This window comes from Caulobacter sp. KR2-114 (genome assembly GCF_049446115.1).
Classification (GTDB): domain Bacteria; phylum Pseudomonadota; class Alphaproteobacteria; order Caulobacterales; family Caulobacteraceae; genus Acaudatibacter.
Map to the genome: position 1 here is coordinate 767,392 of NZ_JBMSEC010000001.1, position 109,712 is coordinate 877,103.

105 protein-coding genes, 1 tRNA gene and 2 pseudogenes (2 of these 108 only partly in view) are annotated in these 109,712 nt (G+C 71.2%); 53 read left to right on the top strand and 55 right to left on the bottom strand.

Annotation, left to right across the window (positions count from 1 at the left end; genetic code table 11):
- Positions 1–1,015 carry the 3' portion of a glutathione S-transferase N-terminal domain-containing protein gene (locus ACO2Q3_RS03395; protein WP_423305029.1) on the top strand. It extends 140 nt beyond the left edge of the window, so 1,015 of the gene's 1,155 nt are visible here — the last part of the coding sequence; its start codon lies beyond the left edge, outside the window; its stop codon occupies positions 1,013–1,015.
- A gap of 1 nt (position 1,016) precedes the next feature.
- Here the strand turns inward: ACO2Q3_RS03395 and ACO2Q3_RS03400 are convergent, their stop codons facing one another.
- Together ACO2Q3_RS03400 and ACO2Q3_RS03405 are read right to left on the bottom strand one after the other, a co-directional pair.
- Complete coding sequence (locus tag ACO2Q3_RS03400; protein WP_423305030.1) at positions 1,017–2,309, bottom strand: UDP-N-acetylglucosamine 1-carboxyvinyltransferase; 1,293 nt, start codon at positions 2,307–2,309, stop codon at positions 1,017–1,019.
- Positions 2,310–2,387: 78 nt separating this feature from the next.
- Positions 2,388–3,185 (bottom strand): arylamine N-acetyltransferase family protein, encoded by a 798-nt coding sequence (locus tag ACO2Q3_RS03405; protein WP_423305031.1) that lies wholly within the window; start codon positions 3,183–3,185, stop codon positions 2,388–2,390.
- Positions 3,186–3,342: 157 nt separating this feature from the next.
- Between ACO2Q3_RS03405 and gcvA the strand changes: the two genes are divergently transcribed.
- The 6 genes from gcvA (at position 3,343) to ACO2Q3_RS03435 (ending at position 8,060) form a co-directional block, all read left to right on the top strand.
- Positions 3,343–4,212: a transcriptional regulator GcvA gene (gene gcvA, locus ACO2Q3_RS03410; RefSeq protein ID WP_423305032.1), complete on the top strand. Its 870-nt coding sequence runs from the start codon at positions 3,343–3,345 to the stop codon at positions 4,210–4,212.
- A 121-nt stretch (positions 4,213–4,333) separates the two neighbouring features.
- Positions 4,334–4,807, top strand: coding sequence for a transcription elongation factor GreA (gene greA / locus ACO2Q3_RS03415; RefSeq protein ID WP_423305033.1), 474 nt, complete (start codon positions 4,334–4,336; stop codon positions 4,805–4,807).
- A 256-nt stretch (positions 4,808–5,063) separates the two neighbouring features.
- Complete coding sequence (locus ACO2Q3_RS03420; RefSeq protein WP_423305034.1) at positions 5,064–6,038, top strand: mitochondrial fission ELM1 family protein; 975 nt, start codon at positions 5,064–5,066, stop codon at positions 6,036–6,038.
- Positions 6,035–6,754: a cytidylyltransferase domain-containing protein gene (locus ACO2Q3_RS03425; RefSeq protein WP_423305035.1), complete on the top strand. Its 720-nt coding sequence runs from the start codon at positions 6,035–6,037 to the stop codon at positions 6,752–6,754. Before ACO2Q3_RS03420 ends, ACO2Q3_RS03425 begins: the two co-directional genes overlap by 4 nt.
- A 9-nt stretch (positions 6,755–6,763) precedes the next feature.
- The gene (pseH, locus tag ACO2Q3_RS03430) at positions 6,764–7,333 is read left to right on the top strand and encodes a UDP-4-amino-4,6-dideoxy-N-acetyl-beta-L-altrosamine N-acetyltransferase (protein WP_423305036.1); all 570 of its coding nucleotides are present in this window, start codon (positions 6,764–6,766) and stop codon (positions 7,331–7,333) included.
- A 70-nt stretch (positions 7,334–7,403) separates the two neighbouring features.
- Entirely contained in the window at positions 7,404–8,060 is a 657-nt protein-coding gene (locus ACO2Q3_RS03435) for a hypothetical protein (protein WP_423305038.1), read from the top strand.
- A gap of 5 nt (positions 8,061–8,065) precedes the next feature.
- On the opposite strand, the gene ACO2Q3_RS03440 is transcribed toward ACO2Q3_RS03435, so the two are convergent.
- Positions 8,066–9,598 (bottom strand): N,N-dimethylformamidase beta subunit family domain-containing protein, encoded by a 1,533-nt coding sequence (locus ACO2Q3_RS03440; RefSeq protein WP_423305039.1) that lies wholly within the window; start codon positions 9,596–9,598, stop codon positions 8,066–8,068.
- A gap of 34 nt (positions 9,599–9,632) precedes the next feature.
- Positions 9,633–10,685 (bottom strand): UDP-2,4-diacetamido-2,4,6-trideoxy-beta-L-altropyranose hydrolase, encoded by a 1,053-nt coding sequence (gene pseG, locus ACO2Q3_RS03445; RefSeq protein WP_423305040.1) that lies wholly within the window; start codon positions 10,683–10,685, stop codon positions 9,633–9,635.
- A 44-nt stretch (positions 10,686–10,729) separates the two neighbouring features.
- On the opposite strand from pseG, the gene trxB reads away from it, so the two are divergent.
- Both trxB and ACO2Q3_RS03455 read left to right on the top strand, forming a co-directional pair.
- The gene (gene trxB, locus ACO2Q3_RS03450) at positions 10,730–11,767 is read left to right on the top strand and encodes a thioredoxin-disulfide reductase (RefSeq protein WP_423305041.1); all 1,038 of its coding nucleotides are present in this window, start codon (positions 10,730–10,732) and stop codon (positions 11,765–11,767) included.
- Positions 11,764–12,267 carry a GNAT family N-acetyltransferase gene (locus tag ACO2Q3_RS03455; RefSeq protein ID WP_423305042.1) on the top strand — a complete coding sequence of 168 codons (504 nt, stop codon included), beginning with the start codon at positions 11,764–11,766 and terminating at the stop codon, positions 12,265–12,267. The genes trxB and ACO2Q3_RS03455 overlap by 4 nt, the downstream gene beginning before the upstream one ends.
- A gap of 13 nt (positions 12,268–12,280) precedes the next feature.
- Here the strand turns inward: ACO2Q3_RS03455 and ACO2Q3_RS03460 are convergent, their stop codons facing one another.
- Complete coding sequence (locus ACO2Q3_RS03460) at positions 12,281–13,459, bottom strand: cell wall hydrolase (protein WP_423305044.1); 1,179 nt, start codon at positions 13,457–13,459, stop codon at positions 12,281–12,283.
- A gap of 313 nt (positions 13,460–13,772) precedes the next feature.
- On the opposite strand from ACO2Q3_RS03460, the gene ACO2Q3_RS03465 reads away from it, so the two are divergent.
- From ACO2Q3_RS03465 to ACO2Q3_RS03495, 7 genes are all read left to right on the top strand, one after another.
- A complete protein-coding gene (locus ACO2Q3_RS03465; RefSeq protein ID WP_423305045.1) occupies positions 13,773–15,317 on the top strand; it encodes an acyl-CoA synthetase in 1,545 nt (514 codons plus the stop codon).
- Positions 15,318–15,325: 8 nt separating this feature from the next.
- Positions 15,326–15,895, top strand: a complete 570-nt coding sequence (locus ACO2Q3_RS03470) for a GNAT family N-acetyltransferase (protein WP_423305046.1) — start codon at positions 15,326–15,328, stop codon at positions 15,893–15,895.
- A 197-nt stretch (positions 15,896–16,092) separates the two neighbouring features.
- Complete coding sequence (gene nadA / locus ACO2Q3_RS03475) at positions 16,093–17,178, top strand: quinolinate synthase NadA (protein ID WP_423305047.1); 1,086 nt, start codon at positions 16,093–16,095, stop codon at positions 17,176–17,178.
- Complete coding sequence (locus tag ACO2Q3_RS03480; protein ID WP_423305049.1) at positions 17,156–17,746, top strand: O-acetyl-ADP-ribose deacetylase; 591 nt, start codon at positions 17,156–17,158, stop codon at positions 17,744–17,746. Before nadA ends, ACO2Q3_RS03480 begins: the two co-directional genes overlap by 23 nt.
- The gene (locus ACO2Q3_RS03485) at positions 17,743–19,260 is read left to right on the top strand and encodes an L-aspartate oxidase (protein ID WP_423305050.1); all 1,518 of its coding nucleotides are present in this window, start codon (positions 17,743–17,745) and stop codon (positions 19,258–19,260) included. The genes ACO2Q3_RS03480 and ACO2Q3_RS03485 overlap by 4 nt, the downstream gene beginning before the upstream one ends.
- Positions 19,257–20,135 (top strand): carboxylating nicotinate-nucleotide diphosphorylase, encoded by an 879-nt coding sequence (gene nadC, locus ACO2Q3_RS03490; RefSeq protein WP_423305051.1) that lies wholly within the window; start codon positions 19,257–19,259, stop codon positions 20,133–20,135. The genes ACO2Q3_RS03485 and nadC overlap by 4 nt, the downstream gene beginning before the upstream one ends.
- 211 nt (positions 20,136–20,346) lie before the next feature.
- Entirely contained in the window at positions 20,347–21,402 is a 1,056-nt protein-coding gene (locus ACO2Q3_RS03495) for a DUF1963 domain-containing protein (RefSeq protein WP_423305053.1), read from the top strand.
- 47 nt (positions 21,403–21,449) lie between these two features.
- Here the strand turns inward: ACO2Q3_RS03495 and ACO2Q3_RS03500 are convergent, their stop codons facing one another.
- A complete protein-coding gene (locus ACO2Q3_RS03500) occupies positions 21,450–22,145 on the bottom strand; it encodes a DJ-1/PfpI family protein (protein ID WP_423305054.1) in 696 nt (231 codons plus the stop codon).
- Positions 22,146–22,252: 107 nt separating this feature from the next.
- On the opposite strand from ACO2Q3_RS03500, the gene ACO2Q3_RS03505 reads away from it, so the two are divergent.
- Together ACO2Q3_RS03505 and ACO2Q3_RS03510 are read left to right on the top strand one after the other, a co-directional pair.
- Positions 22,253–23,203 carry a GlxA family transcriptional regulator gene (locus ACO2Q3_RS03505; RefSeq protein ID WP_423305055.1) on the top strand — a complete coding sequence of 317 codons (951 nt, stop codon included), beginning with the start codon at positions 22,253–22,255 and terminating at the stop codon, positions 23,201–23,203.
- Positions 23,200–24,516: an NRAMP family divalent metal transporter gene (locus ACO2Q3_RS03510; protein WP_423305056.1), complete on the top strand. Its 1,317-nt coding sequence runs from the start codon at positions 23,200–23,202 to the stop codon at positions 24,514–24,516. Before ACO2Q3_RS03505 ends, ACO2Q3_RS03510 begins: the two co-directional genes overlap by 4 nt.
- Before the next feature lie 24 nt (positions 24,517–24,540).
- Here ACO2Q3_RS03510 and ACO2Q3_RS03515 read toward each other — a convergent pair whose 3' ends face one another.
- On the bottom strand, positions 24,541–25,680 hold the full coding sequence (locus tag ACO2Q3_RS03515) for a cell wall hydrolase (protein WP_423305057.1): 1,140 nt from the start codon (positions 25,678–25,680) through the stop codon (positions 24,541–24,543).
- Between the two features lie 478 nt (positions 25,681–26,158).
- On the opposite strand from ACO2Q3_RS03515, the gene ACO2Q3_RS03520 reads away from it, so the two are divergent.
- From ACO2Q3_RS03520 to ACO2Q3_RS03530, 3 genes and pseudogenes are all read left to right on the top strand, one after another.
- Complete coding sequence (locus tag ACO2Q3_RS03520; protein WP_423305058.1) at positions 26,159–27,706, top strand: hypothetical protein; 1,548 nt, start codon at positions 26,159–26,161, stop codon at positions 27,704–27,706.
- Positions 27,707–27,716: 10 nt separating this feature from the next.
- A pseudogene (locus ACO2Q3_RS03525) lies at positions 27,717–27,802 on the top strand (hypothetical protein); the annotation flags it as partial.
- A 264-nt stretch (positions 27,803–28,066) separates the two neighbouring features.
- The gene (locus ACO2Q3_RS03530) at positions 28,067–28,282 is read left to right on the top strand and encodes a hypothetical protein (protein WP_423305059.1); all 216 of its coding nucleotides are present in this window, start codon (positions 28,067–28,069) and stop codon (positions 28,280–28,282) included.
- A gap of 16 nt (positions 28,283–28,298) precedes the next feature.
- Here the strand turns inward: ACO2Q3_RS03530 and ACO2Q3_RS03535 are convergent, their stop codons facing one another.
- The 3 genes from ACO2Q3_RS03535 to ACO2Q3_RS03545 all read right to left on the bottom strand — a co-directional run bounded on the left by ACO2Q3_RS03535 (position 28,299) and on the right by ACO2Q3_RS03545 (position 30,494).
- A complete protein-coding gene (locus ACO2Q3_RS03535; protein WP_423305060.1) occupies positions 28,299–28,631 on the bottom strand; it encodes a DUF6572 domain-containing protein in 333 nt (110 codons plus the stop codon).
- 160 nt (positions 28,632–28,791) lie between these two features.
- Entirely contained in the window at positions 28,792–30,123 is a 1,332-nt protein-coding gene (locus ACO2Q3_RS03540) for an RNA polymerase sigma factor (RefSeq protein WP_423305062.1), read from the bottom strand.
- 20 nt (positions 30,124–30,143) lie between these two features.
- A complete protein-coding gene (locus tag ACO2Q3_RS03545) occupies positions 30,144–30,494 on the bottom strand; it encodes a YciI family protein (protein ID WP_423305063.1) in 351 nt (116 codons plus the stop codon).
- Positions 30,495–30,653: 159 nt separating this feature from the next.
- Here ACO2Q3_RS03545 and ACO2Q3_RS03550 point away from each other — a divergent pair, with 159 nt between their 5' ends.
- Entirely contained in the window at positions 30,654–32,018 is a 1,365-nt protein-coding gene (locus ACO2Q3_RS03550; protein WP_423305064.1) for a M20/M25/M40 family metallo-hydrolase, read from the top strand.
- 206 nt (positions 32,019–32,224) lie between these two features.
- Positions 32,225–33,409: a glycosyltransferase 87 family protein gene (locus tag ACO2Q3_RS03555; RefSeq protein ID WP_423305065.1), complete on the top strand. Its 1,185-nt coding sequence runs from the start codon at positions 32,225–32,227 to the stop codon at positions 33,407–33,409.
- Positions 33,410–33,421: 12 nt separating this feature from the next.
- Here the strand turns inward: ACO2Q3_RS03555 and ACO2Q3_RS03560 are convergent, their stop codons facing one another.
- From ACO2Q3_RS03560 to ACO2Q3_RS03570, 3 genes are all read right to left on the bottom strand, one after another.
- The gene (locus ACO2Q3_RS03560; RefSeq protein ID WP_423305067.1) at positions 33,422–34,219 is read right to left on the bottom strand and encodes an alpha/beta hydrolase; all 798 of its coding nucleotides are present in this window, start codon (positions 34,217–34,219) and stop codon (positions 33,422–33,424) included.
- 114 nt (positions 34,220–34,333) lie between these two features.
- Positions 34,334–34,654: a cysteine rich repeat-containing protein gene (locus tag ACO2Q3_RS03565; protein ID WP_423305068.1), complete on the bottom strand. Its 321-nt coding sequence runs from the start codon at positions 34,652–34,654 to the stop codon at positions 34,334–34,336.
- 76 nt (positions 34,655–34,730) lie between these two features.
- Complete coding sequence (locus ACO2Q3_RS03570; protein WP_423305069.1) at positions 34,731–35,504, bottom strand: hypothetical protein; 774 nt, start codon at positions 35,502–35,504, stop codon at positions 34,731–34,733.
- A gap of 362 nt (positions 35,505–35,866) precedes the next feature.
- Here ACO2Q3_RS03570 and uvrB point away from each other — a divergent pair, with 362 nt between their 5' ends.
- On the top strand, positions 35,867–38,131 hold the full coding sequence (gene uvrB, locus ACO2Q3_RS03575; RefSeq protein WP_423305070.1) for an excinuclease ABC subunit UvrB: 2,265 nt from the start codon (positions 35,867–35,869) through the stop codon (positions 38,129–38,131).
- A 16-nt stretch (positions 38,132–38,147) separates the two neighbouring features.
- Here the strand turns inward: uvrB and ACO2Q3_RS03580 are convergent, their stop codons facing one another.
- The 3 genes from ACO2Q3_RS03580 to ACO2Q3_RS03590 form a co-directional block, all read right to left on the bottom strand.
- Positions 38,148–39,803 carry an AIPR family protein gene (locus tag ACO2Q3_RS03580; protein ID WP_423305071.1) on the bottom strand — a complete coding sequence of 552 codons (1,656 nt, stop codon included), beginning with the start codon at positions 39,801–39,803 and terminating at the stop codon, positions 38,148–38,150.
- Between the two features lie 4 nt (positions 39,804–39,807).
- Complete coding sequence (locus ACO2Q3_RS03585) at positions 39,808–40,455, bottom strand: MT-A70 family methyltransferase (protein ID WP_423305072.1); 648 nt, start codon at positions 40,453–40,455, stop codon at positions 39,808–39,810.
- 99 nt (positions 40,456–40,554) lie between these two features.
- Positions 40,555–41,373 (bottom strand): BglII/BstYI family type II restriction endonuclease, encoded by an 819-nt coding sequence (locus ACO2Q3_RS03590; RefSeq protein ID WP_423305073.1) that lies wholly within the window; start codon positions 41,371–41,373, stop codon positions 40,555–40,557.
- A 148-nt stretch (positions 41,374–41,521) separates the two neighbouring features.
- On the opposite strand from ACO2Q3_RS03590, the gene ACO2Q3_RS03595 reads away from it, so the two are divergent.
- Together ACO2Q3_RS03595 and ACO2Q3_RS03600 are read left to right on the top strand one after the other, a co-directional pair.
- Complete coding sequence (locus ACO2Q3_RS03595) at positions 41,522–42,256, top strand: outer membrane protein (RefSeq protein WP_423305074.1); 735 nt, start codon at positions 41,522–41,524, stop codon at positions 42,254–42,256.
- 120 nt (positions 42,257–42,376) lie between these two features.
- Positions 42,377–43,897, top strand: coding sequence for a hypothetical protein (locus ACO2Q3_RS03600; protein ID WP_423305076.1), 1,521 nt, complete (start codon positions 42,377–42,379; stop codon positions 43,895–43,897).
- Between the two features lie 15 nt (positions 43,898–43,912).
- On the opposite strand, the gene ACO2Q3_RS03605 is transcribed toward ACO2Q3_RS03600, so the two are convergent.
- Positions 43,913–44,710, bottom strand: a complete 798-nt coding sequence (locus ACO2Q3_RS03605; protein WP_423305077.1) for a LytTR family DNA-binding domain-containing protein — start codon at positions 44,708–44,710, stop codon at positions 43,913–43,915.
- Positions 44,711–44,872: 162 nt separating this feature from the next.
- On the opposite strand from ACO2Q3_RS03605, the gene ACO2Q3_RS03610 reads away from it, so the two are divergent.
- From ACO2Q3_RS03610 to ACO2Q3_RS03620, 3 genes are all read left to right on the top strand, one after another.
- The gene (locus tag ACO2Q3_RS03610) at positions 44,873–45,466 is read left to right on the top strand and encodes a DUF2306 domain-containing protein (protein WP_423305078.1); all 594 of its coding nucleotides are present in this window, start codon (positions 44,873–44,875) and stop codon (positions 45,464–45,466) included.
- Positions 45,467–45,538: 72 nt separating this feature from the next.
- The gene (locus ACO2Q3_RS03615) at positions 45,539–47,071 is read left to right on the top strand and encodes a hypothetical protein (RefSeq protein ID WP_423305079.1); all 1,533 of its coding nucleotides are present in this window, start codon (positions 45,539–45,541) and stop codon (positions 47,069–47,071) included.
- 91 nt (positions 47,072–47,162) lie between these two features.
- Positions 47,163–47,705 (top strand): DUF3617 domain-containing protein, encoded by a 543-nt coding sequence (locus tag ACO2Q3_RS03620; protein WP_423305080.1) that lies wholly within the window; start codon positions 47,163–47,165, stop codon positions 47,703–47,705.
- A 45-nt stretch (positions 47,706–47,750) separates the two neighbouring features.
- On the opposite strand, the gene ACO2Q3_RS03625 is transcribed toward ACO2Q3_RS03620, so the two are convergent.
- The 4 genes from ACO2Q3_RS03625 to ACO2Q3_RS03640 all read right to left on the bottom strand — a co-directional run bounded on the left by ACO2Q3_RS03625 (position 47,751) and on the right by ACO2Q3_RS03640 (position 50,145).
- Positions 47,751–48,548, bottom strand: a complete 798-nt coding sequence (locus tag ACO2Q3_RS03625) for a helix-turn-helix domain-containing protein (RefSeq protein ID WP_423305081.1) — start codon at positions 48,546–48,548, stop codon at positions 47,751–47,753.
- A 67-nt stretch (positions 48,549–48,615) separates the two neighbouring features.
- On the bottom strand, positions 48,616–49,290 hold the full coding sequence (locus ACO2Q3_RS03630) for a glutathione S-transferase family protein (RefSeq protein WP_423305082.1): 675 nt from the start codon (positions 49,288–49,290) through the stop codon (positions 48,616–48,618).
- Positions 49,291–49,321: 31 nt separating this feature from the next.
- Positions 49,322–49,801: an SRPBCC family protein gene (locus ACO2Q3_RS03635; RefSeq protein WP_423305083.1), complete on the bottom strand. Its 480-nt coding sequence runs from the start codon at positions 49,799–49,801 to the stop codon at positions 49,322–49,324.
- Positions 49,798–50,145 carry an ArsR/SmtB family transcription factor gene (locus ACO2Q3_RS03640; RefSeq protein ID WP_423305085.1) on the bottom strand — a complete coding sequence of 116 codons (348 nt, stop codon included), beginning with the start codon at positions 50,143–50,145 and terminating at the stop codon, positions 49,798–49,800. Before ACO2Q3_RS03640 ends, ACO2Q3_RS03635 begins: the two co-directional genes overlap by 4 nt.
- Positions 50,146–50,271: 126 nt before the next feature.
- On the opposite strand from ACO2Q3_RS03640, the gene ACO2Q3_RS03645 reads away from it, so the two are divergent.
- From ACO2Q3_RS03645 to ACO2Q3_RS03655, 3 genes are all read left to right on the top strand, one after another.
- The gene (locus ACO2Q3_RS03645) at positions 50,272–50,694 is read left to right on the top strand and encodes a hypothetical protein (RefSeq protein WP_423305086.1); all 423 of its coding nucleotides are present in this window, start codon (positions 50,272–50,274) and stop codon (positions 50,692–50,694) included.
- 87 nt (positions 50,695–50,781) lie between these two features.
- Entirely contained in the window at positions 50,782–52,212 is a 1,431-nt protein-coding gene (locus ACO2Q3_RS03650; RefSeq protein WP_423305088.1) for a M20/M25/M40 family metallo-hydrolase, read from the top strand.
- Positions 52,213–52,607: 395 nt separating this feature from the next.
- A complete protein-coding gene (locus ACO2Q3_RS03655) occupies positions 52,608–52,778 on the top strand; it encodes a hypothetical protein (protein ID WP_423305089.1) in 171 nt (56 codons plus the stop codon).
- A 275-nt stretch (positions 52,779–53,053) separates the two neighbouring features.
- On the opposite strand, the gene ACO2Q3_RS03660 is transcribed toward ACO2Q3_RS03655, so the two are convergent.
- The 3 genes from ACO2Q3_RS03660 to ACO2Q3_RS03670 form a co-directional block, all read right to left on the bottom strand.
- A complete protein-coding gene (locus ACO2Q3_RS03660; protein ID WP_423305091.1) occupies positions 53,054–54,046 on the bottom strand; it encodes a D-2-hydroxyacid dehydrogenase in 993 nt (330 codons plus the stop codon).
- A 79-nt stretch (positions 54,047–54,125) separates the two neighbouring features.
- A complete protein-coding gene (locus ACO2Q3_RS03665; RefSeq protein WP_423305092.1) occupies positions 54,126–54,614 on the bottom strand; it encodes a group I truncated hemoglobin in 489 nt (162 codons plus the stop codon).
- A gap of 3 nt (positions 54,615–54,617) precedes the next feature.
- Positions 54,618–55,502, bottom strand: coding sequence for a DUF3034 family protein (locus tag ACO2Q3_RS03670; protein ID WP_423305094.1), 885 nt, complete (start codon positions 55,500–55,502; stop codon positions 54,618–54,620).
- Between the two features lie 147 nt (positions 55,503–55,649).
- Between ACO2Q3_RS03670 and ACO2Q3_RS03675 the strand changes: the two genes are divergently transcribed.
- From ACO2Q3_RS03675 to ACO2Q3_RS03685, 3 genes are all read left to right on the top strand, one after another.
- A complete protein-coding gene (locus ACO2Q3_RS03675) occupies positions 55,650–56,513 on the top strand; it encodes an FAS1-like dehydratase domain-containing protein (RefSeq protein WP_423305096.1) in 864 nt (287 codons plus the stop codon).
- On the top strand, positions 56,503–57,729 hold the full coding sequence (locus ACO2Q3_RS03680; RefSeq protein ID WP_423305098.1) for a CoA transferase: 1,227 nt from the start codon (positions 56,503–56,505) through the stop codon (positions 57,727–57,729). The genes ACO2Q3_RS03675 and ACO2Q3_RS03680 overlap by 11 nt, the downstream gene beginning before the upstream one ends.
- 314 nt (positions 57,730–58,043) lie before the next feature.
- Entirely contained in the window at positions 58,044–58,505 is a 462-nt protein-coding gene (locus ACO2Q3_RS03685) for a chemotaxis protein CheW (protein WP_423305099.1), read from the top strand.
- 77 nt (positions 58,506–58,582) lie between these two features.
- On the opposite strand, the gene ACO2Q3_RS03690 is transcribed toward ACO2Q3_RS03685, so the two are convergent.
- The 4 genes from ACO2Q3_RS03690 to ACO2Q3_RS03705 form a co-directional block, all read right to left on the bottom strand.
- On the bottom strand, positions 58,583–59,509 hold the full coding sequence (locus ACO2Q3_RS03690; RefSeq protein WP_423305100.1) for a 2-dehydro-3-deoxygalactonokinase: 927 nt from the start codon (positions 59,507–59,509) through the stop codon (positions 58,583–58,585).
- A gap of 8 nt (positions 59,510–59,517) precedes the next feature.
- Positions 59,518–60,393, bottom strand: a complete 876-nt coding sequence (locus ACO2Q3_RS03695; RefSeq protein WP_423305101.1) for an SMP-30/gluconolactonase/LRE family protein — start codon at positions 60,391–60,393, stop codon at positions 59,518–59,520.
- An 80-nt stretch (positions 60,394–60,473) separates the two neighbouring features.
- Positions 60,474–61,601, bottom strand: coding sequence for a hypothetical protein (locus ACO2Q3_RS03700; RefSeq protein ID WP_423305103.1), 1,128 nt, complete (start codon positions 61,599–61,601; stop codon positions 60,474–60,476).
- 97 nt (positions 61,602–61,698) lie between these two features.
- Positions 61,699–62,457, bottom strand: coding sequence for a hypothetical protein (locus ACO2Q3_RS03705; protein WP_423305104.1), 759 nt, complete (start codon positions 62,455–62,457; stop codon positions 61,699–61,701).
- 143 nt (positions 62,458–62,600) lie between these two features.
- Here ACO2Q3_RS03705 and ACO2Q3_RS03710 point away from each other — a divergent pair.
- Positions 62,601–62,684, top strand: a tRNA-Leu gene (locus tag ACO2Q3_RS03710).
- A gap of 262 nt (positions 62,685–62,946) precedes the next feature.
- Here the strand turns inward: ACO2Q3_RS03710 and ACO2Q3_RS03715 are convergent.
- The 6 genes from ACO2Q3_RS03715 to hppD form a co-directional block, all read right to left on the bottom strand.
- Positions 62,947–63,270, bottom strand: coding sequence for a plasmid stabilization protein (locus ACO2Q3_RS03715; protein ID WP_423305105.1), 324 nt, complete (start codon positions 63,268–63,270; stop codon positions 62,947–62,949).
- Positions 63,271–63,337: 67 nt separating this feature from the next.
- Complete coding sequence (locus ACO2Q3_RS03720; RefSeq protein ID WP_423305107.1) at positions 63,338–63,841, bottom strand: MarR family winged helix-turn-helix transcriptional regulator; 504 nt, start codon at positions 63,839–63,841, stop codon at positions 63,338–63,340.
- Between the two features lie 21 nt (positions 63,842–63,862).
- Positions 63,863–64,882 (bottom strand): fumarylacetoacetate hydrolase family protein, encoded by a 1,020-nt coding sequence (locus tag ACO2Q3_RS03725; RefSeq protein ID WP_423305108.1) that lies wholly within the window; start codon positions 64,880–64,882, stop codon positions 63,863–63,865.
- A complete protein-coding gene (locus tag ACO2Q3_RS03730; RefSeq protein WP_423305109.1) occupies positions 64,879–65,157 on the bottom strand; it encodes a hypothetical protein in 279 nt (92 codons plus the stop codon). The genes ACO2Q3_RS03725 and ACO2Q3_RS03730 overlap by 4 nt, the downstream gene beginning before the upstream one ends.
- Positions 65,154–66,287: a homogentisate 1,2-dioxygenase gene (locus tag ACO2Q3_RS03735; protein WP_423305110.1), complete on the bottom strand. Its 1,134-nt coding sequence runs from the start codon at positions 66,285–66,287 to the stop codon at positions 65,154–65,156. The genes ACO2Q3_RS03730 and ACO2Q3_RS03735 overlap by 4 nt, the downstream gene beginning before the upstream one ends.
- 1 nt (position 66,288) lies before the next feature.
- Positions 66,289–67,389, bottom strand: a complete 1,101-nt coding sequence (hppD, locus tag ACO2Q3_RS03740) for a 4-hydroxyphenylpyruvate dioxygenase (RefSeq protein WP_423305111.1) — start codon at positions 67,387–67,389, stop codon at positions 66,289–66,291.
- 134 nt (positions 67,390–67,523) lie between these two features.
- On the opposite strand from hppD, the gene ACO2Q3_RS03745 reads away from it, so the two are divergent.
- From ACO2Q3_RS03745 to ACO2Q3_RS03760, 4 genes are all read left to right on the top strand, one after another.
- Entirely contained in the window at positions 67,524–68,090 is a 567-nt protein-coding gene (locus tag ACO2Q3_RS03745; protein WP_423305112.1) for a YqaA family protein, read from the top strand.
- Positions 68,091–68,124: 34 nt separating this feature from the next.
- Positions 68,125–68,631 carry a disulfide bond formation protein B gene (locus tag ACO2Q3_RS03750; RefSeq protein ID WP_423305114.1) on the top strand — a complete coding sequence of 169 codons (507 nt, stop codon included), beginning with the start codon at positions 68,125–68,127 and terminating at the stop codon, positions 68,629–68,631.
- On the top strand, positions 68,628–69,191 hold the full coding sequence (locus ACO2Q3_RS03755; protein ID WP_423305115.1) for a demethoxyubiquinone hydroxylase family protein: 564 nt from the start codon (positions 68,628–68,630) through the stop codon (positions 69,189–69,191). Before ACO2Q3_RS03750 ends, ACO2Q3_RS03755 begins: the two co-directional genes overlap by 4 nt.
- Before the next feature lie 62 nt (positions 69,192–69,253).
- Positions 69,254–69,895, top strand: a complete 642-nt coding sequence (locus tag ACO2Q3_RS03760; protein ID WP_423305117.1) for a GNAT family N-acetyltransferase — start codon at positions 69,254–69,256, stop codon at positions 69,893–69,895.
- A gap of 233 nt (positions 69,896–70,128) precedes the next feature.
- Here ACO2Q3_RS03760 and ACO2Q3_RS03765 read toward each other — a convergent pair whose 3' ends face one another.
- From ACO2Q3_RS03765 to ACO2Q3_RS03835, 15 genes and pseudogenes are all read right to left on the bottom strand, one after another.
- Positions 70,129–70,638, bottom strand: a complete 510-nt coding sequence (locus ACO2Q3_RS03765) for a chemotaxis protein CheE (protein WP_423305119.1) — start codon at positions 70,636–70,638, stop codon at positions 70,129–70,131.
- Positions 70,635–71,255: a response regulator gene (locus tag ACO2Q3_RS03770; RefSeq protein WP_423305120.1), complete on the bottom strand. Its 621-nt coding sequence runs from the start codon at positions 71,253–71,255 to the stop codon at positions 70,635–70,637. Before ACO2Q3_RS03770 ends, ACO2Q3_RS03765 begins: the two co-directional genes overlap by 4 nt.
- Positions 71,256–71,627, bottom strand: a complete 372-nt coding sequence (locus tag ACO2Q3_RS03775) for a hypothetical protein (protein ID WP_423305122.1) — start codon at positions 71,625–71,627, stop codon at positions 71,256–71,258.
- A 14-nt stretch (positions 71,628–71,641) separates the two neighbouring features.
- Positions 71,642–72,205 carry a chemotaxis protein CheD gene (locus ACO2Q3_RS03780; RefSeq protein ID WP_423305124.1) on the bottom strand — a complete coding sequence of 188 codons (564 nt, stop codon included), beginning with the start codon at positions 72,203–72,205 and terminating at the stop codon, positions 71,642–71,644.
- On the bottom strand, positions 72,202–72,591 hold the full coding sequence (locus tag ACO2Q3_RS03785) for a response regulator (protein WP_423305126.1): 390 nt from the start codon (positions 72,589–72,591) through the stop codon (positions 72,202–72,204). Before ACO2Q3_RS03785 ends, ACO2Q3_RS03780 begins: the two co-directional genes overlap by 4 nt.
- A gap of 2 nt (positions 72,592–72,593) precedes the next feature.
- Entirely contained in the window at positions 72,594–73,616 is a 1,023-nt protein-coding gene (locus ACO2Q3_RS03790; RefSeq protein WP_423305128.1) for a protein-glutamate methylesterase/protein-glutamine glutaminase, read from the bottom strand.
- Positions 73,613–74,497, bottom strand: coding sequence for a CheR family methyltransferase (locus tag ACO2Q3_RS03795; RefSeq protein ID WP_423305130.1), 885 nt, complete (start codon positions 74,495–74,497; stop codon positions 73,613–73,615). Before ACO2Q3_RS03795 ends, ACO2Q3_RS03790 begins: the two co-directional genes overlap by 4 nt.
- The gene (locus ACO2Q3_RS03800; protein WP_423305132.1) at positions 74,494–74,961 is read right to left on the bottom strand and encodes a chemotaxis protein CheW; all 468 of its coding nucleotides are present in this window, start codon (positions 74,959–74,961) and stop codon (positions 74,494–74,496) included. The genes ACO2Q3_RS03795 and ACO2Q3_RS03800 overlap by 4 nt, the downstream gene beginning before the upstream one ends.
- A 4-nt stretch (positions 74,962–74,965) precedes the next feature.
- Positions 74,966–77,311, bottom strand: coding sequence for a chemotaxis protein CheA (locus ACO2Q3_RS03805; protein ID WP_423305134.1), 2,346 nt, complete (start codon positions 77,309–77,311; stop codon positions 74,966–74,968).
- 5 nt (positions 77,312–77,316) lie between these two features.
- On the bottom strand, positions 77,317–77,676 hold the full coding sequence (locus ACO2Q3_RS03810) for a response regulator (protein ID WP_423305136.1): 360 nt from the start codon (positions 77,674–77,676) through the stop codon (positions 77,317–77,319).
- A complete protein-coding gene (locus ACO2Q3_RS03815) occupies positions 77,676–77,963 on the bottom strand; it encodes an STAS domain-containing protein (RefSeq protein WP_423305138.1) in 288 nt (95 codons plus the stop codon). The genes ACO2Q3_RS03810 and ACO2Q3_RS03815 overlap by 1 nt, the downstream gene beginning before the upstream one ends.
- A 3-nt stretch (positions 77,964–77,966) precedes the next feature.
- Positions 77,967–79,055: pseudogene (locus ACO2Q3_RS03820) on the bottom strand (methyl-accepting chemotaxis protein); the annotation flags it as partial.
- 263 nt (positions 79,056–79,318) lie between these two features.
- Positions 79,319–81,241: a methyl-accepting chemotaxis protein gene (locus ACO2Q3_RS03825; RefSeq protein ID WP_423305140.1), complete on the bottom strand. Its 1,923-nt coding sequence runs from the start codon at positions 81,239–81,241 to the stop codon at positions 79,319–79,321.
- 471 nt (positions 81,242–81,712) lie between these two features.
- A complete protein-coding gene (locus ACO2Q3_RS03830; protein WP_423305142.1) occupies positions 81,713–81,880 on the bottom strand; it encodes a hypothetical protein in 168 nt (55 codons plus the stop codon).
- A complete protein-coding gene (locus ACO2Q3_RS03835; RefSeq protein ID WP_423305144.1) occupies positions 81,849–82,142 on the bottom strand; it encodes a hypothetical protein in 294 nt (97 codons plus the stop codon). The genes ACO2Q3_RS03830 and ACO2Q3_RS03835 overlap by 32 nt, the downstream gene beginning before the upstream one ends.
- Positions 82,143–82,335: 193 nt before the next feature.
- Here ACO2Q3_RS03835 and ACO2Q3_RS03840 point away from each other — a divergent pair, with 193 nt between their 5' ends.
- Complete coding sequence (locus ACO2Q3_RS03840) at positions 82,336–82,860, top strand: MarR family winged helix-turn-helix transcriptional regulator (protein ID WP_423305146.1); 525 nt, start codon at positions 82,336–82,338, stop codon at positions 82,858–82,860.
- A 110-nt stretch (positions 82,861–82,970) separates the two neighbouring features.
- On the opposite strand, the gene ACO2Q3_RS03845 is transcribed toward ACO2Q3_RS03840, so the two are convergent.
- Positions 82,971–83,336 (bottom strand): hypothetical protein, encoded by a 366-nt coding sequence (locus ACO2Q3_RS03845; protein WP_423305148.1) that lies wholly within the window; start codon positions 83,334–83,336, stop codon positions 82,971–82,973.
- Between the two features lie 333 nt (positions 83,337–83,669).
- On the opposite strand from ACO2Q3_RS03845, the gene ACO2Q3_RS03850 reads away from it, so the two are divergent.
- The gene (locus ACO2Q3_RS03850) at positions 83,670–85,943 is read left to right on the top strand and encodes an NADP-dependent malic enzyme (protein WP_423305150.1); all 2,274 of its coding nucleotides are present in this window, start codon (positions 83,670–83,672) and stop codon (positions 85,941–85,943) included.
- A 144-nt stretch (positions 85,944–86,087) separates the two neighbouring features.
- Here ACO2Q3_RS03850 and efp read toward each other — a convergent pair whose 3' ends face one another.
- Positions 86,088–86,657 carry an elongation factor P gene (gene efp, locus ACO2Q3_RS03855; protein WP_423305152.1) on the bottom strand — a complete coding sequence of 190 codons (570 nt, stop codon included), beginning with the start codon at positions 86,655–86,657 and terminating at the stop codon, positions 86,088–86,090.
- Positions 86,658–86,813: 156 nt separating this feature from the next.
- Between efp and epmA the strand changes: the two genes are divergently transcribed.
- From epmA to ACO2Q3_RS03880, 5 genes are all read left to right on the top strand, one after another.
- Positions 86,814–87,872, top strand: a complete 1,059-nt coding sequence (epmA, locus tag ACO2Q3_RS03860; RefSeq protein ID WP_423305648.1) for an EF-P lysine aminoacylase EpmA — start codon at positions 86,814–86,816, stop codon at positions 87,870–87,872.
- Positions 87,873–88,010: 138 nt separating this feature from the next.
- Positions 88,011–90,089, top strand: a complete 2,079-nt coding sequence (locus tag ACO2Q3_RS03865; RefSeq protein ID WP_423305154.1) for a S46 family peptidase — start codon at positions 88,011–88,013, stop codon at positions 90,087–90,089.
- Between the two features lie 287 nt (positions 90,090–90,376).
- Positions 90,377–91,681: an NAD(P)/FAD-dependent oxidoreductase gene (locus tag ACO2Q3_RS03870; RefSeq protein ID WP_423305156.1), complete on the top strand. Its 1,305-nt coding sequence runs from the start codon at positions 90,377–90,379 to the stop codon at positions 91,679–91,681.
- An 89-nt stretch (positions 91,682–91,770) separates the two neighbouring features.
- Complete coding sequence (locus ACO2Q3_RS03875) at positions 91,771–93,288, top strand: carboxylesterase/lipase family protein (protein ID WP_423305158.1); 1,518 nt, start codon at positions 91,771–91,773, stop codon at positions 93,286–93,288.
- Between the two features lie 8 nt (positions 93,289–93,296).
- Positions 93,297–94,235: a phytanoyl-CoA dioxygenase family protein gene (locus tag ACO2Q3_RS03880; RefSeq protein WP_423305161.1), complete on the top strand. Its 939-nt coding sequence runs from the start codon at positions 93,297–93,299 to the stop codon at positions 94,233–94,235.
- 176 nt (positions 94,236–94,411) lie between these two features.
- On the opposite strand, the gene ACO2Q3_RS03885 is transcribed toward ACO2Q3_RS03880, so the two are convergent.
- Positions 94,412–95,758, bottom strand: a complete 1,347-nt coding sequence (locus ACO2Q3_RS03885) for an aspartate aminotransferase family protein (protein WP_423305163.1) — start codon at positions 95,756–95,758, stop codon at positions 94,412–94,414.
- A gap of 151 nt (positions 95,759–95,909) precedes the next feature.
- Here ACO2Q3_RS03885 and ACO2Q3_RS03890 point away from each other — a divergent pair, with 151 nt between their 5' ends.
- Positions 95,910–97,370 carry a M81 family metallopeptidase gene (locus tag ACO2Q3_RS03890; protein ID WP_423305165.1) on the top strand — a complete coding sequence of 487 codons (1,461 nt, stop codon included), beginning with the start codon at positions 95,910–95,912 and terminating at the stop codon, positions 97,368–97,370.
- A 157-nt stretch (positions 97,371–97,527) separates the two neighbouring features.
- Here ACO2Q3_RS03890 and ACO2Q3_RS03895 read toward each other — a convergent pair whose 3' ends face one another.
- Positions 97,528–98,658, bottom strand: a complete 1,131-nt coding sequence (locus tag ACO2Q3_RS03895; RefSeq protein WP_423305167.1) for an NAD(P)/FAD-dependent oxidoreductase — start codon at positions 98,656–98,658, stop codon at positions 97,528–97,530.
- Complete coding sequence (locus ACO2Q3_RS03900; RefSeq protein WP_423305169.1) at positions 98,659–99,594, bottom strand: 3-keto-5-aminohexanoate cleavage protein; 936 nt, start codon at positions 99,592–99,594, stop codon at positions 98,659–98,661.
- A gap of 121 nt (positions 99,595–99,715) precedes the next feature.
- On the opposite strand from ACO2Q3_RS03900, the gene ACO2Q3_RS03905 reads away from it, so the two are divergent.
- From ACO2Q3_RS03905 to ACO2Q3_RS03925, 5 genes are all read left to right on the top strand, one after another.
- Positions 99,716–101,500, top strand: coding sequence for a CocE/NonD family hydrolase (locus ACO2Q3_RS03905; protein WP_423305171.1), 1,785 nt, complete (start codon positions 99,716–99,718; stop codon positions 101,498–101,500).
- Positions 101,501–101,828: 328 nt separating this feature from the next.
- Complete coding sequence (locus tag ACO2Q3_RS03910) at positions 101,829–103,253, top strand: MFS transporter (protein WP_423305173.1); 1,425 nt, start codon at positions 101,829–101,831, stop codon at positions 103,251–103,253.
- Positions 103,254–103,280: 27 nt separating this feature from the next.
- Complete coding sequence (pip, locus tag ACO2Q3_RS03915) at positions 103,281–104,246, top strand: prolyl aminopeptidase (RefSeq protein WP_423305175.1); 966 nt, start codon at positions 103,281–103,283, stop codon at positions 104,244–104,246.
- Positions 104,243–105,739 (top strand): carboxylesterase/lipase family protein, encoded by a 1,497-nt coding sequence (locus ACO2Q3_RS03920; protein ID WP_423305177.1) that lies wholly within the window; start codon positions 104,243–104,245, stop codon positions 105,737–105,739. The genes pip and ACO2Q3_RS03920 overlap by 4 nt, the downstream gene beginning before the upstream one ends.
- Before the next feature lie 103 nt (positions 105,740–105,842).
- Complete coding sequence (locus ACO2Q3_RS03925; protein WP_423305179.1) at positions 105,843–106,667, top strand: phytanoyl-CoA dioxygenase family protein; 825 nt, start codon at positions 105,843–105,845, stop codon at positions 106,665–106,667.
- A gap of 64 nt (positions 106,668–106,731) precedes the next feature.
- On the opposite strand, the gene ACO2Q3_RS03930 is transcribed toward ACO2Q3_RS03925, so the two are convergent.
- A protein-coding gene (locus ACO2Q3_RS03930) for a DUF7507 domain-containing protein (protein WP_423305181.1) crosses the window boundary here: on the bottom strand, positions 106,732–109,712 show its 3' portion. The gene runs 202 nt beyond the window's last position; the window shows 2,981 of its 3,183 coding nt (coding positions 203–3,183); its start codon lies off the right edge, out of view; its stop codon occupies positions 106,732–106,734.

The following is a 109,712-nucleotide window of genomic DNA, read 5'->3' on the forward strand; positions in this document are numbered from 1 at the left end:
GTTCGAGGCCGTGGTCCAGGCGGTGGGCCGCTGGATCATTCCCGTGGCGCAGATGCCGGACGGCGCGATGGTGCAGGATTCCTCGGCGATCATCGACGCCGTCGAGGCCGCCGGCCTGGCGCGGCTATCGGCCTATCCGGCCGACCCCGTGGCCCGGGTGCTGGCGCTGATCTTCGAGCTGTTCGGCGGCGAGGGGATGGTGCGGCCGGCGATGCACTACCGCTGGAACTTCGACGCCGACAACCTGGCCTTCATCGGCCGCGACTTCGTCAATGGCCTGAAGCCGGGCGCCGGCCCGGAAGAGGCGGAAGCGGTGTTCGCCGCCTCGAGCGGGCGCATGCGCCGGGCGGCGGAAGCCTTCGGGGTGACGCCGCAGACCTTCGCCGCGGTGGAGGCCAGCTATCTGAAGCTGCTCGACCTGCTCAACGCCCACTTCGCCACCCGCCCCTACCTGCTGGGCGCGACGCCGAGCCTCGGTGACTATGGCCTGATCGCGCCGCTGCACGCCCACCTGTCGCGCGACCCGCACCCGGCGGCGATCATGAAGACCCGGGCGCTGCACGTCTGGCGCTGGGTCGAGCGGATGACGTCGCCGGACATCGACGCCGGCGAGTTCTGCGGCCGCACCGAATACGGCGAGCCGGCCAGCGACACGCTGAAGGCGCTGCTGGCCTTCGTCGCCGAGGACTATCTGCCGGAACTGCAGGCGATGACCGCCTGGATCGACGCCTGGCTGGACACCCAGGACCCGGCCGTGCTCGGGGCCGCCCCGATCCGGCGGGCCATCGGGCGGATGACCTTCACCTGGCGTGGCCAGGACATCACGGTGGGCGTGTTCCCCTACCGCCTCTACCTGCTGCAGCGGGTGCAGGACGCCGCTGACGCCCTCTCGCCGGCAGAGCACGGCGCGTTGTCGGCGTTGCTGTCCGGCGCCGGCCTGACGCCGCTGCTGCGCCTGCGGACCCGCCGACGAGTGGAGCGCCGCGACAACGCCGAGTGGTGGGCGCCCGTCTAGTTCAGTCCGCCCACTCCACATCCGCGCCCATGGCGATCAGGTTTTCCACGAAGTGCGGGTGGGCGCGGCGGATCGGGTCGGCGTTGAGGATGGTCGACTGGCCCTCGATCGAGGCGGCCACCATCATCAGGGCGATGGACACGCGGATGATATAGGGGCTTTCCACCTTGGCCGGGCCCAGCTGCTTGCCGCCGAAGGTGATCACCCGGTGCGGGTCGCACTGCAGGGCGTGGGCGCCGAACTTGGCCAGTTCCGAGGTCCAGCCCAGGGCCCCCTCGTAGACCTTGTTCCAGTACAGCATCTCGCCCTCGGCGCAGGCGCCCAGGGCGACGAAGATCGGCAGCAGGTCCACCGGCAGGTAGGGCCAGGGCGCCGCCTCGACCTTCTGCAGGATGTAGGACGTGAACGGCGGCTTGATGCGCAGCGGCCCGTCGGCCGTCGCGGTCGACCAGCCGTCCTCGTGCGTCACCGTCACCCCGAACTTGCCGAACGTGCGGTCGATCAGCGGAAACATCTCCGGCTGGGCGTTCTTCACCGTGATCTGGCCGCCGGTGATGGCCCCCAGCGCCAGGAAGGTGGCGATCTCGTGGAAGTCCTCGGCGAAGGTGTAGTCCGCCCCGCCCAGCTTCTCGACCCCGGTCACGGCCAGGCGGCTGGTCCCCTCGCCCTGGATCCGCGCCCCCATCAGCTTCAGGAAGCCGCAGAACTCCTGCACGTGCGGCTCCGAGGCGGCGTTCATCAGCAGCGACGAGCCGGCGGCCATGACGGCGCAGAGGGCGAAGTTCTCGGTGGTGGTGACGCTGGCGTAGTCCAGCCAGTGGCTGGCCGGCCGGAACAGGCCGTCGCGGAACAGGGCCAGCGCCCCCTCCTCACCCTCCACGCGCACGCCGAAGGTCTGGAACACCTCGATGTGCGGGTCGATCTCCCGCGCGCCCAGGGTGCAGCCCTTCACCTCGCCCTCCAGCCGCGCCTCGCCGAAGCGGGCGATCAGCGGCGGGATCAGCATGATCGACGAGCGCATGCCCTCCGGCAGGCGGGCGGCGGAGACGTTGGTCGCGCCGGCGTGGCAGACCTTCAGCACGCCGGTGGCGAAGTCCATCTCGACCCGGCTGCCCAGGGCCTCGAACAGCTCCAGGATCTTGCGCGCATCGGTGATGTCGGGAACCCCGCGCAGGATCACCTCCTCGTCCGTCAGCAGGGTCGCGCAGAGGATCGGCAGGACCGCGTTCTTGTTGGCCGAGGGCCGCACGCGGCCGGTGAGGCGGCGGCCGCCCCGAACGATCAGATTGCTCAAGGAAGGAGTGTCCGAAGCTGGGAGGGAGGCGGGAAGGCGGGAGGCGGTGAAGGACTGGGGCTGCGATCTAACATCATTTCAGGCGCTGGCGATGGCCTCGATCATCGGCCGCCATCCCGGGTCGGGACGAAGGCCGAAGTCCTCCACCAGTGATCGCTGCAGACCGTCGGCGTCGAGACGGCGCAGCTGCGTCGCCTGGCCCGGCCGGCGCACGGCCAGATGGTTGTCGGTCAGCACGTAGCGCGCGTCGATCAGCGTGCGGGCGACGACGATGTGCCGGCGGAAGGCGGAGCTGGGATGGGTGGAGATGAACCAGTTGGCGCACTCGATGTCGGCCATGGCCTGCGGCGCCGCGACGAGGTCGCACACCGGGCGCCAGGCGTCGCCGATCAGCACCTCCTGGCGCAGCTCACGGCCCCGCCCGACCAGGCGGCGCGGCTCGAACGCGGTCTGCTGCGGCCCCCGGGCATCCAGCCGCAGGGGCGCGGTCTGCATGCAGCCGCCGAAGCCCACGTCCGCCAGCCACCAGGCGCCGTCCGCCCGCACCCGCAGCGCCATGTGCGTGCGCGCCTGCACGTCGTCGGGCGACCGGTTCCAGCGCGAGCGGGCGATCAACGGCTCGGCCTCGAAGCCGATGGCGCGCAGCACGCGCAGGAACAGGCTGTTCTGCTCGAAACAGTAGCCGCCGCGGCGGCCGTGGATCAGCTTGGCGTCCACGGCGTGCGGCTCCAGACGGACCGGCCGCCCCAGCCAGACGTCCAGGGTCTCGAACGGGATCGCCGCGGGATGCAGCCGGTGCAGGGTCTGCAAGGTCTCCAGCATCGGCCGACCGGGACCCGCGTAGCCAACCCGCGCGAAATAGGCCTCCAGATCCAAGTCCCCCTCCAGCGGCAGCCAGCCATGAGCACAGTTCGCATGGCGGTCGTGACGCCGCTGCAGCGATCCCTTGTATTTGTTATGATCGCCAGTCTTGGCTGGCCTAGGCAAACGATGCTTTCTGGCACATCGCCATGAATTGGATTCGAGGCTCACGATGACGCCCGCTGCCCTGCCGCTGAACGCCCTGCGCGCCTTCGAGGCTGCGGCGAGGCATCTCAGCTTCACCCGCGCGGCCGACGAACTGTGCGTCACCCAGGGGGCGGTCAGCCACCAGGTCCGCGCGCTGGAGGCGCGGCTCGGCGTGACCCTGTTCCGCCGCATGGCCCGCGGCCTTGCCCTGACCGACGAGGCGGAGGCGCTGATTCCGGCGCTGTCGCAGGCGTTCGGCCGCATCGGCGACCTGCTGGACGAGGTGCAGGCGGGCAAGGCGCACCAGGCCCTCACGCTCGGGGTGGTCAACACCTTCGCGGTCGGCTGGCTTCTGCCCCGGCTGGACGCCTTCCGCGCCGCCTGGCCGTTCATCGACCTGCGCCTGCGCACGCACAACAACAAGGTGGACCTGCTGGCCGAGCGGCTGGACGGCGCCATCCAGTTCGGCGACGGGGTCTGGCCTGGACTTGAGGCGCAGCCGCTGATGCACGGCGCCCTGTCGCCGCTGTGCTCGCCCCGGCTGGCGCGGGGCCTCGGCGGCCCGGCGGACCTCGCCCAGCTCCCCCTGCTGCGCTCCTACCGCGCCGACGAGTGGCCGCGCTGGTTCCGCGCCGCCGGGATCGAGCCGCCGCCGATGAAGGGGCCGCAGTTCGATTCGTCGATCGCCATGGTCGCCGCGGCGCAGCAATCGGCGGGCGTCGCCCTGGCCCCGCCGGCCATGTTCGCCTACGACATCCGGGGCGGGCGGCTGGTGCAACCCTTCGACATCAGCGTTCAGACGGGGGCCTACTACCTCACCCGCGTCGCTGGCCGCCCGGCCTCCGAAGCGTTGCAGGCCTTTACCGCCTGGGTCCTGGCGCAGGGGGCCGAATGAGGGGCGCCCCGACCGGCGGCTTGTAAATTGTCGGCCCAGCCCCTATCCTCTTACCCCCCGGACGTCCGCGCCCGCGGCCGGATTTTGGATTCCTCCCAGGGGCGATTGAGCTAACAGCCGAATGGAAAAAGTGCCCATGACCGCCGAGGGCTATCAGGCTCTCGACGATGAACTGAGGCGTTTGAAGACGCAGGAGCGACCGGCGGTGATCGCCGCGATCGCCGAAGCGCGGTCGCATGGCGACCTTTCGGAAAACGCCGAGTACCACGCCGCCAAGGAGCGGCAGGGCTGGATCGAGGGGCGCATCGCCGAGATCGAGGACAAGATCGCGCGCGCCCAGGTGATCGACGTATCCAAGCTCTCCGGCACGCAGATCAAGTTCGGCGCCACGGTCAGCGTGGTCGACGAGGACACCGAGGAACAGGCCAAGTACCAGATCGTCGGCGAACACGAAGCCGACGTGCGGGCGGGCAAGGTGTCCATCGCCTCGCCGATCGCGCGCGCCATGATCGGCAAGGAATCCGGTGACGTCGTCGAGGTGAACACCCCCGGCGGCGTGAAGGCCTACGAGATCCTCAAGGTCGAGTGGGTCTAGGGGCGCAGGCCCCTTTCGCCGCGCCTCGCCGCCGCGCCCGCGCGGCCGTCCCGATATTCAGGAACCCGCGAGATGGCGTCGCGCGCGGCGGCGGAGCGCTGCGCCCGGCCAGCCCTACAGCGGCGATCGGCGTGCGCCCCTTAAGTCGTGGCCGCCGCGGCCCCATATGCACGCGCACGACCGGGGCGCCATACTGGCCCTCGATGAGCCGTACGAGTCCGCCCGCCGTGAACGCGCCCACCCCCAGACCGCAGGCATGACGGGCAGGCCGCTGATCATCTGGGCGGTGTCGGACGGCCGGGCCGGGATCGAGGCGCAGGCGCTGGGCCTCGCGGAGGCCGTCGCCCACCATGTGCCCGCCTTGCTCAGCGCCAAGCATGTCGCCTGGCGCGGGCCCGCCGCCTGGCTGCCGCCGCGCCTGCATCCCGCGTCGAAGGCCTGGCTCCAGGACCCTTCGCTTGTCGGGCCGCCCTGGCCGGATCTCTGGATCGCCGCCGGCCGCGCCAGCGTCCCTTTGTCGATGCATGTGCGCCGGCGCTCGGGCGGGCGCACCTTTGTCGTGCAGCTGCAGGATCCCAGGGCGCCGCTGGACCGCTTCGACCTGGTCGTGCCGCCCGAACACGACGGCCTCGCCGGCGCGAACGTCTTCCCGATCCTCGGCGCGCCGACCCGCATCACCCTGGAGAAGCTCGGCGGCAAGGCCCACGCCTTCGCCGAGGCCCTGGCCCCGCTGCCCCACCCCCGGGTCGCCGTGCTGATCGGCGGCAAGTCCAGGGCGCACGATCTGACGCCCGCCCGCGCGAGATCCATGACCACCGAGGTTGCCGAGGCCGTGTCGCACGCCGGAGGGTCGGTCATGGTCACCTTCTCGCGACGCACCCCGGCGCCGGCCCGCGCCATCCTGGCCGAGGCCTGGGCCCGCCTGCCCGGCATGATCTGGGACGGCCAGGGCCCCAACCCCTATCTCGCCTTCCTGGCCGCCGCAGACGCCTTGCTGGTCACCGAAGACTCCACCAACCTGGCCATCGACGCCGGGGCCACCGGCAAGCCGGTGCACGTGCTGACCATGGATGGACACTCGCCGAAGTTCGACCGCTTCCACGCCGCCCTGCGCGTCCGCGGCGTCGCGCGGCCGTTCGCCGGCCGGCTGGAAAGCTGGACCTACGAACCCCTCGACGAGACGGAACGGGCGGCGCGCGAGGTGCTGCGACGCATGGGCGCCGACGGATGATCCTCGCCATCCTGCAGGCCCGGATGACCTCGTCGCGCCTGCCCGGCAAGGTGCTCATGCCGCTGGCCGGCGCGCCGATGATCGTGCGCCAGATCGAGCGCGTGTCACGCGCCCGGCGCATCGACCGCCTGGTGGTCGCCACCAGCGTCGACGCCAGCGACGATCCCCTGGTCGAGGCCGTGCGCCGCGAAGGCGTCGCCGTGTTCCGCGGCCCCCTGGAGGACGTGCAGGCGCGGTTTCTGGGGGCGCTGGACGCCCATGGGCCCGCCGACTACGTCGTGCGCCTGACCGGCGACTGCCCGCTGGCCGACCCGCAGGTGATCGACGCCACCATCGACAAGGTGGTCAGCGCCGGGGCCGACTACGGCTCCAACACCCCGCCGCACCGCACCTATCCCAAGGGGCTGGACGTGGAGGTGATGACCGCTGCGGCCCTGCGCGCGGCGGCCGAGCGCGCCACCACGCCCGAGGAGCACGAGCACGTCACCTGGACCCTGCACCGCCGCCCCGACCTCTATCGCCACGCCTTCCTGAGCCAGGGGCCGGAGGAGGGCGACGTGCGCTGGACCGTGGATTTCCCGCACGACTACGCCTTCGTCGCGGCGGTGTACGACGCCCTCTATCCGGCGAACGCGGCCTTCACCTCCGACGACGTGCGCGCCCTGGTGCGCGGCCGCGAGGACCTGGCGCATTACGGCGGCGAGCGGCGGGTGTAGGCTGGCGGCATGGCCAACTCGCCGAAAGCCGCGCTGCGCGACCTCACCCCTGCCGACAAGGATCGTATCCTGGCCTGGCGCAACTCGCCGGAGGTGCGGGCGTACATGTACACCGACCACGTCATCGCCCCGGCGGAGCATGCCCGGTGGTGGGCCTCGATCCCCGGCGACCCCCGGCGTCAGTACTGGATCATCGAGGCGAACGGCGTCCCGGTGGGCCTGGCCAACCTCTACGACATCGACCGCAACCGCCGGCAATGCGCCTGGGCCTATTATCTGGCCGACCCCTCGGTGCGCGGCATGGGCCTGGGTTCCTACGTGGAGTTCTGGATGCTGCAGCGGGTGTTCGAGACCGAGGGCCTGCACAAGCTGTGGTGCGAAGTTCTGGCTTCCAACGAGCCGGTGTGGCGCCTGCACGAGACCTTCGGTTTCCGTCAGGAGGCGCGGTTCCGCGACTTCGTGCAGAAGGACGGCCTCTGGCAGGACGTGCTGGGCCTCGGCATCCTCGAGGCCGAATGGCGCGAACGCCGCCCGGCGATGGCCGACCGGCTGCGGAGCAAGGGATTCGAGGTTCCCTAGCAGACCGCGCCGCTCTGGCGCCGGGCGGCGCTCAAGCGCTACCCTGGCCTGGGAGTCATCGGGGGAACGCATGCTCTACGCCATCCTGGCCGCCGCCGCGATCGCCGCCGCCGCGCCGCCACCACCGGCCGCCGCCCCGCACTGGCTCTGTCAGGGCAAGGCGAAGGGGCTGAACGGCGCCGAGGTGACGGCGAACTGGACGGTGGACGACAGCAAGACGGTGCTCGAGCGCAGGCTGGTGTGGACCCCGCCGCAGACATCGCAGCACAGCCTGCCGGGCTACAGCGGCAACCCCTATCTCAGCGTGCTGTACGACACGCCGGACGGCCCGCCGGCGGCGGTGCGCGCGATCGTCATCGGCCGCGACGGTCCGGGGCCTCTGGCCGGCGCCAACGTCAGCCTGGCCCTGAAGGGCGGCCAGAGCTGGTCGGCCCGGGTGATCCCGCTTCCCGGCCCTGACCTGTCGGTCGGCGGCCTGACGCTTCGCAACGCCTGGCTGGCCAATACCCACTGGTCGGGCGCCGCGGCGCACCTGGATCTGCTGCAGGCGACGCCCGGCGCTCACGAGGTGACCGTGACGCTCGCCAGCGCGAACGGCGAATTCCTGGCCTGGATCACCAGCGACCTGTCGGCCGGCGGCGACCGCGACCGCCTGTTCCACGACGCCATCGCAGCCGCCGACGCCCTGGCGGCCAACCCCCAGAGCTGCCGCAAGGCGCCGGCCTGAGGCGCTCAGAGCGCCCCAAACCGTCTCAGCACGTTGAGAGTGATCGCCTTCAGATGCGGGTCGCCGGCCGCCAGGCCATAGGCCCATTCGGTGGTCCCGGCGTTGAACACCTCGCCCCGGCCGCGATGGAACGAGGCCATCACCGCGTGCCCGCGCAGCAGGCGCGACTGGGCCGCAGCACTGTCGTCGCCGAACGCCACCCGGGCCGCCTGGGTGAAGTCCTCCGGCGGCAGCACCGGCCGGTAGCCCTTGGTGCGGTCCTCGCCGAAGCTGACCGGGGCGATGGCGATGATCTGCAGAGCCTCGGGCACGCCCAGCCTGGGCACGGCCTTGGGCAGGCCGTCCTCGCCGAAGGTCATCAGGCAGCCGTCGTTCTCGTAGGCCAGCAGCGGCGTGGCCAGGCCCAGGGCGTCGCCGTACCAGACGTCCGCGCCGGCAAGCGCCCAGTGGCTGTCGTCATAGACCGTGTAGGCGCCCGAGCCATTGGCCGCGCACATGCCCAGGCGATGATAGCCGCCATAGAGGAAGGTCAGGCCGGTGAGCTGCGCCTCGGGGCGGGCGAAGTTGGGATGCGACCACATGTGCGTGCCGTTCGCGCCCGCGCCCGGCTCGGCCGTCTCGCCCTTCCACTTGTGCGCCACCAGCGTGCGGCCGCCATCCTCCCAGCGCACCTTCCAGTAGCAGGTGTTGCCCGAGAAGATCGCCAGCCGCCCGCCGCCGTCGACGAAGGCCTCCACCGCGTCGCGCTGCGGCGCCGACCAGTACTCGCTGTGCCCCACCGCCAGCATGCAGGCGTAGGGCGCCAGCACTTGGGGCCCGGCCTCCAGGTCGAAGTCGGTGAAATAGTCGAGCGCGATCCCCTCGCCTTCCGCCCAGGCGACGAACAGATGCTCCCACTTGTTGAGGAAGCCGGCAGCGCCGTCATAGGGCGACAGGCCGTGCTCGCGCCAGAACGCCGGCTTGTCGGTGCGCGGCCGCTCGCCGAACGCCCGCACGCCCTCGTTCATCAGCCGCGGGCCGCCGGGCGGCATGGCGACGATGTTCTGGGCGAACGGTCGCTGGGCGGAGAGCACGCCGATCGCGCCCTCCATGCACTCCGGCAGCGTCCCCTGCCGCGCCAGCAGCCGGGTGACGTCGCAATAGGAGTTGGCCCCGCCCCACCAGTTGTAGGCGTGGTAGGTGTTGGTCGACAGCACCAGCGCCGCCCTGGCGCGCGGCCCGTCCGGCTTCGGCTTCACCACCAGGACGTGGTGGGTGCTCTCGCCCGCGCCGTTGCGCAGCACCAGGTCGTAGTAGCCGGAGCGCCAGTCCGCCCCCACCGGGAAGGTCAGCGCCTCAGGCCAGCTGCAGCCATCGCGGTCGGCGTTCGGCGGGGTCGGCGCATCGATGACGCCCGGGACGGCCAGGTCGGCCACCACCTCGCGCGCCGCCCCCACGCGGGCGATCTCGAGCCGGCAGTCCGGGTCGGTCGAGCTGGCGAACAGCCGCACGGTCTCGCCCGGACAGGCGCTGAGGGCGTCGGTGTAGCAGGCGATCAAGGCGGGCTCCTCGTTTGGGACGCGATGGCGGCGTTCAGGCCAGGGCCAGGATGGCCACGGCTGCGCGCTCGGCGCCGCGACCGTCGCACAGCTCGCTGGACCTTGTCGTCAGGCTCCAGCGCAGATCGGGCTCGCCGGTGAGGCGCGACCAAGCGGCGACCAGGGCCGCCTCGAACCCGGGCGCCCGGGCGTCCAGCGCCAGGGTCAGGCCGGCCGCCGCCAGCGCCTGCGCCATCGGCGCCTGGTTCTCGGCCAAGACGACGGTGGCCGTGGGCAGTCCGACGGTCGCGCGCTCCCAGACGCTGGAGCCGCCGGCGCCGATGGCGAGGTCGGCGGTGGCCGTCAGGGCGGCCATGTCCGTGCTGTCCACGTGCAGCCGGATGCGGCGGTCCTGCCCGGCCAGCGCATTCAGCGCCTCCAGGCTGGGCGCGCCGGAGCCCAGCACCACGTCCAGCCGCACCTCCCCCAGGACCGGGGCCAAGGCCTCGACCACCCGCAACGTGACCCCGCCCACGTCGGTCAGCCCCAGCGCCACCAGCGCCCGCGCCGGAGGCTCGTGCCGCGCCCGGCGGCTGAGGCTGCGCGGCCGGGCCGCCGCGAACGCCGGGCGCACGAGGGCGAAGTCAGGGCCGGTCAGCACCTCGCAGCCCGCCGCGACCAGGCCGGCATAGTCCTCGCGCCGGCGCCCGAAGCCGGGGTCAAGCAGCAGGGCGCAGGCATGCGGCCGGTCCGCCAGGTCGTCGATCACCACCACCCGGCGCGCGCCCCCTCCGCTCAGCGCCGTCTCCTCGGCCGCGCCCGCGCGGTAGTGGTCGACCACCACCACGTCCGGCTGGAAGCTCGCGGCGAAGTCCTGGCCCCAGCGCACCAGGCCCGGCAGGTCCTCGGTGTTGGACATGGCCAGCACCGGCCCGGCTGGCCAGCCGAAGCGCCGCAGCACCCCCGCCGCCGCCCGGCTCTCCACGAAGGCGCATTCCGCCCCCCGCTCGCCCAGCGCGCGCGCCAGGGTCAGGCAACGCATGACGTGGCCGCCGCCGACCTGCGGCCCGGCGTCGGCGAAGAACAGGATACGGGGACCAGCGGGCATGGATACGGGTCGCACTCCACGGAATCTTCGCTACATACATACCCATGAGCCAAGACGCCTCCCAACCCGCAGAAACGTCCCCCGAAGGGGCCCGTTCGGTTCGCTGCCTGATCGTCGGCGCGGGCCCCGCCGGCTACACCGCCGCCATCTACGCCGCGCGCGCCCTGCTGCAGCCGGTGCTGATCGCCGGCCTGACCCCCGGCGGCCAGCTGACCATCACCACCGACGTGGAGAACTACCCGGGCTTCGCCGACGTCATCCAGGGTCCCTGGCTGATGGAGCAGATGAAGGCCCAGGCCGAACATGTGGGCACGCAAATCGTCGACGACATCGTCATGTCGGCCGACCTGTCGCAGCGGCCGTTCCGCCTGACCACCGACAGCGGACAGGTGTGGCTGGCCGAGACCCTGATCATCGCCACCGGCGCCCAGGCCAAGTGGCTGGGCCTCCCCAGCGAGCAGAAATTCCAGGGCTTCGGCGTCTCGGCCTGCGCCACCTGCGACGGCTTCTTCTACCGCGGCAAGGAGGTCGTGGTGGTGGGCGGCGGCAACACGGCGGTGGAGGAGGCGCTGTTCCTCACCAACTTCGCCTCCAAGGTCACCCTGGTGCACCGCCGCGACGAACTGCGCTCCGAGCGCATCCTGCAGGAGCGCCTGTTCGCCCATCCCAAGGTCGAGGTGGTGTGGAACACCGCCATCGCCGAGGTGGTCGGCCAGAGCGACCCGATGGGCGTCACCGGCGTCGTGCTGCAGGACGTCAAGAGCGGCGAGACCCGCACCCTGGCCTGCGACGGCGTGTTCGTCGCCATCGGCCACGCGCCCGCCTCGCAGCTATTCAAGGGTCAGCTGAAGATGGACGAGCACGGCTATCTGCACGTCCGCGCCGGAACGACCGCCACCGATATCGACGGCGTGTTCGCGGCCGGCGACGTCACCGACGACGTCTATCGCCAGGCGGTGACCGCGGCGGGCATGGGCTGCATGGCGGCGCTGGAGGCGGTGCGCTTCCTGGCCGAGCGCGACCACGAGGCGGCGCACAAGCCGATGACCCACCGCGACGCCGAGAAAATCGGCGTCTGGTGATCATCCGTCCCGCCACGCCCGGCGACTACGCCGCGATCCGGCCGCTGGTGCAGGCCGCCTTCGCCACCGCCGATCACGCCAGCGGGACGGAGGCCGACATCGTCGAGGGCGTGCGCGCCGAGGGCGCCGTGCTGGCCGAGCTGGTGGCCGAGGACGCGGGCGAGATCGTTGGCCACGCGCTGTTCTCGCGCATGACCTGCGATCCAAAGGAGCGGTTCTTCGCCGCCCTGGGCCCGATCGCCGCCGCGCCGGAGCGCCAGAAGGCCGGGATCGGCTCAGCCCTGCTGCGGGCCGGTGTCGAGATCTGCCGCGCGGCCGGCGCGGAGGCGGTCGTGCTGCTGGGTCACGTCAGCTACTACCCGCGGTTCGGCTTCTCGTCGGAAGCGGCGCGGGTGATCGCCTCGCCGTTCGCCGGCCTGGACGCCTTCATGGCCCTGGCGCTGACGCCCGGCGCGCTGGAGGCGCCGGTGAAGGCGGACTACCCCGCCGCCTTCGGCTAGCGCGGGCCTCCCCTCACTCGCCCTTCGGCGTCGCCGTGGGACTTCGCTCCGGCGACGCCTTCGCCTTCGCGTCCGCTGGCCTAGCTGCGGGCGGCGGCGGGGTGACCACCGGTGGCGCGGGCGTCGCGGCGCTGGTCGCGGGGGCGGCGTGCCCGGTCTCGTAGGCGGCCAGGGCGGCGTTGATCCGGGCGATCTCCTCCCGGGTCGGCAGACGGCGGCCGCCGACCATCTGCCCCGGAACGGCGTGCGGCGGCTCCGCGGCGGCGGTGGGGTCGATGGCGGGCCCGGCCGGCGCCAGTCCGGCCTCGGCGGCGGCCTTGGCGGCGGCGAGCGTCTCGGCGCTGGGTCCCTGCATCGACACCTCCAGTTCGCGCCCGGAGTACGGCCCGACGAACGCGCCCGGCCGGCCGAGGGGTCCGGGCAGGCGATAGAAGATGTGCGCCCCGATCTGGGTCAGCTTGACCAGCGTCGGCCCCCAGCGCGGGAAGACGTAGTCGGCGTGGTAGTGGGTCGCCGTCCCCACCAGGGGCATGACGAAGCCGGACACCGCCTGTTCGGCCACCGCATGCGCCCGCTTCCAGACGTCCGGCTCCGGCGCGCGGTCGCGCGACCCGTCGCAGGTGAACGAGAACTGGCAGCCGGTGATCTGCTGCGAGCCCTGGTAGACCACGCCGCAGATGGTCTTCGGGAAGGCCGGGTGGCGCATGCGGTTGAGGATCACCTGCGCCACGGCCTCCTGGCCCTCGGTCGGCTCAAGACCGGCCTCGTAGTAGATCGCCTGCGTCAGGCACAGGAGCGCGCGGTCGCGCTGCGGCCCCAGGGCCCTGAGGTAGAAGGGCTGCGCCGGCGTCGGCGTTTCCAGCTGGAACGGCATCAGGCTGTTCAGCCGCCGCGCGTCGTCCTGGGTGATCACCCCGAAGTCGAGGTGCGGCGGGGTGGCGATATCCAGGGCGGCCCAGGCGGGTGGCCGACCCCACAGATCGGCGTGGCGTCCGGGCTCTACCCTGTGGGCAAGGGCGATCATCGCCGGAGACATGTCCGCCTGCAGCCGTCGCTCGCCTGCCGGTGAAAGCTCTCCCGCGCGCGCCCAGAGCGCCCGCACCTGCGGCGAGACCTCGACGCCGGTGGTCAGGCACCCGGTCAGCAGCGTCGCCGCCAACAGGGCCGGGAGGGTGCGGGCGATACGGGGCAAGTCGGGCGTTCGGGTCCGGCGGGTTGGAGGAACGCGCCCGGACAGCGGGCGCGACGCAAGGCCGTTCTGGCCCGGCTTGGCCTGCCGCGTCCATGAAACTTCGGTCAGAAACCTTGACCATGCGGCGGCTGCTGAACGCGGAGCGGCCGGTTCCGTTGCGCTGGACCACGGCCGGCGGCTCCATCAGCCATGCCTGCGCCCGGCGGATCGCGAGGTTGAGTGCCGTGGCGGCAGGAGGCCGAGGCTCCGGGCAAGACCACAGGCATGTGGCGACGAGCACCAAGGGAGGCGCCCCCGTTGCGGGGCGAAGCGCATGGGCGTGATTTCCAGCGGCGAGCGCCGCCTGACCACCGCACAGCTGCTTGAGCGCGCCGCCCAGGCCGCCAGCGGCTTCATCGCCGAGGGCGTGGCGCCGGGCGACACCGTGGCGCTCTACCTGCGCAACGACCTGGCCTATTTCGAGGCCAGCTTCGGCGCCGGCCAGGCGGGCGCCTTTCCGGTGGCGGTCAACTGGCACTACACCGAGGACGAGGCGCGCTATCTGTTCAACGACTGCGGCGCCCGGGTGGTGGTGATCCACGCCGACCTGCTGACCGAGGCCATCCGCCGGGCGATCCCCGCCGGGGTAAAGGTGCTGGCGGTCCCGACGCCGCCGGAAGTGGCCGCCGCCTATGGCCTGGATCCCGCCGCCTGCGTCCTGCCCGCCGGAGCGACGGACTGGAACGCCTGGATCGAGGGCTTCGCGCCGCTGGACGAGGCGACGCCGCGCGCCCAGGGCTCGACGATCATCTACACCTCCGGCACCACCGGCCGGCCGAAGGGTGTGCGCCGCCCGCCGTCGAGCCCCGAGCAGATGGCGATCAGCGGCGGCATCCTGCGCCGCTGCTACGGCTTCGACCTCGCGCCGCCGGAAGAGATCACCACCGTCACGGTCGGACCCCTCTACCACGCCGCGCCCAACGCCCACGGCCAGATGGCGGCGCGCATGGGGGCCAACCTGGTCCTGATGCCGCGCTTCGACGCCGAGGAGCTGCTGCGGCTGATCGAGACCCGCACGGTCACCAACCTGAACATGGCGCCGATCATGTTCACCCGGCTGCTGAAGCTGCCGGAGGAGGTGAAGCGCCGCTACGACCTGTCGTCGCTGCGCTTCGTCGCCCACGCCGCCGCGCCCTGCCCGACGCCGGTCAAGCGGGCGATGATCGACTGGTGGGGCGACGTGATCAACGAGTACTACGGCTCCACGGAGATGGGGAACGTCACCTTCATCACCGCCCAGGAGTGGCTGGCGCATCCCGGCTCGGTCGGCCGTCCGTTCGCCGAGGCCGAGGTGCGGGTGATCGGTCCGGACCTCGAGGACGTCGCCGTGCGCGAGGTGGGCGAGGTGGTCTGCCGCATCCGTGGCCTGGTCGACTTCACCTACCACGGCGACGAGGAGAAGCGCCGACGCGCCGAGAAGCGCGGCCTGATCGCCCCGGGCGACATGGGCTATTTCGACGAGGATGGCTTTCTCTACCTGTGCGACCGGGCCAACGACATGATCATCTCCGGCGGGGTGAACATCTATCCGGCGGAGATCGAGGCGGAGCTGTCGCGGCTGGCCGGCGTGGCCGACTGCGCCGTGTTCGGCGTGCCGGACGACGAGTACGGCGAGGCGGTGCACGCGGTGGTCCAGCCGGAGGCCGGCGCCGACCTTTCCGAAGCCGCCGTCCGGGGCTTCCTGCGCGAGCGGATGGCCGGCTACAAGGTGCCCCGCAGCGTCGCCTTCCAGGGGGACCTGCCGCGCGAGGATTCCGGCAAGATCTTCAAACGCAAGCTGCGCGAGCCCTTCTGGGAGGGCCGCGAGCGGCGGATCTGAGGCGGGCCTTGCCCCTGCTGAGCACCGATCGGCTGATCCTCTCGCCGTGGGCGGAGCGGCATCGCGCGCCCTTCGCCGCCCTGCATGCCGACCCGGAGGTGATGGCCGACCTCGGCGGGCCGATCGACGGCGCGGCGGCCGGCGCCAAGCTGGATCGCTACGCGGCGGGCATGCGCGACCATGGCGTCTCGCGATGGGCGATCGAGGACCGCCAGGGCGGCTTTCTCGGCTACGCCGGCGTGATGTGGCGGGACGACGCGACCCACCCGCTCGGCCCACACTTCGAGATCGGCTGGCGGCTGGCCCGCCCCGCCTGGGGTCGCGGCTACGCCAGCGAGGCCGCCCGCGCCGCGCTCGACCACGCCCTGGCCCTGCCGCAGGTGAGGATCGTGTTCTCGTACACCGCGCCGGACAACGGCCGCTCGCAGGCGGTGATGGCTCGGCTGCCGCTGGTGCGCGCGCCTGAGCTGGACTTCGTCGCCGACTATCCCGACGCCGCGTCCTGGCAGGGGCTGGTCTGGCGAACCGCCGGCGCCCGGGGCGTGCAAGACGGGATCGGGCGCGTTTCCCTACCCTAGCGTCAGGCGATCACGATTTCGCTTTTCCGCGTTCGGAGGGGTTTTCCTGGACCGAACACGGGTCTATATCAACGACGTCGCTTTTGCTCACTCTCAGCATAAGTGACGACGCCGAAGGTCGACCAAGCCGGCCCGGCGTCTTTTTTAGGACCTAGAAATGCTCAACTTGAGCAAAAGGGTATCGACAGGAGGACCCCATGGCCGACGGTAATGTCGCCTTCCCCTTCACCCCCGAGGTGGAAGCCGCCACGGCGCCCGTGTGGAAAAAGGTCCGCACCCGGGTCACGCCCTTCGAGTGGCGCGCCCAGGCCCCTCTGATCGCCGAGATCAACCGCCTGAAAAAGCAGAAGAACGCGGTGATCCTGGCGCACAACTACATGACGCCCGAGATCTTCCACGGGGTCGGCGACTTCGTCGGCGACAGCCTGGGGCTGGCCCGCGAGGCGGCGCGCTCGGACGCGAAGATCATCGTCCAGGCCGGCGTGCACTTCATGGCCGAGACCTCCAAGGTGCTGTGCCCGGACAAGACCGTGCTGATCCCCGACCTGCGCGCCGGCTGTTCGCTGGCCGCCTCGATCACCGCCGCCGACGTGCGGCTGATCAAGGCGCGCTATCCGGGCCTGCCGGTGGTCACCTATGTGAACACCACCGCCGAGGTGAAGGCCGAGACCGACGTCTGCTGCACCAGCGCCAACGCGGTGCAGGTGGTGGAGGAAGTCGCCCGCCAGTACGGCGTCGACCGGGTGATCCTGCTGCCGGACGAGTTCCTGGCCCGCAACGTGGCGCGCCAGACCGACATCAAGATCATCGCCTGGCAGGGGCGCTGCGAGGTGCACGAGCAGTTCACCGCCACCGACATCGCCGAACTGCGCGAGGCCTGGCCGGACGCCGAGATCCTGGCCCACCCGGAGTGCCCGACCGAGGTGCTGGAGGCCTCGGACTTCGCCGGCTCGACCGCGGCGATGAGCGACTACGTCACCCAGCGCAAGCCCAAACGGGTGGTGCTGATCACCGAGTGCTCGATGGCCGACAATGTCGCCGGCGACGCCCCGGACACCGAGTTCGTGCGGCCCTGCAACCTGTGCCCGCACATGAAGCGCATCACCCTGGAGAACATCTACGAGGCCCTGCTGCACGGCCGGCATGAGGTGCTGGTCGACGCCGCCGTCGCCGAGCGCGCCCGCGCCGCGGTGCAGCGGATGATCGACCTGCCGCCGCCGGCCCAGCCGGCCCGCTACGACCTGGTCAAGGCGCGCCACCATGTTGACGTCGAGCTCATCTGACCGCCGCGCCGGCGTCGGCGACGTCGCGGTCCTGCCGCGCCTGGAGGTGATCGTCGCCGACATCACCACCCTGGCGGTGGACGCCGTCGTCAACGCCGCCAACTCCAGCCTGCTGGGCGGCGGCGGGGTCGCCGGGGCGATCCATCGCGCCGCCGGGCCGGAACTGGCGCTGGAGTGCCGGCGCCTCGGCGGCTGCAACACCGGCCAGGCGAAGATCACCGGCGCCTATCGCCTGCCGGCCGGCCACGTGATCCATACCGTCGGCCCGGTCTGGAACGGCGGCGGCGCCGGCGAGGCGCGGCTGCTGGCCGACTGCTACCGCAACAGCCTGGCGGTGGCGGCGCAGAACGACTGCCGCAGCGTCGCCTTCCCGGCCATTTCCACCGGCCGCTACCACTATCCGGCCTTCGCCGCCGCCGAGATCGCCGCCCGCGCGGTGCTCGACGCCGTTTCCGTAGACGACGCCTTCGACCGGATCGTCTTCTGCTGTTTCGATCCCACCTCGGCCGACCGGCATCGCCGGGCGCTGGCTGCGCTGGGCATCGCCGTACCCGGAGGTCAGCCATGACCGATCGCTTGAATTTCGACGGCGTGATCGTCGTCGGCGCCGGCCTGGCCGGCCTGTCGGCCGCCCTCGCCGCCGCGCCGCGCCGAGTGCTGCTGCTCAGCGCCGCGCCGCTGAACGAGGCCTGTTCCTCGGCCTGGGCCCAGGGCGGCCTCGCCGTGGCCATGGCCGCCGACGACAGCGCCGCGCTGCACGCCGCCGACACCCTGGCGGCCGGCGCCGGCCTTTGCGAGCCGGGCGCTGTGGACATCCTCACCCGCGAGGGGCCGGCCGCCCTGATCCGCCTGGCCGACCTCGGCGCGCCCTTCGACCGCCGGCCCGACGGCGGCTTCGTGCAGAGCCTGGAGGCGGCGCACACCCGCCCGCGCGTCGCCCGGGTGGGCGGCGACGGCGCCGGGCGCGCCATCATGCTGGCGGTCACCGCCAAGGCCCGCACCAGCGCGCACATCGAGATCCGCGAGCAGGTCCGGGTGCTGGCGCTGCTGCCCGACGCCGCCGGCCGCATCCGCGGCGTGCTGGCGCAGACCGCAGGCCGGCAGGTCGAGATCACCGGCGCCGCCGTGATCCTGGCCACCGGCGGCCTCGGCGGGCTCTACGCCGTCACCACCAACCCCACCGCGGTGCGCGGCGAGGGCCTGGCCCTGGCCGCCCTGGCCGGCGCCGAGATCGTCGACCCCGAGTTCGTGCAGTTCCACCCCACGGCCATCGACGTCGGCGCCGACCCCGCGCCGCTGGCCACCGAGGCGCTGCGCGGCGAAGGCGCGATCCTGGTCGACCGCGAGGGTCGGCCGTTCATGGCCGGCTATCATCCCGCCGCCGAGCTCGCGCCCCGCGACGTGGTGGCCCGGGCGATCGAGACCGAGCGGCGCGCCGGCCGCGGCGCCTTCCTCGACGCCCGCCAGGCCATCGGCGAGCATTTCCCGCAGGAGTTCCCGGCCGTATTCGCCGCCTGCATGGCCGCCGGCCTCGACCCGCGCCGCCAGCCGATCCCCGTCGCCGCCGCGGCCCACTACCACATGGGCGGGGTCGGGACCGACGCCGACGGCCGCGCCAGCCTGCCCGGCCTGTTCGCCGCCGGCGAATGCGCCTCCACCGGCGTGCACGGCGCCAACCGCCTGGCCTCCAACTCGCTGCTGGAGGCGGCGGTGTTCGGGACCCGCGCCGGCGCCGCGGCCCGCGACGAGGCCGCGCCCGCCACCGCGCCGCTGCGCGCCTGGGCCGCGCCGGACCTGCCGCCTGCCGCCCTCGCCGCCCTGCGCGCCGGCATGAGCCGCGATTGCGGGGTGGTGCGCGACGCCGCCGGCCTCGGCAACCTGATCGGCTGGCTGGACGCCCTGGACGCCGCCCATGGCCGCGCCCTGCCGCTGGTCGCCGCCCGCCTGGTGGCGGAAGCCGCCCTCGCCCGCCGGGAAAGCCGCGGCGGCCACTTCCGCGCCGACTTCCCGCAGACGGACGCCGAAGGCCGGCACACCCGCATCGTCCGCAAGGCCCGCCAGCTGCAGGAAGAGGCCGCATGAACGCCCCCACCGCCGGCCACGCCGTCGCCGACCTCGCCCCTCTGCCCGACACCCTGATCGAGCCGATCGTCCGCGCGGCCCTGGCCGAGGATCTCGGCCGGGCCGGCGACATCACGTCCGAGGCCTGCATTCCGGCCGACGCGCGCTTCGCCGCCCGGTTCGCCGCCCGCGCCGGCGGCGTGGTCGCCGGGACGGACTGCGCCCGCCTGGCCCTGGCCGCGCTGGATCCGACCGCCCGCCTCGAGGCCCTGATCGCCGACGGCTCCACGGTGCAGCCAGGGACGGTGATCGCCCGCGCCGAGGCCAACGCCCGCGCCTTCCTGTCGGCCGAGCGCGTGGCGCTGAACCTGATGGGCCGCATGAGCGGTATCGCCACCCTGACCGCCGCCTATGTCGCCGAGACCGCCGGGACGCGGGCGCGGATCATCGACACGCGCAAGACCACGCCCGGCCTGCGCGCGCTGGAGAAGTACGCCGTGCGCTGCGGCGGCGGGGCCAACCACCGCTTCGGCCTGGATGACGCCATCCTGATCAAGGACAACCATGTCGCCGCCTGCGGCGGCGTCGGCCCCGCCCTGGTGCGGGCCAAGGCGCGCGCCGGCCACATGGTCAAGATCGAGGTCGAGGTCGACAGCCTGGATCAGCTGGCCGAGGCGCTGGCGCACGCGCCCGACGTGATCATGCTGGACAACTTCGCCCTGGACGACCTGCGCCGCGCCGTGGACCTGGTCGCCGGCCGCGCGGTGCTGGAAGCCTCCGGCGGCGTCAGCCTCGCCACCGTCCGCGCCATCGCCGAGACCGGCGTCGACCTGATCAGCGTCGGCGCCCTCACCCACTCCGCGCCCAACTTCGACATCGGCCTGGACGCGGACTAGGGCGGCGGCCCGTGTCCCATTGCAAAGGCCAAACGAGCATTGCTGGCCATGGCCTGACCGGAGCTGGTGCTGAACATCGCGTATGGGGCGCACCGGCCCGCTTTCGGACGGTCCCGGCGTTCGGACGCAACCACCCCCGATAGGCTGAAGGCTTTGCGAATTCGCCGCGATGGCATGTGCTATATCAGCGGTCGCTTGACAGGGGACGCGCATGGGTTTCTGGGGGCGCTGGTTTGGGACGCGGCGGCCGGCGCCGGCAATTCGGCAGGAACCGCCCGCGCTCAGGAGCGCCGAGGACGTACGGGCGCTTGCCGTGCAGTGCGGCTTCGGTGAGGCGGCGGCGCTGATCGAGACCCTGGCGCGGCCTTGCGCCGACATGCTGTATGCCGGGCCTGGCGACGGCGCGCCCGTGGGCGCGAGCCGGCTGGGCGGGGCGCCGGATCTGCCCGCGGAAACGGTGTGGCCCGCCAGTCCCTCGGGACGTCCGCTGAGCTTCTATGGCCAGGTCGACTTGGCGACGCCGGAACTGGCCGGCCTGAGCCCTAACCTGCCCGACGCCGGACTGTTGTCGCTGTTCGTCGGCGCCGTCGAGGGCGGGATGCAGCCAGCGCCGGTCAGGGCGCTACTGATACCGGCCGGCGCAGCTCTCGCGCGCCGCCCGTGGCCGGCGCCGGCGGAGGCATTCGACGACGAGGGGACCGCCCGGTTGAACCCGGTCGCGGTGCGCTTCGAACGCCGGCTCAGCTTTCCCATGCTGGACGCCAGGGTCACCGACCCGATCGCAGCTGTGTGCCCCAGCGGTGATATCGACGCCCTGGTCGATGGGCTGCAGGCGTCCTCCGCGGCGGACGCGCAGGGGCTGGGCGAACTGCTGGGTCAGGTGCTGGGCCAACCATCAGCACCCTTCGACAACCTGCCGGAAGCGGTGCACTTCCACGAGATTGGGCGGCCCGGCCAGGAACGCCTGCGTTTGTGGTCCACTTGGGAGGACTGGGAGCAGGCCAAGACGATCGCCAGCCGCCTGCGCAATGGGACCATCTATAGGCCCTGGTCGGCCGATGACGATGGCAACGTCCGCTGGCTGCTGGCGCACAGGGCCGAAATCGATGCCGGCGTGGCGAGCTGGCGTGTGCTCATGGTCGTCGAGTCCAACAAGCCCATGCAGCTGTGGATCAACGATGCCGACCCGGTCTATGTCCTGATCCGGGCCTCAGATCTGGCGCGGGGCGATCTTTCGCAGGTGCGCGCGATGGCGACGCAGGGATAGGGAGGAAGCCGGGCCGACAGCTCCCTCCCCAAAGCCCGCAGCCGGACTCAAGCCTCGGCCATCAGCCGCGCCGCGGCGCGTTCCGCCGCCGCCTGACGTTCCGGCATCAGGCCGGCCATGCGTGCCTGGAAGCCTTCCAGCACTTCGGGCGGGGCAAGCTCGGGGCGGCCGGCGTCGAACGGCGGGGCGGGGGCGTATTCCAGGCCCAGCTGGATGGTCTGGGCCACCTGCGGGCCGGCGATCTCGGCGGCCAGGGTCAGGGCGAAGTCGATGCCCGCGGTGACGCCGCCGCCGGTCAGCACATTGCCGTCGCGCACCACGCGGCCCTCGTCCGGAATGGCGCCGAACATCGGCAGCAGCTGGCGCCAGGCCCAGTGGCAGGCGGCCCGCCGCCCCTTCAGCAATCCCGCCGCGCCGAGGATCAGCGAGCCGGTGCAGACCGAGGTGACGTAGCGGGCGCCGGCGGCCAGGCGACGGATCTCGCGCATGAACGTCTCGTCGTTCATGGCGTCGGTGCAGCCGAACCCGCCGGGCACGCACAGCACGTCGCAGGCGGGGATGTCCGCCAGCTTCGACAGGTTGGCGAAGGTCAGGTCGTCGGCGGTGATCGGCTCGCCCGCGGCGCTGGCGGTGATCACCCGGGCGCCGGGCAGTCGCGACAGGAACTGGTGGGGTCCGGTGAAGTCGAGGTGCGTCACCCCCGGATAGAGGGCGAAGACGATGGTAAGGGACGGGGCGGCCATGGCATCCTCCTGCGGCGCGGTTGACGCCGTAACCTCGCCCGGATACCCCTTGGCGGAAATGACATAGTTCCGGCAAATTCCGCCAGCCCTGTCCGCGCGGTGCGAGCATGACCAAGACCATCGGCTTCCTGATCTTCCCCGATCTGCAGGTGCTCGACTGCGCCGGCCCCCTGGCGGCGTTCGAGATCGCCGGCCGCTACCAGCCAGGGGCCTATGCCCTGAAGGTGATGGCGGTCGAGCCGGGGATGGTGTCGGCCACCTGCGGACTGGCCCTGGCCGCCGGCGCGCTGCAGCCGCCGCGGACCCTGGACACCCTGGTCGTCGCCGGGGGCGAGGGCACCCGCCCCGCCTGCGAGGATCCCAGGACCCTCGACTACGTGCGCCAGGCCGCCGTCCACGCGCGCCGCGTCGCCAGCGTCTGCTCGGGGGCCTATATCCTGGCCGCCGCCGGCCTGCTCGATGGGCGGCGCGCCACCACCCACTGGAACCGCAGCGGCGACTTCGCCCGCCGCTTTCCGGCCGTGCGGCTGGAGGCGGACCGGATCTTCGTCAAGGACGGGCCGGTGTGGACCTCAGCCGGGATCACCGCCGGCATCGATCTGGCCCTGGCGCTGATCGCCGACGACCTCGGCGAGGAGATCGCGCGGCGCACGGCCCAGCAGCTGGTGGTCTACCACCGGCGGCCCGGCGGCCAGTCGCAGTTCTCCGCGCTGCTGGAACTGGAGCGGCCGGAGAGCCGTTTCGGCCCGGTCCTGGAATGGGCGCGCGAGCACCTCACCCACCCCCTGACCGTAGAGCAGTTGGCCGATGTCGCCGCCATGAGCGCCCGTAACTTCGCCCGCGCCTTCGCCGCCGAGACCGGCGTCACCCCGGCCAAGGCGGTCGAACGCCTGCGGCTGGACGCGGCCCGCGCCCGGCTCGACGCCGGCGAGGCCCAGGTGGACCAGATCGCCCGGCAGGTGGGGTTCGGCGACCCGGACCGCATGCGCCGCGCCTTCCTGCGCGCCTTCGGCCAGCCGCCGCAGGCCTTCCGCCGCGCTTCCCGGCGGGCGGCGTGAGCCAGGCCCCCGCCCCGCCCCCCGCCGACGCCACGCCCCCCGGCCCGGCGCACGGCCTGCACGACCGCGCGGTCGAGGCCTTCAAGAGCCTCGGCCCCGGCCTGATCACCGGGGCGGCCGACGACGACCCCAGCGGCATTGCCACCTATTCCCAGGCCGGCGCCCAGTTCGGGACCGGCCTGCTGTGGACCGTGGTGATCACCTATCCGCTGATGGCCGGCTTCCAGCAGACCGTCGCCGAGATCGGCCGGGTCACCGGCGAGGGCCTGGCCGCCAACATGCGCAAGGTGTTCCCGCGCTGGCTGCTGACCCTGCTGCTGATCGCGCTGATGGCGGCCAACACCATCAACATCGCCGCCGACGTCGCCGCCATGGGCGAGGCCGCAGGCCTGCTGCTGCCCAAGGCCGGCATCACCGCCTACACCATCGGCTTCGGCCTGCTGTGCCTGGTGCTGGAGGTGTTCATCTCGTACCGCCGCTACGCCTCGATCCTGAAGTGGCTGACGCTCACGCTGCTGACCTATGTCGCCATCATCTTCACGGTGAAGGCGCCCTGGGCCGAGGTGGCGCGCGGGGCGCTGGTGCCCAACGTGGCCCTCAACCGGGACGCCCTGACCATGGTCGTCGCCGTGTTCGGCACCACCATCAGCCCCTACCTGTTCTTCTGGCAGAGCTCGCAGGAGGTCGAGGAGCTGGACGCCGACGACAGCGCCCACGCCCTGAAGACCGCGCCGGCCGAGGCGCCCGGTCAGCTGCGCCGCATCACCCTCGACACCTGGATCGGCATGGCGGTGTCGAACGTGGTCGCCTTCTTCATCATGCTGACCACCGCCCTGACCCTGCACGCCCACGGGATCACCGACATCGCCACCAGCGCCCAGGCGGCCTCGGCGCTGAAGCCGATCGCCGGCCCGTTCGCCTTCTTCCTGTTCGCCATGGGGGTGATCGGCACCGGCATGCTGGCCGTTCCGGTGCTGGCCGGGTCGGCCGCCTATGCGGTGGCGGAGGCGCGCGGCTGGCGCCACGGGCTGGACCGCAAGGTCAAGGAGGCGCGCGGCTTCTACGCGATCATCGCCCTGGCCACCCTCGGCGGGCTGGCGCTGGTGTTCATCGGCCTGGACCCGATCAAGGCCCTGGTCTGGGCGGCCGTGGTCAACGGCTTCGTCGCCGTGCCGATCATGGCGGTGACCATGCTGGTGGTCACCCGCAAGGAGATCATGGGCGAGTTCTGCGCGCCGTGGTGGCTGGTGATCCTCGGCTGGGCCGCGACGGGGCTGATGGCCGTGGCGGCCATCGGCATGGTCGTGATCTAGCCCGACCGCCGGGCCGGCGCCGGATCAGCTGGCGGCGCCGCTCGCCGCCAGCGCGGCCGGGGCCTTCGGTGTCGTCTCAGGCGCGGTCCGGGCGGGCGCGGGCGCGGGCCTGGCCGGCGCCGCCGCGGGCGCCGCGGCGGGCTGGCCGCCGAGGGACTGGGCCATCAGCACCGGGGCGGCGGTGATCACCGCCAGACGCCCCTCCCCACTCCCCGCCGACGCCTCGGCGTAGACCGGCCGGTCGGCCGGCGTGGCCGGAGCGCTCGGGGCCGGGACGCCGTCGGGCGCCTTGCGCTCCAGGGCGTAGACCCCGTTGTCGAAGCCGCTGCCGCCGTGGCCGAAGCGATAGAACACGTGCGCCCCGATCTGCCCGACCCGCTGCATCGAGGGCCACAGGCGGCCGAGGTAGGCCGCGTGAAAGCTCACCGCCTCGCCGGCCTCCGGCATCACGTAACCGCCCAGCGCCCGGGCGGCGACCTTGCGCGCGTTCTCCCACATCGCCGGCGACTTCGGCCGGCGCATCGCCCCGTCGCAGACGAAGCTGAACTGGCAGCGCCCGCTGGCGGCGCCCTGGAACACCACGCCGCAGACGCTCTTGGGGAAGGCCGGATGGCGCACCCGGTTCAGCACCACCTGCGCCACCGCCGCCTGGCCGGCGGCGACGTCGCTGCCCGTCTCGTAGTAGACGGCCGCGGTCAGGCAATCGAGATCGCGCGAGGACTCCAGCGCGCCGTCGCTGTGGAACGGCTCGGCGACCGGCCCGCGCAGCAGCATCAGGCGTGGACGCTCCGCGCCCGGCGGCGGGGCGGGCGGCGTTCCATCCACGCGCGCCACGGCCCGCGCCGCCAGCAGGGCGGCGGCCCGTTCCTGGACGGTGTGATCGGTGTCGGCCGCCGCCTCGGCCTGGCGCAGGACCGGGTCGCGCCGTTGGGCCGCGGCCAGGGCGCCCGGCCCCATGCCGCTCGTCGCCCGTTGCAGGGCGACGTCGGAGAACCCTGCGGCCGCAGCATCCGCCAGCCGGCGCACCCGCGCCTGGGTGAGCGACACCTCGGTGTGCGCGCCGGCCCAGTAGGCGCCCGCCAGGACGCCGCCAAGGCCGCCGGCGACCAAAGCGGCGCCGGCCAGCGCACGCGCCTGGGCGCGCGACTGCGGAAGCAAAGACAAGGGTTTCGTGTCCTATGCGACGAGGGCGAAGACGCCCCCCGACTTAAGCCCCTCAACCGGCCCCGATTGGCTCAGGGCGCAGCTCAAACAGCTCGGTCCGACCGGCACACGTTTGGTCGGACGACGACTCTACTAAGCGGGTTTGTGGCAGCAATGTGACCGGCAAACAAGCGTTACCGCACTGCAGCATCGCCACGGACGCGGTTAATTTCCGCCCGCCGCAGGCCGCGATCGGCGCCGCCGAAGCCTTGCCGCGTGCGGCGCCGACGGCGGCTGACCGCTGCCGTTCGTTAACAACACCTTGTTTGCGCTGCAAAATCCGACGCGCGGCCGGCGCCGCCCAAGCGGCGGGCGCCCGGGCGGCGCGCGTGACCCGTCGCGCCGGAATTGCACGTCCCCGCCGTGAACCCGACAGGCGGCATGGAACCAAAGGCCGCGCCCTCTATATTCCAGCCAGGACCCGCGTGGAGAGAACGGCATGGCGTTGACCTGGACGGCCCGGCTGCGCGCGGCAGGCTTGGCGGCGCTCCTCTCGGCGGCCAGCGCCGCGCCGCTCTGCGCCCGCGCCGACGTGGCGCCCGACACCGCCCACCACGCCAGCGCGCTGGAGACCCGGGCCGCCGACGGCATCACCCAGGTGATGCAGGATCGCTGCGACGCCGCGGTCGCCACTCTGCGGTCGGTGTATGGCGCAGCCGGGTTCGCCCGCATGGAGGCGCACATGCGCGCCGCGGTGCTGGAAGGCGCGGACCTGTGCGAGTCTCGCCTCGGCCACGCCCAGGCGGCCTACGAGCTGTCGCGGCGGGCCATCCTGGAGCCGGAAGCCTCGGCCATCGCCTGGGGCCTGCACATCGACCTGGCGATGAACCTGTCGCATCCGGGCGAGGCGCTGAACGCCCTGGTGACCCTGGCCGGCCGCTCCCCGGCGATCCTGTCGCAGATCAAGGAAACCACCATCCTGTCGACCTACGCCTACGCCGAGGTGCTGCCCGACGCCGACGCCAGGCGGCTGGAGCTGCTGGAGGCGCTGGACAAGGCGGCCTGGAAGCCGAAGGACCCGTTCGACGACCTGTCGGGGCTGAAGATCGACCAGGTGCGCCTGCTGCTGGCCGCGCACCGGGTGGATGAGGCGCGCACCCTGGCCGCCCAGGTCACCGACCCGGCGACCCGCGTGGCGATCGTCGTCGACGACCGCTTCGCCCCGGTCGCCGACACCGCCCGCGATCTCGACGTCGCCGCCGCCACCCGCAAGGAACTGGTCCGCGTGCTGCTGCTGGCGGAGGCGAACGGCGATCGCCTGTCGGGCGCCTACCGCGTGGCCTCCCTGCGCCTGCGCATCGGCGACAACGACGGCGCCCTGCGCATCCTGCAGACCGCCATCGACCGCTACAACGACTTCGGCGCCCAGACCTTCACCGACACCGACGACTACCTGGGCCGGGTGCTGGGCCTGAAGGCCGAGACCCTGGCGCGCATGGGAAAGCTGGACGAGGCCGACGGGGCCTTCGCCGAGGCCGCCGCCGACAACGGCCAGGACGGCCGCTTCGAGGAGAAGCTGTCCTATGCCAGCTACCTGATCGACACCGACCGCTCGCCTCTGGCGCTCGACCTGCTGCACGATGTGTCCGACGCCCCGCTCACCGACACCGGCAAGGCGTACCTGGCCGCCATGCGCGCCTGCGCCTATTCCGTGCTCGGCGACACCGCCGAGGTGCAGAAGCAGCTGAAGCTGGTCAAGGCCCCGGCCGCCCCGGACTACGGGGCGCTGCTCAACGGCCTGATCTGCGCCGGCGACCTCGACGGCGCGGCCAGGGCCTACGTCGAGCGGCTGGCCGATCCGGCCAAGCGCATGGACGCCCTTCTGGCCCTGCAGCACTACCGCCGCGCGCCGACCCACGGCAAGGAAGACGCCGCCTGGCTCGCCGACTACCTGAAGGTCCAGTCCCGCCCCGAAGTCCTGGCCGCCATCAAGGCCGCCGGCGGCCAGGTGAAGGACCTCGACATCTTCGATCCCGGCGCGATCTGAGGCGCGGGGCCCCCTCCACCGCCTTCGGCGGTCCCCCTCCCCCAACGGGGGAGGAGAACGGTTCTCTTCCCCCCGCGGGGGAAGTACCGGCGAAGCCGGGGATGGGGGCTCCAGCGAAGAACCGACTTTGCCCTCTGGAGCCCCCTCCACCCCCTTCGGGGGTCCCCCTCCCCCAACGGGGGAGGAGAACGGTTCTCTTCCCCCGTGGGGGAAGTACCGGCGAAGCCGGGGGATGGGGGCTCCAGCGGAGAGCCGCCCACGCCAGATATTTCCGCGGTTTACCGTCCTTCAACGCGACGCATTAACCGCGTGGCGGCAAGGTCGCGGCAGGCGGGGACTCCGCTGGCACGGATTGAACGAATGACGACCATCACCCCGGTGAGCGCGGCGGTCACCAGCGCCTTCTCCCGTTTCGACCAGGCCAGCGCCGACCTGGCGCGCTCGGCCAATCAGGGCCAGGAGCTGTCGGCCGCCATCGGCGCGCAGATCAGCGCCAAGGAGGTGGTCGGCGCCAGCATCGCGCTGCAGAAGACCCAGGACGAGATGACCCAGTCGCTGCTGGACATCACCGTCTAGCCGCCGCTGGCGCCGTTCAGGCGTCCCAGAGCTTGAAGCTCAGGTCCATGTTGGCCCGGGTCATCACCTGGCTGGCGCGGTCGTAGAATTCGTAGGCCGACGCGTTCAGCGCCCAGCGGCCCACGACCTCCACCTTCACCCGCCGGCCGTCGTAGTCCGGCCAGACCCCGCGGATCTGCCCGCTCTCGACGAAGGCGATCTGGGCGTTGAGCTTGTTGCGCAGCACGTCGAGGTGCGCCTCTTCGGCTTCCCCCCGCCAGCTGAGCGGATCGGAGACCACCAACACGGGCGTCTCCTCATCATCATCGAGGTAGATGTAATCGACGATATCGGTTTCCAGGACGGACATGCCATCTCTCCCGAATACTGAGCGATGGGAGAAGGCTGGACTGAATCGCTTCCGATTTCTTACCGACCTTTCGCCGCAGCGCGTGAATTTGGCGTGAAACCGGGCCGCCAGGACGGCGCGATGACCGCCGGCGCCCAGTAACCAGGCGGGTTTGCGGTGATCAGCGCCCGCCGCCAGGCCGATCGTGCGGCAAATCATCACCGCCGGACCTGCCGGCCGGCTCGCCGCCCAGTTCGGCGATCCGCCGACGGAAGAATCGCCGCTCCACCTCCAGCCCGGCCAGAGCCAGGGCCTGGGCATAGGCGGCCAGAGCCTCGTCACGCCGGCCGAGGCGGCGCAGCAGGTCGGCCCGCGCCGCGGGCAGCGGCGGATAGGCCGAAAAGCCCCCTTGCAGGGCCAGGGCGTCCACCAGCGGCAGCGCCGTCGCCGGTCCTTCCGCCATCGCCACCGCGGCCGCGTGGTTGAGCGCCACCACCGGCGAGGGCGAGAGGCGCATCAGCACCGCGTACAGGCCGACGATCTGGGGCCAGTCGGTCTCCTCGGCGGTCCCGGCCCGGGCGTGCAGCGCGGCGATGGCGGCCTGCACCGCATAGGGCGAGGCGCGACCGCCGGCGCGAAGCGCCTTCTCCACCAGCGGCAGCCCTTCGGCGATGGCCAGCCGGTTCCAGAGCCGGCGGTCCTGGTCCTCCAGCAGCACGAGCTCGCCGGCCGCATCCAGGCGCGCCGGCCGCCGCGCCTCGGTCAGCAGCATCAGGGCCAGCAGGCCCTCCACCCCGCCCTGTCCCGGCAGCAGCGCGTCCAGCCGCCGCGCCAGGCCGATCGCCTCGGCCGCCAGGCTGCGGTGCGGATCGCCGGCATAGGCCTCGGTGAACACCAGGTAGAGCACCGCCAGCACCCCCTCCAGCCGGTCGTGCAGCCGGGCGGCGTCGGGGACCTGGTAGGGGATGCCCGCCGCGCGGATCTTGCCCTTGGCCCGCACCAGCCGCTGGGCCATGGCGTCCTCGGCCACCAGGAAGGCGCGCGCCACCTGGGCGGTGCTCAGGCCGCACACGGTGCGCAGGGTCAGCGCCACCTGCGTCTCCAGCGCCAGGGCCGGGTGGCAGCAGGTGAAGATCAGGCGCAGCAGGTCGTCCTCGATCTGCGGGTCGTCGTCCGTCTCCGGCCCCGGCTGGGCGGCCAGCCGCGCCTCGGCCTCGATCGCCTCGCGCCGGGCGCGAAAGGCGATGCGCCGGCGCAGCTGGTCGATCGCCCGGTTGCGGCCGACGCGGATCAGCCAGGCGCGCGGATAGGCCGGCGCCCCCGCGACCCAGGCCTTCGCCGCCGCGGCGAAGGCCTCCTGCGCCGCCTCCTCGGCCAGGTCGAAGTCGCCCACGAGGCGGATCAGGGTGGCGAGCACCTCGGCCCCGTGGGCGCGGTAGACCGCGTCGACATTCGTCCGGCTCGCGCCGGGATCGGGGGTCCGGCTCACGTCGCGATCCGGGGTCCGGGTCACGCCGGGATCCTGAGGTCCGGTCAGGACATCGCCCAGACCGGCCGCACCTCGATGCTGCCGTACCGGGCGGTGGGGATCTTGGCGGCGATGGCAGTGGCCTCGTCCAGGTCCTTGGCCTCGACCAGGTAGTAGCCGCCCAGCGCCTCGCGGGTCTCGGCGAACGGGCCGTCGGTGACCAGCGCCTTGCCGTCGCGCACGCGCACGGTGGTGGCGTCGCTGGTGGGCCGCAGGCGATCGGCGCTGACCATGGCGCCGGACTCGACCAGCTCCTTGGTGAACACGCCATAGGCGGCCATGATCGAACCCAGTTCCGCTTCCGGCATCGCGTGCTCCTCGGCCTCGCTGGAATAGATCAGCAGCAGGTATTGCATCGGGTGTCTCCTGACTTGGCGTGCATCGCCGGCCTTCAGTCGAACGGCGCCGCCGCGGATCGACAGGCCGGCGAAATTTTTTCCCGCATCGCCGCCCGGCGCACAGGATTGCCCCCGCCGCCGGCCTCCGCCAAGGTCGGCGTGTCAGGAGTTCCGCCCATGCGTCTTGCCGCCCTCGCCGTGCTCATCGCCCTCGTGGCCGGCGGCGCCGACGCCCAGCCGGCCGGCCCGGCCGAGCAGCCCGTGCTGCGCCAGGTCGCCGGCGAGGTGCAGGCCGACGAACTGCACGCCACCATCGCGCGGCTGGTCGGCTTCGGCACCCGCCACACCCTGTCGGACACCACCTCCCCCACCCGCGGCATCGGCGCCGCGCGGCTCTGGGTGAAGGGTCGGTTCGGCGAGATCAGCCAGGCCTGCGGCGGCTGCCTGGAGGTCGTCACGCCCTCGCAGGTGGTCTCCGGCGAGCGGGTCCCCAAGCCCACCGAGGTCATGGACGTGATCGGCATCCAGCGCGGCAGCGGTGATCCGAACCGGGTGGTGGTGATCTCCGGCCACCTGGACAGCCGGGTCAGCGACCCGATGAACGCCACCAGCGACGCGCCCGGGGCCAACGACGACGCCTCCGGCGTGGCCGCGGTGCTGGAGGCCGCGCGCGTGCTGTCCAGGCACAGGTTCCAGGCCACCATCGTCTACGCCGTGCTGTCCGGCGAGGAGCAGAACCTCTACGGCGGCAAGCTGCTGGCCGACTACGCCACCGCCCAGGGCTGGCGGGTGGAGGCCGACCTCAACAACGACATCGTCGGCAACACCCGCGGCCAGGACGGTCATACCGACGACACCCACGTGCGGGTGTTCTCGGAGGGCACCAAGGCGGTGGAGACCCAGGCCCAGGCCGACCGCCGGCGCTACAACGGCGGCGAGGTGGACAGCCCCTCGCGCCAGGTTGCCCGCCACCTCGACGGCCTCGCCGACCAGTATCTGACCGGCCTCGACGTGGTGATGGTCTACCGCACCGACCGCTTCAGCCGCGGCGGCGACCAGGTGCGCATGCTCGAGGCCGGCTTCCCGGCCGTCCGCGTCACCGAGGCGGACGAGAACTACACCCGACAGCACCAGGACGTGCGCACCGAGAACGGCGTCGCCTACGGCGACGTGATCGCCGGCGTCGACTTCCCCTACCTGGCCCAGGTGACCCGGCTGAACGTGCTGGGGCTGGCCGCCATGGCCTCGGCCCCGGCCCCGCCGGAAGGGGTGAAGATCGAGGGCGCCGTCAGCCCGGACACCCGGGTCTCCTGGACCGCCACGCCGGGCGCGACCGGCTACCGCGTCTGGTGGCGCGACACGACCGCCGCCCAGTGGCGCTTCAGCCGCGACGCCGGCCCGGCCACGTCCCTGGTGCTCCCCGGCGTGAACATCGACGACTGGTTCTTCGGCGTGCAGGCCCTGGGCCCCGACGGCGCGGCCAGCCCGGTGGTGTTCCCGGGGCCGGCGGGGGACTTCGTGTCGGAACGGCCGGCGAAGTAGCGCCCTGCCCTCCCCCCACCCTCAACACTGTCATCCCGGAATCCGCGCAGCGGATATCCGGGACCGCGGCAGGCGCCCGCGCCCGCCGTCACGGCGCCCATCAGCGCTTCCGGCGGTCCCGGATGAGCCGCGTTGCGGCTCTCCGGGATGACAGAAGATAGGGTGCTAAGGACGAAGCTCCGCCCCGCAAGGATTCGCCCCCGCGCATGACCCTCCCCGACGATCCCCGCGACAGCCCCCTGGCGCAGGCCGCCATGCTGGCCGTGGGCCTCGTCCTGCTCGTGGTCTCCTGGCGGCTGTTCCTTACGCCGCACGCGATCGCCACCCTCTACGAGCGCGACCTGCCGGCCTACCAGGGGGCCATCGACGCCTTCGCCGCCGGGCGCGATCCCTACCTGCCGGCGCAGGTGAAGCGCGCGCACGGCCTGCCGTTCATCGCCCCGCCGTTCGTGTGGATGCTCTATCGGCTGGCGGCGCACGGGCCGATTCGCGCGGTGTTCGGCAACCTGCTGATGGTCGCCGACGTCATCGCCAGCGCCGCGATACCGGTCGCGCTGAGCCGCCTGCTGCTCGGCCCGGGCGCTGCGCGCATCGTGCTGGGAACGGGGTTTTTCGCCGCCGCCTTTCTCGGTTCGGGCGTATTCACCGTGCTGGTCGCGAACAACGGGACCGTGCTCTACGCCCTGATCGCCCTCGGCCTGATCCCCGCCGAGCGCGAGGGGCGCTGGCTGTGGTTCCACGCGGCGGTGGCCCTGGCGACGGCGTTCAAGCCGTTCTACGCCGCCTTCTGGCTGGTCCCGTTACTCGCTGACCGCGAGGCCCGGTCGCAGTGGCGGACCGCCGCGCTGGCGGTGGCCGCCGCCGCGGCGACCTATGCCGCGCCCCTGATCCTGGCGCCGCGGCTGATGCGCGAATGGCTGCAGACCCTGGTCACCCAGGTGGTCGGGCACGAGCGGCTGGGCGACAACCTGCTGGGCGCGGTGACCGCCGACCCGCGACACTTCCCGCTCTCGCCGCTCGCCGCCCACGCCGCGTTCTCGGCGGTGCTGCTGGGCGGATCGCTGATGCTCCCCCGCCTGGAGCGGCGCCAGCGCATCGCCGGCCTGCTGATGGTGGCGGTGTTCCTCAACCCGCGCGCCATGCGCTACGACCTGTCCATGGCCGCCGTGCCCCTGCTGGCGCTGGTCGCCGGCGCCGCGGCGCGGGACGTCCGCTCCAGCGGCCTGGCGCAGGCGGCCGTCGCCGCCGCGCTGGCCGCGGTGACCATCGTCTTCAGCCACGACGCCCCGGCCGACGGCTATCTCTACGCCGCGGTCGCCGTGGCGGCCCTGCTGGGCGCCGTCCTGGCCGCCCGAAGGCGACCGGCGCCGACGACGCCGCGGCCGGCCTGAGCCGCCTGACGCCTATTCCGCCGCCAGCGCCTGCGCGCCCGCGGCGACACCCAGGTGGCGCACGAAGAACCGCTCCCAGGAGGCGCTCTCGAAGGCGGGCATGTCCAGGTGGCCGCCGGGATTGATGTGCATGGTCTTCTCGGCCGAGCCGAAGGCGTTGAACAGCGCCAGGCCGTGTTCGCGCGACGCCACGGCGTCTTCCCACTGGAACACGAACTCCACCGGGATGGTGATCGCCCTGGCCGCCGCCTCGAACGCCGGCGCGTTGGGCCGCAGCCCGGCCAGGCCGAACAGGGCGCAGGTGATGCGCGGCTCGTCGGCGACGAACGGCACGCCGATCGCCGTGCCCATCGATACGCCCCAGTAGCCCACCGGCCCGTCCGGGCCGACGAAGTCCAGGGTCTGGACCGCATCCAGCGCCGCCTTCCATTCCGGGACGGCGCGGCGGGTGCGCTCGGCCATCAGCTGCAGCCGCTCCGGCGTCCAGGCCGAGGACGTCTGCCCCGTCACCCGCGCCCCGACCTCGCGCATGTTGGCCAGCGCTTCCTCGCGTCTGATGCGGTCGCCGTGGCCCGGGGCGTCGATCGCCAGGGTCGCGTAGCCGAACCTGCGGGCATAGGTCTTCGCGCGGCTGGCCAGGCCGCCGATCTTCTTGTGCTGCGAGCCGCCATGGCCCATCAGCACCAGCGGCCGCGGCCCGGCAGCGCCCTCCGGCGCCCAGATCACCGCGGGCACGCGTTCGCCGTCCACGGTCAGCTCGAACAGCCGCTCGACGACGCCGTCGACCGCCCGCTCCCGGGTGAACGCCACCATCGCTTCCTCCATCGCCTCGTTCGCTTTGGCGGAAGCGTACCGCGCCCGCCCCGGCGGGGGGAAGGCGCGGCGCGCCCGGTCAGTGCGCCGTCAGGTCAGTGCGCGGCCGGATCAGTGCGCCGTCGGGGCGGGCGCCGCGCCGACACCACCGCCGGCGCCGCCGGCCGCCCCGCCATTGGCCTTGGCGGCGCGCTTCTCGGCGATCCGCTCGGCCAGGGCCGACTTGCAGCCGGCCGACAGCTTCTCGCGGTTCTGCTTCAGGCACTGCATGATCCGGCCGCCGCCGGGCTGCACGCCGGCGCACAGGGTCTGCAGGTCGGCCTGGCAGGCGGCGCGGGTGGCGGCCATGCCGCCGGCGGCCTCAGCGGCCGTGACATCGGCGAGGGTCAGGGCGCCGGCGAGCGCCAGGGCGGCGGTGAGGGCGAACTTCATGGGGCTGGATACTCCGTTGGTCCCTTAGAAGCCTTGCACGCCGGCCGGCGGCGATTCCGTCACCGGCGCCGCAGCGCTAGGCCTTCGCAGGCGGCGGCCGCCGGAGATGCGGCCGGTGGCGGCGCCTCGGCTTCCTGGCCGGGCGGCGGGGCGGGAGCGCCGGCTTCGGCGGCTCGGGTTTCGGCTCGGCCGGGATCACCGCCGCGGCGAAGCGGGCGATCAGGCTCGACGGCGGCGGCGACAGTCGCAGGATCAGGTGCCGGCGCGCGCCCATCCGCCCTTCCAGCAGCAGCCGGTCGCCGTCCGGCTCGGTGATGGCGCAGGCAGGGCAGTCGGCCAGCGCCTGGATCGCCGCCCAGTCCGGCGGCAGCGGCGCGGCGTCCCAGAAGGTCTCCAGCCGGTCGACCACGTCCAGCAGGTTCAGCGCGCTCGGCCCGATGTAGTCGCGGCGCACGGTACGCGTGCGCTGGCCCGGCATGCCGGGGACGTCGCCGTAGCTGATCATCGCCGTGGCGCTCTGCCGGTTGGCGCCCCAGGTGACATGGGCGGTGACCGCCGGAGCCTTGGCGCTCAGCAGGGTCAGCCGGAACGCCGGGCCGCTGTCCGCCGCGTCCGCGGTCAGCATCGGCGCCTCGCCGAGGGTCTTCAGCGCCTTCACCCAGCCGGAGAAGTCACGCATGGCCGGCCCGCCGACGCCCTCCGCGCGCAGGGTCGAGGCGAAGCCGAAGGTGTCGTCCGGCGGCGGCGGCGGCGGCGGCGCGACCGTCGCGCCCGCGGCCAGGGCGCGCGGCGCGGCGGCAGGGGTCGCGGCCGCGGCGGTCAGGGCGAGCAGAAGCGTGCGCCGGTTCACAGCGTTCTCCGATCCAACCCCCAAGCTTGATCATGCCCCCTGACGGTTAAGCCGTCATTGCCGTCTTTCTTCACCCTCCCCTTCATCGGGAGGGACAGATCGCCCACCCTCCCCTTCATGGGGAGGGACAGATCGCCCACCCTCCCCTTCCTGGGGAGGGACAGATCGCGAGGCGATCAGGGTGGGGAAGTGAGATGGCGCGCATCGGCTCACGGGACCAGCCGGCGCCGCGGCGGGCAACCCCCACCCTGGCGGCTGCGCCGCCTGTCCCTCCCCACGAAGGGGGAGGGACGCAAGCTGCTGACAATCCCCTGTCAGGACACACCCTGGCCAACCTCCGCGCGCGCGCCTACCTTTCGCCTATGGCCAGTTCTCGCAGCAGCACCGGCGTCGCCGACGTGTCCGGCGCCTTCATCTATGACCAGGACGCCATGCCGGCGCTGTGGACCCCGCACCGCCCGGCGCGGCCGGAGAAGTCCGAGGGCGGGCGCCGCTTCACCCTGGCCAGCGCCTACCAGCCGGCCGGCGACCAGCCCACCGCCATCGCCGACCTGGTGGCCGGGCTTGAGGGACGCGAGCGCGACCAGGTGCTGCTGGGCGTCACCGGCTCGGGCAAGACCTTCACCATGGCCAAGGTCATCGAGGCGACCCAGCGCCCGGCGCTGATCCTGGCGCACAACAAGACCCTGGCCGCGCAGCTCTACAGCGAGTTCAAGTCGTTCTTCCCCGACAACGCCGTGGAGTACTTCGTCTCCTACTACGACTACTACCAGCCGGAGGCGTACGTCCCGCGCACGGACACCTATATCGAGAAGGACTCGTCGATCAACGAACAGATCGACCGCATGCGCCACTCGGCGACCCGGGCGATCCTGGAGCGCGACGACGTGATCGTGGTGGCCTCGGTCAGCTGCATCTACGGCATCGGCTCGGTGGAGACCTATACCGCCATGACCTTCAACCTGAAGGTCGGCGACCGGGTGGACGAGAAGCAGCTGATGGCCGACCTGGTGGCCCAGCAGTACAAGCGCAACGACCAGGCCTTCGAGCGCGGCGCCTTCCGCCGGCGCGGCGACACCATCGAGATCTTCCCTGCCCACTACGAGGACCGCGCCTGGCGCATCAGCCTGTTCGGCGACGAGGTGGAGGCGATCAGCGAGTTCGACCCGCTGACCGGGCGCAAGACCGCCGACCTGGAAAACGTCCGGGTCTACGCCAACAGCCACTACGTCACCCCGCGCCCGACGCTCAACCAGGCGACCATCGCCATCAAGGCGGAGCTGAAGGAACGCCTCGACTGGCTGGTGGCCAACGGCAAGCTGCTGGAGGCGCAGCGCCTGGAACAGCGCACCACCTTCGACCTGGAGATGATCCAGGCCACCGGCTCGTGCGCCGGGATCGAGAACTACAGCCGCTACCTGACCGGTCGCCGGCCGGGCGAGCCGCCGCCGACCTTCTTCGAGTACATCCCCGACAACGCCCTCTTGTTCGTCGACGAGAGCCACCAGACGGTGCCGCAGATCGGCGCCATGTACCGCGGCGACTACCGGCGCAAGTTCACCCTGGCGGAGTACGGCTTCCGCCTGCCCTCGTGCATGGACAACCGCCCGCTGAAGTTCGAGGAGTGGGAGGCGATGCGCCCGGACAGCGTGTTCGTCTCCGCCACCCCCGCCCAGTGGGAGCTGGAGAAGGCGGGCGGGGTGTTCACCGAGCAGGTGATCCGCCCCACCGGCCTGATCGACCCGCCGGTGATCATCCGCCCGGTGTCCAAGGCCGCCGACGGGACCTCGTTCAGCCAGGTCGACGACGTCATCGCCGAGTGCCGCGACACCGCCCTGAAGGGCTATCGCACCCTGGTCACCGTGCTGACCAAGAAGATGGCCGAGGACCTCACCGAGTACATGCACGAGCAGGGCCTGCGCGTGCGCTACATGCACTCCGACATCGACACCCTGGAGCGGATCGAGATCATCCGCGACCTGCGCCTCGGCGCGTTCGACGTGCTGGTGGGCATCAACCTGCTGCGCGAGGGCCTGGACATCCCCGAGTGCGGCCTGGTGGCGATCCTCGACGCCGACAAGGAAGGCTTCCTGCGCTCGGAGACCTCGCTGATCCAGACCATCGGCCGCGCCGCGCGCAACGTCGACGGCCGGGTGATCCTCTACGCCGACCAGATGACCGGCTCCATGGAGCGCGCCATCGCCGAGACCAACCGCCGCCGCGAGAAGCAGGAGGCCTACAACCTCGAGCACGGCATCACGCCGGAGAGCGTGCGCCGCGACATCAAGGACATCCTCGACAGCCCCTACGAGCGCGCCGACCGGGTCACGGTCAGCGCCGGCGTGGCCGAGAGCGGCGCCGCCCCGTTCCTGGGCGACAACTTCAAGGCCACCCTGCGCGACCTCGAAGCCCGCATGAAGACCGCCGCCGCCGACCTCGAATTCGAAACCGCCGCCCGCCTGCGCGACGAGATCAAGCGCCTGAAGCTGCTGGACCTGGAATTCGCCAACGATGCGCTGTCAGCGGATGGCGTGGCGCCGGATCGCGAGGCGGTGAAGCGCGTGAAGGCTGAGGTGAGGGCGGAGAAGGCCGAGGCGTTCCGGAAGCATGGGCGGGCGCGCAGGTAGGCGAAGCGGTCGCGCCCTACTCCACCTTGAGCCGGATATTTGAGCACTTGCCCACGTTCTTGAAGAGTGGGGCAAGGTATGCATCCGGATATTCTTCTGCAATGACCGCTTTCACCTTGCCGAATATTTCGGCCGCCGCGGCCTCGACAATATCATCGGAAATGGCAGCCGAGTCTTCCAAGTCCGCGACCTTGCCGATCTTTCTCAGGATGCAATGCGTGAGGAGGCGGTTACCGTGAACAACCACCCCCCTTTCGAACGCAGAGTCCGGGTCCTGAATGTTGCGGATAGCCACATCTATCCGTCGGGCCAGCCTTACTAAGCTCCAGAGCCTCCTGGACGAAGTGCCATTGTTAAACAGCGCCCGATAAGGGGCGGTGTTGATGTCAAGGTAGAGGCCGCCGACGTACCCTTTCGCAAGGGCCACGTAGGATATTTCGCCGCTGGCGCAGGCGAGGGTCGTTATCGCCTCAATGAATTCGAAAGACTCAGTGGCCGTCTCAGCAACCTCGCCCTCGCGATATTCGTATTCCACCTTCTCAATTAACAACTCAGTCCGAATCCGTTCTTGCTCTGGATCGAGTGCAACGAAGTTTCGAGCGTCAATTCGATTTTGCGTATTGGAGGCGCGCGTAATTTCTTTGCCGATGATTGATTCAGGATCTTCGACGACAATGATTCGCGCCTGGAGCGATGCTGGGGACTCCCTCTCGGTCAGCGTCCGCCCAATCGTTCCGACGGTCTGCGCGCCATTCACAATAGTGACGCCTTTACAGTCGAACAGGCCGACGGATCGGTCATTGCCACCGAAAGCTTGTTTCGCATAGCTTTGGACGATCATCGTAATTCCGTTGTTGAAATACCAAAAGTGCTTGGGGTTTTCGGCGATGGTCTTCGATATTCCGGAGTTAACATCGGACTTCAGACCAAGAAAATGCCGTATATTTCCCGCGAAGAGCTGGTTCCCATAGTTGCGGCACCACTCAGCAACGTCGGCGGCGGAGACTTGACCATACACCGCCTTAAGAGACTCCTCGACAAGTCCGAAGTGAGATAGCTTAACGGTAAGGTCTATTTGAGGTGGCGCGGCCTCTTGCACAAAATATTGAAAGAAGTCACGTTGAGTAAACGCCTGAAAGAAGAATAGCTCAGACGTATCATTGTTAGATTTGATGAAGTCGTCAATTTTGCTTTGTATATCGGCGTCGATGGCGCCCGATCCGGCATACGCAACGACGACGCGCACGCTCGTGAGGCGCTTCAGCGCGTCCTCGATGGTGGGCCAGCGCTGCTTAATTCGCTCGTTGAAGCGCTCCTTCTTCAAAGAAACGAGATCTTGCACCCCTTGTAGGAACTTGAGGACTTCTCCCGCAGCGATGGAGCTCGCGTGCGCTGCACTCCACTTGGATTGAACCAAAAACAGCGTTCGAGTCGCCGAGTCGTAATGGATAAGATCTAGGCCGTTGTCGTCGCCACCATCGACCAAGGATTTACTTAGGACATCGAGGTCGGCATCCGATGCCATCCTCGCGGCAGTCAGCGCCAGCGCGCGCGAGAGAGCGTGGGCCTCAAGCTGGGCAGGCGGATGGTTCTTAATGTCAGAGTTGTCGACGTGCGGAACAACTCCCTCCAGCAACTTGGCTCGGATCTGAGAATGCTGGAGCTCGGCCATGAGGTTACTCCGCCGCTATTGTCGAATTATACGAATACGTCTTCCACGTCGGCTCGTAGCTAGCGTCAGCCTGGTTCCCCCAACCCGCCCACTTCTTCCGCTCGCCTCGCGCGAACATTTCCAGATACGGCCCTGGCGAGCAAGCCTCGATCAGCTCGTACTGTTCGTCAGGCTTGCGGCTGTGCTCGCGCTTGCGCGTCTCCAGCATGTTCACCTGCCGTCTGCCCGGCGCCAATGTGCGGGCGTTCTTCCCGCGCACGCCGAACAGGATCATCTCGGTGACATTGCGGAAGTAGAACCCGACGCCTCGGCCGTCCGAACCGCCGTCCTTGCGGACCTTGTGCCAGATCAGGTTGGACTTGTAATCGAAGCCCCAGGCTTTCATCACCTCCAGCGCCTCGGGCAGCAGCGCGTTTGGCGTCCAGAGATAGAGGTGAGCGGTCTCGGCCGCGACGCCTTCCACCGGCAGGGCGCAGATATCCTCCAGGGTCATAGTCTCGTAGCGCGACAGCCGGCGATGCTCGGGCGCCATCTTCCCTGTGCGATTGGTGAACCGCCATGGCGGGTCGGCCAAGATGGTGGCAAACCGTCGCCCACGCGCAAACCCGGCGAGATCCTTGGCGGCTTCGAATCCAACCTCAGACATCGACATGGCATTCCCCTGCAGGCGCGATTCGCGCCTCGATAGTTTCTGGCTTTAAGGGATGCGACGCTAGCGCGTTCATCTTTTGTTCGAAAGACAAATTGGACATCAATCCACCACGCAGGCTGGCGTAATCCCGATGGCCAGCACCGGACACGCACCGTTGCGCCCGGCGTTGAGGCGATAAAGCAACTTCCCCATCCAGGTCGTGCTAGCCCCGTACTTTGAACTGGTCTGCCGCATCACCCCCTTCTTGTCGACCTCTGGGACGCCCCCCTTCGACAGTGATGGTCCGAGGCCTTTGATGAACGGAGTCATCGAGAAGCCGCGCGTGACCAGCACACCCACATCGACGACTCCACATTGGGCGAAGGCGCTGAAAGCATAGAGATCACGGTCAAAGGTCTGATCCTTGCTGTTCCATTCGAGATCGAAGGCCACCCTGCCCTTCACATAGTCGACCTTATGACCGTCGAGGTACTTCTCACGCTGGAGTTCGCGTACGGCCTTCTCGTATTTCGGCTTTCCGTTCCGGCTAACCCCAACTTGCTCCTTCGAAATCAGGCGGACGAGGAGGTCGCCCTGGATCACCGTCTCGTTCCAGTTCAGCGGCCGGAGGTAGCTCGAAAGCAATTTAGGAATATCGGACTCATTGCCGCCAGCGGTTCGAATAGTCTTCCGGCTAATCTCGAAGCGACGAAGGGCATCGCAAAGTTCAGCAAAGAGTTCGGCATGGCCTTCCGCGAGAATCACTGCGGCGCTGCGGTAGCTGTAAACCTCATATCGATCGCGAATGTCCTGTGGAATTTTGCTATCGACGAGCCAAGTTGGATCAGAGATTTCGCTCGGCGCCATCGCCGCGTCGCCGGCAGTCACCTCTTCGGTGAAGTCGTCTTCGCTATCCACATCTGCATCGGCATCAGCCATTTCGGCAGACTGGGCGGGATTCCACCTCCGGTGCAATGGTTGCGATCGCCCTTTTGCCTACCCTTGACCCGTCCGCATAACGCCGTTCGCATAGCGCCGCTGATTCGGGCGCCATGGTGGGCGTCGCTAGCGATTGGATCTCATGCACATGCGTAATCTGTTTCTTGGCGCGGCGGCGTCCGCCGCGCTGGTTTTGGTGTCTGCGGGGGCCGCTCAGGCCCAGGATGACGGCGGCGGCTTTGGCGGCGCCTATGTGGGGGCGACCATCGGGGCGGACTTCGGCCGCACGCATTTCGCGCTGCTGAACGACCCCAACGACACCCTGCAGAAGACCCAGGACAACCGCACCGGCCTCTCTGGCGGCGGGGTGTTCGGCTTCAACCTGCAGCGCGGCGATCTGGTCGTCGGGATCGAGGGCGACGTGAACAACGGCCGGGCCGACGCCAACGTCGACGCCTGCACGGCCTTCGGCGGCTGCTGGACCCCGGCGCACGACAGCTTCACCACCCACAACCACGTGGACTCCGGCGTCGCCGGGCGGGTGCGCCTGCGGCTGGGCTGGGTCCAGGGCCGCAACCTGTTCTACGTGGCCGGCGGCTACACCGCGCAGCGCACGACGCTGAACCTGGTGGGCGACTGCTACAACCCCGGCGCCCCCGCCACGCCGACGGTCTATACCTACAGCCGCGGCAAGACCGTGCAGGGCTTCAACATCGGGGCCGGGATCGAGCGCTCGCTGGGCCGCCACTGGGTGGGCCGGGCCGAGTACCTGTACGACGGCTTCGGCGGCCAGACCTACAAGGGCGACGGCGCCGAGTGGGCCGACCGCCGCGTGTCGCTGAGCGAGAACACCCTGCGCGCGGGGATCGCCTACCGCTTCTGACGATGAGGCTCCCGCCGGTCGGACGCACCCGTCCGGCGGGACGCCCTCCCCGAACGGCTTGCCGCTTTGAGTTGCAAGTCGACGCTTCCTCATGCTCAGACAGTCGAGGGGGGTGTGGCCATGAAGCGATTTCTCGCGGCTCTGCTGGCTGGCGTGGCGCTCGCCGGTGCGGGTCACGCCTTCGCCTCGGACCAGGACACCCAGTGGACCGCCGACGCCAAGGCCTTCGACGCCGCCGCCGCGCGCGGTGATTGCGACGCGGGCCTGCCCGCGGCGCGCCGGCTGATCGCCCTTCCTCGCTTCGGCAACGCTCCCGTCGCCGCCCAACTGGCGATCCTGAAACTCGGCGCGATATGCGCCTGGCGCACCGACGGCATGGAGCCCGAGGCCTTCGAGGACGCCCGGCGCGCCACGGACCTGCCCGACGCCGACGACGACCTCTGGCTCGAACGACTGGAACTCGGCGCCTATCTGCACCGGCCGGACGACGTCGCCTCGACAGTGGAGGCGCTCGCGAGCCAACGGCCACGAGCGCTGGACCGGGTCTCGACACGCCTGTTCGCGCGCGTGCTGGCCGCCGAGCATGCTGTTGAACGCAAGTCCTATGCCGAGCGGATATTGAACGCGCTCGAGATCGCCGACTATCGGCCGATGGCGCCCGGCGAACGCGCCGACAAGCTTTGGCTGCGCGCGGCCGCCTTCGCTGTGAGCGCCGGCGACACGGCGCACGCCACGGCCCTGCTGCGGCGGATCGACGGGGCGATGCTGATGCAGGTCCGGCTTGATGGCCGGTACACCGCGATCGTCAGGGCCGATCCCGGGCGTTTCGAGGTCGTGCCGGCGGTCGAGCGTGAGCTGGCGGCCGACCAGGCGGCGATGGCCGCCCACCCGGACAGACTCGCCCCTGTGCGCGAGGTCCTCAGCACTCTGCGCGGCTTGGGGCGCTATGACGAGGCGCTGGCCCTGGCGCAGTCGGCGCTCGATCGGATCGCGGCGTCGGCGAAGCCGGCCTTCGCCGACCAGTCGGATCAGTTGAACTGGATCCTCGACCAGAAGGCGGAGATCCTGATCCGGCTCGGCCGGGTCGACGAAGCGCTGGCAGCGGAACGCCGAGGCGCCAGCACGGAGGAGGAAGGCACGGGCGGCAACGTCAGCCAGACCATCAACCTGGCGGGCCTGTACGTTCTCGTCGACCGTCCCCACGAAGCCCTGACGCTTCTGCCGAGCGCCTGGTCCCTTCCTCATGCCAGCCTCTACGGCGTCGCCTGGGTTCACGCGATGCGCGCTTGCGCCCTGCAGACGTCCGGACGGCCGACGGAGCTGGAGGCGGAGCGCGCCTATCTGGCGGCGCACGCGGCGGACAACCCCGAAGCCGCCCTCTATGCGGCGCTGTGCGCGAACGATCTCGACAGCGCAGCAGCCATGGTGATCGCCCAGTTGCAGGACGACGAGGATCGTGGACAAGCCCTGGTGAACCTCTGTCCGTTCGCCCCCCTGCCGCATCCGTCGTCCTTCGAGGAAAGCATGGAGCGGCGGCGCCTCGCGCTCAGCCAACGGCCGGACGTCCGGGCCGCCATCGCCAAGGCCGGGCATGTCGAACCCTTGCCCCTCGCCGCCGACGTCTTCAACAACCTGTTCTGACGCCGGCCCGATTTCCTACAGCCACCCCATCTCCCGCAGCGCCCGCACGTACGCCCGGCTGACCGGGACCTCGCTGCCGTCGGTGAGGGTGAGGATGGCGCGGCGCTCCTCGCGGCGGGCGTCGGCGACGGCGGCGCGGGCGACCCACCAGGAGCGGTGCACCTGGGCGCCTTCCAGGCCCTCCAGCTCGGCGACGGCGTCGGAGAGGCGCATCAGGATCAGCTCGCGGCCGGCGTCGGTGTGGACCTGCAGGTAGTGGTCCTGGGCCTCCACGGCGAGGATCGCCGCCGCGCGCAGGCGGGGCGGCAGGCGCTCGGGGAAGCGCGGCGGGGCGTCGCCCTGGGCGGCGGCGTGGGTCTGGGCCGGGACCCGGCTGGCCAGCATGTTGAGCGCGGTCATCACCCAGGTGACGGTGAAGGTCGGCAGGGCGAACACCGGGATGCGGGCGAGGTCGTAGAGACCCTGGTGGAACACCGCGCCGGTCACCGCCCAGGCCACCAGGGTGAAGGGGATCGAGAAGGCCACCGAGGCGACCAGCCCCAGCATCAGCGGCCGCTCGGCCAGCCAGCGGACCCGCCAGGCGACGATCATCCCGCCCACCGACACCACGGTGCCGCTGACCAGCAGCCCCAGCCAGTAGCCGGCCCGCGGCAGCAGGCCGATGGCGTCGGTGCCGAGCGGGGCGAGGATGGTCAGCACCACGCCGGCGATCACCGCGATCAGCAGGGCGCGGCCGATGGCCAGGGGATTGGACGGGCCGTCCTGCGGCGGCGAGGCGGCGCGGGGCGCGGGCGGGGGCGCGGGGGTCGCCATCAGCGGCCGCCCGTTCGCGGTTCGTGAACGGGCCGGGCGGCCCGGCCGCGACGGGCGCCGGCCTGCCGGCGAAAGCGCCCGGGCGCCGGGCGGCAGGCCGTGCCAGATCCCGGGCCGTCGGACGCGCCGATCGCCGGCCGCCGCCGCTGCAGGATCCCGCCCATGACGCTCACCGTATCCTCCGCCCGATCCCCCGCCGACAGGACGCCTGCAGATGGGGCGCCCGCCGACGGGGCGCCCGCCAACCGGATCAAGCCGGCCCGCCCGCCGCTGTCAATCGCCGGCGCGGCCGGCCGCGTGACGCTGGCGGCGGGCGGCCTCGTCCTGGCCGCGGGCGCCGCGGCGATGCTGACCGGACATGCGCCGCACCTGGCGCGGCTGGCGGCCGCCTCGCCGGTGGTGCAGGCGCACCTCGCCGCGGCGGTGGCCGCGCTGGCGCTGGGCGCCGTGCTGATGGGTGGCGTCAAGGGCGTGCGCTGGCACAGGCGGCTGGGCTGGACCTGGGCGGCGCTGATGCTGGCGGTGGCCGGGACCTCTCTGTTCATCGGCGGCTTCGCCAACGGGCGGTTCGGGCCGATCCACGCCCTGTCCGGCCTGGTGCTGACCCTGACCCCGCTGGGCGTGGCCGCGGCGCGGCGCCATGCCGTCGCGCGCCACCGGCGAACGATGTCGGGCCTGTTCGTCGGCGGCCTGGTGATCGCCGGCCTGTTCGCCTTCGCGCCCGGACGGCTGCTGTGGCAGGTGTTCCTGGGCTGAGCTCCCTGCGCCGAGGGGCGCCCTGGGTTGCAAGCCCCGCGCGGTCATGCTGAGACGGCGCCGGGGGTGCGCATGCGACGACATCTGATGGTGCTGCTGGCGGGGCTCGCCCTGGCGCAGGGCGCGCCGGCCATGGCGGCCGAGGACGGCGGCAAGGCGCTGATGCGCGACGCCAAGGCGATCGACGTGGCGATCGCCAAGAACGACTGCGCCGCCGGGCTGCCGCTGGTCCGTCGGTTCCTGGCCTATCCGCAGTTTCCCCAGGTGTCCCAGGCCGCGCGGCTGGCCGTCTGGACTTTCGCCACCGACTGCGCCTCGCAGGATCCCCAGCTGGACGAGGAGGCGTTCGCGGACGTGCAGCAGGCCACCGCCCTGCCCGGCGCGAGCGACGAGATGTGGGAATACCGGGTCCGCATGGCCGGCCACCTGCGCCGTCCCGACGACGTCGCCGAGGCGGTGGAGACCCTGGCGGACAGCCGGCCGCGCACCCTGGATCAGGTCTCCGTGCGCGTGTTCTCTCAGGTGCTGCGGCGCGAGCGCGAGGCCGGTCGAACCACCTTCGCCCCGCGCATCCTCGCGGCGCTGGAGAAGGCCGACTACAAGCCGGCGAAGTTCGGCGAGCAGGCCGACGGCCTGTGGCTGGCGCAGGCCAGGCTCGTCGCCGACGCCGGCGACCAGGCCCACGCTGCGGCCCTGTTGCGCCGGATCGGCAACACCGGAGACCTGCTGTCGGCCAGCCTGGACATCCGCTTCGCCCCGACCGTGAGGGCCGATCCGCAGCGGTTCGACGCCCGGGCGGCGACCGAACGGATGCTGGCCGCGGACCAGGCGCTGCTGGCTACGCACCCGGCGTCGCTGACCACGACGCACGAGGTGATCGAGGAACTGCGCGCGCTGGAGCGCTACGAGGAAGCCCTCACCCTGGCGCAGGCGGCCCTGGACCGGATCGCCGCGGCGCCGAAGGACAAGCCCGCCTACGACGACCTGGCGGACGAGCTGAACTGGATCCACGACGACAAGGCCAGGGCGCTGCTTGAGCTAGGCCGGGTGGACGAGGGCCTGCAGGCCGAGCGCGACGGCGTCGCGGCCGGAGAGGACGGCGCCGCCAAGAACGTCAGCCAGACCATCAACCTGGCCGGCATGTACAACAGCGCCGGCCGGCCGCAGGACGCCCTGGCGACCCTCAAGGAGCTCGAATCCCTGTCGCAGGCGACCCCGTACGGGATCGCCTGGGTGCAGGCGGAGCGGGCCTGTGCGGACCGAAGCCTTGGACGACAGGCCGAGCTTGGCGCCGCGCTCGACTACCTGGCCGCCCACACCACCGACAACCCCAGCGCCCGGCTCAAGGGGCAACTGTGCGCCGGCGACCTGGACGGCGCGGCGGCGACGGTCATGGCCCAGCTGAGGGATGACGACAGCCGCGGAGACATGCTGACGACCCTGTGCGACTTCTCGGGGCCGGCCCGGCGCACGCCCTTCGACGCCCAGTTGCTGCGGGCCCTCGCGGCCGTGCGCCAGCGCCCCGACGTGCAGGCCGCGATCGCCAGGGTGGGACGCACCGAGGCCGTGCCGCTGAACGGCAACGTGTTCACCGACTTCTACTAACCACCTCAATGCCGGCCCACGGCGCCGGTTTGACCGTTCGGCGACCCGTGTTACGCCAGCGGCACGACAAACTGTGGGAAGAGTCACGCTCATGAACGGTCTTCGCCTGGCCGGCCTCGCCGCCGTCTCCGTTTCGCTCATCGCCCTGGGCGCCTGCTCCAAGGGCGGCGCCTCGTCCGGCGCCAGCCAGGCCGCCGGCGGCGGTTCCGGCGGTGGCGCGGCCTCGCCGGCCAGCGGCCCCGACACGGTGATCACCGAGGCCGACCTGCCGCGCCTGAAGGCCGGCAAGTGGCAGAAGGTGGAGACCGGCGACGACGGCAAGTCGAGCACCGACACCTATTGCGAATCCGGCCGCCAGCTGCAGATGAAGCGCGCCGACCTGAAGAGCTGCTCGCAGTTCGAGATCAAGCGCACCTTCCTGGGCGGCATCGTCATGAACATGACCTGCGGCAACCCGCAGTACACGATGACCGCCCACGCCACCGCCTCGGGCGACTTCAACTCGCACATGACCTCGGACGTGCAGATGACCATGGCCGTGCAGGGCAAGCCGCCGGTCGTCACCAAGGTGCACACCGAAGCGACCTACCTGGGGCCGTGCGACGCCGGGCAGAAGCCGGACGACGCGGGGTAGCTCCTCTTCTCTTCCCCCGCTCGCGGGGGAAGAAGAACCGCCCCCTCAGTTCAGGAACCAGTCGCGGGTTTCGGCGTCGGCCGGGAGCAGGGTCTCCAGCTTGAGGTCCTCCAGGCCGGGGTCGACGCTCATGCCGACGGTGGCGACCAGGGAGAACAGGCGAAGGTCGCGGCCGTCGAGGCGGAAGTGCAGGCTCATCACCGGGGCGCCGACGCCCAGGTCGGGCGCCTTGGCGCAGGCCTCGGCGACGCCCGGCAGGTCGAAGATCTCCAGCAGCAGCGCCCGGCCCTCGCCGTCGTCCAGCCGGCGGGCGACCTCGATCTCGATCAGCCCGACCAGGCGCGCGGCCGCCTCGCGCCAGTTGACCAGCGCCTGGCGCGGGCCGTCGGGGTGCAGCACGGCGGCGACCAGGTTGGCGCTGGCGGGCGTGCCGAACATCTCGAAGAAGCCGCGGGCGGCGGCGTTCAGACGCTGCACGTTCCACAGCCGGTCGACCACCATCGCCGGATAGGGATCGTGCCGCTCGAGGATGAAGGCCAGCGACTCGTCGATGGCGGCGCGGGCTTCCGGGGTCCAGGGCGACAGGCTGGCGGGCGACGTGAAGCCGGCGGCGGCGAACAGCCGGTCGCGCTCGCCGCGCGGGATGGTCAGGGCGTCGGCCAGCTTCTCGATCGAGGCGCGGGTCGGCTTGGAGCGGCCGCTCTCCAGGAACGAGACGTGGCGCTGCGACAGGTCGGCGTCGAGAGCCAGGTCGAGCTGGCTGACCCGGCGGCGGGCCCGCCAGGCCTTCAGCAGGGAGCCGAAGGCCGGGGTTTCAGGTGTGGTCTGGGCGGTGGACGACATGGGACGCTCCGGCGTGGAGCGTCCCTTCTACCGCGATGCGTAGGCCTGGCGATTACCCGAGGGGTAATCAGGCCGCCGCGGCGGCCGCCTGCGCCATCAGCTTGTCGGCCTCGGTGGCCTGGGCGGACGGGCGCGCGCGCATGCGTTCCAGCCAGGCGGCCAGACGGGGGGCGGCGGCCAGCAGGTCCCGGCCCTCCGGCGACTGCGGCAGGAAGTCGATATGCGGCAGAAGCATCAGGTCGGCGAGGCTCAGGCTCGGGCCGGCCATGAAGGTCTGGTCCCCAAGGATCGCCTCCAGCGCCGCCAAGCAGGTCTGCGAGGGCGCCACCGCGGCGGCCACCGCCGCTTCGTCGACGGGCAGGCCCAGTCGCGGACACATGATCCGGGCCCAGCCGATGCCGGCGGTCATGCTGGGCATGACATAGGCGTCGACGATGCCCATCACCTGGTTCATCCGCGCGCGGGCCTTCGGGTCCTTCGGCTGCAGGGGCGGACCGTCGAAGGCCTCGTCGACGTAGCGGATCACCGCGTCGGTCTCGTAGAGGCCGAAGTCGCCATGCTCCACCCAGGGGATGCGGCCGAACGGCTGGCCGGCGAGGTGCTCCGGCGTCTTGCCGGCGCCGATGGCCATGGCCGCCAGCCGGTGCGGCGCGCCCTTTTCCTCGCAGGTCAGCAGCACCTTGCGGACATAGGGGCTTCCGGGCACGCCATGGATGACGATTTCGGTCGGGGTCTCGGGCATGACGTTCGCTTCCTCTCGCAGGTTGTTGATTTCAGGCCGCTTCGACGACGGCCTTGTACTGATCCAGGATCTTGCCCCAGCCGTTGGGGCTCTCGAAGGTGGCGCGCGCCTGCTCGGCGCCCTCGCCCAGCCGCTCCAGATGGCGGTGTTCCAGGTCGACCCGGGTGCGGCCCTCGCCGACCGCGGTGAAGCGGACGTCGACCTCGGTGGTCAGGTCCGGGTCGTAGGTCCACTGGGTGGTGACCCGCCAGGCGATGACGATCTGGTCCGGCGGCGACCAGACCAGCACGTCGCCCCAGTGCGCCTGCGCCCCATCCTCGCCGATGCCGTAGCAGCGGCCGCCGACGCCCGGCTCGATCACGGAAGACGTCGCCGGGGTCGCGCCGATGGTGTGGGTCGGCGGCCACCACAGGCCGATGTCGGCGGTGAACACCTTGAAGGCGCGGGCCGGGTCGGCGGCCACGGTGACCGACTTGCGCACCGGCGCGGGGCGGATGATGGCCTGGCTCATCGCGGTTCGTCCTTCGCTTCGGGCTTCTCTTGCAGGTCTTTGTTCTGACGCTCGATTTCGGCCGCGAAGGCGTCCAGCGCCACGGTCCAGAATCGGTCCAGCCAGGCGCGCATGGCGCCCAGGCCCTGGGGGTCGATCTGGTAGACGCGGCGGGCGCCCTCGGCCCGGTCGGTGACCAGGCCGGCGGCCTTCAGCACCTTCAGATGCTGCGAAACGGCCGGACGACTGACCGGCAGGCCCTCGGCGAGGTCGCCCACCGCGCGCGGCCCGTCGGCCAGGCGCTCGAACACCGCCCGGCGGGTCGGGTCGGCAAGGGCGGCGAAGGCGGCACTGTTGTAAGCCATGACTTACCGTAAGTCATCACTTACCAGATAGTCAAGCGGGCGCGGCATGCATCCCGCCCACCGGCTCGCGCGTTTGGCCGGAAAGGTCGGGTGGGCGACCTGGAACAACGAGCCTTGGAGACTCTCATGCCCGCCCGGACCCTCAGCCTGCGCAAGCCGCAGACCAAGACCCTGACCATCGTGCTGGCCCTCGCCTGCGGCGCCGGCCTGGCGCTGACCGCGCCGCACGCCCGCGCCCAGGACCAGATCCCTGCCTCGGTCGCGCCGGGGGCCCCGTCGCCGGACGCCGTGCCGACCCAGGACCAGATCACCGAGCGCATGGACCGCGCCGAGCATCGCATCAACACCGGCGTCGACGACGGCTCGCTGACCCGGGCGGAGGCCCACCGGGTGCTCGAGCAGCTGGCCAACATCAAGACCCAGACCAACGAGCTGGTGACCCGCGACGGCAGCCTGACGCCCACCGACGCCCAGTTCATCAACGACCGGCTCAACACCCTCTCGCACCAGATCCACTGGGCGAAGAACAACGACAGCTATCGCTGGTGACACCGGCCGTGGCTCCGGACGCTTGCTCCGGAGCCGCAAATGGCGCCCTTTTGCGGACCTCCTCAGTCCCGCTTGAAGGCGCCTCGCTTGAAACTCCTCGCCAGCCTCATCCCCCTCGCCGCCGCCCCCCTGCTGATCGCCGCCGCGCCCGCCGCCGCCGCTCCGGGCGCCGACGCCCCCGGCCCCGTGCCGCCGCAGGACAACCAGGCGCTGGCGCACGACGTCCTGAGCGAGATGGTGGCGATCCGCTCGACGCATGAGGTCGGCACCGCCGCGGTGGCCGAGGTCGTGGTCAGGCATCTGAAGGCCGGCGGCTTCACCGACAAGGACATCGTCGTCGTCGCCGACCCCAAGTACCCGCACCAGGTCAACGTGGTCGTGCGGCTGAAGGGCAAGGGCAAGGCCCGCCCGATCCTGTGGAACGGCCACATGGACATCGTCGAGGCCAAGCCGGAGGACTGGTCGGTGCCGCCGTTCCAGCTGACCGAGAAGGACGGCTACTACTACGGCCGCGGAACCTCCGACATGAAGCAGGACGACGCCGCCATGCTGGCCTCGCTGGTGCGGCTGAAGCAGGAAGGCTTCGTCCCCGAGCGGGACATCATCATCGCCTTCACCGCCGACGAGGAGGTGGGTCTGGAACAGGACGGCCCGGCCTATCTGCTGCGCGACCACCGCGACCTGATCGACGCCGAATACGCCATCGACACCGACGGGGCCAACGGCGAGCTGCAGAACGGCAAGCGCGTGGCGCTGGACGTGGAGACCGCCGAGAAGACCTACGTCACCCTGAAGCTGGAGGTGACCAATCGCGGCGGCCATTCCTCGGAGCCGCGGCCGGACAACGCCATCTACACCCTGGCCGCGGGGCTCGGCCGGCTGGCCGCCTGGCAATACCCGTTCAAGACCAACGCCTCGACGCGGCTGTACTTCCAGCGCGAGGCGGCGCTGCAGACCGGCCAGATCAAGGACGACATGCTGGCGGTGTCCGGCCCCACGCCCGACCCGGCCGCCGCGGCCCGGCTGGCGCGCGATCCCGGGCTGAATTCCATCCTGCACTCCACCTGCGTGGCCACCATGCTCTCGGCCGGCCACCAGGAGAACGCCCTGGCCCAGCGCGCCGACGCCACCGTGCAGTGCCGGGTGATGCCGGACGAGACGCCCGAGCAGACCCGCCAGACCATCGAACAGGTGGTCGCCGATCCGCAGATCAAGGTCACCCTGCCGCAGGCGGTGGTGTCCGGGCCGGAGACGGTCCCCTCCCCGGCGGTGCTGGCCAAGGTGCAGAAGGTCACCGACAGCATGTGGCAGGGGGTGACGGTGATCCCGGCCATGGGCGCGGGCGCCAGCGACGGCCTGTTCTTCCGCGGCGGCGGCATCCCCACCTATTGCATCAACGGGGTGTTCGAGGACGAGAGCCGCATGCACGGCCGCGACGAACGCGTGGGCGTGCGGGCCTTCTACGAGAGCGTCGAGTTCACCTACCGGCTGATGAAGGAAACCAGCCGGGCCCAGTAGCGCCTCCCTCCCCCGAAGTGGGGAGGGACAGATCGCGCAGCGATCAGGGTGGGGAAGTGAGACGCTTCCGCCAAGGCCCGATGGTTATCGTTGTTCTGGCGGGCGTTCCCCACCCTGCCCGCTTCGCGGGCTGTCCCTCCCCACAAGGGGGAGGACAGATCGCGCTTCATCCGTACAAGCGCGGAGTCGAGGTCCGCATTAACTCTGGGCCTTCTCCTCCGGGACGGGGATTGTCCGGGAGGCGCGGCGAGTGCGAGACGCCGTTTCTGGCCCCCTTGCTTCGGCGAGGGGGCCTTTTTCGTGCGCCACGAGCTGGCGCCCGGCTTGCGAGGCGATCTGCGAACCCCTGGCGATCGTCCCGGATCGGGACACGCCGCTGATCGAGACGACCGGCCATGTCGACCCACGATTGGATGAAGTCAGAGTATCCCGCCACCGGCCGCAGCGCCGCCGCCCCGGCCGCGACGAAGCGCGCGCGCTCGCCCCTGGAGATGGGCCTGATCGCCGCCGGCGTCGTGGCCTGGGGCTGGTGCCTGTACGAAGTGGCGATGCTCGTCCTGAAGTAACGTCCTGCGGACGTCCCCGAACACACCCGACGTCCCGACTGCGGCCCGCACTCTCCCACCGGAGGCGGGCCGTTGTTTTTTCAGTAGTCCATCCCGCCAGGAGCGTATCCCCTCACCTTCCCACGCCCCTTGCTGTGCAAGGGCCGCGGGCCCCTCCCTCTCCCTCTGGGAGAGGGGGAAACAGGGAATTCACCTCTCCCGAAGGGAGAGGGAGGGGCCCGATCGCGCAGCGATCGGGAGGGTGAGGGGTTCAGGCGCCGCCGCGAGGCAAGCGGCTAGCCCGCCAGCACGTCCTTCGGATCGGCGAGGTTCTTCACCGGCTGGCCGGTGAGGTAGAGCTTCAGGTTCTCCAGGAACAGGGTCTCGTTGCGGGTGTTCTGGCCACCGGTGATGCCCGAAGCGTGCGGGGTGAGCGTCACCCGCGGGTGCTTCCAGAACGGGCTGTCGGCCGGCAGCGGCTCGACCTCGAACACGTCCAGCACCGCGTGCTCCGGCTTGCCGGCGTCGAGCGCGGCCAGCAGCGCCGGCTCGTCCACCAGCCCGCCGCGGCCGACGTTGACGAGCACCGAACGGTCCTTCATCGCCGCCAGGAAGGCCGCGTCGACCAGGTGACGAGTGTCGGCGGTGAGCGGCGTGCACAGCACCACCACATCGGCTTCAGGCAACAGCGCCGGCAGCTCGGACATCGGCGCGATGCGATCGGCCAGCGCATGCGGCGCCTGGTTGCGGCGAACCCCGGTGACCTTGGCGCCGAAGCCGCGGGCGCGCTGGGCCACGGCCTGGCCGATGGCGCCGAAGCCGATGATCAGCCACTGGCTGTCCAGCACCTCGCGGAAGGCGACACGGTCCCATTCGCCCGCCGCCTGGGCGGCGCGGCGCTGCGGGCCGTGCTGGAAATGGTCGATGACGCCCCACAGCACGTACTCCGCCATGCCCAGCGCCTGACCGTGGCTGGTGGAGAGCTGAGCGCCCTTCTGCACGATCTGGCCGAACACCGGGTTGTCGAAGCCGGCGGCGGCGCTCTGCACCCACTTCAGGGCCTGGGACTTCAGGGTGGCGACCATGAAGGCGCGGGCGGCGGGGCTGGAGAACACCTCGTGGTTGGCCCACACCGCCTCGGGCTGGGCGTCGTCCTGCGAGACGGGCTGGCCGTTCAGGGTGATCTCGCCGGCGTCGTTCACCAGCAGCCGGTCGAAGGCCACGCCGAGGGCGTCGAACCGCGGCTCCAGCCGCCGGTAGGTCTTCTCGTAGATCATCACGCGCGCCATCGGCCGCCGCTCCTCCAGCTGTCCCTTGCCGCAAGCTCTCTAGAGGCTGGATGCGGCGCGCGCGACCCGCTTTCGCGGCTCAGCGCACGACGACGCGACGTTCCATCGGCGCCAGCTTGGCCAGCAGGCGGTTCTGGTCGCGAAACGGCACGCCCTCGTGGTCCATGGCCCCTTGCAGGTCCTCGACCAGGGCGTTGAAGTCGGTCTGCTGCAGGCCGAGATCGGCGTGCGCGGTCTTCATGTCCCGCCCGCTGTAGTCGCAGCCGCCGTTGAGGATGAAGCAGAACTGTTCCTTCAGCGTCCGGCGCAGCCGTTCCAGGTCCTGACCCTTGAAGATGTCGGTGATGCGCGGGTCGGCGACCGCGCGGTCCACCAGGTCGTCGACCACCCGGTCGATGCCGTCGCGGCCATGGAAGGCCTTGAGCATGTGGTCGCCGGCGAACGGCGTCGCCTCGGCGTTGTCGTTGGACTGGGCGTAGGGCTTCACCGGCTCCTCCGCGGCCAGCGCCGGACCGACGGCGCCCAGCAGGGCGGCCAGGGAGAGAATGGCGAGCGGCTGGATGGTCATGGCTCAGAACCCCGCCTGGAGGGAGACATAGCCGCCGCGCTGGCGGCGGAAGGTGGCGATATCGCCGAGGTCGACATAGGCCGCGGTGATCGAGAGGTGCTTGTTCAGCGCATAGGCGACGAACACGTCGGCCCAGTCGCTCTCGTGGGCGAAGCCGAGATTGTCGGGCTTGGTGCGGTACTCCGCGCCCAGCGCCAGGTGGCGGTTCAGCAGCAGCGCCGCCGAGCCCTCCGCCTGCAGCGAATAGGCGTCGTTGCGGTCGCCGCCGAAGCCCAGCAGCCCCATCTGGTTGGCCTTGGTGGCGCGCAGCGTGGCGTCCAGCAGCAGGCTCTCGCCCAGCAGCAGCTTGGTGGCGGCCACGTAGTAGTCGACGCCGCTGTCGTGGCGGCCGCCCACGGCGCGGATGATCGCGCCCCGGTCGTTGTGCTTGTACTCAACGCCCACCGAGACCTGCGGCAGCAGGCGATCCTGGTCGTATACCGCGTCGCCCAGCAGCCGCAGCTTCGCGCCGACCACGTCCTGGTGGAAGGTGAAGCCGTCGCCGAGGCCGAGCCGGCCGCCCGCGGCGCCGGTGTCGAACGCCTGGCGCGCGTAGGACAGCTCCAGCCGGTCGTGCAGGCCCACCGCCACGCCCGCGCTGCGCAGGCTGAAGTCCTTCAGGCCCACGTAGGTCGCGTGTGCGTTGGCGCCCACGCCGTCGCGCGTCTCGTAGCCGGTGATCGTCGACCAGGCGGCAAGGCCCCCGCCGCCCTCGCCCTCCACGGCGCTGACGCCGCCGGTGAGCAGCAGCTTGCCCATGTACGCCGCCTCGCCCGCGCGCGCCGCCGCGGGGCACAGGGCGATCGCGGCGACAAGGGCGACCACGCCGTGTCGGAAAGCGCTGGACATCATCCATCGCTTCTCGCCGCAAATGGTTGACGGGCTGTTGGCCATGCGCGGCCTCACCCGGCGGCGCCCTTTCGGCCCCACCCGTTCCGGCGCTAAACCCGGCCGGCGCCGACCGGCGCGAGCGGCAGCTGGAGGCGGAGGCGGATCATGGGCGCGCCCACAGACGAGACGGTCGACCTGAAGGCCTGGATCGGGCGGACCGAGACGGCCGAAGACGTCGCCGCCGCGGGCCCGCTGCAGGGCCTGTCCGCGCTGTTGGACCACGAAACGCCGCCCTGGCGCGCCGGCGAGGCGCCGCCGCTGGCGCATTGGCTGTACTTCCTGCCCCGGGCGCGGCAGTCGCTGATCACCGAGGACGGGCACCCGGCGCGCGGCGGCTTCCTGCCGCCCACGCCCCTGCCCCGGCGGATGTGGGCCGGCAGCCGGCTGGTGTTCCACGCCCCGATCCACATCGGCGCACGGCTCGAGCGCCGCTCCGAGATCGCCGACGTCGCCGCCAAGACCGGCGCCAGCGGAAACATGCTGTTCGTCACCGTCCGCCACGCGGTCTACGCCGACGGCCAGCATGCGGTCAGCGAGGACCAGGACATCGTCTTCCGGGAAGCCTCGACCACGCCGACGCCGCCTCCCGGCCCCGCCGCGCCGCACGCCCCCTGCGATGTGGCGCGCACCGTCACCCCGGACGCCGCCAGCCTGTTCCGCTTCTCGGCCCTGACCTTCAACGCCCACCGCATCCACTACGACCGCGACTATGCGCGGGACGTGGAAGGCTATCCGGGCCTGGTGGTGCACGGGCCCTATCTGGCGACCCTGCTGATGGACCACTTCCTGCGCCAGCGGCCCGGGGCCCACGTGAAGACCTTCGCCTTCCGCGCCCGCCGGCCGGTGTTCGACCTGGCGCCCTTCACCGTCTGCCTCAAGGACGGCCCGCGCGAGGCCGAGCTGTGGGCCGCCGGCCCGGACGGCGAGGCCTGCATGACCGCCACCCTGGGGCTGACCGATGGCCTATGAGCTGCTGAAGGGCCTGAGGGTCGTCGAGGGCGCCTCGTTCATCGCCGCGCCCAGCTGCGGCCTGCACCTGCTGCAGATGGGGGCCGAGGTGATCCGCTTCGACCCGATCGGCGGCGGCCCCGACTTCGCCCGCTGGCCGCTCTCGCCGGGGGGCGACAGCCTCTACTGGGAGGGGCTGAACAAGGGCAAGAAGTCGATCGCCCTGGATCTCGGCCGGCCCGAGGGGCGCGAGCTGGCCCAGCGCCTGGCCGCGGCGCCCGGCGAAGGCGGCGGCCTGTTCCTGACCAACTATCCGGTGGACGGCTTTCTGGCCCACGCGCGCCTGGCGGCGCTGCGGCCGGACCTGATCTCGCTTCGGGTGATGGGCTGGGCCGACGGACGCACGGCGGTGGACTACACGGTCAACGCCGCCCTGGGCGTGCCGCTGATGACCGGGCCCGCCGACCTGCCGGACGAGCAGCCGGTGAACCACGTGCTGCCGGCCTGGGACCTGATGACCGGCGCCTACGCCGCCTTCGTCCTCCTGGCCGCCGAGCGCCGGCGCCAGGCCACCGGCCAGGGCCAGGAGATCCGCCTGCCGCTGGCCGACGTCGCCCTGGCCAGCCTCGGCCACATCGGCCAGATCGCCGAGGTGCTGGTGGGCGGCGCCGACCGTCCGCGCTACGGCAACGACCTGTTCGGCGCCTTCGGGCGCGACTTCCGCCTGGCCGGGGGCGAGCGGATCATGGTCGCCGCCATCACCCGCCGGCAATGGTCGGGGCTGCTGGAGGCGCTGGGCCTGACCGAGGCCGTGGCGGCGCTGGAGCGCGACCTGGGCGTCCGCTTCGACAAGGACGAGGGCGAGCGCTTCCGCCACCGCGAGCAGCTGCTGCCGCTGGTGGAGGCGGCCATGGCCGCGCGCACCCAGGCGCAGTTGGCGCCGCTGTTCGACAGGCTGGGCGTCTGCTGGGCGCCTTACCGCACCACGCTGCAGGCGCTGAACGACCCGCAGATCCTGCCGCCGGACTCGCCCCTGTTCAGCACCATCGAGCACCGCAGCGGCCACAGCTATCCGACCCCCGGCGCCGCCGCCGAGCTGCCCGGCCTGGTCCGACAGCCGCCTGGGACGGCCCCCCGCCTCGGCCAGCACACCGACGAGGTCCTGGCCGAGGTTCTGGGCCTGGCCTCCGGCGAGATCGGCCAGCTGCACGATGCGGGCGTCGTCGAACAGAGCTAGGCTCGAGAGTGCCATCTTTCCGTCACCCCGGGCGGAGCGCAGCGCAGACCCGGGGCCGGCCGGGCCACACCCGAGACGACCGAGCTTGGCCGCCGACAAGCTGCCGCCCGCTGGATATCGCCTGGGTCGCGGGGCGGCTGGCCCCGGATCGGCGGGCGCTCACGCGCCCTTGTCCGGGGTGACGGAGGATGAGGGTGCGCCTCCCCCTGCGACAAACGCGCACGGCCTGCGTTAACGGAATTTAGGCGTTCACGGCCCGACACTCGGACGAATCGGAGAACCCGGCTGTGCGGCCGGGAGGGGAGCTAACTCCAATGACGTCCACCGCCCTGCCCTCGTCGGGCGCCGAACTGGTCACCGTCGCCATCGGCGAGCAGCAGTTCGCCATCGACATCATGTCCGTCCGCGAGATCCGCGGCTGGACCGCCTCCACCCCCCTGCCCAACGCACCCAGCCACTTCCTGGGCATGATCAACCTGCGCGGCTCGATCCTGCCGGTGGTGGACCTGGGCGCCCGCCTGGGCCTCGGCGCCACGGCGGCCGACCGCTCGTCGGTGGTGATCGTGGTGCAGATCGGCACCCGGCAGGTCGGCCTGCTGGTGGACGCGGTGTGCGACATCCTCGCGCTCACCGACGGCATGCTGCAATCGCCGCCGGACATCGGCGCGCCGGAGGTCAACGAGTTCGTCGCCGGGGTGATGACCACCGACCACGGCATCGTCAGCCTGCTGTGCCTGGACAACATCCTGCCGGCGGAAGACCGCCAGGCGGCCTAGACCGCCCGCCAAGAGCCCTCGCCCCACATCGTGGGGAGAGGGCTTAGCAGGCGAAGTCCCGCGACTCCCCCGCCCCTTCAGCCGGCTCGCGCCATCTTCCACAGGGTCTTCAGGCCGCAGAGCACGGCGGCGTCGCCGTCCCAGACCTTGTGCGGGATGCGCAGGCGCTGCATCGCCGTGGCGTAGAGGCCGGTGAGCTTCGCGTCGCCGATCAGCTCCACCCGGCCGGCCTCGGCGCGCATCGCCGGCCACAGCGAATTGACCTCGGCGCCGATCAACAGGCCCGACAGATAGGACGGCGCGGCCTCGGCGGCGAACTGCCCGGCCAGCAGGCGCCCTCGCGCGGCGAACAGCCGCGTGGCGAAGGCCGAGCCGTCGCCTGCGGTGTCGATGCCCAGCAGGAAGGCGGCCGGATCGTAAGGCGCGGCCTCGGGCTCGACGGTCCGCAGGATGCTGTGCTCGCCCAGCAGGGCGTAGAGCTCGCCGGTCATGGCCGAGGCGAACTGCACCACCTGGCCGTCGGCCACCGCCAGCCACTTGGCGTGGGTTCCGGGCAGGCAGAGCAGCCGCGCCCCGCGCCGCCGCGCCGGATCGCCCTGCAGCCAGCCCAGCGCCTGGGTCTCCTCGCCGCGCAGCACGTCGGGGCCGCCCGGGCCGTAGCAGCGCAGGCCCGGGACGATCGCCACGTCCGCCGCCGGGCGGGCCAGCCGGCCGGCCACCGTCGCCGGCGAGGCGGGGCAGTCCACATAGCCGGCGTCGATCCAGCCGACGTTGGAGCCGATCGCGCCGCAGAGCAGCGCCGGCAGGCCGGCGGCGCCGAGGGCCGACCGCACGACACTGTCCAGCGCCTCGGCCGCGCCGCCGGGCGCCAGCCGCGAGACCCCCAGCGGGAAGCTCGCCTGCGCCGCCACCGCGCCGGCTCCATCCAGGCGCCAGGCCCGCAGGGTGCTGCTGCCCCAGTCGGCCAGCAGCACGCCGGCGTAGGTCGCGGAGGGCGCGGGCACGGCGCGGGTCAGCCCGCGAACGGCGGCAGGGCGAGGCCCGCGACGCCCGGCTCGAAGGCCAGCAGGCTTCCGGACAGCGGATAGCGGGCCAGCCCCTCGGGCGTCAGCGCCTGGCGGGCGCTGGTCACGTAGAGGGTCTGCAGGCCGGGCCCGCCGAAGGCGCAGCTGGTCGGGTTCTTCACCGGCAGGGCGACCGTGCGCTCCACCACCCCGTCCGGCGAGCGCCGTTCCAGCCGCGCCCCGCCCCAGATCGCGGTCCACAGATAGCCCTCGGCGTCCATCGCCGAGCCGTCCGGCCCGGTCCCGTCGCCGCCCACCAGGGCGAATTCGCGGCCTTCACCCAGCGTCCCGCCGGCCTGGTCGATCGGATAGGCGTCGATCCGGCCGTGGCCGGAGTCGGCGACGTACAGCCGCTCGCCGGCCGGATCGCAGACCAGGGTGTTGGTGATCGAGATGCCGTCCAGCACGCGCCGCCAGGTCCAGTCGGCGTCCAGGCTGTAGACCGCCCCCGCGGCGGACGGCTGGTCGTCGTCCATGGTGCCGAACCAGTAGCGGCCGTGGATGTCGACATTGCCGTCGTTGGCGCGGTTCTTCGGCCGCTCCGGCTCGGGATCGAAGCGCTTCTCATAGGCCCCCGTCGCCGGATCGAGGATGCCAACCCCGTCCTCGGTGGCCGCCAGCAGCCCCGGCCCGCCGGCGCGCGGCGCCACGGAGGTCACCTGCAGGCCCACGGCCACCGACCCGGGCGCGCCGGAGGCTGCGTCCAGCCAGTGCAGGCGCCGCCCCTTGATATCCACCCACCAAAGGCGCCCCAGCGCCGCATCCCACACCGGCCCCTCGCCCAGCTGGGCCTGGACCTGCGCCACACACCGAATCTCGCTCATGCGTCCTCCTGCCGGCGCAGAAAGACGGTGATCTCGCCCGCCCGCAAGACCGGCGAGGCCGGCGAGCGGCGCGGACGCCCTCACTTGGAGGGGGTCGAAATGGTGACCGCGTGGCTAGCGCTGTCGTAGCTGGACAGCGCGTGCGCCTTGCCGGCGAGGATGTCGTCGGTGAGGCGGGCGGCGTCGTCGAGGTCGGGCCGACCGTCGTAGAAGGCGAACACCCAGGTCTTCGGCCCGCGCCTCCAGCTCGCCGTCCATCGTGGCGGCCGGCCCAGCTCGGAATCAATCTGCGCTCCCGCCGGGTCGAGGGCGATGTCCAGCGCCGGCGGGTCATCCAGGGTCAGGGGGGTGATGCGCACGGCATTGCCGTCCGCGCCGGCGCCGTCCACCGCGCGCCAGGCGATGAAGCCATGCTGGCCGACCGCGATCGCCTTGGCGAAGCACCAGGTCGTCGCGGCCGCCGGCTTCGCCTTGCCATCCTCCGCCGCCAGCGCGGCGCTGGCCATGAGTATGCCGCTCATCGCAGCGTCCGTGGCGGCATCCTTGGTGTCGATCCGCTTGCCGACGCCCGGCTTCGCCTCGGACCTGGCGCAGAGGTCCAGGTGGGCGCCGGCAGATGCGCGGATCTGGTGGCTGAACACCGACAGATCCGCCTGGATGCTCGCGTCGTCATCGCCAGGGTAGGTAGCGCGGTACTGCACCAGCCAGCCGTCCAGCTCGCCCACCCAGAGACTGGAATGCAGGCCGCCGTCCTCGCCATAGAGGGCCATCCGCCAGCTGAAGCCTTCGTCCTGGCGCGGCCCCTCGGCCAGCAGCTGGGGATGCAGTTCGGCCCCGACCTTCACCAGCGACGTCTTGGCGTTGTCGTAGATGCGGCCGAGATCGGCGCCGTCGAGCCGGGTCAGATAGAGGGTGATGCGGCGCCCCTGGGCGACGTAGTTGCAGTCCACGTCCAGCCCCGCGCCGTCGTAGGCGTACACCCGGTCACGCCGGTACGCCCCCAGGCGCGCCGGGCACTGCAGTCCCGACTGCGGATTGATCTGCAGATCGTCGGCGCCCACGCCCCAGACGCTGCGCGGTATCCGCGCCGCCGCCCTGGCGGTCGCCGTAGGCGAGGTCGCGGGCTCCTGGACGCCGCCGGAGGGCGCGGTCGGCGCGGCGGCGGCGGCGCTCGCCGTCAGCAGAAGCAAAAGAAGCGCGATGCGCATGAGCCGTCCCCCCAGATCGATCCGGTCAGGCTACCGCGGCGCCCCGAGGACGATCAACGCGAGGTGGAGGCACGCGCCGCTCCGCCTCGCCCCCCGCTCAATAGTCGGCCTTGAGCGCGAAATAGACGTCGTACTGGCCTTCGTCGCGGGCGTTCTGCAGGCCGGGGCCGCCGGCCAGCAGCAGGGACCAGTGCGGGTTCAGCCGCCATTGTCCGCCCAGGTTCAGCCCGGTGAACGACCGCCCGTCCCGGCTGTCGGGGGTGTGATGATAGACCTCCGCGCCCAGCATCAGGCGCGTGTTCACCTGCCGGCTCAGCGCCACGCCGCTGGTCCAGAAGTTGCGGTTGTCCTGGCCGGGATTGATCTGGTAGCCGCCGCCGCCGAACAGCGACCAGCCGGCGAAGTCCTTTCCCGCCCACACCGGCAGCAGCAGCTGGGTATGGCCGGTGTCGAAGCCGCGGCTGGCGGTGGGCAGGAAGAAACGCGGGAACACCGCCACGTCGGGCGTCCAGCTCCCCTCGCGCTGGTGCAGCAGCTTGAACTTGGCCGCCGCCTCCACCACCCCCATGCCGGTGTGGTCCTGGTCGTAGGCCAGGGGGACCACCAGGGTCAGCTGCACGTCCCTGGCCGCGCCGTAGTTCAGGTCCAGCCCGGCCTCCCCGCCGCTCGCACCGGGGGTGTGGGCCAGGTTGGCGAAATTGTAGATCTCCCAGTGGCCGTCGTCGGTGGGCTGCGGGTCGTCGGTGACGAACGGCGGCCCCGCCAGCGCCGGCGCGGCGGGGGCAAGGACGATCAGGACGCCCGACAGGGCGGCGAAGATGCGGGCGGTGGCGGCCAGGCGGACGGATCGGCGCATGCCCGCGCTGTCTCACGGTCCCCGCCTGCCGCCAAGAGGCCGGGCCCGGCGATTGGGAAATCGTATACTGCGCTTCAGCTCCGGCCCCGCGGCGCCGGCCGCCCTTGTGGCGCCGGCGACCCGTTGCTAGACGGAACGCCGCTGCCCCAGTGGCGAAATGGTAGACGCGGTAGACTCAAAATCTATTGCCGAGAGGCGTGCTGGTTCGAGTCCGGCCTGGGGCACCAAATGGGGGCGCGATGGGCGGCTATCGCACCGTAACGCTGTGGGCGTTCATCGCACCGTAACGCCGCGCCCCACTGCCCCATCTGTCATCCCGGAAAAGCGCGCCAGCGCTTTATCCGGGAGCGCCGGAAGCGCTGAAGCTTGCAGGCCGTAGCGGACGCCGACGCCTGCTGCGGTCCCGGATATCCGCTGTGCGGATTCCGGGATGACAGTGTTGGGGGATGGGGGCTGAGGTTCGGGTAGGATTGCCCCGGCGCCGCTCACTCAGTGATGCGCGTGCCCATGCTCCGCGTTGCGCTTCCTCGTCGCCGCCGCCTTTTTCGCCGACGCCGAGCGGTCAGCGGCGGAGCGGTGGGCGGAGGCTTTGCCGCCGGCCTTGCCGCCCTTGTGCGCAGCGGGGTGGCCGGTGTGCTGGCCGCGGCCGGAGCCGCCTTCTTTCTTGCCGCCGCCGTCGTCCTTGTTGACCGTGGCCCAGGCGCGGCGCTCGGCCTCCTTTTCCGAGACGCCCCGGGCCTCGTAGCCCTCGGCGATGTGGTCGGCCTTGCGCTCCTGCTTGTCGGTGTACTTGGACTTGTCGCCGCGGGGCATGGTGGGCTCTCCGGATCTGAAGGGGATGCATTTTCAATGCCTTGCCCCCGGGCCCGGTTCCTTTGGCTCAGCTCGCCGGACTGTCGCCCGACAGGCGGATCGCCGCCGCTTCCAGGCGGCCCAGCAGCAGCTTGATCGCCGCCACCTCGCCCGGGGTCATGCCGGACAGCAGCGCCGCCTCGTAGGCCAGGGCCAGGGGGGCGATCTCGGCGTGCAGGCGGGCGCCCTCGTCGGTCAGCGCCAGGCGGTGGGAGCGGCCGTCGGCCTCGTGCGCCTCGCGCGCCAGAAGGCGGCGCCTGATCAGGCCCTGGGCGGCGCGGCTGATGGTGACCTTGTCCATGGCCGTGCGCGCCACCGCCGCGCCCGGGGTCATCGGCCCGTCCTCGGCCAGCACGGCGATCAGCCGCCACTGCGGGATGGTCAGGCCGAAGCGGTCCTCGTAGGCGCGGGCGATCAGCCGCGAGACGGCGTTGGAGGCGACCGAGAGCCGGTACGGAAGGTAGTCGTCGAGGACCAGATGGCCATCGGCGACCTTGGGTGCGCGCCGAAGCGCCGAGATTTCCGCCGACATGCCCTGACGCCTCCGCATCTCCTAGGGCGCCGCGACAACTTGCTGCTCTATGGCGCCGAAGATGGAGTGCCGGTCCGGCCCCTTCATCTCAATGCGCACCGTGTCGCCGGGGGTCAGGAAGGGCGTCTTCGCCTGTCCGTTGAGCAGGGTTTCGACCGTCCGCATTTCAGCGATGCAACAGTAGCCAAGTCCGCCGTCGGCGACGGGTTTGCCTGGACCGCCGTCGGAGTCCCGGTTCGACACCGTGCCCGAGCCGACGATCGAGCCCGCGCAGAGGGCGCGGGTGCGGGCCGCGTGGGCGATCAGGGTCCCGAAGTCGAAGGTCATGTCGACCCCGGCGTCGGGCCGGCCGAAGTCGGCGCCGTTCAGCTCCACCAGCATGGCGCCGGAAAGCTTGCCGCCCGTCCAGGCGTCGCCCAGCTCGTCCGGCGTGGCGGCGACCGGCGAGAAGGCGCTGGCCGGCTTGGACTGGAAGAAGCCGAACGACTTGGCCAGTTCCCCCGGGATCAGGTTCCTGAGGGAGACGTCGTTGACCAGCATCAGCAGGCGGATGGCGGCCAGGCCCTCCGCGCGGTCTACGCCTTGCGGCACGTCGCCGGTGACCACCGCCACCTCGGCCTCGAAGTCGCAGCCCCAGGCCACGTCGGCCAGGGGGATCGGATCGCGCGGCCCGAGGAAACCGTCGGAGCCGCCCTGATACATCAGCGGGTCGGTCCAGAAGCTGTCCGGCATCTCCGCCCCGCGGGCGCGGCGCACCAGCTGCACGTGGTTCACATAGGCCGAGCCGTCGGCCCACTGGTAGGCGCGCGGCAGCGGGCTCATCGCCTCGTGCTCGTGGAAGCGCTCGCGGGGGACCGAGCCATGCTCCAGACTCTCGGCCAGGCCTTTCAGCAGCGGCTCGCACCGCTCCCAGTCGTCCAGCGCCGCCTGCAGGGTGGGGGCGATGGCGTCGGCGCCGGAGCACCAGGCGAGATCGCGCGAGACCACCACCAGGCGGCCGTCGCGGGGCGACCCGGCGGACTTCAGCGACGCCAGCTTCATACGGAGCCTTCCCTGGAAATGGTGAGCGACAGGCGCACGCCTTCGTCGAACCGGGTCTGGCCGCCGAACACATTGACCTCGCAGAGGATGTCGCCGCCCGGCTCGGCGGCCCAGAGGTAGTGCCGCTCGACCGTCACGTTGCGGCCCGCCGGGGTGAAGCCGTCGAAGCTGTCGCCCCACGGCATGATCGGCGCGAGCTCGGCCCACGACAGGCCGGCGGCCCGCTCCATCTCGTCTTCGGCCATGGCGGCGAGGTCCGCCTCGAGGTCGGTCATGCGGTCTTCCAGCTGTCGACGTAGGCGGGATTCTCCACGCCCTTCGCCCCCTCCCCTACGTCCAGCGGGTCGCGGGTGTCGATCATCACCGCATATTCGTCGGTGGCCGGCTTGGGTTGCACCAGCATGTTCTTCAGGGCCTTGGGGTGCGGGCCGTGGGTGAAGCCCGAGGGATGGAAGGTCATCATCCCCGCATCGATGTTGTCGCGGCTGAAGAAGTCGCCGGCGTGGTAGAACAGCACCTCGTCGTAGTCGTCGTTGTTGTGGAAGAACGGCACCTTCAGCGCGCCCGGATCGGTCTCGAACGGCCGCGGGGCGAAGGTGCAGACCACGAACCGCTCCGAGGCGAAGGTGGTGTGGACCGACGGCGGCAGGTGGTAGCGATGGCTGGCCACCGGCCGGATCGACCTGACGTTCAGCCGCACCGGCGCGAGGTCGCCGTGCCAGCCCACGGCGTCCAGCGGGTTGTACGGATAGGTGACGGTGGAGACGGCGCCGCGCTTCTTGATCTCGACGCGCACCTCGCCGGGGGCGTCCTGGTGGGCGCGGAACGCCTCGTCCATCACCGGGGTGTCGAGCATGGCGGGGTCGAACACCGCGTGCGCGCCCAGCACGCCGCGCTCGGGCAGGGTGAAATGGCTGTTGGTCGCCTCGATGGTCAGCAGCGCCGCCGCCGCCTCGGGCGCCAGGCGCCACATGGTCCCGCGCGGCAGGTACAGGTAGTCGCCGGCCTCGAAGGCGATGCGGCCGTAGTCGCAGTGGAGGTCCCCCCGCCCCTGGTGCACGAACAGCAAGAGGTCGCCGTCGGCGTCGCGGGCCAGGGCCGGCATCGGCGCGGCCAGCTTCCAGAAGCGGATCTCGGTGGCCGCATTGCCCAGCACCTTCGGCGCCGTCCAGGGCGAGGCGTCCGCCTGGTTCAGCGCCGCCAGATCGAAGGCGCGCGGGCGCAACGGCCCCTCGAAGCTGGTCCAGCCGGTGGGCGGGCGGCGATGGTGGAAGAAGGCCGCCGGGCCGAAGAAGCCCTCCTTGGACACCTCCCGCTCATAGGTGCCCTCGGGCATGTCGGCGTGCGCCTGGCGCGAGTGCTGGCCCTGCGCGCCGCGGACCGGGATCCACTGGCCCTTGGCCATGTCAGTGTTCCTTCGCCGGCAGCACCCCACGGCGGATCTGGTCCAGCTCGATGCTCTCGAACAGGGCCTTGAAGTTGCCCTCGCCGAATCCTTCGTTGCCCTTGCGCTGGATCATCTCGAAGAAGATCGGCCCGATCATGTTCTCGGTGAAGATCTGCAGCAGCAGGCCCTGGCCCTCGGTGGGGGCGCCGTCCAGCAGGATGCGGTCGGCCTGCAGGCGCTGGGTGTTCTCGCCGTGGCCGGGCACGCGGGCGTCCAGCTGCTCGTAGTAGGTGTCGGGGCTGTCCTGGAACCTCACCCCGCGCTCGCGCATGGCCTCGACGGCGGCGAAGATGTCGCCGGTCCCCAGCGCGATGTGCTGGATGCCCTCGCCCTTGTAGTCCTTGAGGAACTCCTCGATCTGCGAGTGCTCGTCCTGGCTCTCGTTCAGCGGGATGCGGATCTTGCCGTCCGGGCTGGTCATCGCCTTGGAGAACAGGCCGGTCTGCTGGCCCTCGATGTCGAAATAGCGGATCTGGCGGAAGTTGAAGATGCGCTCGTAGAAGTCGGCCCAGCGGCCCATCTGGCCGCGGTTCACGTTGTGGGTCAGGTGGTCGAGATAGGTCAGGCCGAGGCCCTTGACCGTCTGCGGCGCGCCTGGGATCGGCACGAAGTCGACGTCGTAGATGGCCTGGGCCCCGTAGCGGTCGACCAGGTAGAGGTTGGAGCCGCCGATCCCCTCGATGGCGGGGATGTTCAGCTCCATCGGCCCGACGGGCCCCTGCACCGGCTTGGCGCCGCGCTCGACCGCCAGCCTGAAGGCCTTGGCCGCATCGCGCACGCGGAACGCCATGGCGTTGGCCGACGGCCCGTGGTCGCGCCGGAAGGCGGCGGGCTGGCCGGCCGGCTCCATGTTGAGGATGAAGTTGATGTCGCCCTGGGCGAAGCGCAGCACGTCCTTGGAACGGTGCTTCGAGACCGCCTGGAAGCCCATCTTCTCGAACAGGTCCTTCAGCCGCTCCGGCTCGGGCGAGGTGAACTCCACGAACTCGAAGCCGTCGGTGCCGAGCGGGTTGTCGAACAGGTCGTTCGGCGTGTCGGCGGGCTGGCGCATCTGGCTCATGAAGGCTCCTTGCAGGCGGCGTACGGGACTTGCGGATATAGTATCAATTGAAACGATCTCGCGAAAGGCCGTTGCGACACCAGCGCTTCAGAAAGCCGCTTCCCCTTTGCTCCGCGGCCCTCTAGCAGGGCCCCATGTTGCGGCGACTCTACGACTGGGTGATGCGTCTGGCGGGCTCGAAGCACGCCGAGGCCTGGCTGGCGACGCTGGCCTTCTGCGAGGGGATCTTCTTTCCCATCCCCCCGGACGTGCTGCTGATGCCGATCGTGCTGGCCAACCGCGACAAGGCCTGGCGCTACGCCGCGCTGACCGTGACCGCCTCGGTGCTCGGCGGCTGCGTCGGCTATTCGGTGGGCTTCTTCCTGCACCCGGTCGGGGAATGGATCCTGTCGCTGACCGGCAGCGCCGATGCGGCGGCCCAGTTCGAGGCCACCTATCGCAAGTACGGCGTGATCCTGCTGGCGGTGCCGATCCCCTACAAGATCACCGCCATCGCCTCGGGCATGTTCAGCCTGCCGCTGTTCACCTTCGTCGCCGCCTCGATCCTGATCCGCGGCCTCAGGTTCTTCCTGGTGGCGGGCCTGATCCGCCGCTACGGCCCGCCGATCCAGGCCTTCATCGAACAGCGCCTGGCCCTGGTGGTCAGCGGCGTGGCCCTGCTGCTGATCGCCGTGGTGCTCGCCTTGAAATTTGTTCACTGAGACGGACGGCCAAGCTCGGGCTATACCGCCGGACATGAGCGTTCTTTCCCCGATCCTCGCCCGCTGGCCCTGGTTCGCGTTCATCGCCGCCGCCGCCATGCTGGGCGCCGCCCACGGCTTCGAGACCTTCATGGGCCTCAAGCCCTGCGAACTGTGCCTGAAGCAGCGCGAGGCCTACTGGATCGCCGGCTCGGTGGCCCTGGCCGGCATCGTCCTGGGCTTCACGCCCCTGAAGGCGCGCGCCACGCGGCTGGTGAACCTGGTCCTGGTGGCCGCCTTTCTCTACAGCCTCGGCTGGGCCGGCTATCACGCCGGCGTCGAATGGCATTTCTGGCCAGGCCCGAAGGCCTGCAGCGGCGGAACCACGGTCAGCGCGGCGGACATTGACGCCATGCTGAAAGGGGCCAAGGTCAAGGCGGTGATGTGCGACCAGGTGGTCTGGTCGTGGCTGGGGCTGTCGATGGCCGGCTGGAACACCCTGATCTCGCTCGTCCTGGTGGCGCTGTCCGCCATGGCCGCCGCGCGCCGGAGCCCGGCGTGAGCGCCCGGCCGATCCCGCCGCGTCCGGGCCAGGGCGCCAGGGCGCGCCGTCTGGCGGAGATCCTGCGCGTGGACCACGCCGGTGAGCTGGCGGCGGTGCAGATCTACCGCGGACAGCGCGCCGTGCTGGACGGCGCGTCCGGCCGCGAACGGATCGCCGCGGACCTCGCCGAGATGGAAGGCCACGAGGCCGTTCACCTGGCGCGGTTCGACGCTCTGCTGACCGAGACCCGCACCCGCCCGACCCTGATGGCGCCCCTGTGGCGCGCGGCCGGCTTCGCCCTGGGCGCCGGCACCGCCCTGCTGGGCGAGAAGGCCGCCCACGCCTGCACCGAGGCGGTGGAGAGCGTGATCGAGGACCACTATGCCGGCCAGGTGGCCGAGCTGGCCGATCGTGAGCCGGCGCTGGCCGCCGAACTGGCCCAGTTCCGCGACGAGGAGCTGGCGCACCGCGAGCACGCCGTCGCCGAGGGCGCGCACGAGGCGCCCGGCTACGGCGTGCTGGCGGCGGTGATCCGCGCCGGATGCAAGGCGGCCATCAGGATCTCGGAGAAGATCTGAGGCGCAGGACTCAACCACGCGACGGGCACGAAGCGGGCAAGAAACGGGAGGACCAGGGGGGAATGGATATCGAGGCCATGCGCCGCAGCGCCGAGGCGCCGGTCGACGCCACCGCAGCCGATCTGGACGGCGTCGCCGCCGATCTGGCGGCCGCGTTCACCGACGACGCCATGTTCGACTGGTTCCTGCGCGCCGACGCGAAGAAGAGCGCCGCGCGGCTGAAGTTCTTTCAGTTCATCGTCCGCAACATGGGTTTCGGGGTCGGCAAGATCGAGCGCCCCACCACGGGTGGCGCCGCGGCGATCTGGATGCCGTTCGAATGGCTGGGTCCCCAGCCGCTGAGCGCCGAGCTGCGCGCCCTGCCGGTGCTGCTGGGCGCCACGGGCCTCGCCCGTTTCGGCCGGCTGGCCGCGATGCGCGAGGACATGGACAAGCACCATCCGATGGAGCGTCGCCACGCCTATCTGTGGTTCCTGGGGGTCGCTCCGGAAGCGCAGGGGCGCGGGGTCGGCTCGCGCCTGCTGAAGGTGGGCACCGATCGCTGCGACGCCGCCGGCCTGCCCGCCTATCTGGAGACCCAGACCGAGCGCAACGTCGCCCTCTATCGCCGTCACGGCTTCGAGGTGATCTCCGAACACCGCTGCCGCGCCGACGCGCCCCTCATGTGGTCGATGTGGCGCGAACCGCAGCCGGTGGAAGCGTAAGACGATCCAGCCTTCGCTGATTGCCTTCCCCTACCGTCACCCCGGGCGAAGCGCAGCGCAGACCCGGGGCCAGCCGTGCGGTCGCTGAGAAGGCGGCGATCGGGCGGTGCGCATGCGGCGCCCAGTCTGGCCTCGGGCTCGGTCGCTGAACCGCTGGCCCCGGCTCGGCGCGCTCCGCGCTTGGCCGGGGTGACGAGAAGAGGAGCGCACCCGACCGGCTTGGCTGCTGTCGACTAAGCTTCCCCTTGCGCCGCGGCGGCCGTGAGCGCCGCCGGGTCGCCGACGCGCTTGCGGGTGACCTTGATCAGGCCGCCGACGACCGCGTTGCGCTGGTCCTTGGTCATCGCCTCGCCATTGGCGCGCAGCATCTTCAGCGCCTCGATGTGCACTTCGACGGCCGGCCAGTCCCAGCGGCCGATCTCGCTGGACAGGTCCGCCAGGTCGCACAGCGCGCGCGAGGCGTCGTCCAGGCCGCTGTTGCGCACCACGATGCTGACGTCGATGATCCGCGTCGCCAGGACATAGAGGCTCTCGAAGTCCTCGCCGTCACGGCCGGGCGCGGCCGCGCCGAAGCGAGCGTCGATCTCCGCCAGGATCTCGTCGATCTGCGCCACGCAGGGCTCGCGCAGGGTGTCCACCGCCGCCTCCGAGCGCCGGATCGCCTCGCGGACGCTGAGGCCGCCGGCGGCGGCCATGGCGGCGCGCAACCGGTTCGGCGCGCGGATCATCTTCACGGGTTTCACAGCGCCACCTTCGTGGGTTTGAACAGGTTGTCGATGTTGGACTGGTCGAGGTTCGGCTCGCTGGCGTCGCCCAGCGCTTCGTCGGTGTCTTCGGCGCGCCGGCCCTTGACCCCGGGCGGCGGACCCAGGCGGCGGAAGCGGCGGTCGGGGCCGACATAGGACTCGCAGTCGATGAACAGGCGATCGTCCTTGGACACCCAGACGATCCGCTGCAGCAGCACGGCCGGGGTGATCGGCTTGGCGACGATGAAGTGGGCGCCGCATTCGCGCGCCTTCATCACCTGGGAGATGCGCGTGTGGCCGGTGACCACAACGGCGGCCACGTACTTGTTGTTGTCCGGCCCCTCGCGGCGCAGCCAGCGCAGGAAGGAATAGCCGTCCTCGTCCGGCATCTGCGCCTCGCAGAGGACGAAATCCAGCGGCGTGCGCGAGACGATGCCCTTGGCCTCGGCCACGGAGGCGGCCTTGGTGATGTTGCGCATGCCGAAGCCCAGCACCACCTGGCCCAGAATCTCCTGGGACTGGACGTTGCTGTCGACAATCAGGACGGCCAGCTTCTCAAGGTTGACCTTGTCGGCCGGCGACATCGCCGTGAAGCCTTGAGCGCCCCCGGCCACCTACCAGAACTCCGCCTCGCGCTCGGACGCTGAGATCTCGTCGGCGCCCATGAGGCGCCGGCTGACGTCGGTCAGGCGCATGTTGGCGAACATGTGCATCGGGATCGACCCGGCGCCCTCGAGGCGCTCGAGCCGCTTGAGCAGCATGGACAGCTCGTCCAGGCGCTGGCTCAGCAGGTCCAGGGCCTGCAGGCGCACGGCCAGCCGCTCGGTCAGGCCCTTCTCGACCACCTCGCCGAGCGCGCCCTGGCAGTCCTGGGCGACCTCGGAGGCGCTGTCGAGTTCCTCGGCCAGGCGGCGGGCGAGGTCGCGCAGGCTGACGCCATCGCCACCGTCGAGGGAAGACTGCCGGGCTGTTCTGCTCTGGGCCATCGTCGCTCCGCGCTTCAGAAGAGTTCGACGCCGCCGGCATCGGCGACGGGCGCGGGCGCGCGCTTGATGGTCGGCGTTTCCGGGTTCTGGTCCACCTCGCGCTGCCGGGCGCGCCCGGTAGCGGGATAGAACTCGACCCGACGCGCCCTGCGGCCGCCGAGGCTGGCCGCGGTGATCGGAATGCCTTCGTCCTCGAGGAAGCGCCGGGCGAACGAGGCATTGGCCGCGCCCACGTCGTTGAGGCCGTCGAACAGCTTGGCGCCGCCGAACAGCTTGGCTTCCAGGCGCTCGCGCCGGGCGCCGAGCTTCATCAGCCCGTTGATCAGCACTTCCATGGCGTAGGCGCCGTAGCGCATCTCCTCTTCCTTCACCCGCGCGCCATCGGCGGTCTCGGCGAGGAGGAAGTGGTTCATGCCGCCGACGCCGGCGACCGGGTCGTGGATGCAGGCGGCCACGCACGAGCCGAGCACGGTGGTCATCAGCGCGTTCGGGTCCGCGGAGACCGCGTGCTCGCCCTGGATGACGTGCAGCTTCTGAGGCGTGCCGGAAGGAGGAGAGCCGTAGCCCGAAGCTGTCATGTGAGCGCCCCGAACACCTGCTCGATTTTCTCGCGCAGGACCTGCACGGTAAACGGCTTGACCAGGTAGTTGTTGACCCCGAACTGCACCGCCCGCTGCACCAGTTCGCGGTCGGCGCGGCCGGTGAGCATGATGAAGGCGGTCTTGCGCGTCGGCTCGTGCGAGCGCACCGCCCGCAGCAGGCCAAGGCCATCCAGCTTGGGCATGTTGAAGTCGGAGATGATCAGGTGCGCCGGGCGGGCCAGCAGCGAGCGGAGCGCTTCCTCGCCGTCGGAGGCCTCGCGGCTGTTGGTGATGCCGAGCTGCTGCAGGCCGTTGCGCACCAGGGCGCGCATGGTCATCTGATCGTCGACGATGAGGGTCTGTATGGAGGCGGCTGCGGGCATGGCTAGCGCCTTCTTTCGCAAAGCGTGAGGATCGTGGGGCCGATGTCGGCAAGCGATGCCTGCCGCTCGACGGCTCCGGTTTCGAAGGCAGCCCGGGGCATGCCGTAGACTACGCAACTGGCTTCGTCCTGGCCCAGGGTGCGGGCGCCGGCGTCGCGCATCGCCTTCAGCCCGGCCGCGCCGTCCCGGCCCATGCCGGTCAGGATCACGCCGCAGGCGTTCGGCCCGGCGGCGTGGGCCACCGAGTTGAACAGGGCGTCCACCGACGGCCGGTGGCCGCTGATCAGGTCGCCCTGGCGCAGGCGGCAGCGCAGGCCGCCGGCGCGAACCACTTCCAGATGGGTCTCGCCGCCGGGGGCGAGATAGACCCGGCCGACTTCCAGCGGGGCGCCGTCGGTGGCCTCCTCCACCCGGCCCCCGCAGATACGGTCGAGACGGGCCGCGAAGCTCTTGGTGAAGGTCGCCGGCATGTGCTGGGTGATCACCGTCGGCGGACAGGTCTCGGGGAAGTTGGCCAGGATGGTCAGCAGCGCCTCGACGCCGCCGGTGGACGAGCCGATGGCCAGCACCGTGTCGGCGGGGGCGTAGCCGGTGCGCACCTTGGGCTGGGCGATGCGGCCGGCCGGACGCACGCTGGCGCGGGCGGCGACCTTGACCTTGGCCGCCAGCTCCGAGAGGCCTTCGCTGGCCTGGGCGCTGGTGGGCTTGGCGACACAGTCGACCGCGCCCAGCTCGAGGGCGCGCAGGGTGGCGTCGGCGCCCGCCTGGGTCAGGGTGGAGACCATCACCACCGGCATCGGCCGCAGGCGCATGATCCGTTCCAGGAACTCGAGGCCGTTCATGTTCGGCATCTCGATGTCCAGGGTGATGACGTCGGGATTGAGCTCCTTGATCATCTCCCGCGCTTCGAGCGGATCGCCGGCGGCGCCGACGACCTGCAGGTCGGGATCGCGCCGCAGGGTGGCGCTGATCAGGCCGCGCATGGTCGGAGAATCGTCGACGACGACGACACGGGCCGGGCTCATCGGGCGCCTCCCGCCTGGTGGCGATAGACCGTCAGGCCGTCGCTGATCCACTGGCCGGCGGCGCCGGCGACCCGCTCGGAGTGGCCGATGTACATGCGCCCCTCGGTCCCCAGCAGCGGGGCGAAGCGCGACCAGATCCGCTCCTGGGTCGGCTCGTCGAAATAGATCACCACGTTGCGGCAGAAGATGGCGTCGAACGGCCCCTTCACTGGCCACTGGCCGATCAGGTTCAGCTCCTTGAACGACACCAGCGAGCGCACCGCCGCGCTCATCCGCCAGTCGCCGGACGCGCGGTCCTTTTCCAGCCAGCGGTTGCGCGCCTCCGGCGGGATCGCCGAGATCAGCTCCTCGCTGTAGATCGCCTCACGGCCGGTCGCGAGCACCTTGGTGTCGATGTCGGTGGCCAGGATCTTGACGTCCAGGTTCGGCGCGTCCGGCAGCAGCGACAGCACCGTCATGGCGATGGAATAGGGCTCCTGCCCGGTCGAGCAGCCCGCCGACCACAGCCGCATGCGCGCCCGCCCGGCCTTCACCGCGGCGATGCGCGGGGCCAGCACCTGGTCGCGCAGGTGGTCGAAGTGGTGCGGCTCGCGGAAGAACCGGGTGACGTTGGTGGTCAGGGCGTTGAGCATCGCCCCGCGCTCGGTGTCGCCGGCGGGCGAACTGACGAGGGCGATGTATTCGGCGAAGCTGGCGAGCCCCAGTGCGCGCAGGCGCTTGGCCAGGCGCGAATAGACCAGCGTCGACTTCGAGTCCGAGAGAGTGATGCCCGCCTGTTCGTACAGAAGTTGAGCGATCTGGGCGAAGTCGTTGGCGGTGAAAGCGAATTCACCTTCCACCAGGGCTGGCGCGTCGGGTTTTCTGGCGAGCGCCTGGCTCATGCGGCGAGCGCCTCCAGTTCCGGCAGCAGGCGCTCGTTGGCGATCTCGCTGATCATCCGCCCCTCGACCGTGATCAGTCCACGGACGAAACTCTTAACCTTGTCGCAGGCCACGTCCGGCGTCGCCTGGATCATTTCCTGGGTCACCGACAGGATGTCCGACACCGCGTCGACCAGCAGGCCGATGGTGCGCTCGCCCATGCGGGTGACGATGATCACCGAGCGTTCGGAGGGCTCGCTGGATTCAAGGCCCAGCCGGGTGGCCAGGTCCATGATCGGCAGGACGGCGCCGCGCAGATTGATCACCCCGCGCATGTACTCCGGCGTCTGCGGCAGCGGGGTCGCGGGACTCCAGCCGCGGATCTCGCGGACAGACATGATGTCGACGCAGAATTCCTGCTCGCCGATGCAAAAGGCGATGAACTCGCGCCGGTCAAAGGTGCTTTGTTGAGCGATTTCGGCCATGGAACTATTCCGCAGCGTGTAGGACAGGTTCGGACGGGCGCGGGTCGCGGCGGCGCAGGGCCACCACGGCGTCGACGTCCAGGATGAGGGCGACGCGACCGTCGCCGAGGATGGTGGCGGCGGCGATGCCGTCCACCTGTCGGTAGTTGGACTCCAGCGACTTGATCACCACCTGGCGCTGGCCCTGGATGGCGTCGGCCACCAGGCCGGCGCGGCCGCCGTCCTCGTTCTCGACCAGCAGCACGACCCCTTCCGTCGCCGGCATCAGGTCGTTGCGGAAGCCGAGCACCGAGCCGACGTCGACCAGCGGCACGTAGCTGTCGCGCACCGCCAGCACCGCGCCCTGCGGGCCCAGCGGCTTGATCTCGTCGGGCTTGGGACGGAGGCTTTCGATGATCGCGGTCAGCGGCACCACCAGGGTGTGGCCGGCCACGTCGATCACCATGCCGTCCAGCACCGCCAGGGTCAGCGGCAGGCTGAGGGTGAAGATCGAGCCCTCGCCCGGGCGCGAGGAGATGGAGATGCGGCCGCCCAGGGCCTGCACGCTGCGGCGGACCACGTCCATGCCGACGCCGCGGCCGGAAATGTCCGACACCTTGGAGGCGGTGGAGAAGCCGGGCAGGAAGATCAGGTTGTCGGTCTCTTCGTCGCTCAGCACGGCGTCCGGATTGATCAGCCCCTTGTCGATGGCGATCTGGCGCACGCGGGGGCGGTTGATGCCCTTGCCGTCGTCCTGCACCTCGATGACGATCCGCCCGCCGCGGTGCAGCGCCGCCAGGCGCACGGTGCCCTCGGCGTTCTTGCCGGCGGCGACGCGCTCTTCCGGGCTTTCCAGGCCATGGTCGATGGCGTTGCGCAGCATGTGGGTGATCGGGTCGGAGAGACGTTCGATCACGGTCTTGTCGACCTCGGTGCCCTCCCCTTCCATCACCAGGCGGACCTGCTTGAGGGTCTGGTTGGCCACCTCGCGCACCAGGCGCGGCATGCGCTGGAACACGCTCTTCACGGGCTGGGCCCGGATGGCCATGACGCTGTCCTGGATGCCGCGGGTGAGCTGTTCCAGCTCGTCGAGGCCCATGGCGATGTCGGAGGACGGGGCGAAGCCATGCTCGGCCACGCGCTGGGCCAGCATCGCCTGATTGATCACCAGCTCGCCGACAAGGTCGATCAGCCGGTCGATGCGTTCCGGGTCGACCCGGATGGTGGCCTGCGGCGCGGCCGCCTCGTTGGCGGCGGGCTTGGCGGGGGCGGGAGCGGACGCCTTGGGCGCGGCCGGCGGCGGCGCGGCCGCGACGGGCGCGGCGACCGGGGCCACGGGCGCGGGCGGCGGGGCGGCGGCCGGGGCCAGCACTTCGTCCACGGCTGGCGCGGCGACCACCGGCTCGGCGTTGATCTGGGCGATCAGGGCGGCGACGTCGTCGGTAGCGGCGGCCTGGATGGCGGCCGGTTCAAGCTCGGCCTCGGCGCCCTCGCGCACGATGCTCAGCTCGCAGTCGTCGCTGACGAATTCGAACACGTCGCGGATCGCCTGCTCGTCGGCGTCGGTGGTGAGGCGGACGGTCCAGGAGAGGTAGGCCGACTCCGGCTCCAGATGCTCCAGCGGCACCAGCTCGCTGTCGTCGATCTGCACCTCGATCGGGCCCAGGCGGCCCAGTTCGCGCAGCAGCAGGGCCGTCTCGTTGGCCTTGGCGTAGAGGGCGGCGTGCGGGTGGAAGGTGATCACCCACGCCTGCGGGCCTTCCGGCTCGGCCGGGGCGGCGAAGTCGTCGAGATCCAGCGTCATCGGCGTGAAGCCGATGCCCAGCTCATCGGTCGGCGCGGCGGCGGCGGCCGGCTCGGTCGGGCTGTCGAAGTCGGCGAGGTCGAGGGTCATCGGCGTGAAGCCGATGCCGAGCTCGTCGGTGGCCGGCGCCGGCGCGGAGGGTGCGGCGGCGATGGCCGTGGTCGACGCCGCAGCGCCGCCCTGACCGTTGATCCAGCTTTCCAGCTCGGCGACCATGGCCACCGTGGCGGCCTCGTCCGGCACACCGTCGGTGCGTGCGGCGGTGACCTGATCGGCCAGGATGTCGGCGGCGCGCAGCAGCACCCGCACCAGCTCCGGGGTGGCCGCGATCTTGTTGGAGCGGACGTCGTCGAGCAGGGTTTCGAAGACGTGGGCGTAGCGCACCAGCGCCTCGAGGCCGAACGCGCCTGCGCCCCCCTTCACGGAATGCACCGCGCGGAACACGGCGTTCACCGTCTCGGAATCGCCTTCGCCGGCCTCCATGGCCAGCAGGCCGCTTTCCAGATCCGCCAGGAGTTCGTCGCACTCCTGGAAGAAGGTCAGCTTGATCTGCTCGAGTTCGTCCATGGACTCTAGGCCGCCACCCGCCGGATCGCTTCGACCAGCTTGTCGGGATGGAACGGCTTGACGATCCAGCCCGTGGCGCCGGCGCGGCGCGCGCGGTCCTTCTTGGCCGGGTCGCTTTCCGTGGTCAGCACCAGGATCGGCGTGGCCCGGTACGAGGCGTCCTCGCGGACCGCCTCGATGAAGCCGAAGCCGTCCAGCTTGGGCATGTTGATGTCGGTGATGATGACATCGGCGCCGTTGGCGCTGAGCACTTCCAGGCCGTGTTCGCCGTCGACGGCCTCCACGACGTTGAAACCGGCCTTCACCAGCGCCATGCGCAGCATGTCGCGCATCGTGCGGCTGTCATCGACAGTAAGGATCTTCATCAGAAAGCCCCTCCAGCTTCCAGGGTCTCGCCAAGGCGCCCTGCGGCGCCAAACAAGCGCGTCGACTCGCGGAATGCGTCCGACGGATTCGAAATGGAAAACGGCAGGCCGTCTTCGGCCCAGGCGCGCTGGGCGGACAGCAGAACCTGCAGACACAGCCCCCCAAGGCGCTCCACCGACGAAGCGTCGATGTCCATGGCCTCCCCCCGCTTCTCCAGCAGCGCCGCCTTCAGGGGCGCTGCTGCCCGAAGATCAAGTACAGGGCTGAGTGTTAAGGATAAGCTCATGCGCTAGAACTCCTGCCATCCGGCGTCACGGCTAGAAGCACCAAAGCTCGTTGCAACTTTCTGAACCATGGCGCGTGCGGGTGATGCGGTGGGGGTGTGACGTGCGGTCGCGGGCCTGGGCTGAGGCCGGCCCTGGGCGCCGCCGCCGATGTGGAAGCGGGCCATCAGCCGGCCGAGCTCCGACGACTCCGCCTTCAGCGCGTGCGACGCGGCCGTGGACTGCTCGACCATCGCCGCGTTCTGCTGGACCATCTGGTCCATCTGGTTAACCGCGATGTTGACCTGGCTGAGACCGGTGGACTGCTCCTCGGCGGAGGCGGCGATCTCGGCGACCAGCGCGTTGATCTCGGCGACCTTGCCGGAGATCGACTGCAGGGCCTTGCCGGCGGCGCCCACAAGCTCCACCCCCTGCCCGACGTGCTGCGACGAGGCGGAGATCAACGCCTTGATCTCCTTGGCCGCCTCCGCCGAGCGCTGGGCCAGGGCCCGCACCTCGGAGGCCACCACGGCGAAGCCGCGGCCCGCCTCGCCGGCCCGGGCGGCCTCGACGCCGGCGTTCAGCGCCAGAAGGTTGGTCTGGAAGGCGATCTCGTCGATCACCCCGATGATCTGGCTGATCTCGGACGAGGACTTCTCGATCTTGCCCATGGCGCCGACGGCGTCGGACACCACCACGCCGGACCGTTCGGCCTCGTCGCGGGTCAGGGCCACGGCCTGATTGGCCTGGCGCGCGCCGGCGGCGGTCTTCTTCACCGTGGCGGTGATCTGGTCGAGGGCGGCCGCGGTCTGTTCCAGGCTGGCGGCCTGCTGCTCGGTGCGCCGCGACAGGTCGTCGGCGGCGGCGGAGATCTGATCGGCGTTGGCGGTGATCCCGCCGGCTCCGACGGCCACCTGGCTCAGGGTGTCGGCGAGCTGCTCGGCCAGGGCGTTGAAGTGGCCGCGCAACGGCTCGTACTGGGTCGCGAAAGGCTGGCTGATGATGCAGTCGAGATCGCCCTGCGACAGGCGCGACAGGCCCGACCCCAGGGCGGACACCACGGCCTCCTGGTCGCCGCCGCCGGCGCGCGAGGCGATGTCGGCCGTCTGGGCCTCTGCCTCCGCACGGGCGAACTCGGCGGCGATCGCCTGCTGGGCGTCGGCGAAGGCGCCGCGCAGGGCGGCGTCCACCGCGTCGACGAGGCCGTCGGTGTCGACGCCGCCGCCGAACAGGCCGCGGGACCTCGCCCCCTTCTGGATCAGTTGCCGCGCGCGTGCGCGCACGTCGGCGTCGATGGCGGAAAGGCGGTCTGCGGCGGCCTTGCGGGGTTGCACGGGGTTCAAGCTCCTTGCGACGGTCAGGTCGTGTACGGTCTGGGTCATCGGCCCCTGGCGGCCGTCAGCGACCGCGCGGGACCAGGATTGCGAAGCGGGCGGGCCTGGGGCGGCGCCCAGGCCGCGGGGGGCTGGCCGAGCTCGAAGCGGTCGACCAGGCCTTCGAGGTCGTCGGCCTGCTCCTTGAGCGTGCGGGCGGCGGCGGTCGTCTGCTCGACCATGGCGGCGTTCTGTTGCACCACCCTGTCCATCTGTCCGACGGCGGCGTTCACCTGCTGCAGCGCGCTGGCCTGCTCCTGGGCGGCGCCGGCCATGCTGTCGACCAGGGTCTCGATCTCGCCGACCCTGGCGGCGATGGCCCCGAGCGCCGCACCGGCGGCGCCGACCAGGTCAACCCCTTCGCCCACCTGGCGGGTGGATGCAGAGACCAGGGCCTTGATTTCCTTGGCGGCGTCGGCCGAACGCTGGGCGAGCAACCGCACCTCGGAGGCCACCACGGCGAAGCCGCGGCCGGCGTCGCCCGCCCGCGCCGCCTCGACCCCGGCGTTCAGCGCCAGCAGATTGGTCTGGAAGGCGATCTCGTCGATCACGCCGATGATCTGGCCGATGCGGCTGGAGGAGTCCTCGATCTGTCCCATGGCGGCCTGCGCCTGGGTGACCACGCCGCCGGACTGGGCGGCTTCTCGGCCGGCGGCGGCCACGGCCTCATGCGCCTGGCGGGCGTCGCTGGCGGTGCGGCGGACGGTCGCGGTGATCTGGTCGAGGGCGGAGGCGGTTTCCTCGAGGTTCGCCGCCTGGGCCTCGGTGCGCTTCGCCAGGTCGCCGGAGGCGGCGGCGATCTCATCGGCGCCGGCCCGCAGGTCGCCCGAGGCGCCGGCGATGCGGCCGAGCGCGCCCTGCAGGGCCGTGACCGCGGCGTTGAAGTCCTGGCGCAGGGCCTCGTAGGCCTCCGGGAAGGGCTGATCCAGGCGCGAGGCGACGTCGCCGGCAGAGAGCCGGGCCAGCGCCATGCCCACCGCCGTCACCACCTCGGCCTGATGCCGGGCGGTCTCGTCGCGGGCGGCCTGGGCCAGGCGCTGGGCCTCTTCGCCGAGGGCGCGCTGGGCGTCGGCGTCGGCCTGGGCGGCGGCCTTGTCGAGAAGCGTGCGGCGGAAGTGGGTGAAGGCGCGGGCCAGGTCGCCCATCTCGTCGGGACGATCCTCGCCGGGGAGCTTCTGGCCGACGTCGCCGTCAGCCAGCGCCCGCAGGGCGGCGGTCGCCCGGGTGAGGGGCGCGAACACCCGTCCGCGCAGCAGCAGCAGCAGGCCGATCGTCGCCACGGCGCTGACCAGGGCGCACAGCAGCGCCACCCCCAGCGCGGCGTTCTGCAGGGCGTCATAGCGCCCCTCGGCCGCGGCGTGCGCGGCGTCCAGCGCCTGGGTCCGGGCCTCGAGCGCCAGCCGGCTGCCGGCCACGGCCTGGCGCAGGGCGTCGGACTTGCCATGGAAGTCGGCCATCAGGGCATTGCCGGCCGCTGGGCCGCCGGCGACGTAGGCATGCGCGGTCTTCTGGCCGAGGTCGTAGAAGGCGGTGAAGTCGTCGGCCACCCGGTCATAGGCGCCAGCGAGTTCGGGCGCCGAAAGCCGGCTAGCGGCGTCCTTGGCCTCGGCGATGTCCTGGCGCAGGGCGCTCGCATGCCGATCGGCCTCGGCGAACCCGCCGTCCAGACCCGCCTTGCCTTGCGTGGCGGCGACGTCGATGAGCCCGTCCTGCACCTGCAGGATGTCCAGCTCCGACTGTTTCTGCAGGGTGGTGAGCGCGCCAAGCGCGGCGGCAGCCTGCGCCTCGTGCGTCCGCTCGCTGACACGCATCGCCTTCAGCTTGAGACTCATGCCGAGGTTGGCGCCGGCGCCCCCGACGGCGATCACCACGATCGCGCCCAGCGCCATGGTCGCCATGCGGCGCAGACGGCTCGAAGCCCCGCTCATCCGCGGCGGCCCCTGCGCATGGCGGGTGTCCGACCGGCTTTGCCACCCCGCTCAGCCACGCGCCCTGCCCCCTCGTCCCGACGAACCGATTCCGTGACCCAGGATGGGTAGAGGAGCGTTAACGAAACCTATCTTCGCGCCGTGGAAACGCCGTCCTCGTCTGCGGCTCTTCTGTCGTTTCCCGCGACAACGCCCGGGACGGGTCCCTCCGCTGAGAAACAGGATGGCGCTTGCGAAGAGTTGCCGGCGTTAACGGAGCCGAACAAGCCACGCCGGATCATCGACCCGCGGTTGCTTGGCGGAATATTAACCACGCTATTCGCTGAATGACTGCGTATTCACTGAATTCCGCAGAGCATTTGAGGAGCTTTCGGTGACGACGATACTGATCCCCTCAGGTCGCCACGGGCGCCGCAGTCCGGACTCAATTGTCCAGCCGCGGCCGAGGATCGGGCGCCATCTGGCGCGCGACTAGAAGCCGATGGGGATCAGCGACGAGAGCGCGAGCGCGCAGGCGACCACCGCCGTCACCGCAAAGCCGGCCGCCGCGCAGGTCAGCCACAGAAGGTGGAGCTTGACCGGCACGCGGGACGGCTTGTCGGCCCGCTCAGAGCGCGGCGCGAAGATCATCGCGACCATCGTCGTCTTCCCGGCTGGTCGCGGACGGCAGCGCCGCGGCGGTGGAAACGAGCGCGTCCTCGAGCCGGCGCCGGACTTCGTCCTCGTGTTCGGCGCGAACCGCCGCAGCCAGGGTGAGGGCGGCGGCGAGGTCACGGATGCGCGAGATATCGACCACCACATCGCCGGCGCCGGAAGGCGCGGCCGGACCCGTGCGGCCGGCGGCGGAGGCGCCGATCAGGCGGCGCACTTCCTCTCGGGGGTGGGGGGCGAAGGCAGGCAAGAATCGCGGCTCCTGGGGGGTACTGGGGCAAGCGGAGCGGGGCTGATAGGGGCGGTCGTAACCGGTGTCAATTGGAAAGTGCATTTGCACCCTCTGCGAGGTCACATTTTGTAACTACACCCTGTGCACCAGTCGCCCAAACGTCTATAGGCGACGCCGCGACGCCCCCGCCCAGCCCAGTTTTCCCCGCCTGATGAACGCTCACACCCCAGACACCGCCGCCCTCGACGACTTCCCGCTCGGCGCCCGCGCCTACCTTTTCTATCTGATCTTCCAGATCGGCCAGCAGCGGCAGAGCGCCATAGAGGCGGACCTGGAGCCCCTGGGTCTGAACTTCGCCAAGTGGCGCTCGCTGGCCTTCATCCAGCGCCTGGGCAGCTGCAGCATGAAGAGCCTGGCCCGCCTGTCGGGCGTGCACCGCACGACCCTCACCCGCTCCATCGACCGGCTGGTCGAGGACGGCCTGGTGAGCCGCGCAGGGCTGGAGGCCGACCGGCGCAAGGTGATGCTCAGCCTGACCGAGGCCGGGGTTGAGGCGTTCCGCGCCGCCGAGGCGGTGCAGCGCCAGTTCACCGACCACGTGCTGCAGGACGTGCCGGAAAAGGTGCAGCGCGACCTCTGCCGGCGGCTGGCCCTGGTGCTGCGAGGCATGATCCCCGAACCGGACCTTGCGGACGACATCCTGGCGTTCGACGCGCCACGCCGCGATATCGGCTGAGCCCGGAGCGTGACGGGGGAGGTGGAAACGGCCTCCCGACCGCGCCCCGCTCCGGACCTCCAGGGGCGAACAGGTCTATCGCTCGGATGGCCACATCCGAGCCGCGCGATCTAGCGGATCAGCCGGCGCAGCGCCTGCAGGTTCTCGTGATTGCGGCCCATGGCGCGCTGGAAATCGTTGCGGGCGAAGATCTTCGCCGAGATTCTCAGCCCCTGCACGTCGCGGTCACACAGGCCCGATTCGACCAGGCGCTTCACGTGGCGGCGCACCGTCTCGTAGCTGAGCCCCAGATCCTTGGCCACGGCGTAGACCGTGACGGTCCCGCGGCGCCCGGCGCCCGGCTTCGCCGCGCGAGCCTTGAACATGCGGCTGACGATGGTGAGAAAGACGAGCGACGTCAGCGGGTCGCCGGGAACGAGGTCGCCGATCAACCGCGCTGTGGCGAGGTAGTAGTCGACGGCGACACGCGCGGCCATCCGGACCTGGGAGGGGGTCGCAATAGTTGCATTTCTACCGTTATGCACGAACCGCAGCGATCATTCTGACGAAGCCTGTGGGATCAATGGTTTGGCCTGAGCCCACGACGACAGTTGCTGCGCTTCGCCATGGTTGCCAACCCGATTGAACAGCGTTCGCTGTGTCAATACGCTCAAAACGAGTATGAATTGCGCGCCATAGGATAGGTCGCAGAACGACCCCACGGCCCGGTTGAGCCCGGCCTGACATTCACGTCGCGATGCCGCTACTAAGGCTCTGCTAGAATGGCGCGGACAGTTGACGCGGCAAGGATTGGAGCGTTCCAGAACCCGATGGATGAGGATGTCCGCAAGGCCGCGCTGGCCTATCACCGCCTGCCGCGACCCGGGAAGATCGCCGTCGAGCCGATCAAGCCCATGGCGACCCAGCGCGACCTGTCGCTGGCCTATTCCCCGGGCGTGGCCGCCGCCTGCGAGGCGATCGTCGCCGATCCGGGGCAGGCGCGGGAGCTCACCTCGCGCGGCAACCTCGTGGCGGTGATCACCAATGGCACGGCGGTCCTGGGGCTCGGCAACATCGGGCCGCTGGCCGGCAAGCCGGTGATGGAAGGCAAGTCGGCGCTGTTCAAGACCTTCGCCGGCATCGACGTGTTCGACCTGGAGGTGGACGCCACCGACGTCGACCTGTTCTGCGACGTGGTCGCGGCGCTGGAGCCGACCTTCGGCGGCATCAACCTGGAAGACATCAAGGCGCCGGAGTGCTTCGAGATCGAGCGTCGGCTGCGCGCGCGGATGAACATCCCGGTGTTCCACGACGACCAGCACGGCACGGCGATCGTCTGCGCCGCGGCGGTGCGCAACGGCCTATTGCTACAGGGCAAGGACCTGAGCCAGGTGCGCCTGGTCACCTCCGGCGCGGGCGCGGCCGCCATGGCCTGCGTCGACCTGCTGGTCTCCATGGGCCTGCCCCCGGCCAACGTCACCCTGACCGACATCAAGGGGGTGATCTACGAGGGCCGCGACGCCGACATGTCGCCGGAGCACGCCCGCTACGCCCGCAGGACCGACGCCCGCGCCCTGCCCGAGGTGCTGGCCGGCGCCGACGTGTTCCTCGGCCTGTCGGCCCCACGGGTGCTCAAGGCCGAGTGGCTGCCGCTGCTGGCGGACAAGCCGCTGATCCTGGCCCTGGCCAACCCCGAGCCGGAGATTCTGCCCGAGCTGGTGAGGGCGGCGCGGCCGGACGCCATCGTCGCCAGCGGCCGCTCGGACTATCCGAACCAGGTCAACAACGTGCTGTGCTTCCCGTTCGTGTTCCGCGGCGCGCTGGACGTGGACGCCGCCGAGATCGACGAGGCGATGAAGGTGGCCGCCGCCGAGGCGATCGCCGCCCTGGCCCGCGAGGAGGCCAGCGACGTCGTCGCCGCAGCCTATGGCGGCTCGGCGCCCGTGTTCGGTCCGGAATACATCATCCCCCGCCCGTTCGACCCGCGGCTGATCCTGCGCATCGCGCCGGCTGTGGCCAAGGCGGCGATGGACTCCGGCATCGCCGGCCGTCCGATCGCCGACCTTGAGGCCTACCGCCGCGACCTGGAGCGGTTCGTGTTCCGCTCCGGCCAGCTGATGCGGCCGGTGTTCGACATCGCCCGCCGCTCGCCCAAGCGCGTGGCCTTCGGCGAGGGCGAGGACGAGCGGGTGCTGCGCGCCGCCCAGACCATCGTCGACGAGGGCCTGGCCGAGCCGATCCTGATCGGCCGCCGCGCGGTGATCGAGGCCGAGGTCGCGCGCCTGGGCCTGCGGCTGGAGTGCGGACGGCAGGCCCGCATCATGGACCCGAACGAGGACGCCGAAGTGTTCGGGCCGCTGATCGCCCGCTACCAGGGCCTGGCCGACCGGCGCGGCGTGCCCCCCGCCGACGCCGCCCAGCGCGTGGCCGCCCGGCCGAGCGTCGCCGCCGCCCTGCTGCTGGCTTCGGGCCATGCCGACGCCGCCCTGTGCGGCGGATCGGGCGACTGGTGGGGGCACATGAGCGACGTCCTGCCGGTGATCCCGCGGCAGGAAGGCGTCAGCCGGATCTATTCGATCAGCTGCCTGGTGCTGCCCACCGGCCCGCTGTTCCTGGCCGACACCCACGTCAACGTCGACCCCACCAGCCAGCAGGTGGCGGAGATGACCCTGCTGGCGGCCGACGTGGTCCGCCGGTTCGGCCTGACGCCGAAGGCCGCTCTGCTGTCACACTCCAGCTTCGGGGCCAGCAACTCACCGACCGCCCGCAAGATGCGCGACGCCCTTCGCCTGGTGCGCGCGGCCGCGCCGGACCTGCAGGTGGACGGCGAGATGCACGCCGACGCCGCCCTGCGCCCGCTGATGCGCCAGCGGCTGGTGACCGACAGCCCGATCGACGGCGCCGCCAACCTGCTGATCATGCCGGGCCTGGACGCCGCCAACATCGCTCTGACCCTGCTGTCCTCCGCCACCGACGCCTTGCAGGTGGGCCCCCTGCTGCTGGGCGCCTCCAAGCCGCTGCACATCCTGGTGCCCGGCGTGACCGCCCGCGGCATCGTCAACATGACCGCCCTGGCGGTGGCGCAGGGAGCGGTGGCGGGATAGCGCGCCCCTCTCCTCCCCTTCGGGGGAGGGGGACCGCGAAGCGGTGGAGGGGGCTCCAGTTTAGCGCGGTGAGGCGGCTCTCCGCTGGAGCCCCCTTCCCCGGCTTCGCCGGTACTTCCCCCAACGGGGGAAGAGAACTTGGAGCTACTCCTTGGCGCGTTCCACGTAGGAGCCGTCCTCGGTCATCACCACCACCTTGGTGCCGGCGGTGATGTACGGCGGGACCATGGTGCGCGCGCCGTTCGAGAGGATGGCCGGCTTGTACGACGACGAGGCCGTCTGGCCCTTCACCGCCGGTTCGGTCTCGACGATCTCCAGCGTCACGCGCGCCGGCATCTCGATCGAGATCGGCACGTCGTTGTGCGTGGAGACGAACACCAGCATGCCGTCCTGCAGGTAAGAGGCGGAATCGCCGACGATGTCGCCCGGCACCACGATCTGGTCGAAGTTCTCAGGGTTCATGAAGTGGAAGCCCTCGCCGTCCTCGTACAGGAACGAGTATTCGCGCTCGTCGACGAAGGCGCGCTCGACCTGTTCGGTGGTGCGGTAGCGCTCAGAAACCTTCACCCCGTCGGAGATGCGGCGCATGTCCAGCTGGGTCACCGGCGTGCCCTTGCCGGGGTGGATGTTCTGGGCGACCAGGACGACGTAAAGCTTGCCGTCGATGTCGACGACGGAGCCTTTCCGGAGCGAGCTGGCCTGAACCTTGGGCATGGATATCCTCGAAGATGCTGGCGTCAGGGCCCGGCGGCCGGCCCCTGCGCGATTCTGCTGGAACGCAATGTTGGCGCGCACCTATAGCATCGCGGCTGATATCTCCAGCCGTCTTCGCCTGCGCCGCGAGGCCGAAAGGCCGCACCAGGGACCGAAATCACCGTGAATATCCCGGCCGTATCGCCCTGGTGGCGCCCCGAGAACCATCAGGACCGCCGTCCTTTCCTGATGCTCCGCGGCCGGATCAAGGCGGCGATCCGCGCCTGGTTCGAGGCGCGGGACTTCACCGAGATCGAGGCGGCCGCGCTGCAGGTGTCGCCCGGCAACGAGGCGCACCTGCACGCCTTCGCCACCGAGGCGATCGGCCACGACGGGCGGCGCACGGCCCTCTACCTGCACACCTCGCCGGAATTCGCGGCCAAGAAGCTGCTGGCCGCCGGCGAGCGGCGGATCTTCGACTTCGCGCGCGTGTGGCGCAACCGCGAGCGCGGGCCGCTGCACCACCCGGAATTCACCATGCTGGAGTGGTACCGGGCGGAGGCGCCCTACGAGACGCTGATGGACGACTGCGCCGCCCTGCTGGCGCTGGCGGCCGAGACCGCCGGCACGGACGCCTTCCGCTTTCGCGGCCTGGCCTGCTCGCCGTTCGCCGAGCCGGAGCGGCTGACCCTGGCCGATGCGTTCGACCGCCTGGCCGGCATCGACCTGCTGGCGACGGTGGAGGCCGGCGGCGGGACGGACCGCGACGGTCTGGCGGCGGCGGCGGCGGCCGCGGGGATCCGGGTCGCGGCGGACGACACCTGGGCGGACGTCTTCAGTCGCGTGCTGGTGCAGAAGGTCGAGCCTCACCTCGGCGTCGGCAGGCCGACCATCCTCTGCGAATATCCGGTGAGCGAGGCGGCGCTGGCGCGGCCGAAGCCGGCCGACCCGCGGGTTGCCGAGCGCTTCGAGCTCTATGCCTGCGGTGTCGAGCTGGCCAACGCCTTCGGCGAGTTGACCGACGCCGCCGAGCAGCGCCGCCGGTTCGAGGCGGAGATGGCCGAGAAGCAACGGGTCTACGGCGAGACCTACCCGATCGACGAAGACTTCCTGGACGCCCTGGCGATCATGCCGGCCGCCTCAGGCTCGGCGCTCGGCTTCGACCGGTTGGCGATGCTGGCCACCGGCGCCAGCCGCATCGACCAGGTGCTATGGACGCCCGTGGCGGGGGCCTGACCGGAGGGGGCCTCACCGCACGTGGACGGATTGTCCGATGGTCTTCGCGCCCGGGCCGGCGCCCGCTATAAGCGCGCCAGCGTACAATTTCCCCGGCTCCGTGTGCGGCCGGGCCTGACAAGGATCCGTTCCCCCGACATGGCTTCCAAGCTTAACCTCATCGCCGGCGCGGCCGCCGGCGTCGCGGCCGGTCTGTTCGCTGGCCAGGCCTTCGCCGACGAAGGCATGTGGACCTTCGACAACTTCCCGGCCGGCAAGGTGAAACAGGCCTATGGGGTCGACGTCACGCCCGCCTGGCTCGACCACGTTCGCGGCGCCGCGGTGCGCCTCTCCAGCGGTTGCTCCGCCTCGACGGTGACCGCCACGGGCCTGGTGCTGACCAACAACCATTGCGTCGCCGACTGCGCCCAAAACCTGTCGACCCCTGGTCACGACTTCTTCCAGGGCGGCTATCAGGCGGCCAACCGCCAGGACGAGCACACCTGCCCTGGCATGCAGGCCGAGGTGCTGACCGCGATCACCGACGTCACCCAGCGGGTGCAGGCGGCGGGTGTCGGCCTGACCGGCCAGGCCCTGGTCAAGGCGCGCACGGCGGTGACCAGCACCATCGAGGGCGAGGCCTGCGGCAAGGACGTCAAATTCCGCTGCCAAGTGGTTGATCTTTATCACGGTGGGCAGTTCAAGCTGTACCGTTACCGCAAGTACGCCGACGTGCGGCTGATCTTCTCGCCGGGCGTGCCTGCGGCCTTCTTCGGCGGCGATCCGGACAACTTCAACTTCCCCCGCTACGACCTGGATTCGGCGTTCGTGCGGCTCTACGAGGACGGCAAGCCGGCGCTGACCACCGACCACCTGCGCTGGAACGCCGCGCCGCCGACCGCCGGCGAGCCGGTGTTCGTCGCCGGCAACCCGGGCGGCACCGACCGCCAGCTGACGGTGTCGCAGCTGGAGACCCAGCGCGACCTGACCATCCCGGTCACCCTGCTGCAGATGTCGGAGCTGCGCGGCCGCGTGCTGCGCTTCGGCGAGGAGAGCCCCGAGCACAAGCGCATCGCCGCCGACCTGATCTTCGGCCTGGAGAACGGCTACAAGGTCTACTATGGCCGGCTGTTCGCGCTGAACGATCCCACCTTCATGGGCGCCAAGAGGATGGCCGAGGCCGATCTCCAGGCGCACGCCCGGACCGACGCCGCGAAGCTGGGGCCCGAGTTCGGCGATCCCTGGGCGTCCCTGGCGCTGGCGCAGCAGTCGGTGCACGCCCTCTACCTGCCCTACCGCGAGGTCGAGCGCGGGCCGATGGGCTCGGACCTGTTCGGCTACGCCAAGGATCTGGTCCGGGGCGCCGAAGAGCGCGAGAAGCCCTCCGCCGAACGCCTGCCCGGCTATGCCGACAGCCAGCTGGCGCTGCTGCAGAAGCAGCTGCTGGACTCCAGGCCGGTGTATCCGGAGCTCGAGCAGCTGACGCTGGAGTTCTGGCTGACCAAGGTGCGCGAGTACCTGACCGCTGACGATCCGAACACGAAGCTGCTGCTGGGCAAGGACAGCCCGGAGGCGCTCTCGGCGCGCCTGGCGCAGTCGAGACTGGGCGATCCGGCCTACCGCAAGGCGCTGTGGGACGGCGGCCTGAAGGCGGTGCTCGCCTCGGACGACCCGATGATCCGGTTCATGCTGAAGATCGACCCCGCCGCGCGGCAGATCCGCAGCCAGTATGACGAGCAGGTCACCGGTCCGACCGCCGCCGCCGCCGAGAAGATCGCCCGCGCCCGCTTCGTGGCCTACGGCGACAGCCTGTATCCGGACGCCACCTTCACCCTGCGGCTGAGCTACGGGAAGATCGACGGCTGGACCTACCGCGGAACCGCCGTACCGCCGTTCACCACCTTCAAGGGGCTGTACGAGCGCGCCACCGGCCAGGCGCCCTTCGACCTCGACCCCCGCTGGGCGGCGGCCGAGGGCAAGCTGAACCCGGACACCATCTTCGACATCTCGACCACCAACGACATCATCGGCGGCAACTCCGGCTCGCCGCTGATCAACGCCAGGGGCGAGGTGATCGGCGCCATGTTCGACGGCAACATCCACAGCCTGGGCGGCGACTACGGCTACGACGGAACCCTCAATCGCGGGGTCGCCGTCTCCACCGCCGCGATCACTGAGGCGCTGCGCAAGGTGTACGGCGCCAATGCCCTGGCCGACGAGCTGACGGCCGAGAAATAGGCCCCACCTCCCCTCGTCACCCCGGGCGAAGCGTAGCGCAGACCCGGGGCCAGCCGCGCCACCTCTCAAAGGCGGGAGAATGGCCGTTGGACGCCCAGCGGCTTGCTGGATGCTGTCTCGGTCGCGGCCCGGCCGGCCCCGGATCGGCGCGCTGCGCGCTTGTCCGGGGTGACGATGGAAGGGGGGCTATTTCGTCGGAGATGAACCCGCTCTAGGCTCGCGCCGGCTGTTCTCCGAGGGGTGGCGATGCGGGTTTCGACGGTGAGGATCAGCGCGCGGGCTGACCCATGAGCGGCGAGCCCCGCCCCCACGTGGTCATCGTCGGCGCCGGCTTCGGCGGCCTGACCGCGGCGAAGGCCCTGGCCAAGGCGCCGGTGGACATCACCGTGATCGACCGGCGCAACCACCATCTGTTCCAGCCGCTGCTCTACCAGGTGGCCACCGCCGGCCTGGCGCCCAACCAGATCGCCACGCCGATCCGTTCGATCCTGCGCGACCAGGAAAACGCGCGCGTGGTGCTGGCCGAGGTGTCCGCCGTCGACCCGGCGCGCAAGCGCCTGACCGTCGGCGCCCGGAGCCTGGCCTACGACACCTTGATCCTCGCCACCGGGGCCACCCACGCCTATTTCGGCCACGACGAATGGGCGCCGCTGGCGCCGGGCCTGAAGTCGCTGGAGGACGGGATCGAGCTGCGCCGACGGGTGCTGACCGCGTTCGAGGCGGCCGAGACCGCCTGCGACGCGGACGAGCGCCGCCGGCTGCTGACCTTCGCCGTGGTCGGGGCCGGGCCGACCGGCGTCGAGATGGCCGGCGCCATCGCCGAACTGGCGCACCGCGCGCTGACCCGCGACTTCCGCGCCGTGCGCGAAGCCATGGCCCGGGTGCTACTGATCGAGGCGGGCCCGCGCGTGCTGCCGACCTTCCGGCCGGAGCTGTCGGCCTATACCGGCCGGGCGCTGGAAAAGCTGGGCGTGGAGCTGCGCCTCGGCGAGGCGGTGACCGCGATGGACGAAGCCGGGCTGACCTTGGGCGGCCAGCGCATCGAGGCGGCGACGATCATCTGGGCCGCCGGCGTGCGCGCCTCCCCCGCCGCCGCCTGGCTGAACGCTCCCGCCGATCGCGCCGGCCGGGTCGAGGTCGCGCCGGACCTCTCCGTGCCTGGCGCGCCGGAGGTGTTCGTGATCGGCGACGCCGCGCACCTGACCGACGCGGCCGGCGTGCTGGTCCCCGGCGTCGCCCCGGCCGCCAAGCAGCAAGGCGAGTACGTCGCCCGCTTGATCAGGGCCCGGCTCGCCGGCCGCCCAGCCCCCGGCCCGTTCCGCTATGCCGACTTCGGGGCCCTGGCGACCATCGGCCGGGCCGCGGCAGTGGTGCAGCTGGGCCATGTCCAGCTGCGCGGCTTCGTCGCCTGGCTGTTCTGGTGCGTGGCGCACATCTATTTCCTGGTCGGCTTCCGCAACCGGGTTCAGGTCGGCCTGGACTGGCTGTGGTCGTACCTGACCTTCGAGCGCGGGGCCCGGCTGATCACCGGCGCCCTGCCGGCGAGCCTGAACAGCCACGTCGCCGGCGCGTGCGACTGTCCGCCATCCTGAGACGGCCTCCCCGGTCGCAGCGCCCGTCGTTGACGTCGTCACACGATCCGCATTATGTGATCACACATCACAATTGACGGCGACTTCCGATGCCCTCTGCCCCACTCGTCGACACCGCCCAGGGCCAGCTCAGCGGCCTTCACCTGCCCGGCGGCGTGCAGGCGTTTCTGGGCGTGCCGTTCGCCGGCTCGACGGCGCCGCCGCACCGCTTCCGCGCGCCGCGGCCGCCGCGCGCCTGGAACGGCGTGCGGGACGCCACGGCCCCGGGTCCGATCTGTCCGCAGAACGACGACGACGGGGTGGGCGCCTATGCCGGCCTGGCGCAGTCGGAAGACTGCCTGAACCTGAACATCTGGACGCCGGCCTGCGATGGCGGCGCGCGGGGCGTGTTCGTGTTCTTCCACGGCGGGGCGTTCGTCACCGGCGCCGGCAACCTGTCGCTGTACGACGGCGCGCGACTGGCGGCGGCCGAGGACATCGTCGTGGTCACCGCCAACTACCGGCTGGGGGTGCTGGGCTGGCCGCCGTTCGCCGCCTGGGGGCCGGCCGAGAGCCGCAACCTCGGCCTGCTGGACGCCGTCGCAGCGCTGCGCTGGATCGGCGAGAACATCGCCGTCTTCGGCGGCGACCCTGCCCGGGTGACCCATGGCGGCCAATCGGCCGGGGCGATGATCTCGGCGATGCTGACGCGCCTGCCCGAGGCTGAGGGCCTGTTCGCCAGGGCCGCGCCGATGAGCCTGCAGACCCTGGTCGGGCTGGAGCCGGACCGGCAGGACCGCTACGCCGCCGAGATCCTGACCGAGCTGGGCGCGGCCGACTTGGAGCCGCTGAAGACGGCGCCGGTGGCCACGCTGCTGCAGGCGCAGTGGACAGTGCGCCAGCGGGCGCTGCACGTGATCGACACGGTCGAGCAGTTGCGCTGGCCGTTCATGCCCAATCGTGACGGCCTGCTGATCGGCGAGGATCCGGCCGACTGGATCGCCCCGGGGTCCCGCCAGCGGGCCGCCCGGGCGCCGATCATGGCCGGCTACACCACCGAGGAGCTGGTGGTCACGCCGCTGCAGCTCAACGCCAATCCCACGGCGGCGACCCTGAGCACTCGCGCGGTCACCGTCGCCGGCCTGACCCGCCTGTTCGACGAGCGCGCGGCCCAACGTATCTGGGAGACCTATGCGAAGGCCTATCCCGCAGCCTCCGAGTCCGAGCTCTGCGGGCTGATCGCCACCGACAAGGACTACCGGATGCCGGCCGTCCGGCTGGCCGAAGCCGCGGCTGGCGGCGAGACGCATCTCTACGCCTTCGACTACCGCGGCCGCGGTCCTTACTTCCCCAACGCCCACCACGCCCTGGACCTGCCGTTCTGGTTCGGCGCCACGGCCGAGCCACGCTACGCCGGCTTCTTCCTGGGCGGCGAGGCGACCGAGGCGGAGCGCGCCCTGACCCGGGACATGCAGCGCGCGCTGGGCGGCTTCGTACGCGGCGAGGGGCCGGGGTGGGCGCCCTACGACCCTGTCCGGCGCGAGACCATGGTGTTCGGCCTGGTCTCCGGCGCGAAGGCCGATCCGGCGTCCGACACCCGCCGCGTCTGGGACGACCTGGTCCCGTGAGGAACCCCATGAGCCGCCAACCCGATCCGATCGCCGCGCCGCCGGTGGCGCTTCCCCACGTGCGCACGCCGGTCCCCACCGCCGACCTGCAGCAGATCCGGCGCGACGTGGCAGAGTGCGGCTACGGCGTGCTGCTGAACGCCCTGGCGCCCGAGGAGACCGCCCGGTTGAAGGACCGGGTGCTGGCCCAGGCCGCCGCGGAGGACCGCACCGGGATCGGCTTCTTCTTCGGCGACGACCAGACCGGCATGCCGTCCAACAAGGGCGGACGCGAGGCCGCGCCGAACCAGCGCCTCGGCCATCTGCTGAACAAGGGCCACGTCTTTCGCCGGTTGTTGAGCCACCCGCTGGCCACCACCGTCGTGCCGGACATCCTGGGCCGCGGCGCCACGCTCTCCAGCCTGACGGCGATGATCATGAGGAAGGGCGGCGTCGCCCAGGTGCTGCACTCCGACCAGCAGTTCGTGCCGTTTCCGACGCCGGTGGCGATGGTCTGCAACGTGGTCTGGATGCTGGTCGACTTCACCGCCGCCAATGGCGCCACCCGCCTGGTCCCCGGCACGCACACCCTGCCGCCGCCCACCATCCGCTTCACACGCGACGAGGCCGGCGAGCGCCGCCTGGTCCGCGCGGAGGCGCCCACCGTGGTCGCCGAGGCGCCGGCGGGTTCGGCCCTGGTGTTCGACGGCCGCCTCTGGCACGGCGCGGGCGCCAACACCACCGACACTCCGCGGCCGGCGATCTTCTCCTACTATTGCCAGCCCTACCTGCGACAGCAGGAGAACCTGCCGCTCTCGCTGCTGGACGAGGTCTATGCCGAGCTCACCGAGGCCGAGCGCGCCCTGGTCGGCTTCGAGGCCCCCAACCGCGCCATGGGCCGCATCGCCCCCGTGCTGGGCCGGGCGAACACCAACTGGCTGGACAGCGCGGTGGGGGAGCTGGGGTAGCAGCGCCCCCCAAACTCTGTCATCCCGGAATCCGCGCAGCGGATATCCGGGACCGCCACGGGGGTCGGCGCCCGCTACGGCAGGCAAGCTTCAGCGTTTCCGGCGGTCCCGGATAAGGCGCTGGCGCGCCTTTCCGGGATGACAGTGAGATAGAGGGAACGGTGGACCCCGCCCCCTCACACGGCCCCCAGCGCCGCGCCCACCTCCGCGACGACCTGGTCCACCAGCGCCTCGTCCATCGGCGTCGACAGGGTGAACACCAGCGACGGCGAGGTCAGGACGCCGCGGTTCATCAGCACGGCGTGGACCCGGCTTTGAGCCTCGGCGAACTGGGCGGCGTAGACCAGGTCGCGATAGGTGCGGATCGGCTGGTCGCTGAGCGACAGCATGGCGAAGGACTCGTCACCGGTGACCTGGCCGGGCAGGCCGCGGTCGCTGAGGGCGCGGCGCAGGCCCTCGCGCAGGCGCTCGCCGAGCACGGCGAGGCGGCTGAAGGCCTGCGGCGGCAGCAGCTGCATCGTCTTCAGACCGGCGGTCATGGTCACCGGATTGGCGTTGTAGGTGCCGCCGTGCGGCACGCGCGGGCGGCCTGTGTCGAAGCCGAACACGCTCATCACCTCGGCCCGGCCGCCCACCGCGCCGACCGGAAAGCCGCCGCCGATGATCTTGCCGAGCGTGGTCAGGTCCGGGACCACGCCGAACTTGCCCTGCGCGCCGTGGTAGCCCAGGCGCAGGTTGTAGACCTCGTCGAGGATCAGGAGGGCGCCGCTCCTGGCGCTGACCTCGCGGATCATCGCCAGATAGTCCGCCGCGATCGGCACGAACCCGACCCGCGAGGGCAAGGGATCGATCAGCACCGCCGCCAGCTCGCCGGCGTGCGCCTCCAGCAGGGCGCGAGCGGCGGCGACGTCGTTCCAGGGCAGCACCACCACGTCGTCCAGCACCCCCTTGGGCTGGCCCAAATAGGTGGGCGTCGGCGTCGGCGCGGCGGGATCGCCCCAGCCGTCCGGCAGGGCGGTCTGGCTGACCTCGGCATGGTCGTAGCCGCCGTGGTAGGCGCCCTCGACCTTGGCGATCTTCGGCCGGCCGGTGAAGGCGCGGGCGGCCTTGATGGCCATCATCACCGCCTCGGTGCCGGAGTTGGCGTAGCGCACCTGGTCCACACCGGCCAGGCGCTCGGCCAGCAGTTCGGCCAGGGCGATCTCGGATTCGGTGGGCAGGCCGACGGCCGTCAGCTTGCCGAGTTGTTCCGTCACCGCGGCCATGACCTGCGGCGGGCGGTGGCCATGGATCAGCGAGGAATAGTTGTTGATGAAGTCGGCGCGCCGCACGCCGTCGACGTCGGTGACGAAGGCCCCCTCGCCGCTCGCCGCATAGACGGGATAGGGTTTGAAGAAGATGGTCAGGCGCGACGAGCCCGACGGCATCACCGCCCGCGCCCGCTGGTACAGCGCCGCCGAGCGGGAGGCGTCGTCCGGCCAGGCGGGAGTGTTGGCAAGGCTGTGGGTGCTGGCGTCGGTCATGGCGGATCCCTCCCCGAGGCGACGGGCGAAGGCGCGCGGCCATCTTGCCCGGAACCATCAATTGTGATCACAGATATCGTTATATCCTGCCGGGGCGCGGCTCAAGTCCGATCCTCGGCGACGCGAGGCCAGACGGCAAAGGACGGCGACGATGCGGCTCTTCATGGCGATGCTGGCCACCGAGACCAACACCTTCTCGCCGCTGCCCACCGGGTGGGCGGCGTTCCGCGAGGGGGGCTATGCCCAGGGCGACGCCTCCAGCCGGCCTGACAGCACCATCGGCGTGCTGCTGGCCGAGTGGCGGCGGCTGGCCGAAGCCGACCAGGTCGAGGTGGCGGAAGGCTCGGCGGCGGCGGCCCAGCCCGCCGGCCGCACGCTGAAGGGGGTGTACGAGGGCCTGCGCGACGAGATCCTCGGCCAGTTGCAGGCGGCCCTGCCGGTGGACGTGGTGCTGCTGAACCTGCACGGCGCCATGGTGGCCGAGGGCTATGACGACTGCGAGGGCGACCTGCTCGCCCGCGTAAGGGCGATCGTTGGCCCAGGCGCGGTGATCGGCGCCGAACTCGACCTGCACTGCCATGTCACCGACGCCATGCTGGCCGCCGCCGACGTGGTGATCTGCTACAAGGAATATCCCCACACCGACGAGATTGCCCGTGGGCGCGAGCTCTATGCCCTCTGCCGCCGCGCGGCGCTGGGCGAGATCCGGCCGGTCACCGCCGCCTTCGACACGCGCATGGTCAGCATGTGGCGCACCACCGAGGGGCCGATGGCGGACTTCGTGGCGGCCATGCAGGCGGCCGAGGGCCATGACGGGGTGCTGTCGATCTCGTTCGGCCACGGCTTTCCCTGGGGCGACGTGGCCGAGGTCGGGGCCAAGGTCTGGGTGATCACCGACGGCGACGCAGACCTCGCCGCCCGTGAGGCAAAGGCCTGGGGGACACGCATCTACGGCCTGCGGGAGACCACCGCGGCCACGGTGCTGGGCCTGGAGGAGGCGCTGGACCGCGCCGCCGTGACCCCTGGCTGCGTGGTGCTGGCCGACGTCGCCGACAATCCCGGCGGCGGGGCGCCCTGCGACTCCACCTTCGTGCTGCGCGCCTGCCTGGACCGCGGTCTCGCCGACGTGGCGATCGGCGGCCTGTACGATCCGGGCGCAGTGGCGCTCTGCCGGGAGGCCGGCGTCGGCGCGGTGTTCACCCTGCGCGTCGGCGGCAAGCTCGGCCCCACCTCCGGCGCGCCCGTCGACCTGACCGCCGAGGTCATCGCCCTGGCCGAGGCGCACACCCAGACCGGCCTGTCCGGCGAGACCGTGCCGATGGGCCCGGCCGCCTGGATCCGCGCCGCCGGCATCGACATCGTGCTGGTCGGCAAGCGCGAGCAGGTGTTCGGCGTCGACCTGTTCAGCAACCTCGGCCTCGACCCCGCCCAGCGCCGCCTGGTGGTGGTGAAGTCGACGCAGCACTTCCACGCGGCGTTCGGCAGGATCGCCGATGCGGTGCTGTACGCCTCCACCCCGGGCGCCATCGCCCCGGACTTCGCGGCGATCCCGTACTCGAGGCGGGACGGCGACTACTGGCCGAAGGTGAGCGATCCGCTGGGGCTGGGGTGAAGCGTTCCGATCATCTCTGTCATCCCGGAATCCGCGCAGCGGATATCCGGGACCGCGGCAAACGCCGGCGTCCGCTGCGACCTGCAACCCTCCGCGCTTCCGGCGGTCACGGATATGGGCTGACGCCCGTTCCGGGATGACAGTGTGGATTTGCGCCCTACCGCAGCCGCCCCGGCGCCAGCATGGCCGCCGTCACCCCCAACGCCGCCACATCCGCCGGGATCGCCTCTCCCAGCGCCAGCGCCGCCGCCACGCGGCCGGCCGCCGGGGCGGTCTGCACGCCGTAACCGCCCTGCCCGGCCAGCCAGAAGAAGCCCGGCGCGGCCACGTCGTAGCCGATCACCGGCGAGCGGTCGGGGGCGAAGGTGCGCAGCCCCGCCCAGGATCTCAGCACCCGGCGCACCGGCAGCTCTGCGGCCTGCTGGATGCGGTCGACGCAGACGGCGATGTCCCACTCGTCGGGCTGGGCGTCGCAGGGCGCCGAGGGCGTTTCGTCGGCCGGAGAGGCCAGGATGCGGCCGGCCTCGGGCTTGAAATAGAACTGCTCGTCGGCGTCGATCACCGCCGGCCAGGGGCCGGGCTCGGTTCCTGGCGGCGCTTCGAGGATCAGGGCCGTGCGCCGCTTGGGGGCCAGGCCGATCTGTTGCACGCCGGCGAGGCCCGCGACGTGATCGGCCCACGCGCCGGCGGCGTCGATCACCGTGCCCGCCTCCACTGTGGTCCCGTCGCCCAAGGTCGCAACCCAGACGTCGCCGACCCGCGCCAGGCCGGTGACCTCGGCGTCCAGCCGCGCCTCGCCGCCGCGGGTCTTCAGGCCGCGCAGATAGCCGTGGTGCAGGGCCTGGACGTCGATGTCCATGGCGTCCGGCTCGTGCGTGGCGTCGACCAGGTAGGCGTCTTTCAGGATCGGGCAGATCTCGCGGGCCGCCGCCGCCCCCACCCGCCGCATGGTCACCCCGGAAGCCACCGCCTCCGCCTCGATCGCCGCCAGCGCCGCCTCCTGGCCCGCCGTGGCGATGTACAGGCAGCCGCGCGGGGTCAGCAGCGGATAGTCGGCGAAGCCCGGCGGCGGGGCGTCGTAGAACGGCCGGCTGGCCAGGGTCAGGGCGCGGATCGCCGCGTTGCCATAGGCGGCCGAGTACAGCGCCGCCGAGCGGCCGGTCGTGTGCACGCCGTGCGCCCCCTCGCGCTCGACCACCAGCACCTTCGCCTTCGCCGCCAGCTCGTAGGCGGCCGGGGCGCCGGCGATGCCGGACCCCACCACCAGGAAATCAACCCGTTCGACCATTCAGAACGCGACCTGGTCGGCCCCTTTCAGCTGCAGCATCTGGCGCGCCTCGTCCGGCGTGGCGATCTCGAAGGACAGTTCCTCGGCGATGCGCCGCACCTTGGCCACCTGCTCGGCGTTGGAGCGCGCCAGGCGACCCTTGCCCAGGTAGAGGCTGTCTTCAAGGCCCACCCGCACGTTGCCGCCCATGGCCAGGCTGACCGCCGCGATGTTCATCTGGTGGCGCCCCGCGCCGATCACCGACAGATAGTAGTCGTCGCCCAGCAGCCGGTCGGCGGTGGCGACCATGTGCGTCAGGTTGGCCACGTCCGGGCCGATGCCGCCCATGATGCCGAAGATGCACTGCACGAAGAACGGCGGCTTGACGACGCCCAGGTCGGCGAAGTGGGCCAGCATGTACAGGTGGCCGACGTCGTAGCACTCGAACTCGAAGCGCGTGCCGCAGCCCTGGCCCAGGACCTCGATCACCTTGCCGATGAAGGACGGGGTGTTGTGCGCGATGCGCTCGCCGGACGAGGCGACGTATTCGGCCTCCCAGGCGTGCTTCCAGTCGGCCACCCGCACGGCGGCCTGACCGTAGTCGAAGTTCATGGTGCCCATGTTCAGGGAGGCGACCTCCGGCGAGAACCGCCTGGCCGCCGCGATCCGCTCGTCGCCGGTCATGCCGTTCGAGCCGCCGGTGGTGATGTTCACCACGGCGCCGGTCTGTTGCTTGATGCGCGGCAGGAAGGCCTCGAACACAGCCGGGTCGCCCGTGGGGCTGCCGTCGCGCGGATCGCGGGCGTGCAGGTGGATGATCGAGGCCCCCGCCTGCGCCGCCGCCACCGACTCGGCGACGATCTCGTCCGGGGTCACCGGCAGGTGCGGCGACATCGACGGCGTATGCACCGAACCGGTCACCGCACAGGTGATGATGACTTTGCCGCCGCGCTTCATGCCATGCTCCGCTCGATAGGACTTGCGCTCACCGCGAGCGCAGTTATGTGATCTGTGATATCAGATTGCGAAATGCCGGACGGCGTCAAGCCCCGGTGTGCGATGGGGCGCGGAGGTGGGCGTGAGCGACGAGAGCGGCCGGCAGGCGGCGGCGTTCGAAAACTGGTCCGAATACGTCGCCATGCGCGATGGCGTGCGGCTGGCGATCTCGATGACGACGCCACCGAAAGTCTCGGGATGGGACCGTCTGCCGGCCGTGGTGATCTTCACCCGCTACGGGCGCGCGACCCGGGCGGCCATCGCGTCAGCGACTTTCAGCGAGAGCCTGGAGCTGACGCGGCACGGCTTCATCGTGGTGCAGGTCGACGTGCGCGGCACGGGCGCCTCGTTCGGCGCGCGCACCGTGGAGAAGGGCTGGGCCGAGGCGGACGACTACCGCGAGGTGCTGGACTGGATCGTCGCGCAGCCCTGGTCGGACGGGCGCGTGGTCGCCACCGGCATCTCGTACCCCGGCAACGCCTGCGACCTGCTGCAGGTCCACGACCATCCGGCCCTGGTCGCCGTGGCGCCGCGGTTCACCGACTTCGACATCTACGAGCACCTGCTGTTCCCGGGCGGCATGCCCGATATCGCCTTCTCGGTGGCCTGGAGCCAGTTCACCGCCGCCCTCGACCGTGGCGGCGAGGCCGGCCAGCCGCCCGCTGATGACATTCCGCCCCAGGCCGTCGACGGCGACGACGGCGCGCTCTACCGCGCCGCCCTGGCCGAGCACGGCGCCAACGCCGACCAGGCCGCCCGCTTCAAGGCGACGACCTTCCGTGGCCCCTCCACGCGACGACCGGACGATCCCGCCGCGCCCGACCGCGCCGTGAACCTGTGCGACGTCGCCGCCGAGCTGGCAGCCGGCGCACGCCCGGCCTTCCACTGGGCCAGCTGGATGGACGCCGGCACCGCCGCCGGGGCGCTGGCGCGCTTCCGGACCCTGTCGGGCGCGCCGATGCGGCTGAAGATCGGCGCCTGGACCCACGGCGCCATGCACGACGCCAACCCCTTCGGCCCCAGCCACGGCGCCCCCCCGGTCCCGGGCCGCGCCGAACAGGCGGCCGAGCTGGCCGGCTTCTTCCAGGCCGAGTTGGAAGGGCGCGGCCTGGATACGGCTGCGGGCGGCCCGGCCCGGCGGATCGACTACCTGCTGATGGCCCCCGACGTCCCCGGCGGCGGCGAATGGCGCACCAGCGGGACCTGGCCCCCGGCCGGCGTGCGCGACGGCGTCTGGCGCTTCTCCGCCGGAGGCGTCCTGGTCGCCGCAGACGTCGGCGCCACCCTGCCCGCCGGCGTCGACGCCCACGCCGTCGATCCCGAAGACACCACCGGCCCGTTCAACCGCTGGACCACCCAGCTGGGTCTGCACATCGCCTATCCCGACCGCGCCGAGGCGGACGCGGCGCTGCTGACCTACACCAGCGCCCCGCTGGCGGCGCCGCTGACGATCGTCGGCGAGGGCCTGGTCACCCTGCACGTGGAGACCGACGCCACCGACGGGCTGTTCATCGCCTACCTGGAAGCCGTCGGTCCGGACGGTCGGGTGATCTACCTCAGCGAAGGCGGCCTGCGCGGCCTCCATCGCCAGGTCTCGGCCGAGCCGCCGATCTACGTCCGCCCCGGCCCGAACCGCAGTTTCCGCGAGGCCGACGCCGCGCCGATGGTCCCCGGCGAGCTCACCGAGCTGACCTTCCCTTTGCTGCCCACCGCCGTGCGGCTGCCCGCCGGCTGGCGCCTGCGCCTCGCCCTCGCCGGCGCCGACAAGCACACCTTCGCCGCCATCCCGGATGGGACCGCGCCGACCTGGCGGCTGCACCGCGGCGGGACCCGGATGTCGGGGGTGGTGCTGCCGGTAATCTGGTGACAGCCATCGCTCAAGCGATGGCGGCGGCTGACGTTGAGGTCAAGCAAGCGCCCGACCGCTCGTCCAACCAATCGATTTTCTAGCCCTCTCCCCACGCGTGGGGAGAGGGTTGGGTGAGGGGTTCATCCGCGTGACGAGACATCACCGATAGGCTCTGCAGGTTGGAGCGCCCCCTCACCCAACCCTCTCCCCCTGAGGGGGCGAGGGCTGACGATCGGCAAGCCCGGGTCCAAGCCTGTCCGAGCCTTAATGCCCACCTGCCTTGACGCCTCATCGCGCGGATGCAACTGATATCACAGATCACAATATTCCTGGAGCCGCAGCCCCCATGATCGAAGCCGCCCCGTCCGCAAAGGCGAAGGTCGAACCTGGGTGGGGGCGGACGCTGGCCTATGCGGGGTACGCCCTGCCGGCCGGACTGATGGTCCCGCCGTTCAGCCTGCTGCTGCCGGCCTTCTACGCCCAGGTGATGGGGGTCTCGCTGGGGGTGGTCGGCACGGTGGTCGGGGCGCTGAAGATCTACGACCTGATCTTCAACCCGATCCTGGGGGTGGTGTCGGACCGCACCCGCACCCGTTTCGGACGGCGGCGGCCGTGGATGCTGGCGGGGGCGCCGCTGCTGGCGATCGGGCTGTGGCTGACCTTCGCCCCGCCGGTGGCGCACGCGGGCGCGGCCTATCTGACGATCGCCCTGCTGATCTATTACACCGGCTCCAGCCTGGTGATGATCCCGTACTACGCCCTGGGCGCCGAGACCCCGGCGACGCCCTATGGCCGGGCGCGGATGCTGGGGTTGCGCGAGACGGTGATGATGGCGGCGCTGATCTTCGCCGGCCTGTGTCCGCTGTTGGCCCAGGCGCTGCACTTCCCGGCCGCCAGCCGCCAGACGATGATGATCTTCCTGATCGCCCTGGCGGTGGTCACGCCCCCGGCGCTGGCCGGCCTGCTGCTGGGCGTGCCCGACCGGCCGACGCACGAGGCAAAGGCCCCGCCCCTCGACCCGCTCGATGTGTTCCGCGACTTCCGGGACGCCCTGGTGACCAACAAGGCGTTCGCCCGGCTGGTGTTCGCCTATGCGATCATCAACTTCGCCATCTTCACCGAGCAGTCGATCGCCCTGTTCTTCCTGTCCAAGGTGCTGCTGATCGAGAAGACCTTCAGCATCGCCCTGCTGGTGCAGGGGGCGGTGACGGTGCTGGCGGCGCCGGTGTGGGTGGTGCTGTCGCGGCGCTTCGAGCTGCACCGGCTGATCGCGGCCTCCGTGACCCTGGCCTGCCTGTTCCGCACCACCGCCTACAGCCTCCTGCCCCCGGGCCAGCCGGGCGCCTTCCTGGCGATCCAGGCGGTGGGCGCGGCGCTGTTCGCCGGCGCGCTGGTGCTGGCCTCGGCGATCCAGGCCAGCGCCATCGAGCACGGGACCCTGACCACCGGCCGCGAGCGGGCCGGCGTCTACACCGCCGCCAACACCCTGATCTCGCAGATCGCCGGCGCCCTGCCGTTCATGCTGGTGCTGCCGCTGGTGCAGTGGGCCGGGTTCTCGGCCACGGGACCGAGCACCGCCCGGGGCCTCGCGGTGCTGCGCTTCATCGCCATCTACGGCGCGGCGCCCTTCCAGCTGTTCGGCGCGTGGCTGCTCTGGCGCTTCCCGATCTCGCGGCGCGAGGCGGCGCAGACCGCGGCGGACCTGATGGCGCGGCGCAACGTCGAGATTGCAAACCCCGAGATTGAGCTGGGCGCCATCCCGGCCGATTGAACGAGCCTGAAGGACAGGAGCGCCGCCATGCAGCCCTTCCCGCCGATCGAGCCCCGCCGCGCCGGCAGGCTGCCGGTCGACCCGCGCCACACCCTGTACTGGGAGGAGCTGGGCAATCCCGACGGCGTGCCGCTGGTCTTCCTTCACGGCGGCCCTGGGGCGGGCACGCCGCTGGCCTATCGCCGGCATTTCGATCCCGGCTTCTGGCGGATCATCATGTTCGACCAGCGCGGCGCCGGCCGTTCGCGACCGCTCGGCCTGCTGGAGGACAACACCACCGCGCACCTGGTCGACGACATCGAGCGCCTGCGCGAGAGCCTGGGCATCGCGCGCTGGGCCGTCGCCGGCGCCTCCTGGGGCTCCACCCTGGCTCTCGCCTATGCGCAGGCGCACCCCGAGCGCTGCCTGGGCTTGCTGCTGCGCGGCGTGTTCCTGGGCCGGCCGTCCGAGATCGACTGGTTCATGCACGGCGTGCGCACCGTGTTTCCGGAAGCCTGGCGCGACTTCGCCGGCTTCGTGCCCGAGGCCGAGCGCGGCGACCTGCTGGGCGCCTATTGCCGGCGCCTCGCGGACGAGTCGGACCCGGCGGCGCGGCTCGCGGCGGCGCTCGCCTGGAGCCGATACGAGGGCGCCTGTTCGACCCTGCTGCCGGACGCGGACGCCCGCGCCGGCTTCGCCGAACCGGACACGGCGATCGGCCTGGCCGTGATCGAGTCGCACTATTTCCGCCAGCGCCTGTTCCTGCAGGACGACCAGCTGCTGCGGGGCCTGCCGCGCATCACCCACCTGCCGGCAGTGATCGTCCAGGGCCGCTACGACATGATCTGCCCGATCGTCACCGCCGATGAAGTCGCCCGCGCCTGGCCGGGCTGCGACTACCAGATCGAGCCGGCCGGCGGGCATTCCGGCGCCGATCCCGCCATGGCCGCCGCCCAGATCCGGGGCGGCGAGGCGCTGAAGCTTCGGCTGCAGACGCAGGGACCATCGCGATGACCGACCAGCCTCGCCGCACGGGCGTGATCCAGACGCGGTCCGGCGCGGTGCAGGGCGTCGTCGACCCCCTGTGGGGGGCCCAGGTCTATCGCGGCCTGCCGTACGCCCAGGCGGAGCGCTTCGCCGAGCCGAGGTCGCCGGAGCCGTGGATTGGCGTCCGCGACGCGGCCGGCAACGGCCCGGTCGCCCCGCAGAATGCGCCGGAGTTCAACCTCTCGGTCCTGCCGGCGATGGACGAGGCCTGCCTGAACCTGAACGTCTTCACCCCGGCGGCCGACGCGGCGCGCCGGCCGGTGCTGGTCTACATCCACGCCGGCGCCTTCGTCTCCGGCGCCGGCAGCGGCGCCACCCAGGACGGCGCCCGCCTGGCCGCCGAGGAAGACGTGGTCGTGGTGACGATCAACTATCGCCTGGGCATCCTCGGCTGGCCGCCGTTCAGCGCCCGCGGGGCCGGCGCCGGTCGCAACCTCGGCCTGTCCGACCAGGTCGCCGCGCTGGCCTGGATCGGCGACCACATCGCAGCCTTCGGCGGCGATCCCGGCAAGGTCACCCTGTTCGGCTATTCGGCCGGCGGCTGGTCGATCGTCGCCCTGCTGGCCCTGCCCGCCGCCAAGGGGCTGTTCCACAGGGCGGTGGTGCAGAGCGGCAGCGAATTTTCCGCCACCTCGCCCGGCGACCAGGACGCCCTCGCCGCCCGCGTCCTCGCCCTCACCGGCGCCGCCGACGCCAGCGAGCTGATCAGCGCCCCGCTGGACCGCCTGCTCGCGGCGCAGCAGGCCCTGCTGGAGGAACGCCAGAACGACCCGGCCCGGCGGGTGGACGAAGGCGTGGTGTTCGGCCCGCGCATCGATCCGGCGAGCCTGGCCGAGCCGCCGATGGCCACCGTCCTGGCGGGCCGCGAACACCCCCTGCCGCTGCTGATCGGCTCGACCGAGGACGAGCTGGGCTGGACCCCGTTCCGCGCCGGCCTGGACTGGCTGGCCGCCCTGCACACCCGCGACGCAAGCCTGGAGACCCCGACCCGGGCGTTCGGCGCGGCGCGCGCCCGGGCCATCTGGGACGCCTACGCGGCCGCCTATCCCGGCGCAGACGACGCCGCCCTCGCCGGCCGCATCCGCAGCGACCGCTACTACCGCCTGCCGGCGATCCACGCCGCCGAGGCCCATGCCGCGCGGGCGCCGACCTGGATGTACCGCTTCGAGCTGAAGGCGCCGTCAGAGGTCGCCGGCAACGTCAGCACCCACGCCACCGACCTCGCCTTCTGGCTCGGGACCATGGCCGCCTCGCCGCTGCAGCGCTTCCTGTTCGGCCGGGCGCCCACGGTCGACGAGGAGGCGCTCGCCCGCCGAATGCGCGCCGACCTGGCGATGTTCGCGCGCACCGGGCGATGCGCCTGGCCCCCCTACCGGGCCGGCGAGCGCCTCACCCGCCTGTACGATCTTCAGGACAGCCTCGCCGAGGATCCGGGCGGAGGCGTGCGCGACGTCTGGTGAAGGCTCGCCGGCGGCGGAGCGGTTTGACGGCCCTGGAAGGCGGTCTAAGAGTCGCCTGCCCGAGCGACGAGAACCGCCGCCGGGCACGGGATGGAGACCGCCGATGGCGCGCTTGCAGGCGCAGGCCGGAACCGCCGCGCCGATGGAGGCCGTCCGCCAGCTGCTGGACCAGGGCTGGTGCGTGGTCGCGGACGTGCTGACGCCGGCCGAGAGCGCCGAAGCCCTGGCCCGGCTGTGGACCGCCGCCGAGCGCTGGCGCGCCCGCGGCAACGACACCCACATGCCGGTGCTCGACCCCAACGCCGCCAATGTGCGGGTGTTCGACCTCATCGACCTCGATCCGCTGTTCCGCGACCTGATCCGGCGTCCGGTGGCGATGGCGCTGGTCCGCGCCCTGCTGGGGCCGGACGCGATGATCTCCAACTTCACGGCCAACATCGCCCGGCCCGGCTCGAGGTCGATGAGCCTGCACTCCGACCAGGCCCTGGTCGTGCCGGAGCCCTGGCTCGAGCCCTGGTCGATCAACATCATCTGGTGCCTGACCGACGTGACGCCTGCGAACGGCGCCACCCTGTTCATACCCGGCAGCCACCGGGTGACCCGGCGCGCCGACCTGGGCGCGGATCCCGGCGCGCGGCTGGTTCCGTTCGAGGCGAAGGCCGGCTCGATCATCGCCATGGACGGGCGCGTCTGGCACACCTCCGGCGCCAACGTCACCACCGACCAGGATCGCGCCCTGCTGTTCGGCTACTATTCGCGCGGCTTCCTGCGCCCGCAGGTGAACTGGAACGCCGTCTTGTCCGAGGCGACGCAAGGCGCCCTCGACCGCGAACTCCGCTGGCTGCTCGGCCTCGACGGCGCGGCGAACCTTTCCCTGGCGGGCGAATTGCTGGCGGCGGACCTGGCCGGAAGCCGCCGCGGGGGCTGAGCAGCGGCCGCACGGCAGACCCGCGCGACCGCGCCCAGGGGGCCAGGACGCAGAAGGCCAGGACTCAGACCGACGGCAGCGGGGCGTACAGACTGCCGTGGATCGTGCCGGTGTTGTTGTAGCCGTCCAGCGAGGCGTGCATGTCGGCCGCCGTCTTGTCGAGCGGGTTGACCACGCTGTTCCAGGCGGACGAGCTGGTGGCGATCGCCGCGGGGCCCGGCATGGTGTTGTGGCCGCTGCCGAGGCTCAGCAGGCCGCCGGTCCCCAAGGTCGTCTCCTTGGTCAGCCACTGGATGGCGTCGTCCATGTAGTGGCCTGGGCTGTTGGCGTCGTATCCCGGCGCGGCCGAGGTGAGCGGCACGCCGTGGGAGTCCACCGGACCCACGCCGTTGCCGGCCAGATAGTCCAGCCATGAAGCGACCAGGTCGCGGCCGAGCAACCAGCGGCCGTCGCCCTGCTGCTTCTGCGAAGCGTTGAGCAGCGCCAGGGCGTCCGTGCGGCTGATCAGGATGGTGTGTTCGCCGTTGTCGGTGATGCCGTCCCTGTTCCAGTCACCGATCAGCAGGTACTGGCCGGCGTTGCTGGTCTCGGCGCCGGTGAGCAGGTGGTCGCCGTTGATGTCGACGTTGTAGCCCCTCAGCAGGTCGCCGCCGGCCTTGACGATGTTCAGCGTGCCGCCGTTGGACATGGTCGCGCCATTGCCGTCCCACAGCGCCGAGCCGTTGTTCATCCAGAAGCCGGGGGTGCGCACGCCGGGGCCGGCCAGGGCCACCTGGACGTTGGCGCTGGAGGTGTCGGTGACGGTCCCGCCGCTGACGCCCGTGTCGTTGACCGTGGCGGTGTTGACGATGAAGCCGCCATTGCCCGCGGCGTTGATCTGCGCCTGGGTGACGCCCATCGAGCCGGTGAACAGCCAGGTCTCGCCCGGATTGATCAGCCCGTCGTGGTTGGTGTCGCCGACGTTGTAGGCGCCGCTCATCTTGCCCGCGATGTTCGAGATCAGCGGATCGGTCGGCGTGGTCCCCAGCAGGCTGACGTTGCCGGTGTTGGTGACGGCGAAGTTGTAGTCGACGATGTCGCCGGCGGTGTCGATCTTGCCGTCGCTGTCCAGGGAGTGATCGGCGTTCAGCACGTCGGCCACGGTCTTCTGCAGCTTGATGTGCGGGTCGTAGTCCAGCGGCGCGGTGGCGCTGGCGGTGGTCTGCACGGCGTCACCGAGGACGGTGGCGTGGTCGCTCACCGTGACGGTGTTGTGCAGCAGGCCGTCCGCGGGCAAGGCGTTGCCCTTGGCGTCCAGCTCCGCCTGGGTGACCGTATGCGAGCCCATGTACTGCCAGGTCTCGCCGACATCCAGCAGACCGTTCTGGTTGATGTCGCCGGCATTGAACCCGCTCGCCAGGATCGGCGTGACGTTGCTGACCAGCGGGTCGCTGAGCGTCGGGGCGTTGAGGGTGATGTTGCCGGTGTTGCTGACGGTGAAGTCGTAGAACACGATGTCGCCGGCCCAGTGCGCGGACGGCGTGCCGTTGCTGATGTGGTCGACCACCTTGGTCGCCGAGATCGCCGGGTTGTAGACCAGCGGCGTGCTGGCGCTGGACTGGTCCGTGGCGCCCTGGTCGGTGGTGGCTGAGGCGGTGTTGTGGAAGGCGCCGTCGGGGAGCGGCGTGGCGTTGCCCTTCCCGTCCAGGTCGGCCTGGGTGACGATGTGGGCGCCGGTGAAGGTCCAGGTCTCGCCGACGCTCAGCTTGCCGTTACCGTCGGTATCGCCGGACTGGTAGGTGAGAGTGACGTCCGGCACGCTGTCGGTCAGATTCAGGCCGGTCAGGGTGACGTTGCCGGTGTTCTGCACCGTGACCGTGTAGTCGATCTCGTCGCCGGCGTGGTCCGCCGTCCCGTCCTTCACCGACGCCAGCTTGACCACCTTCAGCGCCGGATCCTGGTCGATCAGGGTGGTGACCTGGTTGCTGTCGGTCGCGGCGTTCTGGTCGTCGGTTCCGTGCGCCGTGTTGTTGATCGGCGCCCCGTTGTCGATCTGGTCCTGGGTCGCCGCGATCGAGAAGGTCAGGTCCTGGCTCTGGCCAGGCGCCAGGCTGGCGATCGTCCCGACCACATTGCCCAGCGTCGGGTCCAGCGGGTCGGTCACCGTGACGTTGGTCAGGGTGACGTTGCCGGAGTTGGTGACGTGGATGGTGTAGTTGATCAGCTGGCCGGCGGTGTCGACTTCGCCGTTGCCGGCGCCGTCCAGGTCGGCGGGATCGCTCGGCGCGGTGGTGAAGCTCTTCACCAGGCTCAGCGCCGGATTGCGCACGATGTCGACCGTGGAGTCGGCGAAGGCGTTCACGCCCTCGGTGTCGGTCGCCAGGGCCTCGTTGAAGATGAAGCCCGAGTTCGCATCCGGATTGCCATTCAGGTCGATTTCGCCCTGGGTGACAGTGTGGCTGGCCGTGTAGACCCAGGTCTCCCCCGGATCGAGCGCGTTGTTGCTGTTGGTGTCGCCGACGTTGAAACCCGAGCCGTTGAGCGTCGGCGCGATGTCCGACGCCAGCGGGTCGGTGACGACGAGGTTGTGCAGCGCCCCCGTCCCGTCGTTGTTCACGTCGATGGTGTAGTGGATCACCTGGCCCGCCTGGTCGACCTGGGTGACGTCCGGAATCTTGGCCATGACGATGTCGCCCTGGCCGTTCACCGGCACGCCGGGATTGGTGAGCGCCCGGAATTCCTCGAAGCCCCCGTCCGAGCCGGTGAAGGCGGCGAACAGCGTCAGGTAGGCGCCGGTCGGGGCGTTGGCGAACAGCGACACGGGCACATAGATCGCGCCGTCGTCGGTGCCGCTGCCGTTGCTGATGTCGGTGAGGCCAAGCCCCGGGGTGAGCGAATAGACCTTGGCCAGGTTGGGATCGCTGGTCACGCCGGCGGCGGTGAAGTCGTTGGCCGTGGCGGCGGCGCCGACGTAGAGGTCGAACTGGCTGAGGTCGATCGCGGGACCGCCCTTGCTGTTCGTCTCGTTCAGGTCGATGCGGATCTCGTAGCAGTCCACGCCATTGT

Bases quoted from the DNA above. Each gene is read 5' to 3' on its own strand.
- gcvA (WP_423305032.1), top strand. From the start codon at position 3,343: ATGACGCCCGCTGCCCTGCCGCTGAACGCCCTGCGCGCCTTCGAGGCT.
- greA (WP_423305033.1), top strand. From the start codon at position 4,334: ATGGAAAAAGTGCCCATGACCGCCGAGGGCTATCAGGCTCTCGACGAT.
- ACO2Q3_RS03420 (WP_423305034.1), top strand. From the start codon at position 5,064: ATGACGGGCAGGCCGCTGATCATCTGGGCGGTGTCGGACGGCCGGGCC.
- ACO2Q3_RS03425 (WP_423305035.1), top strand. From the start codon at position 6,035: ATGATCCTCGCCATCCTGCAGGCCCGGATGACCTCGTCGCGCCTGCCC.
- pseH (WP_423305036.1), top strand. From the start codon at position 6,764: ATGGCCAACTCGCCGAAAGCCGCGCTGCGCGACCTCACCCCTGCCGAC.
- ACO2Q3_RS03435 (WP_423305038.1), top strand. From the start codon at position 7,404: ATGCTCTACGCCATCCTGGCCGCCGCCGCGATCGCCGCCGCCGCGCCG.
- pseG (WP_423305040.1), bottom strand. From the start codon at position 10,685: ATGCCCGCTGGTCCCCGTATCCTGTTCTTCGCCGACGCCGGGCCGCAG.
- trxB (WP_423305041.1), top strand. From the start codon at position 10,730: ATGAGCCAAGACGCCTCCCAACCCGCAGAAACGTCCCCCGAAGGGGCC.
- ACO2Q3_RS03465 (WP_423305045.1), top strand. From the start codon at position 13,773: ATGGGCGTGATTTCCAGCGGCGAGCGCCGCCTGACCACCGCACAGCTG.
- nadA (WP_423305047.1), top strand. From the start codon at position 16,093: ATGGCCGACGGTAATGTCGCCTTCCCCTTCACCCCCGAGGTGGAAGCC.
- ACO2Q3_RS03480 (WP_423305049.1), top strand. From the start codon at position 17,156: ATGTTGACGTCGAGCTCATCTGACCGCCGCGCCGGCGTCGGCGACGTC.
- ACO2Q3_RS03485 (WP_423305050.1), top strand. From the start codon at position 17,743: ATGACCGATCGCTTGAATTTCGACGGCGTGATCGTCGTCGGCGCCGGC.
- nadC (WP_423305051.1), top strand. From the start codon at position 19,257: ATGAACGCCCCCACCGCCGGCCACGCCGTCGCCGACCTCGCCCCTCTG.
- ACO2Q3_RS03495 (WP_423305053.1), top strand. From the start codon at position 20,347: ATGGGTTTCTGGGGGCGCTGGTTTGGGACGCGGCGGCCGGCGCCGGCA.
- ACO2Q3_RS03500 (WP_423305054.1), bottom strand. From the start codon at position 22,145: ATGGCCGCCCCGTCCCTTACCATCGTCTTCGCCCTCTATCCGGGGGTG.
- ACO2Q3_RS03505 (WP_423305055.1), top strand. From the start codon at position 22,253: ATGACCAAGACCATCGGCTTCCTGATCTTCCCCGATCTGCAGGTGCTC.
- ACO2Q3_RS03520 (WP_423305058.1), top strand. From the start codon at position 26,159: ATGGCGTTGACCTGGACGGCCCGGCTGCGCGCGGCAGGCTTGGCGGCG.
- ACO2Q3_RS03530 (WP_423305059.1), top strand. From the start codon at position 28,067: ATGACGACCATCACCCCGGTGAGCGCGGCGGTCACCAGCGCCTTCTCC.
- ACO2Q3_RS03535 (WP_423305060.1), bottom strand. From the start codon at position 28,631: ATGTCCGTCCTGGAAACCGATATCGTCGATTACATCTACCTCGATGAT.
- ACO2Q3_RS03545 (WP_423305063.1), bottom strand. From the start codon at position 30,494: ATGCAATACCTGCTGCTGATCTATTCCAGCGAGGCCGAGGAGCACGCG.
- ACO2Q3_RS03550 (WP_423305064.1), top strand. From the start codon at position 30,654: ATGCGTCTTGCCGCCCTCGCCGTGCTCATCGCCCTCGTGGCCGGCGGC.
- ACO2Q3_RS03555 (WP_423305065.1), top strand. From the start codon at position 32,225: ATGACCCTCCCCGACGATCCCCGCGACAGCCCCCTGGCGCAGGCCGCC.
- ACO2Q3_RS03565 (WP_423305068.1), bottom strand. From the start codon at position 34,654: ATGAAGTTCGCCCTCACCGCCGCCCTGGCGCTCGCCGGCGCCCTGACC.
- uvrB (WP_423305070.1), top strand. From the start codon at position 35,867: ATGGCCAGTTCTCGCAGCAGCACCGGCGTCGCCGACGTGTCCGGCGCC.
- ACO2Q3_RS03580 (WP_423305071.1), bottom strand. From the start codon at position 39,803: ATGGCCGAGCTCCAGCATTCTCAGATCCGAGCCAAGTTGCTGGAGGGA.
- ACO2Q3_RS03585 (WP_423305072.1), bottom strand. From the start codon at position 40,455: ATGTCGATGTCTGAGGTTGGATTCGAAGCCGCCAAGGATCTCGCCGGG.
- ACO2Q3_RS03590 (WP_423305073.1), bottom strand. From the start codon at position 41,373: ATGGCTGATGCCGATGCAGATGTGGATAGCGAAGACGACTTCACCGAA.
- ACO2Q3_RS03595 (WP_423305074.1), top strand. From the start codon at position 41,522: ATGCGTAATCTGTTTCTTGGCGCGGCGGCGTCCGCCGCGCTGGTTTTG.
- ACO2Q3_RS03600 (WP_423305076.1), top strand. From the start codon at position 42,377: ATGAAGCGATTTCTCGCGGCTCTGCTGGCTGGCGTGGCGCTCGCCGGT.
- ACO2Q3_RS03605 (WP_423305077.1), bottom strand. From the start codon at position 44,710: ATGGCGACCCCCGCGCCCCCGCCCGCGCCCCGCGCCGCCTCGCCGCCG.
- ACO2Q3_RS03610 (WP_423305078.1), top strand. From the start codon at position 44,873: ATGACGCTCACCGTATCCTCCGCCCGATCCCCCGCCGACAGGACGCCT.
- ACO2Q3_RS03615 (WP_423305079.1), top strand. From the start codon at position 45,539: ATGCGACGACATCTGATGGTGCTGCTGGCGGGGCTCGCCCTGGCGCAG.
- ACO2Q3_RS03620 (WP_423305080.1), top strand. From the start codon at position 47,163: ATGAACGGTCTTCGCCTGGCCGGCCTCGCCGCCGTCTCCGTTTCGCTC.
- ACO2Q3_RS03625 (WP_423305081.1), bottom strand. From the start codon at position 48,548: ATGTCGTCCACCGCCCAGACCACACCTGAAACCCCGGCCTTCGGCTCC.
- ACO2Q3_RS03630 (WP_423305082.1), bottom strand. From the start codon at position 49,290: ATGCCCGAGACCCCGACCGAAATCGTCATCCATGGCGTGCCCGGAAGC.
- ACO2Q3_RS03635 (WP_423305083.1), bottom strand. From the start codon at position 49,801: ATGAGCCAGGCCATCATCCGCCCCGCGCCGGTGCGCAAGTCGGTCACC.
- ACO2Q3_RS03640 (WP_423305085.1), bottom strand. From the start codon at position 50,145: ATGGCTTACAACAGTGCCGCCTTCGCCGCCCTTGCCGACCCGACCCGC.
- ACO2Q3_RS03645 (WP_423305086.1), top strand. From the start codon at position 50,272: ATGCCCGCCCGGACCCTCAGCCTGCGCAAGCCGCAGACCAAGACCCTG.
- ACO2Q3_RS03655 (WP_423305089.1), top strand. From the start codon at position 52,608: ATGTCGACCCACGATTGGATGAAGTCAGAGTATCCCGCCACCGGCCGC.
- ACO2Q3_RS03660 (WP_423305091.1), bottom strand. From the start codon at position 54,046: ATGGCGCGCGTGATGATCTACGAGAAGACCTACCGGCGGCTGGAGCCG.
- ACO2Q3_RS03665 (WP_423305092.1), bottom strand. From the start codon at position 54,614: ATGACCATCCAGCCGCTCGCCATTCTCTCCCTGGCCGCCCTGCTGGGC.
- ACO2Q3_RS03670 (WP_423305094.1), bottom strand. From the start codon at position 55,502: ATGTCCAGCGCTTTCCGACACGGCGTGGTCGCCCTTGTCGCCGCGATC.
- ACO2Q3_RS03675 (WP_423305096.1), top strand. From the start codon at position 55,650: ATGGGCGCGCCCACAGACGAGACGGTCGACCTGAAGGCCTGGATCGGG.
- ACO2Q3_RS03680 (WP_423305098.1), top strand. From the start codon at position 56,503: ATGGCCTATGAGCTGCTGAAGGGCCTGAGGGTCGTCGAGGGCGCCTCG.
- ACO2Q3_RS03685 (WP_423305099.1), top strand. From the start codon at position 58,044: ATGACGTCCACCGCCCTGCCCTCGTCGGGCGCCGAACTGGTCACCGTC.
- ACO2Q3_RS03695 (WP_423305101.1), bottom strand. From the start codon at position 60,393: ATGAGCGAGATTCGGTGTGTGGCGCAGGTCCAGGCCCAGCTGGGCGAG.
- ACO2Q3_RS03700 (WP_423305103.1), bottom strand. From the start codon at position 61,601: ATGCGCATCGCGCTTCTTTTGCTTCTGCTGACGGCGAGCGCCGCCGCC.
- ACO2Q3_RS03705 (WP_423305104.1), bottom strand. From the start codon at position 62,457: ATGCGCCGATCCGTCCGCCTGGCCGCCACCGCCCGCATCTTCGCCGCC.
- ACO2Q3_RS03715 (WP_423305105.1), bottom strand. From the start codon at position 63,270: ATGCCCCGCGGCGACAAGTCCAAGTACACCGACAAGCAGGAGCGCAAG.
- ACO2Q3_RS03720 (WP_423305107.1), bottom strand. From the start codon at position 63,841: ATGTCGGCGGAAATCTCGGCGCTTCGGCGCGCACCCAAGGTCGCCGAT.
- ACO2Q3_RS03725 (WP_423305108.1), bottom strand. From the start codon at position 64,882: ATGAAGCTGGCGTCGCTGAAGTCCGCCGGGTCGCCCCGCGACGGCCGC.
- ACO2Q3_RS03730 (WP_423305109.1), bottom strand. From the start codon at position 65,157: ATGACCGACCTCGAGGCGGACCTCGCCGCCATGGCCGAAGACGAGATG.
- ACO2Q3_RS03735 (WP_423305110.1), bottom strand. From the start codon at position 66,287: ATGGCCAAGGGCCAGTGGATCCCGGTCCGCGGCGCGCAGGGCCAGCAC.
- hppD (WP_423305111.1), bottom strand. From the start codon at position 67,389: ATGAGCCAGATGCGCCAGCCCGCCGACACGCCGAACGACCTGTTCGAC.
- ACO2Q3_RS03745 (WP_423305112.1), top strand. From the start codon at position 67,524: ATGTTGCGGCGACTCTACGACTGGGTGATGCGTCTGGCGGGCTCGAAG.
- ACO2Q3_RS03750 (WP_423305114.1), top strand. From the start codon at position 68,125: ATGAGCGTTCTTTCCCCGATCCTCGCCCGCTGGCCCTGGTTCGCGTTC.
- ACO2Q3_RS03760 (WP_423305117.1), top strand. From the start codon at position 69,254: ATGGATATCGAGGCCATGCGCCGCAGCGCCGAGGCGCCGGTCGACGCC.
- ACO2Q3_RS03775 (WP_423305122.1), bottom strand. From the start codon at position 71,627: ATGGCCCAGAGCAGAACAGCCCGGCAGTCTTCCCTCGACGGTGGCGAT.
- ACO2Q3_RS03780 (WP_423305124.1), bottom strand. From the start codon at position 72,205: ATGACAGCTTCGGGCTACGGCTCTCCTCCTTCCGGCACGCCTCAGAAG.
- ACO2Q3_RS03785 (WP_423305126.1), bottom strand. From the start codon at position 72,591: ATGCCCGCAGCCGCCTCCATACAGACCCTCATCGTCGACGATCAGATG.
- ACO2Q3_RS03790 (WP_423305128.1), bottom strand. From the start codon at position 73,616: ATGAGCCCGGCCCGTGTCGTCGTCGTCGACGATTCTCCGACCATGCGC.
- ACO2Q3_RS03795 (WP_423305130.1), bottom strand. From the start codon at position 74,497: ATGAGCCAGGCGCTCGCCAGAAAACCCGACGCGCCAGCCCTGGTGGAA.
- ACO2Q3_RS03800 (WP_423305132.1), bottom strand. From the start codon at position 74,961: ATGGCCGAAATCGCTCAACAAAGCACCTTTGACCGGCGCGAGTTCATC.
- ACO2Q3_RS03805 (WP_423305134.1), bottom strand. From the start codon at position 77,311: ATGGACGAACTCGAGCAGATCAAGCTGACCTTCTTCCAGGAGTGCGAC.
- ACO2Q3_RS03810 (WP_423305136.1), bottom strand. From the start codon at position 77,676: ATGAAGATCCTTACTGTCGATGACAGCCGCACGATGCGCGACATGCTG.
- ACO2Q3_RS03815 (WP_423305138.1), bottom strand. From the start codon at position 77,963: ATGAGCTTATCCTTAACACTCAGCCCTGTACTTGATCTTCGGGCAGCA.
- ACO2Q3_RS03825 (WP_423305140.1), bottom strand. From the start codon at position 81,241: ATGAGCGGGGCTTCGAGCCGTCTGCGCCGCATGGCGACCATGGCGCTG.
- ACO2Q3_RS03830 (WP_423305142.1), bottom strand. From the start codon at position 81,880: ATGGTCGCGATGATCTTCGCGCCGCGCTCTGAGCGGGCCGACAAGCCG.
- ACO2Q3_RS03840 (WP_423305146.1), top strand. From the start codon at position 82,336: ATGAACGCTCACACCCCAGACACCGCCGCCCTCGACGACTTCCCGCTC.
- ACO2Q3_RS03845 (WP_423305148.1), bottom strand. From the start codon at position 83,336: ATGGCCGCGCGTGTCGCCGTCGACTACTACCTCGCCACAGCGCGGTTG.
- ACO2Q3_RS03850 (WP_423305150.1), top strand. From the start codon at position 83,670: ATGGATGAGGATGTCCGCAAGGCCGCGCTGGCCTATCACCGCCTGCCG.
- efp (WP_423305152.1), bottom strand. From the start codon at position 86,657: ATGCCCAAGGTTCAGGCCAGCTCGCTCCGGAAAGGCTCCGTCGTCGAC.
- ACO2Q3_RS03865 (WP_423305154.1), top strand. From the start codon at position 88,011: ATGGCTTCCAAGCTTAACCTCATCGCCGGCGCGGCCGCCGGCGTCGCG.
- ACO2Q3_RS03870 (WP_423305156.1), top strand. From the start codon at position 90,377: ATGAGCGGCGAGCCCCGCCCCCACGTGGTCATCGTCGGCGCCGGCTTC.
- ACO2Q3_RS03875 (WP_423305158.1), top strand. From the start codon at position 91,771: ATGCCCTCTGCCCCACTCGTCGACACCGCCCAGGGCCAGCTCAGCGGC.
- ACO2Q3_RS03880 (WP_423305161.1), top strand. From the start codon at position 93,297: ATGAGCCGCCAACCCGATCCGATCGCCGCGCCGCCGGTGGCGCTTCCC.
- ACO2Q3_RS03885 (WP_423305163.1), bottom strand. From the start codon at position 95,758: ATGACCGACGCCAGCACCCACAGCCTTGCCAACACTCCCGCCTGGCCG.
- ACO2Q3_RS03890 (WP_423305165.1), top strand. From the start codon at position 95,910: ATGCGGCTCTTCATGGCGATGCTGGCCACCGAGACCAACACCTTCTCG.
- ACO2Q3_RS03895 (WP_423305167.1), bottom strand. From the start codon at position 98,658: ATGGTCGAACGGGTTGATTTCCTGGTGGTGGGGTCCGGCATCGCCGGC.
- ACO2Q3_RS03900 (WP_423305169.1), bottom strand. From the start codon at position 99,594: ATGAAGCGCGGCGGCAAAGTCATCATCACCTGTGCGGTGACCGGTTCG.
- ACO2Q3_RS03910 (WP_423305173.1), top strand. From the start codon at position 101,829: ATGATCGAAGCCGCCCCGTCCGCAAAGGCGAAGGTCGAACCTGGGTGG.
- pip (WP_423305175.1), top strand. From the start codon at position 103,281: ATGCAGCCCTTCCCGCCGATCGAGCCCCGCCGCGCCGGCAGGCTGCCG.
- ACO2Q3_RS03920 (WP_423305177.1), top strand. From the start codon at position 104,243: ATGACCGACCAGCCTCGCCGCACGGGCGTGATCCAGACGCGGTCCGGC.
- ACO2Q3_RS03925 (WP_423305179.1), top strand. From the start codon at position 105,843: ATGGCGCGCTTGCAGGCGCAGGCCGGAACCGCCGCGCCGATGGAGGCC.